The organism is Streptomyces griseocarneus (assembly GCF_014655595.1).
GTDB lineage: Bacteria > Actinomycetota > Actinomycetes > Streptomycetales > Streptomycetaceae > Streptomyces > Streptomyces griseocarneus.
The window spans coordinates 1,273,056-1,388,398 of record NZ_BNBL01000001.1; the positions used below are offsets into that span (position 1 = coordinate 1,273,056).

Sequence of the window (115,343 nt, forward strand, 5' to 3'; positions counted from 1 at the left end):
GCTGAGGGTACCGAGCGTGTCCGGGCTGTGATGTTCCAGACCCGGCACCCGGGCGAGAAGGGCGTGGGCCCCCTGCCGGTCGGGCGCGCCGCAGAGGAAGACCGCGGCGAGCGCGGCCTCGGTCTTGGTAAGGCTCACGTCCGACGCCTCACCGACCGCCCGCCAGTAGACACGTTCGTGGCTCAGTAATCGCTCCTCCGCCGAGCCGGTGGCGGGGGACAGCGACGGGCGGTCGTCGCCCTCGCCGACGGCTTCCACCGCTGCGTCCAGCAGGTCGGCGAGGGCGGTCATGTGCAGGGTGAGCGCACACTCCATACCCGGGCGTTGTAACCGGTCCGCAGGCTGGGCCAGCACGCGAGCCGCCAGGGCGGGCCAGTCAGGAACCTCTTGCCCCGGCACCTGCGGCAGGGCGGCGGCCAGTGCGTCGACGGCCTGGCGATAGGCGTCGACGCGGTCGGCGGCGTGCGGCTCCAACGGCGGCAAGAGCGTGCCCCGCACCGCGTACAGATCCTCGATGCGGGCGCGGTCCTGCAACTCCAGCCACCAGTCGTCGGCGGTCCGGGCCAGCAGCAACACCTTGAACGGTGTCGTGTCCTGGCTGCGCAGGGCCGCACGTAGCAGGGCGAGCAACTGGTCCGGGCGCGCTTCCGCGTAGTCGACGACCACGACCACCGGGCCGGGCGGGCTGCTGAGCGCCGTCAGGTCGGCGACCGCGGCGTGCTGTCCGAGCCAGAGGACGTTCCAGCCTTTGTGAAGCAGCCCGTCGGTGAAACGGCGGGCGAGCCGAGTCTTGCCCTGCCCACCCGGCCCGTACACCAGGTGTACGCCGAACCCCGGTTCGGCACACCAGGCCGCCAACTCCTCCAGCACATCGGCGCGGCCACGGAAGGGGACCACCGCACGGTGCGCCTCCAGCAGGGCCGACGGGGACCGGGGCGTTCGGGTCCTGCCGACCAGGTCGTCCCATTCCAGCCACCTCTGCTGCAGGTTCGGACCCGGGGGATGGAAGGCCAGCGTGTTGTTGTCGCCGGTGACCACAGCGAACGCGTCACCGTTGATCACCACGGCGCGCTCTCCGGTGGCCTGCAAGGCGGGCCGCAGCAGGTTCCTCCACCATGCGGTCATGCCGTGCGTCCCCCGTCGCCAGTGTCGGCGAATCCGATGTCCCTGCCGGCGGCGATGCTGCGCTCGCCCGGCGACCGCACCGGCCCGGCCGGCTCTCCGCCTGCGTCGCCCGAGGGGACGGGCAACGCAGGCACGACGGCGGGATCCACAGGCCGCGCGCCTTGGAGCCGATCACCGGTGGCGGCGAAAGCGATGCTGCCCCCGACCGCGATCGAGCGCGCCCCGCCCGCCTCCACGGGGCTCCCGGCTTCAGTGCGGTGCAGGCTGAAGAGGGACACCACCAACCCTGCGAGCCCGACGACCGCCCCGATGACGCTTGCGGCCCGGTCGGCGGTGTCCAGGTCCACCATCAGCGCCACGACCGTCAGCCCCACGGCAGCCAGGCTGCATAACACCGCCACCGCTGTCACAACGACTTTCGTCCTCCCCGTCATGCCGTCATCCTTCCGGCTCCTCACTCGGAGGGGGAAGCGAAACAGCAAAGTGCCCGTCGCAAGTCCTCAGGCTGTTGCTCGGCCATGAGCGCGCTGTCCGGGAGGCTCATCGGGAATCCCCACACCTCGACGCGACCTCCACACGACATGAGTGCTCGTGACGCGATCTTGGTGAGGTGCACTGGTCGAGTGCGGCCGGTGTGACGCCGATCTGGTCGATCCCGAGGAGCTTCGCGCCCTGGGCCAGCAGGGCCTGTAGTTCAGCCGCCTTCGCTTCCCGGCGCTGGTCAGCGTCGTGCGATGGGGGTCGAACTGCGGAGGTGGCCGCCCTCCTCGGCCAGGAACGGGCTGCGGCTGCGATAGCCGGGTGACCTGCTGCCTCTCGTCCATCAGCACCTGCTTACTGGGCAGATCCAGGTGGTGCCCCGAAGAGCTGCCGCAGGTCCACGGTGGGGCGCCGGTGCCAGAGCAGATGAACGGCATGTGCCCGGGCGACCGCCCCCCTGTCTGCCCGAGCAGGTCCCCGAACTGCAGTGCCAAACCGCTGGCCGACCATGGAGCCGCCCGGGCCGCCGCGGCGAACCGTGCCTGGTCGTCTTTCCGCACAAGAAGGCCAGTACGTAGACGCGGCGGCGGTCCAGGGACAGTGGTCGTTCTTCTCCGGGGAGGTCTGCTCGGCTATCGGTTGTGCTGAGGTTGTCGCCGTGCCGACGGTCCGTGTCGAGAGGCGTGGTCTGACCGAGCAGAAGTCAGCAGGGGCTGTAGTACCGGCCTGTCACGGCCAGCCTTGCTTGACCTCGCCGGGGGCGGTGTTCCAGCTCTTGGGTATGAACGTGATCACGTAGCTTCCACGGTCGAAGTCCGCGTACCCGGCAGACCACTTCCGGAACTTGCTCTCGTGTACGTGCATGGGGCCCAGGTCGCTATTGGGCGCGTGATAGTGGTCCCCGTGGGTCCATGTGGTTCTGTCGGCATCCGCTTCTGTTTGAGCCCCAAACCAACCGTAGTCGAAATTGACCCAACCTTCGCCGGGATTGGCCGGACTGCGCGGAATACTTCTGTCCTTCGACATGTCGACCAGGCCGGTACCCTGGTTGGGACGGAAGGCTTCCGGGTCGCCGTACTTCCTCTTGTCGGAGGGGCCCCGCTGGTCCTGCCCGCTCCAGAAGTGCTTCGAGTAGATCACCGCCTTCATCTTGGATGGGTCGTAGTTGCCTCCATCCCTTTCCTTGAAGGACGGTGTGTTCCTCAGCGCCGAGTAGAAGTTCGAGCGGCTGTCCTCGTGGAGCAGAGCATCATTGTTGTTCGTGAGCTCCGTCTTGAGGTTGTTGATGTAAGTCCCCTCGTCGTGGGCCTTTTCCAGGGCCTTGTTCATGATGGACGCCACGTCACGCGCCCGCTTGAAACCCTTCCCTTCGTCGAAACTGTCCTTGGCGATGCGGCCCTCAAATTCCGCCCGCGTTTCATTGGGTCGGGGGCTGGTGTTTTTCAGGTCGTTCTTGTACTTGTTCTCGTCGAAGAACGCGAACGCCAATCTGTTCGTCGGGTAGGGGCCCGAATTGACCCAGGTGACGCCAACGCAACCGTAGGACAGCTTTTCTCGCTGCTCTTCGGTCATTTGCTGTCTCTTGCCGTCGCGGTGACTGTAGGCCTGCTGCCACTTGCGTATGTAGTTGTTGACGACCGTAGTGGCCCTGCCTCCGTAGGCCTGGTACGGGTCAGGCATCCTGTCGAGCGGCTCGGCGGGAGGGGTTTCCCTGTCATCGACGGGGGCCCGGAAGGACGCGCCGGCGCTCGGAGGTAATTCCCCCGGAGGCTTGCCGGGTTGACCAAGAGTCAGAGCCCTTTCGTTGAGTGCGTTGATGTTCTTGACGTCATCCGCCGTCAGGCCGTGCGTTTCGGCGTAGGACCCCTTCGCTATCCCATCGCCGCTGCCGGCGGCCTGGCTGACCGACGGTGTGAATCCAGCGGTGCATATGACCGCACCCACAGTGGCGAAGGCGAGAAATCGCCGACGTTTGTACATGGAAATCAATAACTCCCTTGTGGTGAAGCCTCGTGGAACGAAGGCATGCGAGATCACGACGCATTGGAGGGGTTTTTGCGGCGAGCTGCCGCTCAGGGCCTTGGCCGCGCCGTCCTGCGTCGCTGCGCCGGCGGCAGGAAGGCCGCCGCCGCGAGGCGGAAGGAGATGCAGTAAATGCGGGAGATGGCGGTGGGGCGGCGCGGTCGTCGCCGGGCATGATCGTGGTGGCCGCCGGGCGGGTTGGGCGCGACTCGGTCGCCCGGGTCGGGCGGGGCCGGTGGCTCGCTACATCAGGGTCGTCGCCGAGGCGACGACGCGGGCCCGGTCAGGGTGATCGGGGTCGCCGTAGCGGACCTCGATGCGCGGGTGGGAGCGCATGAACTCGGTGTCGACCAGGCGGACCTGGCGGGGGTGGCCGACCGTGCGCACGGCGATGTCCGTGTCGAGGAAAAAGCTGAACTCACCGGTAGCCGGGGCGTAGACGAAGAACTTGCGGCCCTCGAACCTCTGCTGCGCGACGTCGTCCGTCAGGACCAGGGACCAGAAGCCCACACAGTGGCCCGCGGGGCACATGAACTGGAAGTCGGCCCGCAGGCCGTCCAGTTCCATCCAGCGGAAGGGGTTGTCGTCGTTCGCGTCGTTCGCGTCGTTCGCGTCGTTCGCGTCGTTCGCGTTGATCGTGGCAGCGGTGGCAGCGGTCGCCGGGGCGGAATTGTCCGGGGTGGCTGCCTGGGCTCCCTGGGTGAGGGGCAGGGCGAGGGCCGCGGTCACGGCGACGGTGGTGAGGGTGCGGAGAGCGGTTCGGCGTATCACTTCTCGGCTCCTGGATGAGTGATCAGATTGATACGAGCAGTGATCATGTCCCTGTGTTAACTCCCCGGCAACATCATGGCTTTAAAATCGGCCAACCCGTCACGTAGGACGCTATCTGGCCATGCATGCGATCCGGCCCAGCGTGGGGGATGCGGTGCGGCAGCGCTCCCCTGCTCCTGGCGTGTGGTTCGCGGCGCGGCCGGTACCGACGTTGTCGGGAAGCCCACGGTGCGGTCGATGACGGCGTTGCCGACCGGGACGAAGAGTCCCATTCAGCGAGGCTCGGCGCGATGATGCTGGTGGACGGGCCGCGACCCAGGCGTTTTCGGTAGCCAGAGACTCCGGCAGATTGTCGACGACCTCCGCTGGTGTGGAGGCTGTGGCTGTGCCGTGCCACAACGGGTCGCCAACCGGCATTTCGTAGGCCTCGACGGTCGACTTGAGGTCGCGGCCTTCGGCGTCGTGGTCGAAGAGGGCGCGCAGGGTGAGAAATTCGTGGCCGGCGACGATCGACTTGGGGCGCGCTCGTAGGCAGCCGTCGGCTTCTTGGAGTGAGCCGATCCCCCCGCGTCGGCTGTGGAGGCCGTGGTCAGGTGGCGGTGAGGACCAGCACCGCTTGGTCGTCGTGCGTGGCATCAGCCGCGAAGGCGGCGACCGCGATGGAGATCGACTCGAGGAGCTCGTCGGCGGTGGGAGACGAGGTTCGCAGTGCGCCGAGGGCATCGGCCAGGCGGTCCTCCCCGAAGAGTTCGCCGCTGGTGGAACGGGCCTCGGTGATGCCGTCGGTGACCATGATCAGGCTGTCGGCCGGGTGCAGGTCGACGCCGCACGGGGACGAGTCGGGGTCGGGGCCGATGCCCAGGAGCAGGCCCGGTTGGGCGATTTCTTCGACCGTGCCGTCGGCCCGGCGCACGAGTGGGGGTACATGACCGGCTCGAATCAGGTCCAACGCCAGGTGGGATGCGGTGTGCCGCAGTTCGCCGTAGACGAGTGAGACGAAGCATTCCTCGCCGACCGCCCGGTCCGTCAGAGCGGTGTTGATGGCGGATACCACGGCCGCCGGGTCGTCGAGGAGACGGGCGGCGGCGCGTGCGCTGTGGCGGACCATGCCGGTGGTGGTGGCGGCGCGAGCGCCGCGCCCGCACACGTCGCCGATCATGAGCGCCCAGCGGTCGTCGGGAAGCGGGAAGACGTCATAGAAGTCGCCACCGACGTCGAGTCCTTCGCCGGCAGGGTGGTAGGAGGCCGCCAGAGTGGCGCCGGGGACCTCGGGCAACTCGGGAGGCAGCAGGCCGGCCTGCAGGTCGCGGGCGAGCCTGGCCCGGTCGGTGAACTGGCGGGCGTTGTCGGCGCTGGAAGCGGTCCGGCGGGCGAGCTCCTCGGCCAGGGCGACGGCGTGGTCGTCCAGGGGCCGGTCGGTGGTCAGGAGGGTCAGTACGCCGAAGGTGCGGCCGTGGGTGGCCAGGGGCACGCACACGTAACCGCTGACGTCGAGACGTGCGGACAGGCCGCCCGGACAGGAGCCGACCTGCCCGGTCTCGGTGGTGCCGGAGGCCAGCACACGGGCAACGACGTTGTCGATCTCGCTGCTCAGCTCGGGCGAGGCGAGGAGGCCCTCGTCGGCGCGGGTGGCGGCGGCGAGGGCGATCCGCTGGATCTGGTCGCGCTCGACCACGTGGACGGCGCACAGCGGCGCCAGGGCCGGCACGGTCAGCCGGGCCATGCGCTCGAGGCAGTCGAAGTAGTGAGGCTGGCGCGCGATGGCGGTACTGGCCTCCAGGACGAAGGCCAAGTCCTCACGAGCCGCCTTCTCCCGCTCCTGGGCGGCGTGGCCCGCCTCCACCGCGCGGTGGCGCTCGATCGCCAGGGCTGCGATGCGGGTGAAGGCCGCGCTGAGCGCCAGGTCCTGGTCGTCGGGCGCCCTGGGAGTGCGATGGTAGATCGCGAAAGTGCCCAGCAGCCGGCCGTCCGAGCCGTGGATCGGAGTGGACCAGCACGCCGCGACCCCGGCCCGCTGTGCCAGGTCGCGGTAGCCCTCCCACAGGGGGTCGGTGGCGATGTCGCTGACGATCACCGGTGCCTGCCGGTATGCAGCCGTGCCGCACGAGCCGACTCCGTCGCCGATGGCGACCCCGTCGATCGCGTCGTTGTAGAAGTCGGGCAGGCGCGGTGCGGTGCCGTGGCGCAGGTGACGGCCGTCGGGGTCGAGGAGCAGCACCGAGACGATCATGTCCGGGGAGAGCTCCTCGATCGCCCTCGCCATGCCGGTCAGGATCTCGCTCAGCGGGGCGTCACGCGCGATCTGCTCCAGCAGGACGCGCTGCTCGGCGGCCAGGAGCTGCGCGTGGTGGTACGCGGTGGTCTCCACCGCGATCACCGTCACCCCGTTGACCCGGCCGGCCGCATCCCGGCGGGGCTCGTAGGTGATGTCGAAGAATTCCTCCCGCCGGGCCCTCAGCCCACCGAGCACGAGGTGCCCGCCTCGGTTCCGGTGCACAGTGCCGGTGCGGTACACCTCGTCGAGCCGATCGAGGACACCCTGCCGGGCCAGTTCCGGAACCAGCTCCCCGACCGGCACGCCGGTCGTCGTGCGGCCGGCCGTGAAGGCGTCGAAAAACGCCGGACTCGCCGCCTCCAGTACATGTTCCGGGCCGCTCAGCGCAGCGAAGACCACCGGAGCCTGCCCGAACAGGTCCGTGTACTCCTCGCTCCGCCCGTGCAGGACCATGGGATGTGCAGTGGCGAGGCGATCAGGCTGTGCCGGCATGACAGGGAATCCCTCTCCCGCGTCCTCACCCGCGCCGTCGCGCCGTACCTCCACTCTGACACACCGCTGCTCCGACACATCGCTGCGCGGATTCCCGGGGCCCGGCCCCGGGCCGCGATTGTGCCCCATGCGGCGACCCGCACCCGCCCGGCGCGTCACCGTCTGGCGGACCTGATCGACCACGGGGAAAATGGCGATCATGAGCTCTCTCGGGGCCGTGAGCTCTCCAGGCGAGATGCGGAGATGAATGCAGGGGTGAAGCTCTTCGGTGGTCCGGTCGAGTCCGCTGCGCCGCTCGCGCCCGGACCCGGCGCGGGCGAGAAGGGGCTCAAGGCCGGCGCCCTGGGACTGTTCTCCTCGGTCGCCATGGGCCTGTCCTCCACCGCTCCGGCGTACAGCCTGGCGGCGACGCTCGGCCTGATCGTCGTGGGGGTCGGCCTCCAGGCGCCGATCGTGACGATGCTGGCCTTCGTCCCGATGCTGCTGATCGCGTACGCCTACCGGGAGCTCAACGCCGGCGACGCCGACTGCGGGACCACCTTCACCTGGGCCTCCCGCGCCTTCGGCCCGCGCATCGGCTGGATGGGCGGCTGGGGCATCATCGTCGCCGACGTCATCGCCATGGCGAACCTCGCGGAGATCGCGGGCATCTACGGCTTCCGGCTGCTGGGGTTCGACTCGCTCGCCGAGGACCGGCTGTGGACCACCGTCGCGGGGGTCACCTGGATCGCCGTGATGACCGCGGTCTGCTACGTGGGCATCGAGGTGTCGGCGGCCCTCCAGCGCTGGCTGGTGTGCGCCGAGGTGGCGGTGCTGGTCCTGTTCGCGGTGACCGCCCTGGTCAGGGTCTACGCCGACGGGCCGCCGGCGGCGATCCACGTCTCCGCCTCCTGGTTCAACCCCCTCCATGTGCCCTCGGCCAAGGAGCTGACCGCGGGCCTCCTCGCCGCGGTCTTCATCTACTGGGGCTGGGACACCGCCGTCGCGGTCAACGAGGAGACCGCCGACAGCCGGCACACCCCCGGACGGGCGGCGGTCGTCTCCACCGTGCTCCTGCTGGGCATCTACGCCCTGGTGGCGACGTCGGCGCAGGCGTTCGCCGGGATCGGCACCGAGGGCACCGGTCTGGGCAACACGGCCAACGCCGGCGACGTGCTCTCCGGCCTGGGTGGTGCCGTCTTCGGCACCACGGGCCCCGGCTGGTTCCTCACCAAGCTGCTCATCTTCACGGTGCTGACCTCGGCGGTCGCGTCCACCCAGACCACCATCCTGCCGCTGGCCCGCACCGTCTTCTCCATGGCGGCCCACAAGGCCGTCCCCTCGCGCTTCGCCCGGGTGCACCACCGGTTCCTCACCCCGACCTGGTCGACCGTCGGCATGGGCCTGGTCTCCATCGGCTTCCTCGTCCTGCTGACCGTGATCAGCCGCGATGTGCTGGCCGACTCCATCAGTGCGGTCGGCCTCGCGATCTCCTTCTACTACGGCCTCACCGGCTTCGCCTGCGTCTGGTGCTACCGCAGGCGGCTCACGCGCAGCCCCCGGGACCTGCTGTTCAAGGGGGTGCTCCCGGGGCTGGGCGGGCTCCTGATGCTCAGCCTGTTCTGCTACGCCGCCTTCGTCGTCTACGCCGCCCCGGACTACGGCTCGACCTCCTTCGACCTGCCGCTCCTCGGGCAGACCGGCGGGGTGAGCGTCGTGGGCCTGGGCGCCCTGCTGGTCGGTGTCGTCCTGATGCTGGTCATCACGCGAGAACACACCGCCGCCCTCAAACTGCAGCGCGGTCTGCTGCCCCACCGCCTGCCGTCGCTGACCGGGGTCGAGGTGGCCAGCCGCTACGTGCCCGCCGACAGCCGCTCCGGGGTGGGCGGCGACTGGTTCGACGTCATCCCGCTGTCGAGCTCCCGGGTCGGCCTGGTGGTCGGGGACGTGCGCGGCCACGGGCTGCGCGCCGCCGCCACCATGGGCCGGCTGCGTACGAGCGTACGCGTCCTGGCCCGGCTCGACCTCGCCCCGGACGAGCTGCTCGCGCGCCTGGACGACGTGGTCGGGCGGACCGCCGAGGAGCAGGCCGCCGAGAAACGGGCGAACGGCCACGGCGGGGGCACGCCGGGGGCCGGCGGCGACGAGGCCCTCGGGGTCACCTGCCTGTACGCCGTCTACGACCCGGTGTCCGGGCTGTGCAGCATGGCGCGCGCCGGCCACTCGCCGCCCGCCGTCGTCGACCCCGCCTGCGGTGCCGTCAGCCGCCCGGGCCTCCCGGAGGGCCCGCCCCTGGGCCTGGGCGGTGCGCCCTTCCAGAGCGTGGAACTCCAGCTGCCCGCCGGCAGCCTGCTCGCCCTGTTCACCGACGGTCTCGTCCAGGCCCCGGACCACGACACCGAGACGGGGCTCGGCCTGCTCACCGGCGTCCTCACCGAGTCCCGGCGCCCTTTGGAGGAGCTCTGCGACCGCACCGTGGCCGAGCTGCTGCCCGGCCCGGTGGACGACGACGCGGCCCTGCTCCTGGTCCGTACCCGGATGCTCGGCGACCACCAGGTGGCGGTCTGGGAGCTGGACGCCGACCCCGCGAGCGTCGCGCGGGCCCGGTCCGTCACCAGTGAGCAGCTGGGCGAGTGGGGGCTCGAGGACCTGTCGTTCACGATCGAGCTGATCGTCAGCGAGCTGGTCACCAACGCCGTCCGCTACGCCTCCGGCGGGCCGGTCCACGTCCGGCTGATCCGCGACCGCAGCCTCGTCTGCGAGGTCGCCGACACCGGCCACACCTCGCCCCACCTGCGGCACGCCGCCGCCGACGACGAGGGGGGCCGAGGCCTGTTCATCGTCGCCCAGCTCACCCAGCGGTGGGGCACCCGCTACACCCCCACCGGCAAGACCATCTGGACCGAGCAGCCCCTGCCGACTGCGGAGTGAGCCCCCCGGCTCAGGGCTCGACGGGCCCCGGGCTCAGCGGGCACCGGGATCAGCGCACGAACTTCCAGGTGATGCCGTTGACCACGCCCCGGTCGAGCGGTGCCAGCTTCTGGAAGGCCGGCCGGCCGAGGTCGATGTGGGTGCGGTCGCAGGAGAGGCACTTGTCCCTGACCGGCACCCTGATGGTCTTGCCGTTGTAGCTGACCTCGACCGATATGCCCTTGCAGAGAGGGTCGTTGTTGGGATTGGCGGAGGTCCACCACGAGGGCGAGACCGCGACCAGGTCCTGGGAGTTCGCGTCGATGGCCGTTCCGCAGGCGCCGTACCCCTTGTCGGTGTAGTAGGTCATCTTTCCCTTCATCGGCTGGCCGATCGGAACGTCGGCGGCCGCCGGTCCCGCGGCGACGGCAATTCCGGTGGCCGCGGCGGCCAGGACGACGGCTGCGGAGCGCGCAGCTCTGATTCCACGCATGGTCTCTCCTCGTTCAGAGGTAATGGCGGGCGGGTGTACTCCACGGACCCGTGGAGCGAGCGCCCCGGAAACCGGCATCACGGAGCCGTCACGGCTCGCCGGTAGGAAGTCGAAAGACAGCGGCATTTCTTCGGCACGCGTCCGGCTTTCGGTCCATGAATGCCATGCGGGACGACGCCGACGCAAGTCCCCGCAGCGACAGTTGTCCGGAACCGGATGCCAAATGCACCTGGTTTGGCCGCCCATGGTGAATGTCGTTGACAACGAAGTTGAAGAGTTATTCACTGCGCAAGGGCGACGGCCGCAGCGTTCTGCCGTCGGCCCCGTCGCGCTTTGAGCAAGCGAGTGTCACCTCAGCGATCCGATCCCACAGGAGCCGCCGTGAGAAGAAACCGCTTCGTCACCTTGCTGCTGGCCGTACTGGCTCTGGTCGGTGCGGCCCTCCTCGTGCCGTCCGGCACGGCGAGTGCCGCCGGCCCGTGCGACAATGCGCCCAACTGGACTGCCGGAACCTGGTATCCGGCGGGCGCGGTCGTCCGGTACACGGACGGCAAGTACTACATCGCCGAGCACGACAATCCCGGCTACGACCCGCTCATCAGCACGTGGTACTGGGACCCGTACACCTGTCAGGGAGGCGGGAACCCGGGGACCGGAAAGTTCCCCGTGACGGAGGCCCAGTTCCAGCAGATGTTCCCGGGCCGGAACGCCTTCTACACGTACAACGGGCTGATCGCGGCGCTGGCCGCGTACCCGGGATTCGCCAATACCGGCAGTGACCAGGTCAAGCGGCAGGAGGCCGCGGCCTTCCTGGCCAACGTCGACCACGAGACCGGGGGCCTGGTCCACATCGTGGAGCAGAACACGGCCAACTATCCCCACTACTGTGACCGGAACCAGCCCTACGGCTGCCCGGCCGGTCAGGCCGCCTATTTCGGCCGCGGTCCGCTCCAGCTCAGCTGGAACTTCAACTACAAGGCGGCGGGCGACGCCCTCGGAATCAACCTGCTGAACAACCCGTCGCTCGTCCAGACCGACGCGGCCGTCTCCTGGAAAACCGCCCTGTGGTACTGGAACACCCAGCGCGGTCCCGGCACCATGACGCCGCACGACGCGATGGTCAACAGCCGTGGATTCGGGCAGACCATCCGCAGCATCAACGGCGCCGTGGAGTGCGACGGCCGCAACCCCGCCCAGGTGCAGAGCCGGGTGAACAGCTACCAGCGATTCGCCCAGATGCTGGGTGCGGCTCCGGGCGGCAACCTCTACTGCTGACCCGGCTCGCCGGATGTCAGCGCCCCCACCGGTGCCACGAACGCAAGGCCGGTCACTTCCTGGCCCTCACCAGCAGAGTACGCACCCTCATCCGCTACCGCCGGCTCACCCCTTGAGGCGGCCTCTTCCCGGCTGAGTGCAAGTCCCCAGCAGCAGCTAGGATTTGGTCGTACTTGAGAAGGGGCGCTGATGGGCACCAGATTTATTGAGGTAGACGAATCGCGGCAAGGCGAGCCGGGTGTGCAGAAGGGAGGCAGAACATTGACGGTGGGAGACCAGTCCATCACTCAGGACGTATGGGTGAAGGTCGAGGCTTACGACGACCTCGATCCGACCGTGACCGGAGACATCCATCTGCACACGTTCGCAGTGCCGGGTATGGAAGTGCGGGTTGGAGCCGCGAAGAATGATGAAGACGCGAGCAGCGAATTCGAAGCCAGGTTGATCCCGTCCGTCCAGTACTATCAGATCGAACTCGGGCCCGACTCGCTGAACAAGCTCCATGACGCGCTCAAGCCCTTCATCGCAGCCGCCAAGGAATGCGAGCCGCCAAAGGGTCGCAAGGTACGCGCCAAGTAGTCCGCAGTGTCCCCCTCCTGTGAGGGGGCATTGCCATATCGCCGTCCCGGGCCGGCCTTCGATCCACCGTCCGGCTGATCGTGGCCAATACGCGCCCGAATACGGAACAGTCGGCCTGCTGGCCGCCTCGTCATCACGTGAGGTCTCGAGGTTCCCAGCCGGGCGGCACCTTGGGCAGCCCGATCAGCGCGTCGATGCCGAGGTGTTCGAGGAGCAGGGCCTTGAGGCCGCGGCCGTCGACGAGTTCCATGCGGCCGGTGCGGTAGGCGAAGTCCTGGCTGGTCTTTCCGAACCAGCCGGTGGTGACAAGGATGCCTTTGGCCGCGGCCTTGTCTTGCATGACGCCGGCCAGCGCGCGTACCGCTTCGGCGGGAACGACATTCTTGGTTCGCTTCGCCTGGATGATGCACAGGCCGCCGGTGATCGGGTCCTCGTTAGTGGCGACCGCGTCCACGCCGTCATCGCGGGAGGCTTGCGTCACCCATGCCTTGAGGCCGATCTCCTCGAACAGGCGCCTGATCAGGTGCTCGAATTCGATGGGGCTGAGTGTCACGAGGTCCGGCCGACTGTCCAGGCCCGCGACGACGTCGATCTCTGGGGCGAGCTTGTATTTGCTGAGGTCGAAGGTGACCACAGGACGCACCGGTTCGAGGTCGTAGGGGTGCTGGGAGACGATGGCGTTCAGGTGATGCAGACAGGTGACCGGATCCAGTTCGGGCTCGTCCAGGACCAAATCGTCGAAGGTCTCACGCGTGCTCCGGAGGCTGACGAGGCAGGGGCGGATCGGCCTTCCCGTGGCCCTGTCCTTGCTGCGCACATGGCCGTTGAAGGCGACGACGTCCACGAGGGCGGGAGGCGTGACGGCGAAGGCTTCGTCGATGGCGCGCAGAGCCATCCGCGCCACGAGCGCCTGGTACATGGCCCTGACTTCTGCTTGTTTGCGGGGCTGCGGCACAACCGCTCCCGGAGCGGGCGATGCCCGGTAGCGATAGCCGGCGGCGGTGGGCACGACGTCCTGGCCCGGCAAGTCGAGTTCCAGCAGTAGTTCGCGGGTCTCCGGGACGAATGCGAGACGGAACTCGCCATGCAGCCCTTCGGGGTAGTCCACCTGGGCGAGAGCCCGGTCCAGGACGGCCACCAAGCCGTCCGCCCCTTCGTCGGCAAACGCGGCTTCGGCGGGAAGGCGGTGCGCGTGAAGGGCGGTTGGGCGCCGGTGGAGGATCGTCTCCAATTGCTTCAGGCGATCCAGGATGTGACGGGTGCGCTGCTCGGCATCCAGCCGCAGCGCCTCCGCGGCCCGTGCCTTGGCCGCTTTCTCGGTCTCCCTCGCCGCTCGTTCCTGGGCCTTCCGGCGCTGTGCGGCCGCCCTCTCCCGCTCAGCCTGCCGGCGCTCCAGGTCCCGCACGACCTGTTCCGCCTTGCGGGCACGGTCCGCCTGCTCCTTCTCGGCAGCCTTGCGCGCCTGCTCCCAGGCCCGGGCCTGCTCTCTGGCCGCCTGTGCTTCGGCGCGCTCCTGCTGCTGCCGATCCTGTTCCGCCGCCCGCGCCCGCCGTAACTCTTCCTGCTGCTGCCGCTTCTGCTCGGCTGCCTTCGCCTTCTGGCGCTGCTGGTACACGGACAGCAGTTGACCCGTCAGAGACTTCCTGCGCGCCACATCCCCTCCCGGAGGCCGATTCCGCCGTACAACGCTGCCCATCGGCAGAGAGCCGTAACCATGGCCAGATACCGGGTGGCGAGGCGGGTGCTCAGAAGTGCGGTCTGCGGCCGCCAAGCCCGACCGCATCGCCGCGGGGTCGGACACGCCTTGGCACGCCAACGCCACTGCCGAATGTCCGTCTTCACCCACTCGGGGGGATTGTGTACCTGACGGCATCAATTCTTGACGGTTTCTGCTGTGCTGGTCATACCTGCACACCGGAGGTCATGTCATGCGATACCGCACCATCGCGTTGTACGCACCCGCCGCTGCGGCCCTGCTGGCTCTGACCATGTCGACGGGTACCGCTCAGGCGGCCACCGGCACCTTCTTCTACCACGAGCAGCCCGGGGACCTCGAACGCTCCCTGACCAACCCCGCGGACAACGTGTGCTTCAACCTCGGAAACGGCGGAGGCCCGATCTCCAACCAGACCAACCGGGTGGCCAATGTGTACTTCGCGAGCAATTGCAGTGGCGGGATCTTCGGGTTCTTCAACCCCGGCGACAACGGCACTCTGCCCGAGTACCACAGCGTGAAGTTCACAGAGTTCCCTCCGTGACTCCGCTCAAGCGAGGAGGACCCCGTGGGCGCGCGGCAGTCCGTAGCCCGACCGTGTGACATGCCCGGACGAATACGGTTGCGTGGCGCGCCGGTCTGTCCCGCCCGCGACGCGGGGTGCTTTGGTCTGGGGGCCGGGCATGCGACGGCTCTCGTGGCCGTCCTGGCGGCCGGCCGGCTCCCGGCCCTCTTGCACTTGTCGCCCGTTCGGCGTGCGTGCCGTCCGAAACGCCGAAGGAGAGATCGTGGTGCCAGGAAGTGTCGACGAGAGCCGCGGGACGGTGTCCGCGCAGCTTCTCAAGGGCCAGAAGGCGCTGGTGACCGGTGCCAACTCGGGCATCGGCCTGGCGACCGCCGTTGCCTTGGGCCGGGCCGGAGCGGACGTCGTGGTGAACTACGTGGTCGGTGCGGACGAGGCCGAGAAGGTCGTGGCGCAGATCAAGGGCTTCGGGGTTCGCGCCTACGCCCACGAGGCCGACGTGTCCGACGAGGACCAGGTGGTCGCCATGGTCGCGCGGATGGTCGAGGAGTTCGGCACCATCGACATCATGGTGGCCAACGCGGGCCTGCAGCGGGACGCGGCGGTGACGGACATGACTCTCGCCCAGTGGCAGAAGGTCATCGACGTCAATCTGACCGGCCAGTTCCTCTGCGCGCGCGAGGCCGCCAAGGAGTTCGTACGGCGCGGGGTGGTGCCGGAGGTGTCCCGTTCGGCCGGGAAGATCATCTGCATGAGCTCGGTCCACCAGATCATTCCGTGGTCCGGGCACGTGAACTATGCCTCCTCCAAGGGCGGCGTGGGCATGCTGATGCAGACCCTCGCCCAGGAGCTGGCCCCGAAGCGGATCAGGGTCAATGCGGTCGCGCCCGGCGCCATCCGCACACCGATCAACCGCGATGCCTGGTCCACTCCCGAGGCCGAGGCCGAGCTGCTGCGCCTCATTCCGTACCGCCGGGTGGGCGACCCGGACGACATCGCCAATGCCGTCGTCGCCATGGCGTCCGACCTGCTCGACTACGTCGTGGGCGCCACGCTCTACGTCGACGGCGGAATGACGCTCTTCCCCGGCTTCGCCACCGGCGGCTGATCGCCGATGCAGGATCACGTCACGCCCCGCCGGGTGGTGATCCTCGGCGGAGGCTTCGCGGGGCTGTTCGCCGCCCGCGCCCTGCGCCGGTCACCGGTCGCCGTGACCGTGGTCGACCGCCGTGCCCACCACCTCTTCCAGCCGCTGCTCTACCAGTGCGCCTCCGGAATCCTGTCCGAGGGCCAGATCGCGCAACCGCTCCGCGCGGTGCTGCGACGCCATCACAACGTGAGCTGCCTGCTCGCCGAAGCCACCGACGTGGACGTCGAGGCCCGGCTGGTCCACGCCCAGCGACCGGACGGCGGAGCCGTCGAGCTGCCCTACGACGATCTGATCGTCGGAGTCGGCATGCGCCAGTCCTACTTCGGGCACGACGAGTTCGCCGCGTACGCCCCCGGCATGAAGACCCTGAACGACGCGCTGGACATCCGCCGACGGATCTACCAGGCGTTCGAGACGGCCGAAACGGCCGCGGACGCCCGGGAACGGGAGCAGTGGCTCACCTTCGCGCTCGTCGGCGGCGGGCCGACCGGTGTCGAACTCGCCGGACAGATCAGGGAGATCGCGGGCCACACGCTCGACCGGGAGTTCCGGACGATCGACTCCGCCCATGCCCGGGTGCTGCTCTTCGAGGGGTCCGACGAGGTGCTGGGCGCGTTCGGCCGCCCCCTGGCGCATCGCGCGGCCCGTACGCTGCGGAGCCTCGGCGTGGAGCTCCACCTGGGCACGAAGGTCATCGCCGTCGACGCGCACGGCCTGACGGTTCAGGGCCAGGACGGTGCGACCACCCGGTTCGAGGCACGCACGGTGCTGTGGACGGCCGGGGTCGAGGCGCCGCCCATCGCCGCCGCGCTGGCCCGGGCGACCGGCGCCACGCAGGACCGGGCCGGACGCATTGCCGTCGAACCCGACCTCACCGTCCCCGGCCACCCGGAGATCCGCGTCACGGGCGACGTGATGAGCCTGGACAAGCTGCCGGGCCTGGCCGAGGTCGCCATGCAGTCGGGCGCCTACGCCGGCCGGGCCGTGCGCCACGCGGTGGAGGGCAGGACGAAGCAGCCGAAGCCCTTCAGGTACTGGGACCTCGGCAGCGCCGCCTACATCTCCCGCGGCCGGGCCGTCGTCAAGGCCGGCCCGCTGCACCTGTCGGGTGCGATCGGATGGCTGGTCTGGCTCTTCATCCACCTTGCCTTCCTCACCGGATTCCGCAGCAGGCTGGGAGCGGTGCTCAGCTGGTCCGTCGCCTTCGCCACCAGCTCGCGACGCGAGCGCGCCTTCGCCTGGTCCGACGCCGGTGCCGGTGCGTCGGCCGGCCCGGCGCCCGGGCGGAAGGCGCCCCCGCCGCCTCCCTGACCACGGCAACCGCCGGCACCTCCCGGCTGCCACCCCCTCTGCACTCCTGTCGTTCCTCAGCCCCCCGCGCCCCCGCGGGGCAGACCACCGAGGCGCACATGCTCAGCACAGCGGCCCTTCTGGCGAACACCCCGCCCCAGCTCCTACCGGCTCGTGAGCTGATGGCCTTCACCCTGGCCTCGCACATCCTGCTGGTCCCGTTCGGTGTGGCGTTGCCGTTCATCACGGTGCTGATGCACCACCGGGCACTGCGCCGCGACGACCCCGTCGCCCTGAAGCTCGCACGGCGCTGGTCGGCGGTGATGGCCGTCCAGTTCGCCATCGGCGTCGTGACCGGCACCGTGCTGTCCTTCGAGCTCGGCCTGCTGTGGCCCGGCATGATGGGCCGCTGGGGCGACGTCTTCGGCCTCGGGTTCGGCGTCGAGGCCTGGGCGTTCTTCCTGGAGGCCGTCCTGATCGCGATCTACCTCTACGGCTGGCGCCGGCTCAAGCCCTGGACGCACTTCTGGCTGGCCGTGCCGCTGCCGGCGGCGGCCCTGATGGGCGCGTTCGGCATCATCGCGGCCAACTCCTGGATGAACACCCCGCAGGGGTTCGGCCTCGATGCCCAGGGCAATCCCGTCGACGTCGATGTGCGGCAGGCGGTCTTCACACCGATGTTCGGCCCGGAGTACTGGCACTTCGTGGTCGCGATGTTCATGACCGCCGGTTACGTGGTCGCCGGCGTGTACGCGGTCGGCCTGCTGCGCGGGCGCCGCGACCGGTACCACCGGCTCGGCTTCACGCTGCCGTTCACCGTCGCGGCGATCCTCACACCGGTCCAGTTCATGCTCGGCGACTCCGCCGCTCGTGCCGTCTTCCACAAGCAGCCGGTGAAGTTCGCCGCCACGGAGATCGTCTGGAAGACGGACACCCATGTGCCCGAGTACATGTTCGGACGGCTGAACAGCGACGGAACGATCTCCGGCGGGCTCAGGATCCCCCAGCTGGACTCGATCCTCGCCGGCTTCAAGCCCAGCACCCAGGTGACCGGACTGACGTCGGTGCCGGCCGCCGACCGCCCCACCGCCGTCCAGGCCACCATCGCCCACTGGGCGTTCGACATCATGGTCACCATCGGCAGCCTGCTGATCCTGCTCGCCCTCTGGTACGCCTGGTCCTGGCTGCGGCACCGGGACCTCCCTCGCAGCCGCTGGTTCTTCCGCTGCGCCGCGATCGCGGGAGCCGCGTGCCTGGTGACCGTGGAGTGCGGCTGGATCACCACGGAGGTCGGTCGCCAGCCCTGGATCGTCTACCACCACATGAGGGTCTCGGAGGCGGTGACCGCCACCAGGGCCGGATCGCTGTGGGCGATGCTCGGCATCGTCATGGCGGTGTACGTGGCCGTGTTCGGCGCGTTCCTCGCGATCGTCCTGACGATGCGAACCCGCTGGCGCATCGCGGACGAGGGCTCGGCCGCCGCCCGCGCCGCACTGCCGCCCGAGACCGACACCCCCTACGGGCCCAGAAGCGAGCCCGAGCCGGCAGCCGCAGGGGCCGCACCCGGTGGCGGGGCCGACGGCAGGTCCGGCGGTGCGTCATGATGGCCGGTCTCATCGCCTGGGTCATGGTGCTCGCGATCGCCGCCTACGCCTGTGCCGGGGGCACCGACTACGGCGCGGGATTCTGGGACCTCCTGGCCGGAGGGGCGGAGTGGGGCCGGCGGCCCCGCTGGCTCATCGATCACGCGATGGCGCCGGTCTGGGAGACCAACAACGTCTGGTTGATCTTCGTCTTCGTCATCATGTGGACCGGCTTTCCGAGGATGTTCCAGGCCGTTTTCGAGGCGATGTGGCTGCCCCTCGCGCTCGCGGCCGTAGGTCTGGTGCTCCGCGGCGCCGGGTTCGCCCTGCGCAAGCCGTCCCGCCGGCTGGCCCAACGACGGGTCTTCGGTGCGATGTTCGCCATCGCATCGCTGCTCACGCCGTTCTTCCTCGGGGCGGTGCTCGGAGGCATCGCCGCAGGCCGGGTCGCGGTGGGAACCGACGCCTCCGCGGACGCCTGGGCCAATCCGGCCTCCGTGCTCACGGGTCTGCTGGCCATCGCCGCCACCGCGTTCCTCGGGGCGGTGTTCCTCTGCTCCGACGCGCGGCGGTTCGGCGCCGACGACCTCGTCGACTACTTCCGGCTGCGGGCCCTGCTGGCCTTCTGCGCCGTCGTCGTCCTCGCGCTCATCGGCCTCCCCGTCACCCACCACCACGCCCGGTACGTCTGGGAGGGCCTCACCGGGGGCCCGGGCCTGCTGCTGATCGTCCTGGCCGCGGTCTGCGGTCTGGCCACGGTGCTGCTTCTGCTGCGCCGGTCGTACGGCTGGTCCCGCTACACCTCGGTGGCGAGCGTCGCCCTGACCGTCGGCGCATGGGGCTTCGCGCAGCGGCCCTACGTACTGCCGACCTCGCTGACGGTGGCCCAGGCGGCCGGCGCCGCCCACACCCTGCGCTGGCTGGGCATCGTCACGGCCATCGCGGTCGTGCTGGTCGGCCCGGCGCTGGTGCTGCTCTACCGGCTCGACACCATGGGCGAGCTGGAGCCGCTCACCGACGCCGACACCCGGGCGGCCAGGGCTCCCGGGGACAACCTGTAGGGGCGCTCCGCCGGCTCCGTCGCGGCGTACGGCACCCCGTCAGCCGAGCCGGGCGGCGATGTGGTCGCCGACCCGCAGGGCGTTGGCGATGGCCGTGAGCGACGGGTTCACCGCGCCGATGCTGGGGAAGAAGCTCGTGTCGACGACGTAGAGGTTGTCCAGGTCGTGGGCCTTGCAATGGACGTCCAGCGCGGAGCTGCCCGGGTCGTCGCCGAAGCGGACGGTGCCGGCCTGGTGCGCGGTGGCGCCGATCGGCATGCCCTTGTGCAGGTAGATGCTGTGCGACAGCAGGTGGTGTTCGTGCATGCCCAGGCGGCCCAGCATGCCCTGCAGCTTGTGCTGGAGGCGCTTCAGCCCCGCGATGTTGTTCTTCTCGTCGAGGGCCAGGTGGATGTCGTCGTTCTTGTCGAGGGTGACGCGGCTCCCGGGCAGGGGGAGGTCCTCCCCGCACAGCCAGAAGTCGACGGCGTGGTGGGCCAGCATCTCGAACGGCATGTCGGGCGTGACCGCGCCGGCCCAGCGCGGCGCCTCGCCGTGGATCTGGTCGGCGTCCGACTTGCCGAGCATCTGGATGCCACCGAGCGGGAAGTCCCAGTCGTCCGCTCCCAGGTACCAGTCGTGGAGCGCCAGGGTCTTCTGGAACCTGGTGGGGTTCGGTTCCTTGGACACCGCCATCAGCGCCAGGTTGTTGTGACGCATGTAGTGGCGTCCCACCACGTCCGAGCTGTTGGCCAGGCCGCCGGGGTGTTTGTCGTTGGCCGAACGGAGCAGGAGGACTGCCGAGTTGACCGCGCCGCAGGCCACCACCACGATGTCGGCGCTGTAGGACTCCGTCGTTCCGTCTCCGAGCTCGGCCACGACCCTGGTGACGGTGCGTCCGGTCGGGTCGGTCTCCAGGCGTCGCACGTCGGCGCCCGTCACCATGGTGACGTTGTCGTGCTTCAGCGCCGGGTCGACGCAGATCACCTGCGCGTCGGACTTGGCGCCCATCAGGCAGGGGAAGCCGTCGACCCGGTCGCAGCGGATGCACACGCTGGAATGGGTGGCCCGGCCGTTCTCGTCCTGGGTGAGGTTCACGCCGATGGGCAGGTGGAAGGGGTGCAGCCCGTGCTTTTCCAGGTCGTCGCTGAGCTGCTGGATGCGCGGCTCGTGTGCCACCGGCGGGTGGGGGTACTGGCCGCTCGCCGGGCCTTCGGTGGGGTCCTCGCCATGCTGCCCGTGCACCAGGTAGAGCTGCTCGGCCTGCGTGTAGTACGGCTCCAGGTCCTCGTAGCGGATCGGCCAGGCGGGTGAGACGCCGCCGTGGTGGCGCAGCTCGCCGAAGTCCTCGGGCCGGAGGCGGAAGAGGGCGGCGCCGTAGAACTTGGTGTTGCCCCCGACGTAGTAGTTCACCTCCGGGGGGAACTCGTTGCCGTGCTTGTCGTACCAGAACTCGGGGGCACGGTACTTGCCCTTGACGAAGACCGCGGTGGAGTCCCAGTTGTCCCGCTCCCGCGGAAGGTAGTCGCCGCGCTCCAGGATCAGGATCCGCTTGCCGGTGGGGGCCAGCCGGTGGGCGAGCGTGCCGCCGCCCGCTCCCGTACCGATGATGATGACGTCGTGGTGATCGTCGGCCATGCGGAGATCCCGTTCTCGGAGTCGTTGGCTGCCCTGGCCGTAGCGCCCTGAGGGCCCCCTGTGCCGCACCGCGCCGGACGTGCGGGCACGCCGTCGGGACGTTCAGCATCGAATATGAAGCTATCGGGCGGTCCCGGGAGTGGCGACCGCAGGCGAGCCGATCAGGTGGGCATTCAGTTGGCCGCCCGCACGGCGTTCGCCGCCGCGTCGACGATGGCCCGCGGGTCGCCTGCCGCGTCGACGGTCAACCCCGGCTCGTCCGGTCGCAGGGGCTCGAGGGCGGCGTACTGGGAGTCCACCAGCGCGGCCGGCATGAAGTGGCCGGCCCGTCGGGCGACCCGTTCGGCGGCGGTCGCCCGGTCGAGAGCCAGGTCCAGGAACCACACGCCGGCGCCTGCCGCGCGGAGCAGATCCCGGTACTCGCGCCGGAGAGCCGAGCACGCCACCACCGCGCCCTGGCCGGATTCGGTCGCCTCCCGGATCCGGTCGGTGAGGGACAGCAGCCATGGCCGGCGGTCCTCGTCGTCGAGCGGACGGCCCGCGGCCATCTTGGCGCGGTTCGCGGCGGGGTGGAGGTCGTCCGCCTCCAGGAAGGGCACCATGAGCCGCTGGGCGAGCAGTCGGCCCACGGTGGACTTCCCCGCACCCGAGACCCCCATGACCACGACGACGGCCGGTACCGGGGTGGCTGCTCGCACGGCGTTCAGAGGACGGCGACCGGGTTGACCGGTGAGCCGGTGGCGTCCGGCAGCCGCAGTGGGGCGATCACACAGAGGAACGACCAGCGCCCCTCGGACTCGCAGACCGGCGCCAGATCCTCGAATTGCAGGTAGTCCAGCAGGTGAAGGCCCATGGCGTGGATCGCGAGCACATGCACGGGAAAGCCGACCCCCTCGGTGGAACTCGGGGCCGTGTCGTTGTTGCCGTCGCCGCCGAGCACGGCGACCCGACGCTCCGCCAGGAACTCCATCGCGCACGGATGGAGCCCCGCGCGCGCGTCCGCCGCGTGCCACGCGCCCAGCTCGTTCCGGCGTCTGCGGTGGCCGACCCGGACGAACAGGAGATCGCCCTCACCCACGTGTACGTGCTGGGCGGTCTCGGCCGCGGTGAGGTCGCCGGCGCTCACGTGGTCGCCCGGTTCGAGCCAGGGCACGCCACGGAGCCGCGGGATGTCCAGCAGCACGCCGCGTCCGACGATCCCGTCGCGAGCCACGTCGACGGAGAGCGCCTCGGCGCCGCCCGGCGTGACGGTGCTCGCGGACACGCCGCCGTGCAGCGTGCCGTTGTAGATCACGTGGCACAGGGCGTCGAGGTGGCTGTCGGCGTCGCCGTGCACGTTCATGGCGAAGCTGTCCCTCGCGAAGTGGAGCCCGCTCGAGGCGTCGTCCCCCGGCTGCCCGGCCATCCGGTGCCTCGCCGGCTCCGGGTTGTCCGGACCGGGCAGCGTCTCCACGGGCGCGGCGAGCGTCACCGTCCGGCCGGTCCGCACCTCGCGGGTGGCGGCCAGCACCCGGGCCGGAGTGAGTGCCTCCAGGGCGCCCCGACCGCCCCTGGCCCAGGCGGCGCGCGAGAGCAGGCGCCGGTACAGCACGTCGAACTCGGCCGCGGTCAGCCGTGGCGGTCCTGCCGGACGGGCATGCGCGGCCATGGGTCAGCGCCCGTCCTCCGCGTCGAGCGCCTCGTCGAGGGTGATGGCGGCCATGATGAGGGACAGATGGGTGAACGCCTGGGGGAAGTTGCCCAGTTGCTCCCCGCTCGGGCCGACCTCCTCGGCGAACAGTCCCACGTGGTTGGCGTAGGTCTGCATCTTCTCGAAGGCGTAACGGGCCTGGGACAGCCTCCCCGCCCTGGCCAGCGCGTCGACGTAGAGGAAGGTGCACAGACTGAACGTGCCCTCCGAGCCGCGCAGCCCGTCCGGCGACGCCGCCGGGTCGTAGCGGTAGACAAGACTGTCGGAGACGAGCTTCCGGTCCATCGCGTCGAGCGTGGAGAGCCAGGCCCCGGACCGGGGAGCGATGAACTCGACCCTGGGCATGAGCAGCAGTGAGGCGTCCAGGACGTCGCCGTCGTAGTGCTGGATGAAGGCGCGCTCCTTCTCGCTCCAGCCGCGTTCCATGACCTGCTCGAACACGGCGTCCCTCGCCTTGCGCCACCGCTCCAGGTCGGCGGGCCTTCGGAAGTATTCGGCCAGGCGCAGCCCGTGGTCGAAGGCGACCCACGACATCACCCGGCTGTAGGTGAAGTTCTTGCGGCCGCCCCGGGTCTCCCAGATGCCCTCGCCCGGCCGGTCCCAGTGGTCGGCGAGCCAGTCCAGCGTCCTGGTGAGAGCCTGCCATCCCTCGTAGCTCGCCTGCTGTGCGATCTCGCGCCCCTGGGACATCGCGTAGAGGGCCTCGCCGTAGATGTCGAGCTGGAGCTGGTCGGCCGCGCCGTTGCCGATGCGGACGGGGGAGGAGCCGCGGTAGCCCTCGAAGTGATCGAGCGTCTCCTCCGGCAGGTCGGGATCGCCGTCGACCCGGTACATCGTCTGGAGCGGCTCTCCCTCCGTGCCCTGGCGCTCGCGCAGCCTGTCCACCAGCCAGTGGACGAAGGCGGTGGCCTCCTCGGCGAAGCCGAGGTCCAGCATGGCCCGCACGGACAGCGAGCCGTCGCGTACCCAGGTGAACCGGTAGTCCCAGTTCCGCTCGCCGCCGACCTGCTCGGGCAGGCCCGTGGTGGCCGCCGCGATCAGGGCGCCGGTGGGGGCGTAGGTGAGGAGCTTGAGGGTGATGGCCGAGCGGTGCACCAGCTCGGGCCACCGCCCCCGGTAGCGGGACTGGCGCAGCCACTGATGCCAGAACCGGGCGACTTCCCCCATCTGTGCGCTGAGCCCGTCGACCGTGAGGGGTGCGGGCGCCTCGCCACCGGACGCGCAGACGGTGAACACGGCGCCACCGGACTCGCCGGAGTTCAGCGTCACCTTTCCGCGCACGTCCTGGCCGTCCCGCTCCAGCGGAAAGGTGGTCTGCAGGTGTGCGTCGATCCCCGGGGCCCGGAACAGAGCCCCGCTCTCGCCGAGTTCGAGTTCGTGCCCGGCCCGGCCGTAGTCGAAGCGCGGCCGGCACTCGAGCGTGAAGTCGACCGTTCCCCGCACGGCGCGGATCACGCGGACCAGGGTGTGCCGGTCGGTGGCGGTGCGGGTCCGGTCCGGGGGCATGAAGTCGACGACCTCGCCCACGCCGTCCGGTGACATGAACCGGGTCACCAGGATCGCGGTGTCGGGGTAGTAGAGCTGCTTGCGGGTCTCGTCGGGGTGCTCGGGGGCCAGCCGCAGGTACCCGCCGCGGTCGTGGTCGAGCAGCGCGGCGAAGATGCTGGGCGAATCGAACCTGGGAGCGGCGAACCAGTCCACGACGCCCTGCGACGACACGAGCGCGTTGGTCTGCAGGTCGCCCACCAGGCCGTGCTCGGCGATGGGAGGGTAGCGGTCCATGGGCTGCTCCGAGGCTCGGGAGAGGCCCCCTGTGTCCACTATCCGGCTCCCCGGTGGGCCCTGCCACGCCGCAGCGGTCACGACCGCACGCCCAGGGCCGCCGACGGCGACGACAGTCCGTGGGCGGCACCCGTACGGCGCAACGGCGGCGGCCGCCGGGACACCGCAGCCGGTGCTTGACCCTGCGGCTGAAGCGACCGCGGCCGCCGAGCCGGGGTACCGCACCCGGTTTGCCGACCGCCCTTCCGGCGGGCGTTACTGGCTGGGGTCGGCCGACTGCAGGTGGGCCCCGGCCCGGAGCGCAGGCAGCGCAGCGCCCCGGTGCGGCGCCGGCGGAGCGACGGAGGTCGTGCATGGAGATGATCCACATCCGACTGGTGAGCCCCCCTGATCTCACTCCCCGGGCGGTCGGGCTGCTGACCGGCGACCGTTACGTCTTCAACCTGATGGTCCTTCCCGAGCGGGCGCGCAACCCCGACGGCGACGCGGTGGAATGCGACATCCTGGCGGGTGCGGCCAACGCCGTGCTGCGGGGTCTGCGCGAGCTGGAAATCGACCGCCGTGGATCCATCATCATCGAGCCGGTCGAGATGGCCTTCTCCGGCACCGCGGCCGAGGCGGAGAAGCAGCAGCTCGGGGCGCTCGCGCACGCGCCCGTCTGGGAGGAGGTCGAGGCGCGCATCCGCGCCGAGGGCACCTATCTGCCGAGCTTCTACGTCTACCTGGTCAGCGCGGGCGTCATCGGAGCGGTGGGAATCATCACCAACTCCCAGATCCTGATCGTCGCGGCGATGGTCGTCGGACCGGAGTACGGCGCCATCACCAGCGTCGCGCTGGGCCTCGACCACGGCAACCGCGTCAGGATCCGGCAGGGCCTGTTCGCCCTGACCGCGGGATTCCTGCTGGCCGTCGTGGTGACCTTCCTGTTCTCCTGGACGATCCGGGGCCTCGGCCTTCAGCCCGAGGCGTTCGACCTGGGCATCAGGCCGGTCTCCACACTGATCGACGCCCCCGACGTCTTCTCGGTCGTCGTCGCGGTCCTGGCCGGCGTCGTCGGGATCGTGTCGCTGACACAGGCCCGGACGAGCGCGCTGTTCGGCGTCTTCATCTCGGTCACCACCATCCCCGCCGCCGCCGACATCGGCGTCTCCTGCGCGTTCTCCAGCTGGAGCGAGGCGCGCGGATCCCTGGTCCAGCTCCTGCTCAACATCGTGCTGCTGATCGTGGTGGGCGTGCTGACGCTCAGATTCCAGCGGGCCGTCTGGCGGTACATCGGCCGGCGCAGCGGGCGCTCCGGCGGCGGATGAGGCCGCCGTCCCGTCCGGGAGCACCCCAGTGGGCGAACGTCCCGGGCGATCGCGCCCGCGGGAACGTGTCGCGCTTGACCGGGCCGGTGCGGGGCAGCACGCTCCCGAGGTGGCGGCCACGTCCGCGGGCCGCCGTCGCGCCCATGGCCGAGGACGCCGGCCGGGCGGACCGAGGAGGCCACACGTGCAGGAGAGCCGCACCGGACGGCAGCTGACGCTGCGCCACGGTGCGCACAGTGCGGTCGTCGTCGAGCTGGGCGCGGCGCTGCGGACGTACTCGGTCGGAGAACGCACCGTGGTCGACGGATTCGCCGCACACGACCGGATCACCGGCGGGCGCGGCCAGATCCTGGTGCCGTGGCCCAACCGGATCCGGGACGGCCGCTACCGCTGGGACGGGCAGGACCTCCAGCTGCCGCTCACCGAGCCGGAAAGCGGCAACGCCATCCACGGACTGCTCCGGTGGACGTCGTGGCAGGTCGTGGAGGCGAGCGACAGCCGGGCCGTCCTGGAGGTTCCGCTGTGGCCGCAGCCGGGCTACCCGTTCCGTCTCCACCTCCGCGCCGAGTACGCCCTGGGCGAGGGCGGGCTCGAGGTCGCCGTCACCGCGCACAACCTCGACGCGAGCGCCGCCCCCTACGGCTTCGGCCACCATCCCTACGTCACGGCGGGCACCGCGGTCGTCGACCAGTCGGTGCTGACCGTCCCCGCCCGCACGTGGCTGCGCACCGACGAGCGCGGCCTGCCGGTGGCCGCCGAGCCGGTCGCGGGGACGCCGTACGACCTGCGCACCCCGCAGCCTGTCGGAGCGCGCCGGCTGGACACCCCCTTCGGCGACCTCGACCGGGACCCGGACGGACGGGCCGTGGTGCGCCTGGCCCATCCGTCGGGTGCGTTCGGTACGGACGTGTGGCTCGGCGAGGGAGCCGACTACGTGCAGCTCTACACCGGCGACACCCTCCCACCGGGGGAGCGCCGTCGCGCGGTCGCCGTCGAACCGATGACCTGCCCACCGGACGCCTTCCGCAGCGGCACGGCTCTCGTCAGCCTCGGTCCGGGGGAGCGGCACACCGTCCGGTGGGGGATCACGCCATGGGGGGAATGACGGCGGCGTCATGGCCCTCGCCCTGATCCCCGCCGGGCCCACCACGCGGCGAAGGGGCCGTCCGTGACGACGGATCAGGTCCTCATGGGAGTGGGCCTGACCCTGATGCTCGCGGTCGGCTCGCAGGTCCTGGCGAGCCGCCTGCGCATCCCCGCCCTCATCGTCCTGCTGCCGGTCGGCTTCGCCGCCGGCGCGCTGATCGACGACGTCAACCCCGAGCGGCTGCTGGGGGCGGCGTTCTCCCCGCTGGTGTCGCTGGCCGTCGCTGTGATCCTCTACGACGCGGGCCTCGGGCTGGACCTGGCGAGGATGAGGGGCCACCGGCGCCGGGTCGTCTCCAGGCTGATCTGCATCGGGGTACCGGTCACATGGCTGCTCGGCGCGCTCCTCGCCGCGCCTTTGCTGGGCATGTCCCGGCGGGCGGCCGTCATGACCGGCGCGATCCTCGTGGTCTCGGGGCCGACGGTCGTCGGACCGCTGCTCGGCTTCGTGCGTCCGAAGGACCGGCTCCAGCACATCCTGGTCTGGGAGGGCTCCCTCATCGACCCGGTCGGAGGCATCCTGGGAGCACTGGTCTTCCATGCGGTCACGGCCAGTACGGAGCACTACTTCGACAGAGTGGCCGCGGGTTTCCTGACCGGTGTGGGGATCGGAGCGGCCGGCGGCGTGGCCGGGGCGGCTCTGCTGTGGTGGCTGTTCCGGGCGCTGCCGCTCGGTGAGGTGCTCGGCACCACGGTGCAGCTCGCAGCGGTGATCGGTGTGGCGGCCCTCTGCGATGTCCTGCGCGAGGACACGGGACTCATCGCCGCCGTGATGATGGGCCTGGCCGTCGCCAACCTCCCCGGCATCGACGTCCCGGCGCGCCGGCCGTTCTTCGAAACCCTGGTCACCGTGATCCTGGGCCTGCTCTTCATCTCCATCTCGGCCACCGTCACCCCGCAGTCGCTGCGCCATGTGGGGCTGCCCGCGCTCGGGCTCGCAGCCTTTCTGGTGCTGGCCGTCAGACCGGTGGTCGCGGCGGTGTCCACCCTCGGCACGGACCTGACGCGCGGCGAGAGAGGCTTCATCGGCTGGATGGCGCCGCGCGGCATCGTCGCGGCTGCCACCGCGTCGACGTTCTCGGCCGGCCTCGTGGCCCAGGGGATCGACGGCGCAGCGAAGATCCTCCCCGCCACGTTCGTGGTCATCGTCGCGACCGTGACGCTCTACGGCCTGACCGCCTCGCCCGTGGCCCGGCTCCTGGGCGCCGTGCGCCCCTCCCGCTCGCGTCCGCTGCTGGTCGGCGGCGACCCGTGGGTGGTCGACCTCGGTGTGGCCCTGAGGTCGGCGGGGCTGGAGGTCGTGATGTGGGCAGGGCGGGAGCAGCAGCGCGAACGCATCAGGCAGGCCGGGATCGAGCTCGCGCCGGGCGAACTACTGGCCGCCGTCACGGGCCAGGGCGCAGAGCTGGAGGGCATCACGGCGGTGTTCTTCCTCACCGCCGAGGACGACTTCAACGCACTGGCGGCGACGATTCTGCGCGGCAGCGTGGAGGGGGCGGTCCACCACCTTGCCGCACCGCCCGAGAGCCACGGCGTGGTGGCGCCGTTCGTCGGTGGCGAGGTCCTGTTCGGCGCGGATCTGACGTGGCCGGCCTTTTCCCGCAGGTACGAGGACGGGGCGGCCGTCCTGGCCCAGCCCGCCGGCGCCGCTCTGCCGCCCGGTTGCGACCTGCTGTTCCTGGTACGCCCGGACGGGCGCCTCGATCCGGTCACGGACGCGGGCACACCGCTGCCCGGGCCGGGGGACACGGTGGTTCTGCTGGCCCCCGGCAGGCGGGGTACCGCGCGAACACCGGAGCAGGCCGGCCGCTGAGGGGCTCGTGCGCCCCGCTTGGGCCGCTTCGGAATGCCCGCGTGAGGACGGTGTGCCAGGGTGGGAAAACGCCGCCCGCAGCGGGTGACGCGGCGGTCGGGGTTCGCTGAGGACAACCGGTGAAACCACCTCTCGGGTCCGCGTCGCGAGGAGGCAGGGCGCATGCCGGACGCCAAGGCAGGACCCACGGACGCGCCGCCGCCGGATCCGCTCACGATCCTCCGGAGCCGCAATTACGTGCTGCTCCTGGTGATGGCCGCGGTGGTCGGCGTGCCGGTGACCGCGGCGGCTTTCGGCTTCCTCGCACTGGTCGCCGAACTCCAGCCGATGCTCTACACCGATCTGCCCAAGGCGCTGGGATTCCACGACACGCCGCCTTGGTGGCCGCTGCCCCTGCTCGGCATCGGGGGACTGCTCGTGGGGCTCACGGTGCACTACCTGCCGGGCAAGGGCGGTCACGAGCCGGCGGAGGGGTTCAAGCCCCAAGGCGCGCCCACACCGATCGAGCTCCCCGGCATCTTCCTCGCCGCCCTGGCGACTCTGGCCTGCGGTGCGGTGCTCGGACCGGAAGCGCCTCTCATCGCTCTCGGCGGCGGACTGGCCGCGGGTGCCGTACGCCTCGCCAGGCGTGATGCGCCGGCGCAGGTGATCGCGATGATGGGAGCGGCCGGCAGTTTCGCGGCGATCAGCTCCCTGCTGGGGTCGCCCCTGCTCGGGGCGTTCTTCCTGATGGAGGCCTCGGGGCTCGGTGGACCGATGATGGCCCTGGTGCTGGTGCCCGGCCTGCTCGCCGCGGGCCTCGGTGCGCTCATCTTCATCGGCCTGGGATCCTGGACCGGGCTGGGCACCTACTCGCTGGCGCTCCCCGACCTGCCCGAGGCCGTGACGCCGACGGCCGCGGAATTCGGCTGGGCGCTCGTCATCGGACTGTCGGCCGCCGTCGTGGCCGTGGGAATCCGGTGGCTCGCCGTTCACCTGAAGACGCACGTCGAACGCCGGCGTGTGCCGGCCACGGTGGTCATGGGCCTGGTCGTGGGGGCACTGGCGATCGCCTACGCGGAGAGCACGGGCAAGCCGCAGAGCGACGTGTTGTATTCGGGCCAGACGGCGCTGGGTCCGTTCCTCGCCCACAGCACCGCGTATTCGGCCGGAGCACTGCTGCTCCTGGTGTTGTGCAAGGGCCTGGCCTACTGCGCTTCGCTCAGCAGTTTCCGGGGAGGCCCCGTCTTTCCCTCGATGTTCGTGGGCGCGGCGGGCGGCATCCTGCTCTCCCACCTCCCGGGGCTGTCCCTCATGGCGGGGTTCGCCACGGGCATCGGAGCGATGAGCGCCGCGATGCTCGGACTTCCGCTGGTCTCCGTCCTGCTCGCCACCCTGCTGCTCGGGTCGCAGGGGCTCACCGTCATGCCGTTGGTGATCGTCTCGGTCGTGGTCTCGCACGTCGTGTCCGCCAGGCTCACACCTCACTCCTCCCCGAAGCCGGAAGGGGATCCGGGGCCAGGTCGGCAGCAGTCCTGAGACCGTGTCCTTTCACAGCCAGCCCAGCCGCGCCGCCTTCAGGCCCGCCTCGAAGCGGCTGCGGGCGCCGAGCCGGTCCATGATGGAGGCCATCATGCGGCGGGCGGTGCGCGGTGAGACGTGGAGTTGGTGGGCGGCGGACTCGTCCGTGTGCCCCTGGGCGATGCAGGCGAGCAGGGCGCGTTCGCGGTCGGACAGGGCGTGGTGGTGTTCGGTGCCGAGGGGGGCGGACCGTTCCCAGGTCTGCTCGAAGAGTGCGATCAAGGGGGCCAGCAGGGCCGGGTCGGACAGGCACAGGGCGCCTCTGCGGGTGTTGCCCGGGTCGATGGGGATCAGCGCCGACGCCCTGTCGACGAGGACCATCCGTGGCGGCAGGCTCGCCGTGGTGCGGAACTCGCCGCGCTGTTCGGTCAGCCACCGCGCGTAGCCCAGGGTCGCGGCGTCCTCGCGGACCCCGTCCATGCCGATCGTACGGATCGTCACCCCGCGCCCGAGGACGTGTTCGTCGTTGTGCCGTGCCGCCCGCAGGGCCGCCGCCGACTGGGGTCCGCCGGGCATGAACGTCAGCACCTCGCGGGCCGCGTCGCGGGCCAGCTCCCGGAGCCGTCGCTGCACCGCGTCCATGCCCTCCAGCCGCTCGACGCCGCCGCCGCGGGAGGAGCGGGTCCCCGTACCGGCGAGCATGCGGATGAACGAGGCGTGGCTGTCGGCTATCTGCCGCTGCCGCTCGATCAGTTCGTCGTGCTGCCGGGCCAGTAACTGCTGGAGACCCACGGCCGGCTCGACCGCCAGGAAGCGGCCGGGCGCCTCGAAGGACTCCTGGATCAGCTGGAGCTCGAACAGCTTGTCCAGGCAGGCCCGGACGCGGTCCGGGGAGGTGGCCAGGCGGGCCGCGATCTCCTCGACTCCCAGGGCGGGGGACTCCAGCATCTCCCGGTAGACCGCCTCGTCCGTCGTCTCCAGGCCGAGCGTTGCGAACATGAGTTCCCCTTTCCGGGCGGTGGGTGCCCCCGTGCCGGACAGTCTGGGCGTAGGCGGTCAACAGCGGATCAACGCCCATCGAGGGCTGCTTCCGCCCGTGGCACAAACCGGCCTGGACGGTTTGGACCGGCCCGAACCGGTTCCCGGGCCCGTGGTCGGGCGACCAGGATGGTGTCCACCGGGACGGCGTGCGAGGACCGGCCGCCCGATCGGCTCCAGCAGGAGCAGGCCCGAACAGCTCGATCAGACAAGGCGTTTCCCATGGCAGTCCGTACCCGCGCACCCGGCCGTCCGGCCGTCCCGGCCACCGCAGCCCGGCAGGCCCCGACCTCTCAGGTGGTGCGGCCGCTGTGATCTGGGACTGACGTACCCCCGACGATGCGACTGACCGTCATCACTCTGGCCGCCACCGGGGCCGGCGCCCGTCAGGTACTCGACGGAGCGCAGGTAGCCGCCGTGCTGTGGGTCGCGGCAGCCGCCGAGGACCGTTTGGAGCACATCAGCACGCGCTGCGCTCCCGGCCGCCTCCACCTGGGGATCTTCACCACGGCACTCTCCGAGGCCGCCGCCGAGGCCGCGGCCCTCGGCATCTGCCGACGCGCGCTGGCCATGTCCCCGCTCCTGCGCGACTGGAGCGTCCGCGCCGTCCGCCCCGCGTAGGGCCGGCATCCGCCCACCCGTGACAGCCCCGTCGGTCACCGGCACGCACGCCGCGCCGGTGCGCCGCCGTACCCCGGACCCGTACCACCCCCCATCCAATGCAGAGAGGGAATTCCCCATGGCCAACCCCTTCGAGGGCGACGACGGCGAGTACCTGGTTCTGACGAACGAGGAGAACCAGCACTCGCTCTGGCCCGCGGGCATCGACGTGCCCGCCGGATGGACCGTCGTCCACGGCAAGGACACCAGGGCCGCCTGCCTCGACCACATCGAGCGGAGCTGGACCGACATGCGCCCGGCCTCCCTGATCGCCCTCACCCGCGAGCCGTAGCACGGGCCTCCCCGTCCCGGCCCCTTCCCGCCCCGGTCCCGCCCGCCCGATCCACCCGATCCGGAGACCCTCCATGCCCGAACAGCGGCAGCCGGTCCGTACGGCCCGGCCCCGGCACTACCTGATGTGCCGTCCGACGCACTTCGCCGTCGACTACCGCATCAACCCCTGGATGGACCCCGCCAAGCCGGTCGACACCGCGCTGGCCGTGCTCCAGTGGGAGCGGCTGTACGACCTCTACCAGCAGCTCGGCCACACCGTCGACCTGATCGAGCCGGTCCCCGGCCTGCCCGACATGGTCTACTCCGCGAACGGCGCCACCGTCCACGACGGCCGCGTCCTGGTCGCCAACTTCCGCTACGAGCAGCGGGCCGCCGAGGCCCCCGCCTACCGCGCGTGGTTCGAGAACGCCGGCCACACCGAGGTGAAGGCCGCCGAGCACACCAACGAGGGCGAGGGCGACTACCTGGTGGCCGGCGGCCGGGTGCTGGCCGGCACGGGCTTCCGCACCGACCCCGCCGCGCACGCCGAGGCCCAGGAACTGTTCGGCGTCCCCGTCGTCACCCTGACGCTCGTCGACCCGCGCTTCTACCACCTCGACACCGCGCTCGCCGTCCTCGACGACGACGAGATCATGTACTACCCGGCCGCCTTCTCGGAGGACAGCCGGCGGACACTGCGGGAGCTGTTCCCCGACGCGATCCTCGCCGACGAGGCGGACGCCGAGGTGTTCGGCCTGAACGCCGTCTCCGACGGGCTCAACGTCCTCCTCCCGCAGGCCGCGACCGCCCTCGCCGGCAAGCTCGCCGCCCGCGGCTTCCGGCCCGTCGGCGTCGACCTGTCCGAACTCCTCAAGGGCGGCGGCAGCGTCAAGTGCTGCACCCTGGAGATCCGCCACCGCGCCACGGGCGGGACCCGGTGACCGCCCGCTGGACCGTCGAGCCCGGCGGGCCCGCCACCCTGGTGGCCCCCCGCCTCGCCGGTGCCGAGGAGGCGCTCGCCTGGCTGGAGTACGCGCACACCGAACTGCGCGTCGGCCTGCGGGCGTACGGAGCCGTGTACGTACGCGGCCTGCCCGTGCACAGCGTGGAGACCTTCGCGCGGGTCCGGGACGTGCTCATGCCGCAGCGCACCCCCTACCGCGAGAAGGCCACGCCCCGCAGCGACTTCGGCGGCGACGTCTACTCCTCCACGGACCTGCCGGCCGCCCAGCCGATCAGGATGCACAACGAGAACAGCTACACCCTCACCTTCCCCGGGCTGCTGCTCTTCGGCTGCCTCACCGCACCCGAGCAGGGCGGCGCCACCCCCGTCGCCGACTGCCGGAGCGTGCTGCGCAACCTCCCCCCGTACCTGGTGGACCGGATGCGGACCCACGGCTGGCTGCTCAGGCGCACCTACTCCGACCACCTCTCGCTGGACTGGCGGTCCGCGTTCGCCACCGACTCCCCGGCCGAGGTGGAGCGCTACTGCGCCGAGAACCTCATCTCCCGCTCCTGGGACGAGGACGGCAACCTCCGCACCCGTCAACTGCGCCCCGGCACCGTCCACCACCCGGAGACCGGCGAGGAGGTGTGGTTCAACCACCTGGCGTTCTGGAACGAGTGGTCGCTGGACGAGGAGGTCCGCGAGACCCTCGTGGACGAGCTCGGCCACGACGGCCTGCCCTTCAACACGGGCTTCGGCGACGGCCTGCCCCTCACCCGGGACGAGCTCGACACCGTCAACGCCGCCTACGAGGCGGCCACCGTCCGCCGGGCGTGGGAACCGGGCGGCCTGCTGCTCGTCGACAACGTCCTCAGCGCGCACGGCCGCGACGCCTTCCGCGGCGACCGCGGGATCGTGGTCGCCATGGGCGCCCCCGTGGCGCTCGCCGACTGCCGTCCCACCGTCGCGCCCGCCGCCGACGCGCCCAGCCCGGCGCCGGAGGCGGTGTCCTCGCATGGCTGACCGCGGCGGACTCCCCTTCCCCGCCGACCCGGTGGACCGGTTCCGGCAGACCGTACGGGCCTTGCCCGACCGCACGGCCGTCATCGGGCCGGACGGCACCCTCACCTTCGCCGGACTCGACGCCCGCACCGCGGACCTCGCCGGCCGCCTCCACGCCCTGGGCATCGGTCCGGGCGACCGGGTCGGAGTCGGCCTGCCCCGGGGCGTGGACTGGGTCGTGGCACCGCTCGCCGTGTGGCGCGCGGGCGCCGCGTACGTCCCCCTCGACCCGGCCCACCCCGAAGCCCGGCTCGCCCGCATCGCCGCCGGCGCCGGGCTGCGCGCACTGGTCGCGGACACCACCCCCGCCTGGCTCACCGGCGTGCCCGTCCTCGCACCCGGCCCCACGGGCACCCCCGCCCCGCCGCGCGTGGCACCGGCCGCCCACGACCCGGCGTACGTCATCCACACCTCCGGCTCCACCGGCACCCCCAAGGGCGTCGAGGCCGGCCGGGGCGGCGTCGCCTCCCTCGTCGCCGGCCTGGAGCAGCGGGGCGTGTACGCGGACGGCCACCGCGTCGTCGCCTGGAACGCGAGCATGTCCTTCGACGCCTCCGTCCAGCAGTGGGTCCGCGTGTGCCGGGGCGACACCCTGGTCGTCCTCGACGACGCGGACCGCACCGACCCCCACCGGCTGGCCGCGCTCCTCGCCGAGCACGGGGTGACCGACCTCGACCTCACCCCCTCCCACTGGGAAGCCCTCGCCCCCCACCTGCTGCCGCAGGCGCCCCCCGAGCGCATGCTGCGCCTCCTCATCGGCGGCGAGCCGGTGCCGCCGCGCATGTGGCGCGAGCTCGCCGACGCGTGGACCGAGGGCCGGATCGAGGCGTTCAACCTCTACGGGCCCACCGAGACCACCGTCGACGCCACCGCCTGCCGCATCGAGGGCCCGGGTCCCCACCTGGGCAGCCCCCTGCCCCGGGTAAGGGCGTACGTCCTCGACGGCGCCCTGCGCCCCGCCCCCGCCGGCACCGCCGGCGAGCTCTACCTGGCGGGGCCCGGCCTGGCCAACGGTTACACCAGCCGGCCCGGGCTCACCGCCGAGCGGTTCGTCGCCGACCCCTTCGCCGCGGACGGCACCCGCATGTACCGCAGCGGCGACGAGGTCCGCCGAGGCGCCGACGGCACCCTGGAGTTCCTCGGCCGCACCGACCGGCAGGTCAAGCTCCGCGGCTACCGGGTCGAGCTCCATGAGGTCGAGGCGGCGCTGCGCTCGCACCCCGGCGTCACCGGTGCGGTGGCGACCGTACGCGAGGAGACCGGCCTCCTCGCCCATTACGTGCCGTCCGGCGGCGCCGGCCCCACCCCCGACGAGCTGCGGGCGCACACCGCGGCGGTGCTGCCCGGCTACATGGTCCCGGCCGCGTTCGTCGCCCTGGACGCCCTGCCGATGACCGTCAGCGGCAAGGTCGACGTACGCGCCCTGCCCGAGCCGGAAGCCGACGCGGAACGCCCCGGCTCAGATGGCTCACTCGGCTCCGACGGCCTCGACGGCGAGATCGAGGAGCTGATCGCCGGAGTGTGGGCCGAGGTCCTCGGCCGCGACGACATCCACCCCGACGACGACTTCTTCGCCCTCGGCGGCCACTCCCTGGTGGCGCTGCGCGTCGTCTCCCGGCTCAAGAAGCGCATCGGCGTCGTCATGCCGACGAAGGACATCTACCGGCACCCACGCCTGCGCGACCTCGCCGGGCACGCCGAGTCGCTGCGCGCGGGGAGGACGGCATGAGCGCCGCACCGGCCACCACGGTGGTCGCCCTGAAGGACACCGGGCGGGCGGAACGGACGCTGGTGTGCCTCGGCTTCTGCGGCGGCGGCACGGCGGCCTACCACGAGTGGGCCGCGGCGATGCCGCCCGCCACCGACCTCCTCGCCGTCTGCTACCCGGGCCGTGAGGGGCGCTTCGCCGAGGACTTCGCCGACAGCTGGGAGGCCCTCGCCGAGGACGCCGCGGCCGCCGTCCGCGCCGCCACGGCGCCCGGCGTCCCGTACGTCCTCTTCGGGCACAGCATGGGCGGCTGGATGGCGTTCGACGTCACCACCCGGCTCGCCGCGGCGGGCGACCCGCTGCCGGAGACCCTGGTCGTGTCCTCGTGCAACGCCCCCGACCGGGGCCTGACCGCGCGCGACCGGTTCCCCGACCCGCGCGGGACGGACGACGAACTCCTCACCTGGATGAGCACCCACGGGCTGCTGCCCGCGCACGTCCTCGATGACGAGGACCTGACGGAGATGGCGGTGGAGCTGATGCGCGCCGACCTCCGGGTCCGCGACACCTTCACCTACGGCGGGGCGAAGGTCACCGTCCCCCTCCAGGTCCTCTCCGGCGCGGACGACCCGGTCGTGGGGGACGACACCGGAACCCGCTGGGGCGCCCTCACGACCGCCGCCCACCGGCACGACGTGCTGCCCGGCGGCCACTTCTACACCCCCGAGGTCTGGCGGACCCTCCCGGACCGCATTCCGGCACTCACCGGCCGGCTCCAGAAAGTGATGTGACATGCCCATGGACCAGCACGACGGCACCGGCCGCGCCGCACACCACGAACCCGGCCGCGACCGGGCCGCGACCGGCATCCGCCTCGTCGAGGCGTTCCAGCGTCAGGCTGCCCGCACCCCCCGCGCCACCGCGGTCGTGGCCGGAGACGTCGAGCTGACCTACGAGCAGCTCAACACCCGGGCCAACCGGCTGGCCCGTCTGCTCGTCATGCACGGCGCCGCACCGGAGCGGTTCGTGGCGCTGGCCGTTCCGCGCTCCGTGGACATGGTGGTGGCGCTCCTGGCCGTGCGGAAGACCGGAGCGGCCTACGTGCCGGTCGACCCGGAGCACCCGGCCGCCCGGATCGCCTTCACGCTGGCCGACGCCCGCCCCCACCTGCTGCTGACCACCCGTGCGGCGGCGGGTGCCCTGCCGGCCGCCGAGGTCGGGCCCCGCAGGATCGTCCTGGACGAGCCGGGGTGCCAACTCCTGCTCGCGGACTGTCCGGGCTCCGACCTGGACGAGGCGGATCTCCCGTCGCCGTGCGACCCCCGCCACCCCGCGTACGCCATCCACACCTCGGGCTCCACCGGCCTGCCCAAGGGCGTCGTCGTCCCCGCCTCCGCGCTGGACGCCTTCCTCACCGACGTGTCCGCCCGGTTCCCCCTGACCTCCGAGGACCGGCTGGTCGCGGTGACGACCCTGTCGTTCGACATCGCGGCCCTGGAGATCTTCCTGCCCCTGGTCTCCGGCGCCACCGTGGTGCTGGCCGACCGGGACGTGGTGCGCGACCCGGCGGCACTCGCCGGCCTGGTGACCTCGGCCGGAGGCACCGTCCTCCAGGCGACCCCGTCGTTGTGGCGGCTCCTGCTCACCCACGCTCCGCAGGTGCTGCGCGGGCTCCGGATGCTCGTCGGCGGCGAGGCACTGCCCCCCGACCTGGCCGCCATGATGGCCACGACCGGCAGCGAGGTGACCAACCTGTACGGTCCGACCGAGACCACGATCTGGTCCACCGCGGCGCCTCTCGGCGAGCGGCCCGGCACCCCGGCCATCGGCCGTCCGCTGCGCGGCACCCGGGTCCACGTCCTGGACGAGGCCCTGCGCCCGGTCGCTCCCCAGGTCCCCGGCGAGCTCTACATCTCCGGAGCCGGCCTGGCCCGCGGCTATCTGGGCCGGCCGGGGACGACGGCCGAGCGCTTCGTCGCCGACCCGTTCGGCGGGCCCGGCAGCCGGATGTACCGGACCGGTGACCTCGCGCGCTGGGGGACGGACGGTGAACTGGAGTATCTGGGCCGCACCGACCAGCAGGTGAAGGTGCGCGGTCACCGGATCGAGCCCGGGGAGATCGAGGCCGTCCTGGCCGAGCACGACCATGTCGCGCAGGCCGCCGTGGTGGCCCGTGAGGACACCCCCGGCGAGCCGCGCCTGGTCGCCTACGTCGTGCCCACCGGGCGGGCCGGGCGCGACGAGGCGAGTGAACTCCGGCAGGTCGAGGAGTGGCTGAGCGTCTACGAGGACGTCTACCGGGACGAGGCGACCGCGGGCGAGTTCGGCGAGAACTTCGCCGTCTGGACCAGCGTCTACGACGGCACCCCCATCCCGCTGGAGCAGATGCGCGTCTGGCGGGGCTTCATCCTGGACCGCGTCCGTTCGCTCGGCCCGCGCCGGGTCCTGGAACTCGGGGTCGGCAACGGCCTGATCCTCGCCCATCTGGCGCCGCACTGCGAGGCGTACTGGGGCACCGACTTCTCCGTGGAGGTCATCGACGGACTGCGCGAGGGACTCGCCGGACAGCCGCACCTGGCGGGGAAGGTCGAACTGCGGGCCCAGGCCGCCCATGTGGTCGACGGTCTGCCGGAGGACTACTTCGACACCATCATTCTCAACTCGGTCCTTCAGCACTTCCCGAACGCCGACTACCTCGTGGAGGTCATCGAGCGGGCGATCGCGCTGCTCGCCCCCGGCGGCCGGCTCTTCGTCGGGGACGTCCGCAACCTGCGGCTGCACCGCTGCCTCATGACCGCCGTCGAGTTGCACCGGCGCGGCGGCGACACGGGCCTGGACGCGGTGCGCCGGGCGGTCGAACAGGCCTTGGTCATGGAGAGGGAGCTGCTGGTCGACCCCGACTTCTTCGCGGCGTTCGGCGAGGGCTCGGACGAGGTGGCGGCCGTCGACATACAGCTCAAGCGGGGCCGCTACCACAACGAGCTCTCCCGCCACCGGTATGACGTCGTCCTGCACAAACACCCCCGGGCACTGCCCACACCGGCCGCGGAGACCGTGCTGCGCTGGGGCGGCGACCTCGCGTCCGTCGCGGAGGTGGCCGCGTTCCTCGGCTCCCGCCGTCCGGCCGCGCTGCGGGTGACCGGGGTGCCGCACCTCGGCCTCGCCGGTGAACTGGCCGCGCTGCGCACACTGGACGCCGGGGAGGACGCCGAAGCCGTGCTGGCCGCCCTGTACGGGCAGGGGCCGCTCGACGGCGTGACCGCCGGCGTGGACGCCGAGGAGCTGTACCGGCTGGGCGAGCGGCTCGGATACCGGACCGCCGTCACCTGCGGGCCCGCCGCTCACGCCGGTGCCATGGAGGCGTTGTTCGTCGACGCGGGCGCCTCGGGCCGCACGGACGCGGTGGCCGATCCGGTGCCCGCCTACCGCCGCACCGCACCGGGCGGCGTGCCGCTCACGGCGTACACCAACGACCCGGTCGGCTCCCGCCAGGTGGGCTCGCTGGTCTCCGCGCTCCGTGCGCATCTCCGCGAACGGCTGCCGGAACACATGGTCCCCGCCGCCTTCGTACCGCTGGAATCGCTGCCGCTCAGCCCGAACGGGAAGCTCGACCGCAAGGCCCTGCCCGCCCCGGACCTCCGCGCGGGTGCCCCGGGCCGAGGGCCGGGCACCCCGCGGGAGCGGCTGCTGTGCACGGTCTTCGCCGAGGTCCTCGGCCTCGCCTCGGTCGGCGTCGACGACTCCTTCGTGGAGCTCGGCGGGGACAGCATCATCTCCATCCAGCTGGCCGCCAGGGCGCGCGAGGCCGGCCTGGTGATCACCCCTCGGGAGATCTTCCGGCACCGGACGGTCGAGGCCCTCGCCAGGATCGCCGGATCACCCGGCGCGGAGGACCCCGGACCGGCCGAGGGGGCCTTGCCGGTGATCGACCAGGACGAGTTCGACGAGATCGTGCGCGGCATCGAAGGGGGGACGTGGGCGTGAGCCGGCCGGAGATCGAGGACATCCTGCCGCTGACTCCGCTCCAGGAAGGGCTGTTGTTCCACACACGGCTCGACCGTGAGCACGGCGGTCTCTACATCGACCAGTACGTCGTCGAGTTGCGCGGCGAACTCGACGCGGCACGGCTGAAGGCATCGGCCGCCGTCCTGATGGCGCGCCATCCCGCGCTGAGGACCGGATTCACCCACCGCAGGACCGGTGAGCCGGTCCAGGTCGTCCACCGGGACGTCCCCGTGAACTGGCGCGAGATCGACCTGCGACGGCTCGGCTCCGGACCCGCCGAGGCGCGGGCCGGTGAACTGGCGGACCAGGACCGGGCCCTCGGTGTGCACCTCGGCAACCCGCCCCTGCTGCGCCACACCCTGATCACCCTGGCGCCCCGGCACCACCGGCTCATCCTGACGGCACATCACATCGTGGTGGACGGATGGTCGTTCACCATCCTCCTCGACGAGCTGTTCGCCCTGTACGCGCAGGAGCCCTCCGGGTCCGCACCGCGGGCGGAGGCGCCCTTCCTGCCCCCGGCCCGCCCCTACCGCGACCACCTGGCCTGGCTGGCCGGCCGGGACCGGCCGGCGGCCGAGCACGCCTGGCGCACGACGCTGGCCGGGCTCGAGGACCCCACCCTCATCGCCCCACCGGGCCCGGTCGCGACGAACCCGGCAGGGGCGACGGCCGAGAACGTCGTCGTGCGGCTCGCCGAAGCCACCGGCACGGCCCTCAAGGAGCGGGCCCGCCGGAGCGGGATGCTGCTCAGCACCGTCCTGCAGGCATCCTGGGCGGTGGTCCTCGGCGAGGCCACCGGCCGCGACGATGTGGTCTTCGGCTGCACCGTCAGCGGGCGGAGCCCCGAACTCCCCGGGGCCGACACCGTGGTGGGCCTGCTCATCAACACCGTTCCGGTCCGCGCCCGGCTCGCTCCCGGCCTCTCCCTGCGTGCCCTGGGCGAGCAGCTCCAGGACCAGCGTGTGGGGCTCCTGGAGCACGATCACTGGGCCCTGACCGACATCCAGCGCACCGCCGGCCTCCAGGGGCCGCTGTTCGACACCAACGTGGTCGTCGACAACTTCCCGGTGAACACGTCCCCCGCCCTGCCGGGCCACGACCTCGACGTGTCCATCAGGTTCCGCGACACTCCGACGCATTTCCCGCTCACCCTGGTCGTCGAACCGGAACCCCGCCTCGAGGTGCGCCTGAACTACCGCGGCGAACTCATCGGCCGGGCACAGGCGGAGCGGCTCGCCACCCGGCTCGCACGGCTCCTGGAGCAGTGGGCCGTCGACCCCGGCCGCACCCTCGGGGAACTCGACCCCCTCGACGGGGACGAGCGCGACCGCGTCCTGCGCGCGTGGAACGACACCGCGCGGCCGCTGCCCCGCACCACCCTTCCGGAGCTGTTCGAGGCCCAGGTCGCACGGACCCCGGACGCGACCGCCGTGGTCTTCGGGGGCGAACGCCTCAGCTACGCCGCCCTGGACGCCCGGGCGACCCGCCTGGCCGGGCTGCTGACCGCACGGGGCATCGGCCCCGAGGACGTCGTGGCAGTGGCCGTACCGCGTTCGGCCGACCTCGTCGTGGCCCTGTACGGGGTGATCAAGTCGGGCGCCGCCTATCTGCCGATCGACCAGGGCCAGCCCGCGCAGCGGATCGACGGCATGCTGGCCGACGCGGCACCGGCCCTGCTGATCACCACCGGCGACGCGGGGCGGAGCCTGCCGCCGAGCCCGGTCCCGAGACTCCTCCTCGACGGGCCGGATCCCGGCGCCGACGGGCCGTCGCCCACCACCCCGGCCGTCCCCGCCCGGCGTACCCCGCTCACCCCGGATCACCCGGCCTACGTGATCTTCACCTCCGGGTCGACCGGCCGCCCCAAGGGCGTTCTGGTGCCGCACGCGGCCATCGTCAACCGCCTGCTGTGGATGCAGGAGGAGTACGCGCTCACCGCCGCCGACCGCGTCCTGCAGAAGACGCCGTGCGGCTTCGACGTGTCGGTGTGGGAGTTCTTCTGGCCCCTGATGACCGGGGCCGCGCTCGTCGTCGCCGAGCCGGACGGCCACAAGGACCCCGCCTACCTCGCCGACCTCATCCGCCGCGAGTCCGTCACCACCGCCCACTTCGTCCCCTCGATGCTCGGCGTTTTCCTCCAGGAACCGGCCGCCGGCGCGACCGCGAGCACGCTGCGCCGGGTGATATGCAGCGGCGAGGCCCTCCCGGCCGAGGCCCAGACCGCGTTCTTCGACACCCTCGACGGCGTGGAGCTCCACAACCTCTACGGGCCCACGGAGACCGCCGTCGACGTGACCCTGTGGCCCTGCCGCCCCGAACCCGCGGCGACCACCGTCCCCATCGGCCGCCCCGCCGCCAACACCCGCGCCTACGTCCTCGACGGCCGGCTGCGGCCGGTCGCCCCCGGCGTCACCGGCGAGCTCTACGTCAGTGGCGTCCAGCTGGCCCGCGGCTACCTCGGGCGTCCGGCCCTCACGGCGGAACGCTTCGTCGCCTGCCCCTTCGAACCCGGCGCCCGCATGTACCGCACCGGCGACCTCGTGCGCTGGACCGGCCACGGCACCCTGGAATACCTCGGCCGCGCCGACGACCAGGTGAAGATCCGGGGATTCCGCGTCGAACCCGGCGAGGTGGAGACCGCGGTCGCCCGCTGCGCCGGCGTCGCCCAGGCCGCCGCCGTGGTCCGTGAGGACCGGCCCGGCGACCGCCGCCTGGTCGTCTACACCGTGCCCGCACCCGGCGCCGAACTCCGGCCCGCCCGGCTGAGGGAGGAACTGGCCGGGGCGCTGCCGGAACACATGGTGCCGTTCGCCGTGGTCGTCCTGGCCGCCCTGCCCGTGACCGCCAACGGCAAGCTGGACCGCAAGGCCCTGCCCGCCCCCGAGCACGGCACCGGCCGCGGCGGTCGCAGGCCCCGCCCGGGACGGGAGGAGATCCTCGCGGGTCTCTTCGCCGCCGTGCTGGGACTGCCCGAGGTGGGTGCCGAGGACGACTTCTTCGCCCTGGGCGGTGATTCCCTCCTCGCCATGCGGCTCGTCGCCCAGGCCCGTACCGCCCTCGGCGTGGAACTCGGCATCCGCCAGGTGTTCGCGACGCCGACCGTCGCCGGTCTGGCGGCCGGCCTGGACCGCTTCGGCCCGGCACGGCCGGCCCTGCGGACCGTGGACCGCCCGCACGTCCTGCCGCTGTCGTTCGCCCAGCGACGTCTGTGGTTCCTGAGCCGATCGGGACAAGGCGCCGGCTACAACTGCCCGTTCGCCCTGCGGCTGCGCGGACCTCTGGACCGGGGCGCCCTCGCTGTCGCCCTGGCGGATGTCGTCGGCCGGCACGAGGCCCTGCGCACGGTCTTTCCCGAGACCGACGGCGAGCCGTGCCAGCGGGTGCTGCCGGCGGATGCCGTGGTCGTGGGGCTGGACGTCGTGGAGGCCGGGGACGGCGGCCCGGGTGGGGTCCTGGAGCGACTGGCGAACGAGGAGTTCGACCTTGCGCACCGGCCCCCGGTGCGGGCCACGCTCCTCGCGCTGGGCGAGGACGAGCACGTGCTGGCCCTGGTGGTCCACCACATCGCTCTCGACGGCTGGTCGTGGCGGCCGCTCTTCGACGACCTGGCCCGGGCGTACGCGGCCCGCAGGCTCGGGGACGGTCCGGTGTGGGAGCCGTTGCCGGCGCAGTACGCGGACTACACCCTGTGGCAGCGGGAGCTGCTGGGGGAGGAGAGCGATCCGGACAGCGTCGTCGCGCGGCAGCTGGACTTCTGGCGCAACGAGCTCGCCGGCAGCCCTGCCGAGCTGCCCCTGCCGTTCGACCGGCCGCGTCCGGCAGTGGCGAGTCATGCGGGCGGTTCGGTTCCGGTGGAGCTGGACGCCGCGCTGCACGCCAGGCTGCTGGAGCTGGCGCGGTCGCGGGGCTGCACATTGTTCATGGTGTTGCGGGCGGGTCTGGCGGTGTTGTTGTCGCGCCTGGGGGCGGGCACGGACATTCCGTTCGGCACTCCCGTGGCCGGTCGTGCGGACGAGGCGCTGGACGACCTGGTGGGCTTCTTCGTCAACACGCTGGTCCTGCGCACAGATGTGTCCGGCGACCCCAGCTTCGTGGAGCTGCTGTCCCGCGTCCGGGAGGCGGATCTGGCGGCGTACGAGCACCAGGACGTGCCCTTCGAGCGCGTCGTGGAAGCCCTCAACCCCGACCGCTCCCTCGCCCGCCACCCTCTCTTCCAGGTCATGTTCCAGCTCCTGGAGACCACCGACACCCTGGAACTCGCCGGCCTCGACGTCCGCGACGAGCCTCTTCGCTTCGACACGGCGCAGTTCGACCTGACCGTCGAGGTCCGGGAGCGGCGGGACGCCGAGGGCGGGCCGGCCGGGATCAGCGGTGCGCTGGAGTACGCGGCGGACCTCTTCGATCCGGAGACCGCCGAGAGCCTGGCCGCGAGCCTGCCCCGGGTGCTGGAGCAGCTGGCGGCCGAGCCGCTGCGTCCGGTCGCGGCGGTGGAGCCGATGACCCCCGGGGAACGCGAGCGCATCCTGGTGGACTGGAACGACACCGCTCTCACCACGCCCGACGCCACGTTCCCGCAATTGTTCGAGGACCGGGTCGCGCGGACACCGGACGCGACGGCGGTGGTGCACGGCGACACCGCGCTGACCTTCGCCGAGCTCAACGCCCGCGCCAACCGCCTGGCCCACGCCCTGGCCGAGCGCGGCGCGGGCCCCGAAAGCCTGGTCGCGCTGGCGCTGCCCAGGTCCGAGGAGTCGGTGGTGGCGCTGCTCGCGGTGCTCAAGGCCGGAGCCGCGTCCGTTCCCGTCGACCTGGAATACCCGGCCGAACGGATCGCGCTGCTGCTGGAGGACGCTGCCCCCGCGCTCGTCGTCACGGACTCCGCCACCGCCGAAACCCTGCCGACGGCGGGCGGCGCCCATCTGATGCTGATCGACGACCCGGCGACGGCACGACACCCGCACGGGAACCTGGGCCTCGACGTCCTGCCCGGCAACGCCGCGTACGTCATCCACACGTCCGGTTCCACCGGTCGGCCCAAGGGCGTCGTCGTCGACCACGCCGGACTGCGCAACCTCTACGCCTTCCACCGCGCCGGTCTCATGACCCGCGCCGAGGAGGCACAGGGGAGTGCCCGGCCGATGCGGGTGGCGCTGACGGCCTCGCTGTCCTTCGACACGTCGTGGGAAGGGCTGCTGTGGATGGTCGCCGGCCATGAGCTGCACGTCATCGGCGACGACATCCGCCGCGACGCGGGTGCCATGGCCCGGCACATCGCCGAGGCTGGCATCGACGTGCTCGACATCACGCCCACCTACGCCGAACAGCTCGTCGAGGAAGGCATGCTGGCCGACCCCCGGCACCGCCCCCAGGTCGTCCAGCTCGGCGGCGAGGCCACCGGCGCGGCGCTGTGGACGAGGGTCCGGGAAGCCGACGGCATCATCGGCGTCAACATCTACGGTCCGACCGAGTACACGATCGACGCCCTGTGGCTGGACCTGGCGGACAGCGATCACCCGCTGGTCGGCCGCCCCCTGGCCAACACCCGGGCGTACGTCCTGGACGAGGCGCTACGGCCCGTCCCACCGGGCGTGGCCGGCGAGCTCTACCTCGCCGGTGCCGGACTGGCCCGCGGCTATCTCAACCGGCCGGCGCTGACGGCGGAGCGGTTCGTGGCCTGCCCGTTCGCCGTGGGGGAGCGGATGTACCGTACGGGCGACCTGGCGCGCTGGAACCGCGCCGGCGCCCTGGAATTCCTCGGCCGCGCCGACGAGCAGGTGAAGATCCGGGGTTTCCGCGTCGAGCCGGGCGAGATCGAGGCGGCGCTGGCCCGGGTCCCGGGTGTGGCCCGGGCGGCGGTGACGGTCCGCGAGGACGGCCCCGGCGGGAAGCGGCTGGTGGCGTACGTCGTGCCCGCGGCCGGCCGCACGACCGAAGCGACCGCCCTGCGGCGGGAACTGGCATCGGTCCTGCCGGAGCACATGGTGCCGTCGGCGTTCATGACGCTGGAGTCCTTCCCGCTGACGCCGAACGGGAAGCTCGACCGCAAGGCCCTGCCCTCCCCGGACCGCACGGTGGCGGGCTCCCGCGCGCCGCGCACACCACGGGAGGAGATTCTGACGGGCCTCTTCGCCGAGGTCCTGGGCGTGGCCGACGTGGGAGCCGAGGACGGCTTCTTCGACCTGGGCGGTCATTCGCTCCTCGCGACCCGGCTCATCTCCCGGGCCCGTACCACCCTCGGCGTCGAACTCGGCATCCGCGACCTCTTCCGGGCGCAGACACCGGCCGCACTCGCCGAACTGGCCGGCGACGCCCGAAGCGCCCGGCCGCCGCTGGTCAGCGGGCAGCACACGGACCACCCGCCGCTGTCCCACGCCCAGCACCGCCTGTGGTTCCTCCACCAGGCCGAGGACCAGGCCGCCACCTACAACATGCCCTTCGCCGTCCGGCTCCACGGCACCCTGGACGGCACCGCTCTCGCGGAGGCCCTGGCCGACGTCGTGGCCCGGCACGAGACGCTGCGCACCCTGTTCCCCGACGTCGACGGCCACCCGGCCCTGCGCGTCCTGCCCCCGGAAGAGGCCCGCCCCGGGCTGACGGCCGAGGACGTCACCGGGCCGGAGCTGGACCGGGCCGTCGCGTCCCTGACGGCCCGCCGCTTCGACCTGGCGGCCGAACCGCCCCTTCAGGCGCGGCTGTTCCGCCTCGCCCCGGACGAGCACGTCCTGCTGCTGGTGATGCACCACATCGCCTCCGACGGCTGGTCCATGGACCCCCTGCTGCGGGACCTGGCGCGGGCGTACGAGGACCGCCGGCAGGGGAACCGCCCGGGGTGGGAGCCGTTGCCGGTGCGGTACACGGACTACACCCTGTGGCAGCGCGAGCTGATGGGGGAGGAGTCGGACCCGGGCAGCGTCGCCTCCCGGCAGCTGGACTTCTGGCGGAAGGAGCTCGCGGGGGCTCCGGCCGAGCTGGCCCTGCCGTTCGACCGGCCCCGTCCGGCGGTGGCGAGCTACGACGGTGGTTCGGTCCCGGTGGGGCTGAGTCCTGAGCTGCATGCCCGCTTGTCGGAACTCGCGCGGTCGAACGGCTGCACGTTGTTCATGGTGTTGCAGGCGGGTCTTGCGGTGCTGCTGTCGCGGCTTGGTGCTGGTACGGACATTCCGATCGGTACTCCGGTGGCCGGTCGTGAGGACGAGGCGCTGGACGATCTGGTGGGTTTCTTCGTCAACACCCTGGTCCTGCGTACGGACGTCTCCGGCGACCCCGGCTTCGTGGAGCTGCTGTCCCGTGTGCGGGAGGCGGATCTGGCGGCGTACGAGCACCAGGACGTGCCCTTCGAACGCGTCGTGGAGGCCCTCAACCCCGACCGCGCTCCCGCCCGCCACCCCCTCTTCCAGGTCATGCTCCAACTCCACAACACACCCGCTGACAGCCTGGAGCTGCCCGGCCTCACCACCGGCCCCCAGCCGGTTCCCTTCGGCGTCGCCAAGTTCGACCTCACCCTCGACATGGCGGAGCGGTACGGCGCCGACGGGACACCGGACGGCCTGCACGGCGAACTGACCTACGCGACCGATCTGTTCACCGCCGAAACCGCACAGCACGTGGCCGCGGCACTCGAAGCGTTGTTCGGCACCGTCACCGCCGACCCCGACCGGCCGTTCAGTGCCCTCGCCGGACTGCCCGCCCCGCGCCGGGCCGTCCGCCGCACCGCCGAAGAGGCGCCCACCGCGCCCACCGGAGAACCCACGGCCGGCGGCGCGACGGAGCAGGCACTGTGTGCGCTCTTCGCCGAAGTCCTGGAGGTCGACTCCGTCGCCCCGGACGACAACTTCTTCGCCCTGGGCGGCCACTCCCTCCAAGTGACCAGGCTCATCAGCCGGGTCCGGGCCGAACTCGGCCTGGAACTGCGCATCCGCCAGGTCTTCCAGCACCCCACCCCGGCCGGCGTCGCCGCCCGTCTGACCGCCGCACCGAAGGCGCGCCCCGCGCTGCGCCGCTCGGCCCTCTGAACCGCCGAGTGCGCGCATACCAAGGAGATCCCGTGTTCCCTGTGTCCTTCGCCCAGCGCCGGCTGTGGTTCCTCAACCGCATGGCCGAGACGGGCGCCGCCTACAACTGCCCGCTGGCGGTCCGCCTGCGCGGCCCGCTGGACCGGGCGGCCCTCGCCGGCGCGCTGGATGACGTCGCCGGCCGCCACGAACTGCTGCGGACGGTGTTCCCCGAATCCGATGGCGAGCCGGTGCAGCACGTCCTCGACCGGCGGCCCCGGCTGACAACCGTGGCAACCACCGAGAACCGGCTGCCCGACGACCTCGCCGAGGCCGCCGGCCACATCTTCGACCTCACCGTCGAGCTGCCCGTACGCGCCGAGCTCTTCGCCCTCTCGGCCGACGAGCACGTGCTCTCCCTCGTCATCCACCACATCGCCTGCGACGGCTGGTCGTGGGCACCCCTGCTGGGCGACCTCTCGCAGGCGTACGCGGCACGGCGTACCGGCACCGCCCCGCTGTGGGAGCCGCTGCCCGTCCGCTACGTCGACTACACCCTGTGGCAGCGCGAACTGCTCGGCGCGGAGGACGACCCGGACAGCCCGCTCACCCAGCAGCTCCGCTTCTGGCAGGAAGCACTGGCCGGTATCCCCGCCGAGCTCTCCCTCCCCTTCGACCGGCCGCGTCCGGCGGTGGCCAGTTATGCGGGCGGTTCGGTCCCGGTGGAACTGGATGCGGCGTTGCACGCCCGCTTGTCGGAACTCGCGCGGTTGAGTGGCTGCACGTTGTTCATGGTGTTGCAGGCCGGTCTTGCGGTGCTGCTGTCGCGGCTCGGTGCCGGTACGGACATTCCGATCGGCACTCCGGTGGCCGGTCGTGCGGACGAGGCGCTGGACGACCTGGTGGGCTTCTTCGTCAACACCCTGGTCCTGCGCACGGACGTCTCCGGCGACCCCAGCTTCCTGGAGCTGCTGTCCCGCGTCCGAGAGGCGGATCTGGCCGCGTACGAGCACCAGGATGTGCCCTTCGAACGCGTCGTCGAGGCCCTCAACCCCGACCGCTCCCTCGCCCGCCACCCCCTCTTCCAGGTCATGATGACGCTGGAGAACGGCTCAGGCACGGCTCTGACCCTGCCCGGCGTCGCGGCCGAGGAGCAGCCGGTCGGCTGGGACATCGCCAAGTTCGACCTGACCGCCGACTTCCAGGAGCGGCGGGACGGCGAGGACAGGCCGGCCGGGATCAGTGGCTGGCTCGAGTACGCGGCGGACCTCTTCGACCCGGAGACCGCCGAGAACCTGGCCGCGAGCCTCACCCGGGTGCTGCGGCAGCTGGCGGCCGACCCCTTCCGCCCGGTGGGCGAGGCGGAGCCGATGTCCGACGAGGACCGCGAGCGGGTTCTGGCGGGCTGGAACGACACCGCCCGGCCCGTCCCTGAGGCGATGCTCCCGCAGTTGTTCGAGGACCGGGTCGCGCGGACGCCGGACGCGACGGCGGTGGTGCACGGCGACACCGTGCTGACCTTCGCCGAGCTCAACGCCCGCGCCAACCGCCTGGCCCACGCCCTGGCCGAGCGTGGCGCGGGGCCCGAGAGCGTCGTGGCGCTGGCGCTGCCCAGGTCCGAGGAGTCGGTGGTGGCGCTGCTCGCGGTGCTCAAGGCCGGTGCCGCGTTCGTCCCCGTCGACCTGGAGTACCCGGCAGAGCGCATAGCCCTCCTGCTGGAGGACGCTGCCCCCGCGCTCGTCGTCACGGACTCCGCCACCGCCGGCTCTCTGCCGGCGGCGGACGGCACTCACCGGGTACTCGTCGACGACCCGGCGACAGCCCGGTACCCGCACGGCGACCTAGGGTGCGAGGTGCGGCCCGGCAACGCCGCGTACATCATCCACACCTCCGGCTCCACCGGCCGGCCCAAGGGCGTCCTCATCGACCACGCCGGGCTGCGCAACCTCTACGCCCACCACCGCGCCGGCGTCATCGCCCGCGCCGAGGAGATGCACGGGCCCCGGCCCCTGCGGGTGGCGCTCACGGCCTCGCTGTCCTTCGACACGTCCTGGGAAGGGCTGCTGTGGATGGTCGCCGGGCACGAACTCCACGTCATCGGCGACGACATCCGCCGCGACGCGGGCGCCATGACCCGGCACGTCGCCGAGGCCGGCATCGAGGTGCTCGACGTCACGCCGACCTACGCGGAACAGCTCGTCGAGGAGGGCCTGCTGGCCGACCCCCGGCACCGCCCCAAAGTGTTCCTGCTCGGCGGCGAGGCCGCCGGAGCCACCTTGTGGACGCGGGTCCGGGAAGCCGACGGCACGCTCTGCTACAACCTCTACGGTCCGACCGAGTGCTCGGTCGACGCCCTGTGGTGGGACGCCGCCCGCAGCGAACGCCCCCTGGTCGGCCTGCCCCTCGACAACACCCGCGTCTACGTCCTCGACCGCACGCTGCGGCCCGTGGCGCCGGGCGTCGCGGGCGAGCTGTACATCGCCGGCGTGAGCCTGGCCCGCGGCTACCTCGGCCGGCCCGCCCTGACGGCGGAGCGGTTCGTGGCCTGTCCGTTCGCGGTGGGGGAGCGGATGTACCGAACGGGCGACCTGGTGCGCTGGGGGCGCGACGGCGCCCTGGAGTTCCTCGGGCGCGCCGACGAGCAGGTGAAGATCCGGGGTTTCCGTGTCGAGCCGGGTGAGATCGAGGCGGCGCTGGTCCGGCTGCCGGGTGTGGCCCGGGCGGCGGTGACGGTCCGCGAGGACGGCCCCGGCGGGAAGCGGCTGGTGGCGTACGTCGTGCCGGTGGCCGACCGTACGGTCGAGGCGGCCGGACTGCGCCGGGAGCTGGCGACGACGCTGCCCGACCACATGGTGCCGTCGGCGTGCGTGGTGCTGGACTCGTTCCCGGTGACACCGAACGGGAAGCTGGACCGCAAGGCACTGCCGCTCCCCGACTACGCGGCGGGGGCGGGCTCCCGTGCACCGCGCACGCCGCGCGAGGACATTCTGGCGAGCCTGTTCGCCGAGACCCTGGGCCTGCCCGAAGCCGGCGTCGAGGACAACTTCTTCGACCTCGGAGGACACTCGCTCCTCGCGACCCGGCTGATATCCCGCGCCCGGACGGCACTCGGCGTCGAACTCGGCATCCGCGACCTCTTCCGGACCCCGACCGTCGCGGGCCTGGCGGCCGGCCTGGACCGCTTCGGCCCGGCCCGTCCGGCGCTGCGGGCCGCGGACCGCCCGGCCGAGCTGCCGCTGTCGTTCGCTCAGCGGCGCCTGTGGTTCCTGAGCCGCACGGGGCAGGGGGTCAACTACAACTGCCCGTTCGCCCTGCGGCTGCGCGGACCTCTGGACCGTGCCGCCCTCGCCGCCGCCCTGACGGATGTCGCCGGTCGTCACGAGGCCCTGCGCACGGTGTTCCCCGAAGTGGACGGCGAGCCCTGCCAGCGGGTGCTCCCGGCAGAGGCCGCCACCGTGGAGCTGGATGTCATCGACTGCGGGCCGGCCGGCCCGGGCGACGTTCTGGAGCGTTCGGTGGCGGAGGAGTTCGACCTCGCCCAGCGGCCTCCGGTGCGGGCCACGCTCTTCGCGCTGGGCGAGGACGAGCACGTGCTGGCCCTGGTGGTCCACCACATCGCGCTCGACGGCTGGTCATGGGGGCCGCTCTTCCGCGACCTGGCGCAGGCGTACGAGGACCGCACGCGGGGGAGCGCTCCGGGGTGGGAGCCGCTACCGGTGCAGTACGCGGACTACACCCTCTGGCAGCGGGAGTTGCTGGGGAAGGAGAACGACCCGGACAGTGTCGCGTCCCGGCAGCTGGAATTCTGGCGGAAGCACCTCGCCGGCATCCCTTCCGAGCTTCCCCTGCCTTTCGACCGGCCGCGTCCGGCGGTGGCCAGTTATGCGGGCGGTTCGGTTCCGGTGGAACTGGATGCGGCGTTGCACGCCCGGCTGCTGGAGCTGGCGCGGTCGAATGGGTGCACGTTGTTCATGGTGTTGCAGGCGGGTCTTGCGGTGCTGTTGTCGCGGCTTGGTGCCGGTACGGACATTCCGATCGGTACTCCGGTGGCGGGGCGTGCGGACGAGGCCCTGGACGATCTGGTGGGTTTCTTCGTCAACACTCTGGTCCTGCGTACGGACGTCTCCGGCGACCCGGGTTTCGTGGAGTTGCTGTCCCGTGTGCGGGAGGCGGATCTGGCGGCGTACGAGCACCAGGACGTGCCCTTCGAGCGCGTCGTCGAGGCCCTCAATCCGGACCGCTCCCTCGCCCGCCACCCCCTCTTCCAGGTCATGTTCCAGCTCCAGGAAACCGCCGACGACACCCTGTCCCTCGCCGGCCTCGACGTCTGCGACGAGCCGCTCCGCTTCGACGCGGCGCAGTTCGACTTGACCGTCGACGTCCAGGAACGGCGGGACGCCGAAGGCGGCCCGGCCGGGATCAGCGGATCCCTCCACTTCGCGGCGGACCTCTTCGACCCACGGACGGCGGCCGACATCGCCGCGGCCCTCGCGCGGGTCCTGGGCGGACTCGCCGCCGACCCGGCCCGGCCGGTGAGCGCGGCGGACCCGCTGTCGGCCGAGGACCACGACCGGATGCTGGTGCGGTGGAACGACACCGGGCTGCCGGTGCCCCCCGCGACCGTACCGGAGCTGTTCGAGGCCCAGGTGGCGCGCACACCGCAGGCCACGGCCGTGGTGCACGAGGACTCGGCGCTGACCTTCAGCGAGCTCAACGCCAGGGCCAACCGGCTGGCCCGCCGCATGGTGCGGGCCGGCGCGGGGCCCGAGCGGGTGGTGGCGGTGGCGCTGCCCAGGTCAGAGGAGTCGGTGGTGGCGCTGCTCGCCGTCCTCAAGTCCGGCGCCGCCTGCCTGCCCGTCGACACCGGCTACCCGGCGGAGCGCATCGCCCTGCTGCTGGAGGACGCGGCACCCGCCCTCGTCGTCACCGACTCGGTGACGGCGGACCGGCTGCCGCTCGGCGACACCCCTCGGCTGCTCGCCGACGACCCCGCCACCGCCGCCGAGCCCGCGGGCAACCTCGGGCGCGGGGTGCGGCCCGGCAACGCCGCGTACATCATCCACACCTCCGGCTCCACCGGCCGGCCCAAGGGCGTCGTCACCGACCACGCCGGGCTGCGCAACCTCTACGCCTTCCACCGCGCCGGCGTCATGACCCGCGCCGAGGAGGCGTACGGGGCCCGGCCCATGCGCGTGGCCCTGACGACCTCGCTGTCCTTCGACGCCTTCTGGGACGACCTGCTGTGGATGGTCGCCGGCCATGAGCTGCACGTCATCGGTGACGACGTCCGCCGGGACGCGGGCGCCCTGGTGCGCCACGTCGCCGACGCTCGCATCGACGTCATCGGCGTCACGCCCACCCACGCCGAACAGCTCGTCGAGGAGGGCCTGCTGGACCGTCCCCCTCGGGTCTTCGAGATCGGCGGCGAGGCCGCCGGCTCCGCCCTGTGGCACCGGCTGCGGCAGGTGGACGGCATGCTCTCCTTCAACTTCTACGGCCCGACCGAGTGCACGGTCGACGCCCTGTGGTGGGACCTGGCGGACAGCGCCCGCCCCCTGGTCGGCCGCCCGGTCGCCAACACGCGGGCGTACGTCCTGGACGCGGCGCTGCGACCCGTGCCGCCCGGCGTCGCGGGCGAGCTGTACATCGCCGGTGCGGGGCTGGCCCGCGGTTACCTGAACCGGCCGGCCCTGACGGCGGAGCGGTTCGTGGCGTGCCCGTTCGCCTCGGGCGAGCGGATGTACCGCACGGGCGATCTGGTGCGGTGGGACCGCGATGGCGTCCTGGAGTTCCTCGGCCGGGCGGACGAGCAGGTGAAGATCCGGGGCTTCCGCGTCGAACCGGGTGAGATCGAGGCTGTTCTGGCCCGGATCCCGGACGTGGCGGGGGCCGCGGTGAGCGTCCGCGAGGACGGCCCCGGCGGCAAGCGGCTCGTCGCCCACGTCGTGCCCGTGAGCGGCCGCACGCTCGAGGTGGCCGCCCTGCGCCGTGAGGTGGCGTCGCTGCTGCCGGAGCACATGGTGCCGTCGGCGTTCGCCGTACTGGAAGCCTTTCCGCTGACACCGAACGGCAAGCTGGACCGGGCCGCGCTGCCCCGCCCCGACCACGCGGCGGGAGCGGGCTCCCGTGCGCCCCGCACGCCGGAGGAATCGACGCTGGCGGGCCTGTTCGCCGAGGTCCTGGGCCTGCCCGAAGTCGGTGTCGACGACAGCTTCTTCGACCTCGGCGGACACTCGCTGCTCGCCGCCCGGCTCATCTCCCGCGCCCGCACCGCACTCGGGGCCGGGCTCGGCATCCAGGACCTCTTCCAGGCACCCACCCCTGCCGGGCTGGCCGCGCGACTCGCCGCGGACGACGCGCACGACTCGCTGACGCCCCTGATCCCCCTCCGGGCCGGCGGCGGGATGCCCCCGCTGTTCTGCGTGCACCCCGGGGCCGGGATCGGCTGGGTGTACTCGGGGCTGCCCGCACACCTCGGCCCCGACCGGCCGGTGTACGCCCTCCAGGCAAGGGCGTTGCGCGACCCCGACGCCCGCCCGGCGAGCGTCGCGGCCATGGCGGAGGACTACGCCGACCTGATCCGTACCGTCCAGCCGGCCGGCCCGTACCACCTCCTCGGCTGGTCGTTCGGCGCGGTCGTCGCGCACGCCGTGGCGGTCCACCTCCAGGCGCGGGGAGCGGAGGTCGCCGAACTGGTGATGCTCGACGGCTACCCCGCCGATCCCGGCGCGGAGGAACGCCCCCCAGGGGACGCGCGGGCCGAACTCCTCGCGTCCCTGGGCTGCGCGGTGGCGGACACCCCGATCGACGAAGCCGAGTTCGGCCGGCTGGCAGGCGCCCCGGACGGGCCGCTGGCCGGCCTCGGAACGGACGTGATCGCGGCCGTCGGCGAGGCGTTCGTCCACCACGGCACGCTCGCGGACCACCACCGTCCCGGCCGCTTCCACGGCGACGTCACCCTCTTCACCGCGGCACTCGACGCGGACGCGGACGCGGGCGCCGACGCCGACGTCGTCGGCTCCGAGTCGTGGCGGCCCTACGTGACGGGTCACATCGACCGGCACGACCTCGCCTGCGCCCACGGCGACATGATGGCCGAGCAGCCGCTCGCGCGGATCGGCGCGGTCCTCCGGTACAGGCCGGCCCGATGAAGGGCTCCTTGCGGCACCGTGACTTCCGGCTGCTGTGGGCGGGGGAGTCGATCAGCCAGGCCGGCAGCGCGGCGACGCGCGTGATGCTGCCGCTGATCGCCGTGGGCACCCTGCACGCGAGCTCGATGACCATGAGTGTGCTGAACGCCGCCGCATGGGTGCCCTGGCTGCTGATCGGCCTGCCCGCCGGGGCCTGGGTCGACCGCATGCGCCGCCGCCCCGTGATGATCGTGTGCAATGCCGTCTCGGCGGTGCTGCTCCTCTCCGTGGCGGCGGCCGCCTGGCTGGACGCCCTCTCGGTCGGTCAACTGCTCCTGGTGGGCGTCCTGTCCGGCACCGCCGACGTCTTCTTCCGTGCGGCCTACAGCGCCTACGTCCCGGCCCTGCTGCCGCGCGAGGACCTCGCGGACGGCAACGCCAAGCTCGAGACCAGCGAATCGGCCGCCGACGTCGTCGCGCCGAGCGCGGGCGGCGCGCTCGTCCAGGCCGGGGGAGCGGTCTTCGGGTTCCTCGCGGACGGGCTGAGCTTTCTCGCATCGGCACTCATGCTGACCCGGATCCGGGTGCGGGAGGGCCCGCCGGGCGGTGAGCGACGCAGGGCCCCCGCCCTCGGCCCGGAGATCCGCGAAGGCCTCGCCTTCCTCGTCCGGGACCCCTATCTGCGGACCATCCTGCTGTGCGACGCCGGCATGAACCTCTTCCTCGCGGGCACCCAGGCGCTCTCGATCGTGTTCCTGAGCCGCACGGTCGGCGTCGACGGCCGCACCATCGGCGTGCTGATCGCCCTCGTCGGCCTCGGCGGGGTGCTGGGCGCCGTCGTCTCGCCCCTGCTGGCCCGCACGTTCGGCACCGCCCGGGCCGTGCTGCTGTGCGCCTTCTGCGGCGGCCCGTTCGGGCTGCTGATCCCCCTCACCACCGACGGCACGGGGCTGGCGGCCTTCCTCGTCGGGGACTTCTGCCTCACCGCGAGCATCGTCGCCGGAAACGTGATCATCGTCAGCTTCCGGCAGGCGTACTGCCCGCCCGGGATGCTCGGCCGGATCAGCTCCAGCATCCGCTTCGTCATGTACGGAACGGTCCCGGTCGGCAGCCTCCTGGGCGGCGCCCTCGCCACCGCCCTCAGCGACCGCGGCGCCCTGTGGATCCTCTACACGGGCAACGCCCTGTGCGCCCTGCTTCTCCTCCACGGCCCGGTCCGCAACCGCAGGGAGCTGCCGGTGGGGTGAACTTGCGGGCGAACGGGCGGTGAGGCCCGGACCGAGGTGATCAGGTCCCGTCCGGGTGCTGCGGCACCGCCCCCGGACGGGACCCGGCCACGGCGTCCGCCATCGTCCCCGCGGCCTCTCTCAGCCCCCGGTACAGCTCCGCGGCCTGCGCCAGGTGCGCGTCGGCCGCCGTGTCCTCGCCGCCCACCGCCCGCAGGGCCCTGCCGAGAGCCTCGTGGCTGCGCGCCATCAGCAGCGGTTCCTGGGCCAGCCGGGCGCCGGCCAGGGCATCCCGCGCGGTGTCGACGGCGGCCCCGGTGTCCCCGGTCGCCAGGAGAGCCTCGGAGAGCCGGAACAAGCACTCCGTCTCGTTGCGGGCCTGGCCGCTGGACCGGGCACGTTCCAGCACCCGGCGGTACAGCGCGGCCGCCGCCGCGTGGCCGCCACCGCGCAGCAGGCAGTCCGCCTCCGTCAACATCACCCTGATCAGCCACTTCTCGTCCTCGCTCCGGGTGAAGACTCCCGTCAGCTCCCGGCACCGCGCCGCGATGCGGTCCAGGTCCGTCCGCCGGTCCGGATCCTCGACCTCGATCTGGAGCAGGACGGTGCGCCGCCGCGCGACCAGCTCCCGGTCGCCGCTGGCAGCGGCCAGGGCCACCGACCGCTCCGCGAAGGCGCGGGCCGACGCGAAGTCCCCGACCTGGAGGTCCAGTTCGGCCAGCATCGCCAGCGTGAACAGCACCAGCAGGAAGGGCCGGTGGCCGTCGCCCGGCGCGGGAACGCCATCGAAGATCTCCAGGACCTTCAGCAGGTGTGCCCGTGAGCGGCGGAGGGACTCGGGGGAGGAGTGCTTCTTGAGGATCACTCCCGCCGCGTAGTGGGCGGTGCCCGCGATGTTCCCGCCGCAGTGCGCCAGGGCGGCAGGGACCAGCGCGCTCGCGGCCTGCGCGAGCGGCGCCAACGGCACGACGTCCTCGAAGCAGGGCACGAGCGTGACGATGTCCACGGCCAGTGCCACCGCGTCGGGGTCGCCGCTGGCCGCCGCCTGCTCGACGACCGCGGCCAGCGTGGGCAGCGCACCCTGCATCCACACCATCGCCTCGCGCCCGCTGCCCACCTCCGCGCCCGCCGACCGCCGCGGGTGGATCTCCGCGGTCAGCGGCCCGGCCAGCGGCTGAGTGGCCCGCACCGCGGCCACGACGCTGGCACACAGGTAGTCGGCCGCGCGGCGCACCACCGCACGGCGTTCCCCTTCGGTCAGCTCAGCCTGTGCCTTCGCCCGTGCGTACGCGCCGACCAGGTCGTGGAACTGGTAGCGGCCCGGTGCGCGGGTCTCCAGGAGCACGGCGTCGACCAGTGCTTCCAGCACCGTCTCGGCGTCCTGCTCCGGCAGTTCGAGAACGGCGGCCGCGAACTGGACGTCGAATGCCGCGCAGTGCGGGACGGACAGCGCCATGAACGCACGGGCCTGCCCGGGAGCCAGCTGCGAAGTCGACAGTTCGAAGACCGCCTGGACCGTCAGCTCACCCACCCGGAGCTCCCCGAGCAGCCTGGCCTGGTCCGACACCCGAGCCAGCAGCGTCGCCACGGTCCACGCGGGCCGCGCCGCCAGACGGGCCCCGGCCGCGCGCAGCGCCAGCGGCAGGTACCCGCAGGCCGCCGCCAGCGCCGCGACGGCACCCGGCTCCTCCTCGAGCCGCCGCGCCCCGGCGACCTTGCCGATCAGCTCCACGGCATCGTCGGGACCCAGACCCACCAAAGGCACGGTGAGGACGGCGGGCATCGCCGCCAGGGCCCGGGCCGTGATCAGCACGGCGCACCGGGCCGCGCCCGGCAGCAGCGGTTCGACCTGCGCCACACTGGTGGCGTTGTCCAGCACGACCAGTACGGCGCGCTGCGACAGCATGGTGCGGAACAGTGCCGTGCGGTCGGCGAGCGAAACCGGGAAGCGCTCGTGCGGAACGCCCAGGGCCGTCAGAAAGCCCGCCAGGATCCCGGCCGGGTCGCACGGCGCACCGTCCGGCCCGCGCAGATTCGCGTACAGCTGACCGTCGGGATAGGCCCCGGCAACGGCGTGCGCCGCGCGCAGAGCCAGTGTGGTCTTGCCGACCCCGCCCATCCCCGTGATGACCGCGACGGCGTGCTCGGCACCGCCGGTCAGCGCGGAGACCAGCGCGGATATCTGGTCGTGCCGCCCGGTGAAGTCGCAGGGCACGGGCGGGAGCTGAGCGGGCCCCCGCGGGCCCCGAACAGCCGGCCGCACCTGCTCGTCCCGCGAGGGTGTCCCCCCGTCCGCCACGGCAGGGGCCGCGAGGAGCGCCCGGTCCTCCGCCAGGATGGCCGCGTGCAGCTCCCGGAGGGCCGGCCCCGCCTCGACGCCCAGCTCGTCCGCGAGCACCCGACGGGCATCGTCGTAGGCCAGCAGCGCCTCGGCGCCGCGCCCGGAACGGTAGAGCGCCACCATCAGCGCACCGTGCAACCGCTCCCGGTACGGGTACGCCTCCAGAGCACGCAGGATGTCCGGCACCAGCTCCGACGCGCGCCCGCACTCGAGCAGCAGCTCCAGACGGTGCTCCACCGCGGACGCCCGCTGCTCGGCCAGCGCACGCCGCTGGTCCTCCGCACCGGGCCCGGGCAGCCCCGCCAGCGCGGGGCCCCGCCACATCCCGAGCGCCTCCTCCAGACAGGCCACGGCGGCCAACAGCTCACCGTCCCGGGCCCGTTGCCTGGCCCGCGCCGTGAGCAGGCCGAACCGCAGCGCGTCGACACACTCCTCGGGAAGCCGCAGCACGTACCCGTCGGCCGTGGTCTCGATGACCGAGGACGGACGTCCCCCGCCGTCCGCGTCCACCCGGTCGAAGTGCGTCCGCAGCCGGTGCACATAGTTCACGACCACCCGCCGGGCGGTGGACGGCGGATCGTCGTGATACAGACCGTCGATCAACTTGTCGATGGTCACCAGGTTCCCCGCGCGCAACGACAGCGCCGCCAGCACGGTCTGCGGCCCCGGAGCGCCGGGCCGGGTGGCCGTCCCCTGCGCCGAAACGTACTGAACGGGACCGAGCAAACGGATGCGAGTCACCTCGTGCGGCGCGGGCAATTGCGACGTCTCCTACTATCCCGACGGGTTGCAGCCCATCATATGGGGCGTCATGTGGGGTGCCCTGTCCGGGCATCGGGGCGGCAGCCACCCCGTGCAACGGCAGGTATCGCCGGACAGATCACGGCCGGAGCCAGAGCCGGGACCGCGGCGCGGGTCACCGTGCCGTGAAAGACGTGTGTCTCCACTTGGATGGCCCGGGGGCGCGGCACACGGATCCGGTGCAGGACGGGGACCATTCGCGGGGCGGCGCCCCAGTGCCCCGGCGGCGTGATCAGCAGGGCAAGTGGCCGCAGGCCGCCCTCGGCCGCCAAGCGAATCTTTGCGCTCAGCCCGCCGCGTGAGCGGCGAGAGCTTCGTCAACTCGGTGTGAGCGGAGGACCGCTCGACCGACACCATCCAGCGCCTCACCGGCCGCCGCCCACCGCACGGTTTCCGGGCGGTTTCCGAACGGGAGCTGTCTCTGCAGACGGCGCCGGAGACCACCCCGAGGCCCTCGGCTTCTACGAGGACATCGCGGGACCACCCCCGCAGGCGCGGGGTCCACGCCGCCGTCACCCGATATGAGGACTTCCGGCTGGGACCACCCCCGCAGGCGCGGGGACCACGCGGTCCTGGCCGGTCAGGTAGCTCCTCTTGGGGGACCACCCCCGCAGGCGCGGGGACCACATGGCGCAGGCCCCGCCGGTGCGGCCGGCGGGGAGGGACCACCCCCGCAGGCGCGGGGACCACGCGCTCGGGGTCTACATCTGGTGGGCGACCCAGGGACCACCCCCGCAGGCGTGGGGACCACACGCGCCGTGCGGTGGTGGTGTCGTCCATCGGGGGACCACCGCCGCAGGCGCGGGGACCACAGCCGAGTGCGTCGGCGTAGGAGCGCCCGAGCGGGACCACCCCCGCAGGCGCGGGGACCACGAGCCGGTCAGGTGGTAGAGCATGCCCTGGGAGGGACCACCCCCGCAGGCGCGGGGACCACCCTGTGCATGGCGAACTCGATCGGCTCGACGCGGGACCACCCCCGCAGGCGCGGGGACCACTTTTTTAAGTTCATCCTACATGTACCTGTCCAGGGACCACCCCCGCAGGCGCGGGGACCACCGGTATGCGATCGAGCGGCTGAAGCGCTATCAGGGACCACCCCCGCAGGCGCGGGGACCACCACGAGGCACTCGGCCACCTCGAGGCCGTCGTGGGACCACCCCCGCAGGCGCGGGGACCACCGATCGACTCAACGCCAAGCAGCTACCGGCAAGGGACCACCCCCGCAGGCGCGGGGACCACACCGTCGGACGACCTGATGACGAGATCGGCGAAGGACCACCCCCGCAGGCGCGGGGACCACTTGATCGTCCAGCCGCTCACGCCGGTCACGTAGGGACCACCCCCGCAGGCGCGGGGACCACCGGTTTCCGGCTCTATGACACGTCGGGCAATATGGACCACCCCCGCAGGCGCGGGGACCACCCGGCCGCCCATTTCGTGATGGTGGGGCGCAGGGGACCACCCCCGCAGGCGCGGGGACCACAAGCCGTGAGCTGGGCTTTTAGGCGGGCAGGGAATGGATTTCGATCGCTTCTTGCGAAACGGACATATTGAGACCGTTGAATGCTTGGGCGCCAGCCGGGAGCGCATGGGGTGGCCCTCCTACCGACTTCCGAAGCGCCGTCGCTTCGCTGCCTTGCTCCAACCTTGGCGCGGCGGGCTCGGTGGTTTGCTCCCAGCCGTGGGGGGTGCCTGTGGGGAGGGGCGGTGGAGGAGGACGAGGCCTTCGTGGTCGGTGGGGTGCCAGGCGTGTTCATGGGTGGCGAAGGCAAAGCCTTGTTCGTTGTTGGTCTGGTAGGCGAGCAGGGCCCGGCCTTTGCCGCGGTACTGGCGGACCTCTTCCCAGAGGATGTCGCGTACGCGGGTGGTGGGAGAGCCGAGGAAGACGCCGGGGGAGATTTCGAGGAGCCAGCGGGTGAGGAATCCGCGCAGGCCTGCGGGGCAGTTGGCGAGGACGATGACGGTCACCAGATGGGCTCCTCCCAGTTGCGGCCCTCGGTGGGGGCACAGTCATAGTTGCGTCCGCTTTGGACGAGCAGACCGCCGTCCGATTGGAGACTTACCTGGTCGGGCACGTCGTCTGTTTCCTGCGGGGGATGGTGTGCAAGGAGGAGGCCTTTGATGTCTCGTACGCAGCGGTCGAGCAGGCCGGAAGTGTTGATGCGGTCTCTGAGGGCACGGCGGGTGCGGGCTGCGACGTCTTCTTCGCCTTGGGCGGCTGCGTCGAAGGCAGCCGGGATGCCGATGTCGGTCTTATAGAGGTCGGCGATGTCGAGGACGAAGGAGCGTTCGTGTCCGGAGTGCACGAAGCCCAGTCCGGCTGCGCAGCCGAGTGCCGCCACGACGGAGTGGGCGATGCCGTACATGCATTGGGCGGCCGCGGTGACGGCCTGGTTGGCGGGGTCGCCGGCGGCGAAGTCACCGTGGTGGTAGTCGCGTCGGCGCCAGGGGACTCCGGTGCGGGTTGACTCGCGGCGGTAGCACTCCTTGACCCGGCGGCCCTCCATGTTGAGCAACTGCTGCCGTGTGCGGGTGGACGGGTCGTCGTCAGGGAAGCGCAGCCGGTACATGGCACGTGCGACGTCGAGGCGGCTGCGACGGTTGGCCCAGGCTGTGGCCTGCGCTTCTAAGAGGTGGGAGGAGCGGGTGAGGGCGCGGCCGCCCGCATAGAAGCGCACGCCGTGCTCGCCGATCCAGACGACGCCGGCCCCGCATTCCCCGAGCACGGACATGGCCTGGTGGGTGACGCGGGTGCCCGGGCCCAGGAGAAGGGTTCCGATGGTCGCGGAGGGGATGTGGGTGACGCCGTCCGCGTCCGTGGCCGTGATCGCGTTGTCCTCGCGGTGGACCGTGCAGCGTTCCAGGTAGACGAAGGAGATGCGGTCGCCGACCCGGGTCAGTTCGTGGGGCGTGGAGGTGCCGCGTCGGCCGACCGTGCTCATGAGCCCTGGAGGGGGGTGAGGGTCATGAGGCCGCAACCATAGGCCTTGGCCTTGCCCAGCCCGTGGGTGAGGGTGCGGCGGAAGACGTCGACGTCGGTGACGCGCAGCCGACCGTCGAAGGTGACCCGGGTGAACCGGACCTGGTGACGGGCGACGGCTGCAGCGTCACTCTTGCGGAACTCCAGGGGCATCCGGTCGTGCACGATCACTTCGTGGGAGTGACCGTGTTCGGTCAGGCGGCGCTCGGCGGGGGTGTGTACGACTTCGAAGCCGCCACGTTTCTGCCGTTGGAGCAGCCAGCCGATCTGGTGGCGGGGAGTGACGTGCGCTGCTCGCTTCGTTGGGGTGTCCTTGGAATCCACTGGCCTGCGGATGTTGTGCACGGGGTTGGCGGTGAGCCGGAAGCCCCAAGTGCTGCCCGGGGTGAGGCGGTCGAGGAACTCGTCGTAGGCGAAGGTGGTCCATCCGGGCTGTTCCAGGCCGGGCCAGCCCGCTTCCTCGACGAGGTGGGTCAGGTCGGGCCGGCCCGGGCTGACGATGAACAGGTCGGCGCGGCCGCCGGCGGCCGGGTCCACTCGCCACAGCACGCGCGGCTCGGTGCCGTCGCGAGGCGGTGGGTCGGGGAAGGCCATGTTCACGGCGCCGTGCATGAAGTTCGGTGATCCGAGCAGCCGACGTGCGCCGGCACGTGCGGTGTTGATGCGGAAGCGGGTCAGGTACATCAGCTGGACCTCGGGCTGTGGTCTGTCGTGCCGGCGCTCGCGGGCGGGGCGAGGAGGCGGAGGCCGGTGGTCGGGTCGTGTGGCGCCGGTACGGTCCTCGGCGGGAGCGCTGGTGCATCGACGTGGCCGGTGACGATGCCGCGCAGCTCGTACTGCCTGTGCCGTGGGTCGAAGCTCACCGGCGTATCGCGCAGGGACAGGTGCGGGACGTCGGCCGGGGGGCAGTCGATCAGCAGGTCCAGGGGCGGTGGGCCGTCCGGGGTGCGGCGGCTGCCCGTGGCGTGTTCGACACGCCGCCGGTACCAGCGGGATGCCTGCCAGGGTGCGGTGCGCAGGGCCATTTCGAGGGTGGTGTCCGGCAGCGGCGGGCCCAGGTCGAGGGGGGCCGAGGGAGGGCATGAGCGTCGGCCGAGGTAGGGGAGGAACCGCGGGGCGCGCACGGCATCGCACAGGCGTTGCAGCAGCGCCGTCTCCCCCTCTACTCCGGCCACGAACACGGCGTCGGCGAGGTAGAAGCGTTCGGACAGCGGCATGGACTTGCCGGAGTCGGCGTGGTGGGCGGTGTGAAAGTCCCGCAGGCGGGAGCCGGGCTGATCGATCCGTACGCCGAACCGCAGCGCGGCCAGATCGGAGAGGTCGGCGCCACGAGGGCGGCCCTCGGCAGCGGCGAGCAGACCGAGCACACCGCTCTTGGTGGGCGCGTTCTCGGTGCTGCGGCGGGCGAAGCGGGCGGCCGAGCCCCAGGCTTGCAGAGGGCCGGCGAGCCGCAACAGCAGCACCGTCATGCGCCTGCTCCGGGCGTCAGCCGCTGTGCCACCGCCGCGCGGACTTCCCGCAGCAGAACGTCCTGGGAGACGGGTCGGCCCAGTGGTGCGAGTGCCTCGGTCTCGTTCCCGACGCGGAAGACCCAGGTGTGGTCGGGCGTTGCGATTCCGTACTGTGTTTCCAGGTCCGGTACGTACTCGGCCAGTCGGCGGCAGGTCTCGCGCAGGTACCCGCCGCCCGTTGCCTGGGGCACCGGCTCCTCGAACGCGCCGACGAAGCTCACCGGTCGGCGGTCCCGGAGCTTCACGATCACGGCGGAAGGCAGGGTGTGGTTGCCGAAAGTGTTGACCTTCCCGGTCGGCAGCGAGGTGATGAATGCCTCCAGGAACGCGACGACCGCCTTCTCCGCCGGGGTGCTCGGCCCCTCCTCGTCTCGCAGTCCGAGGCCGAGATTGCGCTGCAACTCGTCGACGTCCACGGCCGCGTAGCGGTAGAGGGTGGCGGAGTTGAAGTCGACGGTGCCGATCATGCCGGCGCCGGACTCGTCCTCGCGGCTGAGGTCGTCCACCGCAGTGTAGTAGTCGGACTCGATGTCCGACTTGTGCACGCTGATGGCGTGCGCCACCTGTGTGGCGGCCTCCACGTTGAGATCGGCGGAGTCGGCGACCATGCGCCCGAAGAGCGCGATGTCCACCGAATGCCGGGAGTTCACCGCCTGCCGGGCCCGGGCCTTGTTGCCCTTGTCCTTGAGGTGGTCCGTGAGCGTCCTGACGTCCCCGTCGGATCCGCTGCCTTCGATCGCCACGTCGGCGAGTGCGTCCAGCTGCCGCCTGCTCAGGAACATCAGGTACGAGGACACGGGCGCGGCGGAAACGTCGTCACCGTCCTTCGGCTTCCGCTTCGGCGGATCGATCTTGGTGCCCGTCGCCGCCTTCAGCGTCTCGGTGGCCAGCTGGACCGCAACCGCTTCCAGAGACTTGTCCTTGGCGACGATGCACTCGGCCAGCGCTTCGGTGACCTTCTTCGTCCGGACACCGAGTTCTTCGGGAGGCAGCAGGTCATCGAATGCCTTCCGGGTGACGCGCTTCCACGCCTGGCTTGATACCCGCGCCCGCCGGACTCCTCCGTAGTACGCAGACTTCGGTGTGCCCGTGTCGTCGCGATTGAGATTGCTGGGCGGGACCACTTGGAGGACATGGACATCGAGGATGGTGCGGGGCACTGTGATTCCTTTCTCCTTGGCCGGTGTCATTCGCCCGCGTCTTCGGCTGTGAAGTCGGCGGTCGGAGCGGGAGAAGCGGACTCGCTCTCGTCATCGGCCGGTGTGGTCACTGCGTATGGGCGGTGGAAGTCGCGGCCCCAGGCGCGTCTGACATCGGCCTGGTGCGCCTCGTGCTGCCAGCGGTCGAGCTGGTCGGCGAGCAGCCCGTAGTCCAGGGGGATGCGCGCGTTGCGCAGCAGCAGGACCATCTCGCGCAGACGGCGGCCCAGCGTGTCGATGTCGGACGAGGTGCCCAGGCGCACGAATCGCTTGCGGATGGTGGGGCTGACGTTCTCGACCGCCCCGGGCTTTCCGCCCGTCCGGGTGTCGTCGTCCGAGGGCTCGTCACCCGTGGCAGGTGTCTCGTTCTTCTCCTGGGCCAGCCGTCGTACGGCCTGGCCCAGGGACCAGCCGCGGACATGCATCGCTTCGTCCCGCAATGACTGCTGATGCAGTGCCCAGAGGGTCACCGCCAGGTGAACCGCTCGGTCCTCGCGTTCCTCGCGCTGTTCGTATGCGCGCCGGGCCCGGGGCACCAGGTATCGCGCGGTGTCGCCGTCCTTCTCCGCCTGCTTGCTCCGGAGCTCGGTGAGCGCTTCCAGGTCGTCGAGGCCCCAACTGGTGGGCGATACGTGGGGCTCGCGGCCGGCCTCGCGCCGTAACCGCGCCACGGCGGCCACGGCCGCCGGATTGTCCTTTCGGTAGCCGCCCTGCAGCCGGGCGACGGTGCGCAGGGCCGCCTCTTCGGCGAGGGAAAGGGGACGCCGCTCGGTGTTCCGCCGGGCGCCGGCCGACTGTGAGGTCGTACTCATGACGCGCTCTCCGTACGTTCGGCGAGAAGGGATGGCGGACCGGGTTGATGAGGGAGGGGCGCCGGGGCCGTGTCCCGGTCTTCCGGCGGGCCGAGGACCTTGTGGAGACGCAGGCGGAAGAGCTGTTCAGCCCGGCCGGCGTCAATCAGCCGGGTGCCGACGCCGGGAACCTCGATCAGCCGGCCCTCGTCGGCGGCAGGACCGACCGAGTCGAGCAGCTGCCGGCCGAGCCGCAGCATGTGGCGACGGACAGCGGCCCTCCACTCCCGGCGTGCCGCGTCGAGGTCGGGGAAGGCCAACAAGTCCTTCAACCAGGCCCGGTACGGTCCGTCCAGTGTTCCGAACCCCAGGTCTCGGGCCGCCGTGACGGGAGCCGCCGGTTCCGTACCGGCAGCACGGGCCAGATTTCCGGCGAGGTGGCTCAGGGCCGTGACGGCGCGTTCCGCCTCGCTTACGGCGTCTAGCGCGGCCGCGCCGAAGACCGGGTTCGCCTCGTGGAGAGTGACCACGGGCAGCACCACGGAGTCGTCAACGATCTCGTCCACCACGGATTGCTGGGTGCCGTACACCGCGCCCACCAGACGTAGTCGTACCAGCATGCCCGGGGCGATCTCGCTCGCGGTGATCACCTGGGTGAACCAGCGGGCGACGCCGGAGCGCAGTACGCGCGACGGCTCACCGGGCCGTCCCGCATCCGACGGCTGTTGACGGGCTGGAAGCAGCGATTCGAGTCCCCGCCAGGCCGCCCTGCTCGGATCGTGCCGCAATGGCGTGTAGACGGGGGTACGGCCCTGCTTCTTTTCCTGAGTCTCGCTGCGCCGCCAACTCGACATCGGCTCGATCTTCCACGGGGCGGCGAGCGTCAGGGGGTCCCCGTAGCCGAGGACCACTCCGGTCACAGCACCGCCGTCCGTGTGCAGCCGGATCCGGCGGGACTGCCAGGTGTACAGGTCCCGCAACCCTGCAGGACGGGGCTGGCCGCCGGGACCCTTGCGCTCCCCGGGCCCGAGCGGCTCCGGCCGACGCCAGACCGGTACGTCCTCTCCCGCCAGGCCGCCGGACCCGGCCTCCGCCTCCTCCAGGGCGATGAGGTTGAGCAGCAGGGTCTCCCGGAGGGTGGCTCCTTCGGCGAACACCCCGCCGAGATGGCCCAGCGAGCCAACCCCGAGCGGATAGACCTTCCCCGCCTTGCCCCGCTCGTCACCCACCATCGCGGACTTGATGCCAGAGGTGTCGAAGGCGTGGGTGTGCACGAGCCACCGGGCGGCCTCCGCGTACGACAGCGTGTCGACACCCGGGCGGCGCATGGCGAAGAAGGGCTCGCCCACGGGGACGTCCGCGACGATCCGGCTGAGCGGCGCGACCTCGTTCTTCGCGGTGCGCAGCCCGGCGACCTGGTAGAACGGGCGCTCGGGATCGAACAGGTCGAAGCGGTCGCGATGGCGGGCGAGATACTCCGGAACGACGGCGAACGGATCCGCCGACAGCCACAGGTCCTCCCAGTCCTCCACTTCCGCAGGCCCGTCCAACGCGTCGTAGAGGATGGCGAGCAACAGCCTCAGTAGGGCGATCTCCTGCGTCGGTACGTCTCCCACCAGCCGGCGCAGGGAATCCGCCTGCGCGAAGAGGCCGAGCAGGGAGACGTGCGCGGTCGTCCCGTCGGTGCGCTGCACCGGAAGCCACGGCTCGTCAGCCAGGTTGAAGGAGGCCGGCCCGGGCGCCCCCGAGGGCTTCGTGCTCACCACGTTGGCCTCCACATGCCCTTCGCGCATCCGGCTGAGCCACTGGGTCTCCGACTGGACCGGCTGCTCGCTGTGCTCACCTGGTCCCTCCTCTTTTCCCGTCCCGCCCCCGAGCTCCACGGCCGTCTGTCCGGCCGCGCCGTCGGCGGGCGCGGGCGCCTCGGAGGACGCCACACGGAGTCCGTCCGCGCGGCTGTAGGTGAGAAGGAAGCCTGCCAGATGGGTCTGACAATCCGGGCCGAGAACGAGAATCAGCTCCCCCGCCAGCCAGGGACACTCCTTCACCTGCCAAGCCGGCACCCGGAATTGCTCAAGTTCCGCAATGGTCCGGTCGATCATCCACCGCGTACTGAAACGCCCCGGCAGGGTGAGAGCGCTCGCTGCCACCGCCTTGCAGGCGCGCTGACTCGGCACGAAGTCGACCGGCAGCTCCAATCCACCCCGCTTGCCATCGGCGTCGTCGTCCAGCCACGGCACGGTCGTCAGACGTCCATCGGCCTGCCGCTGGACGACCAGGACCTCCAGCGTCTCCGCGCTGTCCCGCACCTGTGCGCGTCCCGCAGGACTGTCGTCCACGTCACCGGCTGCGTGCTCGAGCCACCCGTACAGTGGCCGGCCCGCCCGGCGAGCCGAATCCAGGAGAAAGGCCTCGGCTCTATCCCGCTTCTCGGACAGAAGTTTGTGATGGGCGGCGCGTGCCTCGTCGAGTTGTTGCATCCACTGCGAAGGTCCGACCTGCTCGTCGCCGTAGGCAGCCTGAACCAGCGGGCTGATGCAGCCCGGAAGCTCCAGCGCCCTGCCGTCCAGATAGGGGCCGAGCACGGCCAGCGAGCGCAGCAGGGCGTATTCACTGCGGTAGACGGCGCGTGTACCGTCCACCGGCTGCGGAGGAGTGGCTTCCCAGTCCACACCGGTAACCAAGCAGCGCGCCTGCGCCAAGTGCGACGGCCGACGCCGGATGTGCCGGTGCAGGCGCCCCATCCGCTGCAGAACCAGATCCACAGGGGCCAGATCCGTGACCAGGAGATCGAAATCGACGTCGAGCGACTGCTCTGCCACTTGGCTGGCCACGACCACATGCCGATGGGGGCGTTGCCGACCGTCCGGACCGAATAGCCGCAGCAAGCCGGCATCCCGAGCCGCCCGGTCAGCCGCGAGAAAGCGGGAGTGGGCCACGGTGACGATCCCGTCCCCCAGTCGCGCCCGCAGCACATCGGCGGTCTCCAGCACGCGGTCCACGGTGTTCCGTACGATCAACACGCATCCGCCGTGGGTCAGGTCACGCTCCAAGCGGTCCGCCAGTGATGGCAGATCGTCGTCCATTCGCTCCAGGATCACCTCGGCCTGCCGCCCGGACGCTGCGCGAGGACGCGCGGTGAGCACGGGGCGGCCGGGAGACACCGCGGTGATCAACGGATACGCTTCGGCACCCGTCTCCACCCCCTCGCCCGACGACCCCGCATACGCGGCCGCCAACGTCCGCCTGCGATCCGACGGCAGCGTCGCCGACAGCAGGATGACCGGCACCCGGTATGCCGCCAGCCACTCCAGCACGCGATCCAGATATCGCCCCATGTAGGCGTCGTAGGCGTGCACTTCATCGATGACCACGACCTTGCCCGCGACCGCCAGGTGCCGTAGCACCAGATGCCGGCTCTTCAGTCCGGCGAACAACACCTGGTCAATGGTCCCCACGGCGAACGAAGCCAACAACTGCTTCTTGCGTCCTCGCAGCCACTGATGCGCATGGAATCCGGCAGGCCTGGCATACCGCGCACTGCCCTCCTCCTGCCCATCGGGGTCAACGGCGACGATGGCCCGCCGCCCCTGCCGCAGGAGTCCCGACCACAGGTCGTTGAGCGAGGCCTTGGCGTGGGCGAGTACGACGGATCGCCGCCCGTCGTCACCCTCTCCGGCATCCGGGAGATGCCCCAGCCACTCCAGCAGCCGAGGAAACATGGCGTCCCCCGTCGCACGCGTGGGCAACGCCAGGAGCAGCCCTGCGGCACCGGAGCGCGCCGCCAGGATCTCCGCCGCGGCGAGTGCCGCCTCGGTCTTTCCTTCACCCATGGGCGCTTCGATCACCAGCATCCCGGGCACCGGCATGGACCGCGCCATCCGAACCGCCTCGGCCTGGACCGGCCGGACGGTCGCGCCCTCCAGCCCGGCGAACCGCAGCCTGAACAACTCATCGGCTTCTTCCTCTGGTTCGCGAGGCGCCCAGGGCCGCGGCAGGTCCAACCCGGCCCAGGCGGCAGCGAGCCGACGCCGCTCACCGACCGGGCCGACAGGCTGCCAGGTCTCGGGATCATAGGGAAACAACTCGGGTGAACTGGCGACCCAGTCCGCGAGAATCACGACCGCCGTCAGCGCCACCTGTGCCGGCTGCGGCAGCCGCACCTCGCTCCACTCCGGGAGCCGGTCGGTCACCTCCGCCGACACGGCACAACCATCCATCAGCTCGAACTGAACCCCACGCCACACCACTTCGCTCGGCCCGGGATGGCGCATCAGATGCGGCCGGAGCCCGAGGTCGTGGATCTGATGGTGATCGGGAAACGCCCCATGATGGCCACCCACCACAACGGCGAACTGCCCCGACACTCGACCACGCAGCCCGAACCGTTCACCCATCCACTCCTGCAGCAGCAACTGCCCGGCGAGACCATGGGGCGCGATCCGACGATCCTGCCCGTACGCACTGGCGAGCGGCATCTCGAGCCCGGCGTCACGCATCGGCAGGGCCAGTGGCTCGAACTGGCAGGCGAAGGCCGGTGTTGCCTTTCCGATGTCATGCACAGCTGCCAGAAACCGGACGAGCTTGTACGCGTCGGAGGCTCCGCCGGGTAGTGCTTCGGCCACCAACTCCTTGATGGAGCGGGGCACCCACTGCTCCCACAGTCGGCCGGCGACGGCCCCGCTGTCCAACAGATGCCGCCACAGTGGGAGCCAACCACCGGTTTTCTGATCTGACTTCGCCCAGGCCGACCTCGCGGCATCGGACAACCGGCCGAAAGCGGGTCCGGCATCCGAAGAACCCGAATTCATAGATGTTTCAGGCATGGCTCCCACTTCCTGCGTGCCAGGGCTGATTTGGTCCGGGTGGGCGCGGCGAGACGGTGAGCGGCTGATGACGCGAGTGGTCACAGGGGTGTGAGGGGGGGAAGGGAGCGCCCAGAGCCGGTCGTGGCTGGTCCTGAGCGCTCCCGCACCGGTTCTGTCAGGCGAAGCGCTGCTTCGACTTCTTGGACTGCAGCGACAGGATCGCGATCAGCACGACGATCACCCACACCCAGGGTGCGTTCGGGGAGGGGGTGGCAGGACAAGCGGTAATGACGGCCGGCAGTAGAGCGTGCCAGCGGGGTAACGGCGACGGCTCTGGTACGGGAGGTGCTGTGTCATTGGTACCCACAGGTAGACTGCTCCTGTCTTTGATCGTGATGAGCGGTCGGGACAGGCCGGGTCCGTGCTGTTTCCTTGCGAGGGGAGTGCACGGGGTCGGCCGTTTGCGTTGGTGCGCCCCAGCTCCTGTGGAGCCGGAGACGTGGACACTACCGCAAGATCAAGTGCGGGCTTGTTTGCGGGAGTTGGTGGAGGAGCGATGCCCCAGTTGATTCTGTAGGCGGAAGGGTGCGTAGCTGCTTCTGGAGCACAACAGACTGCATCCACCTACGGCCCGAGAAGTGACAGAAGCACTCCCAACCCCGCAGACGCAGGGAGCACATTTTCCGCGACAGCGGTGGTGCGGTTCCCCAGGGGCCACCCCCGCAGGCGCGGGGACCACTGTGTGACGGATCGTATCGACGGACGCATCGTGAGACCACCGCCTCCCCCCCCCGCAGGCGCGGGGACCACTGGTTCATGGCCCCGCGCAACTCGGAGTACTGGGGACCACCCCCGCAGGCGCGGGGACCACATGCCGTCCGCCGTGACCACCGTGCCGTCGCTGGGACCACCCCCGCAGGCGCGGGGACCACGCGAACCCCCCGTGGATGTTCTCCGGCGCCCCGGGACCACCCCCGCAGGCGCGGGGACCACTCCGGCACCGGCATCGTCGCCGACGGCGTCCTGGGACCACCCCCGCAGGCGCGGGGACCACCGGAGCTGGTGCGTCTGCCGTACGGGTCCTCGGGGACCACCCCCGCAGGCGCGGGGACCACCTGTTTCTGGGCGATAGCGTCGTGGGGCCGCGCGGACCACCCCCGCAGGCGCGGGGACCACCCTCGAGCCCAGGTTCAGTCCGACCCGATCCCGGGATCATCCCCGCAGGCGCGGGGACCACAGGTCGACGGTCACCTCGAGGATGCGCGGGTCGGGACCACCCCCGCAGGCGCGGGGACCACGTGCTGCTCGAGCTCGGCACGGACCGCGTCGCGGGACCACCCCCGCAGGCGCGGGGACCACCCCCCAACGGGGTCTTCGGCAAGGATCATAGGGGGACCACCCCCGCAGGCGCGGGGACCACAAGAACAAGAACGAAGCGTGGGATCCACAGACGGGACCACCCCCGCAGGCGCGGGGACCACGCCGCCTGGCAGGGCATCCAGACCGCAGCCATGGGACCACCCCCGCAGGCGCGGGGACCACCGCGTGCTTCACTGGTCGGACTCCGTGTCCACGGGGACCACCCCCGCAGGCGCGGGGACCACTCGTGGGGGATACGCCCGAGGGGCTTCGCGTGGGGACCACCCCCGCAGGCGCGGGGACCACCGGAGGAAGGCCCCGTCCGTCGCCTACGCCGGGGGACCACTCCCGCAGGCGCGGGGACCACATGCGCACCCAGTTCGTGGGGTCGGCGAGCCAGGGACCACCCCCGCAGGCGCGGGGACCACAAGCCGTCAGCAAACAGGGCAGGCCCCGTGTCGGGACCACCCCCGCAGGCGCGGGGACCACCCGCGCCCGGCGCGCCGGGATGATCCCCATGACGGACCACCCCCGCAGGCGCGGGGACCACCTGGAACATCGACTGGTTGGCGCCAGCCGGGCGGGACCACCCCCGCAGGCGCGGGGACCACCAGCCGCCCGCGTTTCGGGAGCGGCCCCCGTCGGGACCACCCCCGCAGGCGCGGGGACCACCTCGACCTGTACGCGGACCTCGAAGAGGAGAGGGGACCACCCCCGCAGGCGCGGGGACCACCGGCCGACCCCCGGCCCCCGTGGGCACTGGTCGGGACCACCCCCGCAGGCGCGGGGACCACAAGGTCCGCGGTTCACCGATGGTCTTGCCCTCGGGACCACCCCCGCAGGCGCGGGGACCACCGCGTCGGCTGACGAGGCGCCGGCGGAGCCCGGGGACCACCCCCGCAGGCGCGGGGACCACTTGTGCTGATGGAGTCGACATATGCCCGAATCGGGACCACCCCCGCAGGCGCGGGGACCACAAGGGGATCGGTTGAACTCCGGAGCACCCGGCGGGACCACCCCCGCAGGCGCGGGGACCACAGCATGACCCAGCCCATGATCCCAACAAACGGGGGACCACCCCCGCAGGCGCGGGGACCACACCGCCACAACATCAGTGATCAGGTCGGCAAAGGGACCACCCCCGCAGGCGCGGGGACCACCAGGTGCGGCGGCGCGGTTGTGTGCCCTCACCGGGACCACCCCCGCAGGCGCGGGGACCACGCACCCAGGCCCGGGGGCGTGGTGACCGTCGCGGGACCACCCCCGCAGGCGCGGGGACCACACACAATCCGCTTCTCCTCGGAGGTCATGCGCAGGGGACCACCCCCGCAGGCGCGGGGACCACAGGCCGTGAACTGGGGATTCACCCAGCCAGGGCGCGGAAACACGTTGCTTCTGGAGAAACGGACATTCTGTCGGCTGGTTGACTGGATCTTGGAAAAGAGTGCGTGGGGCATGTGTCGTGGCGAAGATGTGGACCGTACATCCCTTGCATCCATTCGTCGCGTCGGCGAACGGCGCCAGGCGCCTAGGGTTGGCTTGAGGCATGGAGGTGAACACCCTGACGTCAAGTTGCTGCGCGCACCGATTATTGCGCTTGCGGCAGCCTCCGTAAGCCCGTCCGCTTCAAGGTGCAGATCGTAGTGTGGGACCTGGGGAAGGGCCGTGTTGTGCATACGGACCGCCTTTACCAGACATGAAGGCGCTGATGTAGGGGCGGCATGGGCGGCTTTGGCCGTGGCGGTGGTCGGCGTGGCCGGCACACTGGGGCGCGCCCGTACGGAGTAGCCGCGGCAGGCACAGGATGCCGAAACTCAGCGCCCGCGAGCTGGTTGCTCTACGCCGGGCCTGCTGCCTGTCGTTCAACACCGCCTCGCCCAATACTAGGCAGCTCAGAGGAACCGGATGCACGCGCAGCGCACCGGTACCGGTGCGGAGGACTGTCTGGAATAGCTCGACTCGCGTCGTACCGCCCATCGCGACAGCTATGCCGAGGCGCAGATGATCGTGCCCATTCCTGTACTCGTCACAACCAGTGGAGCAAGTCGTCACCTCAACAGCGGCTACGGAAGCCGCAAACAGAGATCGGACGCCCTTGCCGGAGAGGCGCTGCGCCATGGGGTCACGGCCTCGGCGTGGATGACGCCGTTGCGTGAGCGCCTCCCGGCCCGCGGAATGCGGGCCGCTGCGGTGTCCCACCGCCGCCTCCTGCTTGCTGATCCTTCACTATGCCCCCTACGGGGGTATGCGCGGCAGACGCAGGCTGAGCAGGGCTGGTCTCACAACGACGGCATGATGTGTGCTGGGTGCGTCGATGATGAGGAGCGCGCCGAAGCGATCCGGTCTGCCGAACAGGATGACGGGGCCCGTGACTTCTGCGGCAACGCTCGGCCTGGCCGTAGGCCTGATCACGGGGCAGGCAATGGCGCTGCCCCATGCCCTTGCGACCTCGCTGCACGGGCCATGGCCCGGCGTCAACACAGCCGCTGTGCCGTGGTCGGGGGTCCTGCTCATCGCGCTCATCCTCCTCGCCTGGTGGATCGCGCGCAGCGCACTGGCATGGCTCCCACAGGAAGGCCGTCGGTGAGCAAGGTCTGGGTGCCGGCATGGCTGATCGCCTCGGCCCTGCTGAGCGTCCTTCTGACCTGGTGGATGCTGTTGTACGACCACGCCCACAACCTCTCGGCGATGAACGATTCCCTTCGAGGCGAACACGCGGATCTCTCGCGCCTGGCACTGACAGGTCCGTACTCCCTCTGGTCAGCCGTGGAACACCCCCTGATGGTCATTTTCGCTCAGTGGACACCGGTGGTAACGGCGCTGGTACTGCTGTGGGCCTGGCCGCTGGCCGCACAGCTGCGCTATCCGGCGCGTGGAGACTGGATACGCACGGTCACACGAGCCTCAGGAGCCGGGGGCAGCGGTCTACCTGAGCGGCGTCGTCATTCTCCGCCTGATGGTCCGTATGGATACCGACGCCCCGGACACAACGCAGGCGGCGTTTCTCCGGCTCTTCGGCTACTGGCAGTTCGTCGCCGCCATACTGGTCCAAGGTGCCGTCGCGATCATTGTCGCCGCCTGGTCGGTACGGCACCACGGGCGCAATACGTTTGTGTATGGCCTCCTGGCCGCATTCCTCACTGGCTGTTTGGCCACCACCGTCTTCGTCGGCGGGATCCCTGGCCGGTGGTTGCGTAGACGCCCTGGCGGTACGACCGGCGTCCTGCACCGGCGTGTCCCTGCCCTACGTCCGCGATACGTTGCTGCGCATTTTGACCGGTGGTGCGCTGGTTGCCGTCCCAGGTGTCACGAGTGTCGTGCTGCTGTGGCCCATAAGGCCCAGGAGCCGGCGTCAACCCCGAAGGGGAGCATCCTCCTGCTCTCCCGCAGACTTGCCTACGGCGCGGCGCTTTGTCTGGGCTGTCGCCAATTGGGTGCGCGGTGACGCTCGTCGGCTTCACCGTTGTTGACCGGGACGAAAGCTTCGGCCCGGAGCGTGCTGCGGGTGGACCCGGCGTCGCATGCGCCGCCTATGACGAGCTGCTCGGTGTCTGGGCGCATTCAGAGGACGTGTGCCATCGCCGGTCGCCCGCTCGTCAACCTGCCGTGAATCATCCTCCCTTGATTTGTCGCACATAGCTCACGCCGTCGAGTATGAGATTCTCGAAGACGTACCCGTAACCCGCCTCGAATGTTTCTACCGACCAGTGATTGACGACCATTTGGCCGCCGGGGATATGGATGACCATCGACGAACCTGACACCACGGCCGTCCCGTAATGGATTTGCCCCGTGTTCTGGTACAGCAGGGCTGTCCCGTCGGCCCTGAAGGCGATCTTCGTCAGACGGGCGGGGCCTTCGCCGTCGCCGTCCCACTCCCCGACGAGCTCAGTCGGAATGTCGCCCTTCGGAAGTGACATGGACGGCGTGAGGGATGCCATCGACGTCATTGGTGTCCGTGGCGTCCCCAGCATCTCTGCGGGTGAACTCGAGGGTTCATCCGCCCGGGACTTGGACACCGGGAGGGACGGAATGGTCGTGGTTTCCCCGTGGGACGGTGGGATGTTGTTGGCCGTCTTCGTGCCCTCGGGGGCCTCTGCCGCATGCCCCCAGCCGCCCATCAGAAATGTGATCAGTGCCACTGCGGAAAGCGAATATGGATTCCTCTTCACTGTGACATCCCCTCTCTCGTCCCGTTGTCCCCGTCTGACAGCGAGGAACGGGCTTGTAGTGAGAGTAGTCTGATCGTTATTTAGTGAAACGTTTCGCTTTGAAATTGATGGGATATTTTGCCAGAGGTGAGCTCCTGAGGGCGGTGGTCTTCGGATCCAGCGCGGTCGAGGAATCCGTGGCTACGGGAATGCGAGTGCCGTTCGGGTGAGCGGCGGCCCGGAGGTGTTCTTCGCAGGAGTATGTGCCTGGAAGGTCATCCCCGGGCCTGCCAGGAGACAGCGCACTCACCGGTGGTGCGGATGCCACCTGCAGAGTCAAGAGCTCGTGAGGATGACGAGTTGCTGGGTGGCTCGGGTCATTGCGACGTAGCGGTCGACGGCTCCTTCGATGCCCTTGCCGAAGGTGTCCGGGTCGATGAGGACGACCAGGTCGAACTCGAGCCCCTTCGAGAGTTCCGGCGTGAGCGAGCGGACGCGGGATGTCGCCCGGAAGGTGGGGTCGCCGATGACGCAGGCGATTCCGTCGGCGTGTGCGGCGAGCCAGGTGTCGAGGACCGAGTCCAGGTCCGTGACGGAGCCGTGGACGACGGGGATGCCGTTGCTGCGGATGGAGGTCGGCACGTTGGCGTCCGGGAGCTCGGCCCGGATGACCCGTTCGGCCTCCGTCATGACCTCTTCCGGGGTGCGGTAGTTGACGCTCAGGGAGGCCTCGGTGATCCGGTCGAGTCCGACGCGCTCGAGTCGTTCCTGCCACGACTCCGTGAATCCGTGCCTGGCCTGGGCGCGGTCACCGACGATGGTGAAGCTCCGGGACGGGCAGCGCAGCAGCAGCATCTGCCACTCGGCGTCGGTCAGTTCCTGGGCCTCGTCCACGACGATGTGGGCGAACGGGCCGGCGAGCAGGTCCGGTTCGGTGCCGGGCAGTGCGCTCTCGTCGATCAGGGTGTCCTGCAGGTCCTGTCCGCGCAGCATCCCGACCGCGCCTTCGCTCTCGTCGATCTGGACGTTCTGCAGCAGGCCGTCGATGGCGTCGGCCCTGCGCGCGCGTTCGGCGGCGACGGAGGCGTCGTGCCGGCGCTTGCGCATCGACGCGTCCGGGTCGCCGAGCCGCTGCCGTGCCGCGTCCAGGAGCGGCAGGTCGGACACCGTCCAGGCCTGGGCGTCCTCGCGCTGCAGTGTGCGGACGTCGTCGGGGCCGAGCCAGGGGGCGCACTTGCGCAGGTAGGCGGGCACCGACCACAGGTCTCCGACGAGGTCACTCGCCTCGATCATCGGCCACGCGCGGTTGAGGGTCCTGATGAACTCCCGGTCCTGCAGCAGGGACCTGCGGAGCAGCTCGGGCGGGGCCTCGCTGTCGTCCTTGTCCATCAGGATCGTGAGCAGCTCCTCCCGGATCTGCTCGCGCGCCTCGTTGTGCGGGGTGCCCGGTTCCACCGCTTCGAACGCCGCCGCCCAGTCGTCGGCGCTCAGCCAGATGTCGGACCAGTGGCTCGAGACCGTCATCCCCTCGGTGGGCGGCTCCTCGTAGATGGCGACGGCCGGTTCGATCGCCTTCACCATGTCCGCGGACGACTTCAGCAGGGCCGCGCGCGGGTCGGCCTCGACCGCTGCTCCGGCTCCCTCGGTGACGAGGTCGCGCAGGGTGCAGGTCTGGACGCCCTCCTCGCCGAGGCTGGGCAAGACGTCGGCGACGTAGGCCAGGTAGGGCCGGCTCGGACCGACGAACAGCACGCCGCCGCGGCGGTGTCCGAGGCGAGGGTCGGAGTAGAGGAGGTGGGCGGCGCGGTGCAGGGCGACGACGGTCTTGCCCGTACCCGGACCGCCGTCGACGACGAGGGCGCCGCGGGATCCCGCCCGAATGACGGCGTCCTGGTCGGCCTGGATGGTGGCGAGCACGTCGCGCATCCGTGCCGACCGGTTGCTGCCCAAGGTGGCGATGAACGCGGACTGGTCGTCGAGCGCGGCGTGCCCCTCGAGCCCGTCGGCGGTGAACACCTCGTCCCAGTAGTCGCTGATCCGGCCCCGGGTCCAGCGGTACCTGCGGCGGCTCGCCAGCCCCATCGGGTTGGCGTGGGTCGCCGCGAAGAACGGCTCGGCCGCGGGGGAGCGCCAGTCGAGCAGCAGCCGGCGCCCCGTGCTGTCGGTGAGGCCGAGGCGTCCTATGTACACGGGCTCGGGGTTGTCCGCCGGGACGATGTGGCCCAGGCACAGGTCGAGGCCGAAGCGGCGCAGGGTGCGCAGGCGACCGGTCAGGCGGTGGATCTCCGCGTCCCGGTCCATGGCCTCCCGGCCGATGCCGCCGGGCGCCTTGCGTGCGGCCTCGAGGCGGTCGGACAGTTCGGCGATCGCCTGCTCGAGGCTCGCCGAGATGGCCGCGAAGTGCTGCTCGTCGCCGTCGATCAGCGCCGGGTCGGCCTTGGGGGAGAGGTGGTCGGGGAGGTCGAACGCGCTCGTGGTCAGGGAATTCATGCCATCAGCTCCGGTCCGAGGTCGCCGCCGCGACGGCCTGCGACGCGCACACCCGCGTCTCGTTGCCGAGTGCCCGCACCCGCCGTGCGCGTCCCCCCGTCGACTCGACGTCAGCGCACGATCCGTACACCCACAACAACACATGCACTTCGTGGATCTCCCATTTCTGCAGGTCCTGGCCTCGGTCCGCGAATCTTGCCCCACGACCGGGGCCTTGCCGCAAGCCCCCCAGTGCGCTATAAGTTGAGAGTGGCAAGGAGTGGGTGTTCCTCCTTGCCTTCCTCATGTCGCCGGGATGCCGGCCCACTCCCCCTCTTGTCGGCCCGCTGCTACGACAGCCTGTTGGCGACCACGGATGCCGCCTCCGCGATCAGTTTGTTGTCGTAGGTGGAGTCTTCCTTGGTGCGGTTGGACATGATCGCCACGACGATGGGGGCGGCCTTGGGCGGCCACAGTACGGCGATGTCGTTGCGGGTGCCGTAGCCCTTGCCGGCTCCGGTCTTGTCGCCGACCACCCAGCCCTTGGGCACCCCGGCCCTGATGAGCTCGTCTCCGGTGGTGTTGGTCTGCAGCCACTTCGTGAGCCGGGCCTTTTCGTTCTTGCCGAGGACGTCTCCGAGGACGTACGCGCGCAGGTCCTTGGCCAGCGCCCGCGGCGTGCTGGTGTCCTGCGTCCCGCCCGGGGCCCACAGGTTCAGCTCGGGCTCGCGGCGCTCCATCCGGGTGTCGTGGTCGCCCATCTCCTCGAGCGCGGCGTCGAGGCCCTTGGGGCCGCCGAGCGCGTCGAACAGCAGGTTGCCCGCGGTGTTGTCGCTGTAGCGGACGGCGGCGTCGCACAGCTCGCCCAGGCTCATCCCGGTGTCGACGTGCTTTTCGGTCACGGGGGAGTAGTCGACCAGGTCGTCCTTGGAGTACTTGATCACCCGGTCCATCCCGCTCAGCGAGTACTTTCGCAGCACGGCGCCGGCGGCCAGCGCCTTGAAGGTGGAGGCGTGGGCGAACCGCTCGCCGTCGTTGTAGGCCACCTCGCGCCCGGTGCCGGTGTCGATGGCGTAGACACCCAGCCGTGCGTCGAACTTGCGCTCGAGATCCTTGAAGTCGCGGGCGGGCGACTTCGTGGCCGCGCCCGGCTTCGTCGTCGCGGCGGACGAGGACGACGAGGCCGAGGAGCCGCCTTGGTCGCAGGCCGTGAGCGGGACGAGGGCGAGCAGGGCGAGCGCGCCGAGAGTGGCGCGGCGGGCGAGAGTGTGCTGCATGGTCCAAACCTCCAGGGGCGCCCCGCATGCGGGGCGCGTCAGGTGCGGGCACGGGCGACACGGCCGGGTGACACGGCCCGTACCGGTGCGTGGTCATGACTGCCGGGACCACCCTCGCCCTCGGGTGATCATGCGGTCCAATACGCTTGTGCGCCGTTCCATGCCGATCTGGCATACAGTTCGGACTGTGGATCTTGTGGGGGCATGTCGCGCGTTCGTCAGCGTCAGCAAGCACGGCAGCTTCACCGTCGGAGCGTCCGCTGTCCGGATGTCCCAGCCGGTGGCCAGCCGTCGCGTCGCGGCGCTGGAGGAACGCTTCGGTGAGCAGTTGTTCGAGCGCACCTCGCGGCGGGCCGTCCTCACGCCCTTCGGCCGGGACCTGCTGCCGGTGGCCAGGCAGCTCGTGCAGGCCGCCGACGTGCTGCTCCACGAGGCGGAAGCCGCCAAGAGCAAGCCGTGGCGGCTCGCGGTGCCCGGCATCTGTTCCACAGTCGACCTCGCGCGCCTCGTCGCCGATGCCCGGGGGCACGGTGTCACGCTCGACCTCCGCGTCGCGGAGCCCGCGCAGCGCAGGGAGCTCGTCCACGCGCAGCAGGTACGCGCCGCCCTGCTCGCGGTGCCGTCGGACGAGGCGGCGTGGTCCGTGCCGCTCGGGCTCGCCGCCGCGCGGGACACCGGTGTGAAGCGCGTCTACGTGGAGGCGCTGCGGGTCGGACGGGGCTCGCCCGACCCGGCTCGCCGCATCTGGCTCCAGCCGGAGGACGACGTACCGCACATCCGCGACCCGTTGGCGCGCCTGCGCGACGCGGTCGGCCTGCGGCCGGCGCAGCTCGTCGCGGCGGCCGACCTGACGACCGCGGCGGCAGAGGTCCTCTGCACCCGCGACCTGCTGCTGTGTTCCCCCGCACAGGCCGGGGAACTGGGCCTCGGCTGGTGGCCCATCGGCGAGATCACGCTCAGCCGGGGGTACGCGCTCGCCGCGGCCGCGGACGGCAATCCACAGCACATCGAGGCGCGCCTGGGAGATGCCATCGCGCGCTGCCTCGGCGCGGACACCCTGACGGGAACCGCGGGAAGGACGACGACGTGAACACCGAGGCACTGCTGAGCGACCTGCGCCGCCAGTTGCACGACGGCGGTCTGCGCGGCTGCCTGCTCGTACGCGACCTCCACACCGGGGACGAGCTGGGCATCGAACCGGACACCCCGCTGCCCTCCGCGTCCCTGGTCAAGGTTCCGCTCGCGCTGGCGACGGTGGAGCGCATCCGACGGGGCGAACTCGACGGGGCGACGACGCTCGACGTGCAGCCAGGGCGGATCGCCACGCCCGGCCCCACCGGGCTGAGCCGCTTCCGCCACCCCGCCCGCATCGCCATCGACGACCTGCTCTACTTGAGCACCTGCATAAGCGACGGAACGGCCGCCGACACGCTGTTCGACCTCACGCCCACCGCCCAGGTCGTCGGCATCCTCCACGAGTTCGGCCTTCGCGGCATCACCATCCGGCACACCATCCACGAGCTGTCCGACACCCCCGCGGAACGCTTCGACGCCGCCGAAGCCCATCTCGCCCACGCCCTCGCCATCGACGCCGGAACCAGCGGGCGCGGACACCGGGTGCCCCAACTCGACACCACGCGCGCCAGCACCGGCAGCGCACGTGCCTGGGTCGAACTGCTCCAGGCCCTGTGGACACCATCGAGGATCCACCCCGCGGTGGCCGAGCGCGTACGCGGCCTCATGGCCCACAACCTGCTCCTGCACCGGCTCGCCCCGGACTTCAGCTCCGACGCCACCACCTGGTCCTCCAAGACCGGCACCCTGCTCAACCTCCGCCACGAGATCGGCGTCGTCGAGCACTCCGACGGCCAGGCCTTCGCCATCGCCGTCCTCACCGAGTCACTCGTCCCGGCCGACACCCAGCCCGGCGCCGAAGCCCTCATGGCACACGTCGCCCGAACCCTGCGCGACCACCTTCGGCACCTCTGACCCCCACCTCCGCCCCCCACGTGTGCCCCCACGTGTGCCCCTCACGTGTGCCCTCCGCGTCAGCCCGTGGGGCTGCCGCCGGCTGTCGGCCGCGCCTCCTGCGGGACGGGCAGGTCGAACACATGGCCCGGGGTGACGATCTCGGTGATCGCCTTGCCGAAGAGGGTGCTGGGCTCCGTCCGGTTGTGCAGGATGTCGGTGTTGAGCAGGACGACCAGCGTCGCCCGTTCCTCGGGCAGGTAGATCGTCAGTGACTCGTAGCCGGGCAGCGAGCCGTTGTGACCGATCCAGCCCTGGACGTTGAAGATTCCCAGGCCGTACCCGACGCCGGGAATGGGCGTCGGAAGGGTCTTCAGCCGCTCCGCCTGCGTCCGGGGAGTCAGCAGAGCACCGGTGGCGACGACGCGCGCCCAGGTCCGCAGGTCCCGCAAGTCGGAGATCATCGCGCCGGCGGCCCAGGCCCAGGAAGGATTCCAGTCCGTGGCGTCCTCGACGGCACCCGAAGCGGTCTGGTCGGTGTATCCGTGGGCGTGGGGGCTGGGGAACTCGGAACCGGCCGGGAACAGGGTGTGGTGCAGGCCCGCCGGTTCGAGGACCTTCTCGTGGACGAAGTCCTTCAGCGGCCGACCGCCGGCCTTCTCCACGACGAGTCCCAGAAGGATCAGGTTGGTGTTGGAGTATTCGAACTTCTCGCCGGGCTGGAACTGCACCGGATGCCTGAAGGAGTAGTCGAGCAGTTCCTGCGGAGTCATGGGCCGATTCGGATCGGAGGTGAGGGCCTTGTAAAAGCCCTCGTCCTCCGAATAGTTGAACAGTCCGCTGCGCATGTCGGCGAGGTCGCGCAGAGTGATGCGGTCGCCGTTGGGGACGTTGTCGATGTACCGGCCGATCGGATCGTCCAGTTTCACCTTGCCCTCGTCGACCAGCTCGAGCAGGGCGGTCACGGTGAAGGTCTTGGTCTCGCTGCCGATCCGCATGTACAGCCCGGGATCCATGGGCGTTCCGTTCGCCTTGTCGGCGACGCCGAAGGCCCGTACGTAATTCCCCTTGCCGGGCGCCGACAGGCTGACGACGACCCCGGGCACGGAGGTCTCGCGCATCACCTGCTGGATCGCGGTGTCGAGACGCGCGGCGACGGCGGGGCCGAGCTCCGGGAACCCGGGGCCGGGGTCCGAAGGGGAAGCCGGGGGCGCGGAGAAGGCGGCGGAGGTGGTGGAGGCGGCGGAGGAGGCGGTGGAAGAAGCGGAATCCGCGGCGACCGCGCCCGGCGCGGTCACCGGCACCGCCAACAGGCCGGCCGTGGCCAGGCCTATGCATCTCCTGCGCCGACGCGTCTGTGAGCACCCCATGGCAGGCCTCCTGCCGGACGAGGGCAAAGAACCTTCATCAGCGTAGGTCCGCTCTCGGGTTCCCGCACCACGACCTGCGACGTCGTGCCGGTTCCACGGCGACCGCCCCGCCGGAGCCATGAGGTTCAGGACATCATCCGGAACCCCGGTAACCGCCCGTAAACCCGCAAGTAACTATGCGTGGAGCACCGGATACGGCTCTGCGGGCCCCGCTCGCCATGGCCGGATCGATTCCGGGTGGTGCCAGGCGACTTGGCCCGGCCGGGCCGGTGCTGGTGACATGTCCGTGGCGGGTCCACGACAGGCACGGGTGGCGTCCGGGGAGAGTACGCCACTTCACGTGTCCGCACATGCTCCGCCATGACGCCCTTTCCGATGCCCGAACCGCACGGCGACGCCTTTGTCGCCGCCGCGGGACCCCACGAGCGGGTTTGTTCATTCGGGACGGAAGGCGGCGGGATGCCGGTCGAGGTCATCTTCTTCAACGTCGGCCAGGGGGACTGTACGTTCCTGTGGTTCTACGAGGCGCCAGGAGGCGGCAGCGGCCTCTCCAACCCCGCGAGCCGGGTGGGTGTCGGGGCCGCGCTGATCGACTGCGGCTCCCTGCTCGCCACCCCGCACCGCAGCACGGCCGGGCTGCCCGGCACGGACGACGCGCGGATGGTCGGCCACATCAGGCGCGTGATCGCCGACCGGCTCGGCCGTAACGCCGGGGCGAGCAAGGACCGGCTGGAATACCTGTTCCTCAGCCACCCCGACGCGGATCACCACAACAAGCTCGAGGACCTGCTGTGCAATTCCGCAGGGACGCTCGATTTCGGCATCCAGGAAGTCTGGTACACCGGCGACCCGAAGAGCTATCACAAGGGCAAAACCAACAGCTTTCTCTACAAGTTACTCAAGCCCGGTCAGCGGGGCAGCCTGACCAACGGCCCCCACGCCGTGGCGAATGACGCGGAAGCCAAGAATCTCCAGTCGAGCGTCCTGCCCGTCCCTCTCCCAGCGGCGCCGTCCGGGAATCCCCTGCCGGAACTCCTCCTCGTGAGCTCGTCCCTGTATGCAGAGGTCAGTGGCAAGAAGGTGGTGTCGAAGTCCAGAGGGAGCCGCGATTCCACCTGGTCGAACGCGGCCAGCCTCGTGTTCCTGCTCTCCGGACAGCCAGGGGCGTCGGACGGCAAGCGGCAGAAGGTTCTCCTGATGGCCGACGCCGAACGCGGTGTCGAGGAATTCCTGATGATGGGCGACAGGGACGCCAGGTACCAGCGCGACAAGAACATGTGGCTGAAGGCCGGTCACCACGGCAGCGCTCATGCGACCAGCGAGGACTGGGTCAAACACACCACCCCCGACGCGCTGTTCTTCAGCTCCGGCCGCAAGACCTTCGGCGGCACCGGCATGCCGGCCGACGCTCGTCTGAACGCCATCCGCAAAACCCTCGCCGACGAGCACATACCCCAGCCGGCCATCACACCGGCCGGGCCGCACCCCTACGGGTTCTTCCAGCGCGGTGCGACTCCTCCCTTCGTCGTACAGACCACCACCGAGGGATTCTGCACCTCCCTGGCCGAGGCCCCGCCCCCCGCCGGGCGCGAATGGCTCGGTGTCGACTGGCATCTGATCCTGGACGACCCGCAGCCCGGCGACTACCACCTCGAATACGCCTGAGGAGCAGGGAGCAACCTGACATGGCACTGACGGTCGCCGCGCTGGAAGCGGTTCTGGACCAGACACGGGATGCGTTCCGGCTCGACGTGGGCACCCTGGAGCTCGCGGGCTTCGGCGAGCAGTGCGCCACGTACCTGGCCGGTGGAGAACTCGTGGTCACCGGGGTCACCCGGGTCGACAAGCCCGGCCTGCGGGTCGAAGGCCTGGTCACCCTGAAGGGGAAGACGGCGTCGCGCGGCAGCGTGTCGTTCGTCCCGGACGACGCCGGGACCACCGTGGCCGGCGTACGGGTGGACGCCGAGGTGGAGCGGCAGAGCGAGGTGCTCTCCGACGCGGCACGGACGGCCGCCGCGAGCCTCTCGGCGCTGAAGCCGGGCGGTACGCGCCTGGTGTTCGGCGAGGAGCCCGGCCGCGACGGCCGGGTGACCGCCCGCACCGGCCTCGGCGTCGAGCTGGACTTCCCGGGCCCCGACGCCCCCGACAAGCCGTACCTGTGGGGATACGAGCCCGCCGAGGACACCGAGGCGTGGGCGCTGGGCGGCGCCTTCGAGGGCGTGGCCCTCACGGACCTGTCCCGCCTCGCCGACCTGAGCGGTGCGCCGTCCGGCGGAGGCTTCGCGCTGCCCGCCGACGTCAAGGCCGGGCAGCTCTCGCTCACGGAGCTGTCCGTCGCCTTCGCCCCCGGCACCGACGGAGGTGCGGCGAAGCTGCTGTCGATGTGGCTGAAGGTGGAGCTGGCCGCCCAGTGGGCCGTCGCCGGTGACCAGCTCCTGATCAAGGACCTCTACGCCGCGTTCGGCGTCGTCCTGCCGGGGACCAGGCCCTACCTGACCACCGTCCTGGGCGGCGAGGTCGAGCTGGCCCAGGACGTGGTCGTCGACGTCGAGGTGACGCTCCCCGACCGCGAGGTCCTCGCCTCGCTGGGGCGGCCGGTCGCCCTGAAGCCGCTGCTGGAACGGCACTTCCCCGGTCTGCCGGTGCCCGCGCTGACGGTCGCGGACCTCGCCCTGTGGGGCACGGCCGCCCAGGGACAGACCGGGTACGGCCTCGACCTCGAACTCCAGGACGTCTGGCAGCTCGCCGACGGCGTCGAGCTGTCGCAAGTCACCCTGTCGGCCGGCAAGCATGGCAAGGACGTCGCCGCCTCGCTGGACGCCCTGTGGAACCTCGGCGACGCGGTCCTGAACGTCCACGGCGAGTGGGCCACCGGCGCGGGCTGGAAGCTCGCCGCGTCCGCGACGAACGTCAAGCCCGCCGACCTGTTCGCCGGGTTCGGCATCGCGCCGCCGCCGTTGCTCAAGGACGTCACCGTCGAGCGGATCGGGGTGACGTACGACAGCCAGGAAGGAACGTTCCACCTCGATGTGGGCGGCGCGTTCCCGCTCGGCGGGCTGCACGCGGCCCTGACCCTGTCGGTCGACCTGAAACGCACGGGCGGGCAGCCCGGCTACGACCAGACGTACACCGGCTCCCTCACCCTGGAGATCCCCGGGCACGGCGGCGGCGCCCCCCGCACGATGACGTTCGCGCTGGCCGACTCCCAGCACGCCGAGTTCCTCGCCTCCTGGACGGACGCGCAGGGCGTCTCGCCCGCCGACCTGGCCACGCTGCTCGGCGTGGACGCGCCCGCCGAGATGCTGGCGAAGCTGGGCTCGGTCACGTCGGTGAAGCTGCGGTACGCGACCACGGACAAGTCGACCGTGTTCGCCGCCCGCACCGCCGACGGCGGGTCACTGGTCCTCGTGTCACAGCAGGACAAGAGCTCACAGCAGGACAAGAGCGGCGGCCGGGTCTGGGTGGCGCGGGTCGGCATGGCACTGAACGCTGGGCTGTCGCAGGTCCCGCTGCTCGCCGGCCAGATCCCCGCCGACCAGGACGTCGCCGTCCGCGGCCTCGGCGCGCTCGTCTCCTCGCACGACCTCACGGCCGCCCGGATGGGCGAGCTGAACCGGGCGCTGGCCGCCTGCGACGCCGACCAGCCCCCGCTGCCCGCGGACGGGGTGGCCAAGGGCGCCGCGTTCGCCGTCAGCCTGCAGCTGCCGGGCAGGAACGGGCCGACGTCCGTGCTGGTCCGCGGCGGCAGGCAGGGGAGCGGCACCACCGCCACCGGCCCGCGGCAGCTGACCGCCGGCGGAGCCGGGACGGGCGCCGATACGAGCACCGGTGCCGGCGCCACGCCGATGGTGGCGTGGGTGGACGTGCAGCGCTCCGTGGGCCCGCTGCAGCTGCGCAGGGTCGGCGTCGGCTTCGCCGACGGGACGGTGTGGGTGCTCTTCGACGCCTCGCTGGGCATGGCCGGGCTCGTCCTCGGCGTCGAGGGGCTCGGCGTCGGCATCCCGCTGGCCGACCCGACGGACCCGCGGTTCCGGCTGGACGGGCTGAGCGTCGGCTACTCCCGCCCGCCGCTCGCCATCACGGGCGCCCTGGTGAACCGGCCCGAGGACGACACGTACGCGACGCTGGTCGAGGGCGTGCTGGCCGTGTCCGCCGAGAAGTTCGGGCTGACGGCGCTGGGCGCGTACGCGCGGACCAAGGCGGACCCGGACGATCCGTCGATGTTCCTCTTCGGCAGGGCGAGCGGACGGTTCGGCGGACCGCCGCCCGTCGAGATCACCGGGATCATGGCCGGCTTCGGCTTCAACACCTCGCTGCGGCTTCCCGAAGGCGACCAGGTGCTGGAGTTCCCGTTCCTGAAGGACATGACCTCCTCCGGCCCGGACGCCGATCCGATGAAGGTCCTGGGCACGCTGATGGGCGGCGGCTCCGACGCCTGGGTGCGGCCCGCGACCGGGCAGCTGTGGTTCGCGGCGGGACTGCAGTTCAGGGTCTTCGAGTTCATCGAGGGCCAGGCGCTGCTGGCGCTGGAGGTCGGCGACGACTTCGCCGTCGCGGTCCTGGGCACGGCCGAGGCGCGGTTCCCCAGGGGCGCCGGGCTGACGGAGTACGCGCGCGTCCGGCTGGGCCTGTCGGCCAAGTACCGGGCGAGCGAGCAGGTGCTGAAGGTGACGGCGCAGCTCGCGCCCGGCTCGTACCTCATCGACGAGGCCTGCGTGCTGACCGGCGGCTTCGCCCTGTACGTGTGGTTCGACGACGAGCACGCGGGTGACTTCGTGCTGACCCTGGGCGGCTACCACCCCAAGTACGACGTGCCCGCGCACTACCCGAAGGTGCCGCGGCTGGGCTTCTCCTGGCCGGTCACCTCGGAGCTGACGATCAGCGGCGGCTCGTACTTCGCGCTCACGCCGGGGGCGGTCATGGCCGGCGGCGCGCTGGAGGTGAACTACCGCTCCGGCGACCTGCACGCCTGGCTGACCGCGCACGCCGACATGCTCATCGAGTGGGCCCCGTTCCGCTTCGACGTCGAGATCGGCATCAGCATCGGGGTCAGCTACGTGCTCGACCTGTGGCTGGTCCGCGAGACGATCCGCGTCGAGGTCGGCGCGTCGCTGCGGCTGTGGGGGCCGCCGACGGCCGGCGAGGTGACCATCCACCTGTGGTTCATCTCGTTCACCATCGCCTTCGGCGACGGCGACGCCCGGGACGACGGCCCCGCACCCTGGTCCGACGTGGTCAAGCAGCTGCCCGCACGGGAGAACGCCGTCCGGCTGGCACCCATGGACGGGCTGCTGCCGACGCGGGACAAGGACGACGTGTGGGTCGTCGCACCCGGCGTCTTCTCCTTCGCCGTCCGCACCGCCGTCCCCGTCACCACCCTGCGCCTCGCCGCCCCCAAGGACCCCAAGGAGATCGCCGGCAAGACGGTCGACATCCGTCCCCGCCGTGACAAGGGCAAGGACCTGCACTCGGTCCTCACGGTCACCCTGAAGGGGGTCACGGACACCTACGACCTGCGCGACTGGTACGCCGGGGGGACGGCGGAGACCCGCTCGAAGCTGCCCGCCGCGCTGTGGGGCCCGTACGACGGCAAGCTGACCACGGACAGCGCCCGGCGGGTGGACGACCAGCTCGTGGGCGTCGACCTGCGGCTGCCGCCGCCCACCCCGGGCGACTCCCCGGGCCCGATCGCGTCCGGAACCCTCGCCCACGACGACCGCGAGCCGGACGGGACGCTGCCGCTGCGCCCGCCCGTCACCGCCCGGCCGGCCGCGATGCGGCTGACGGCCGAGACCGCCGAGACCGCCGAGACCGCCGAGACCGCCGAGACCGCCGAGACCGCCGAGACCGCCGAGCACGGCGGGGACGGCGGGGACATGGGCGGCGCCACGGGCGGGATGACGGGGAGTTCGGTCGACTGGGCCCGCGACCGGCTGTTCGCCGCGATGGACTACCTGGACGTCAGCCCGGGCACCAACGAACGCCTCGAGGCCGACGACGCGCTGGTGGCCGGCGACATCAAGGCGAAGCTGGCCGACACCATCGGCCACGACCCGATCGCCACCGGCGAGCGGCTGTACGTGGTGGGCAAGGGGAAGACCGTCACCCCGGTCGACGCGCACAGCCTGACCGCCCACGCGCCGTTCACGCTGCACTACGCGGGCCCGAACCACCTCGCCGTCGGCCCCGACGGCCGCCGGCTGTGCGTGGCCGGTTCCGACCAGCACGTCGACGTCGTCGACATCTCCCTCAACCCGCCCCAGGACGCGACCAGCCTGAACCCTCCGGCACCGGTCTGGGTGCCGCAGCTCCCCAAGGGCGCCTCGGTCTCGCCCGACAACAAGTGGGCGTACTTCACCTACGAGCAGCCGGACCAGCTGGTGGTGTTCGACATCAGCGGCGACGTGCCGGTGAAGCACCAGGAGTTCGGCCCCCAGACGAGCCCCGGCGACGTGGTGCCCTCCACCCAGTGGGACGGGACGCGGCAGGTGGTCTACCTGGCCAAGCCCGCCAAGGACGTCGTCACCAAGGTGGAGGTCACCGGCGGGAAGTGGCCGGTGGAACTGGGCGACCTGCCCGCCGGCCCCCGCCCCACCCGCCTCGCCGTGGACCCCAGGGGACGCTGGCTGTACGCCCTCAACGCGGGCAGGTCCACGGTGACGGTCGTCGACGTGAGCGCCGCGAGCGTCATCGCGACCCTGCGCACCGGCACCGACCCGAGCGCCCTGGTCGCCTCGCCCGACGGCAACCGGCTGTACGTGGCCAACGCCACCACCGGCACCGTCTCGGTCTTCGACGTCTCCGGCACCGCGCCGCGGGAGGTGGACGAGCCGGTGTGGGTCGGCCCGGAGCCGGTCGCGCTCGCGGTGTCGTCCGCGGGCGACCGCCTGTTCGTCGCCCGGTCCGAGGCCCGGACGGTCCAGGTCGTGGACACCACGGCCACCCCGCCCGCCCTGCTGCCCGTCACCGTCCCCCTCACCGACGACCCGGTGGCGCTGGCCGTCACCGTCCCGCCGCCGGCCCCGGAAGCACCGGCTGCCCCCAGCGAGACACGAATCACCGAAGGCGGTGCGGCATGAGCCACCCCGAGTCCATCTCAGAGCCCGGCGAGCGGCTGGACGTGCAGTTCCTCGACTCGCTCGTACCGCGGATCACCGCCGGGCGCTACACCCTGACCGTGCACCAGTCCCTCACCCTGGACGGGGAGGCCGCCGACGACGGCTATCTGCCGGGCGAGGCCTCGCCGGTGACCCAGCAGGTGGAGGTGCGGGCGCCGCGCTTCACGGTCGAGCCGGACTGGATCCACGGCGCCTACCCGCCCCCGGGCGCCACCGGCCTGTACTCCGACGTCCTGCCGCACATGACGCTGACCCGGCCGACCCTGCCGTGGGAGCGGGTGGCCGACGAGGAGTCCGCCAAGGCCGGGAAACCGCTGCCGTGGCTCGCAGTGCTCGTCTTCGGCGAGGGCGAACTGCCCGGCGACCCCCACTGCCTCGGACAGACGGACCCCCGGACCGTGGGCGAACTGTCCGTCGAGTCCTCCCGCAGGCCGGAGGACGCCGGCGTCGTCCTGCCCCGCCTCGACCCGGGGGACCCGGTCCCCGCCGAGGACCGCGACCGGGTGACCTGCCGTACGATCCGCGTCCCCCCGGCCGTCTTCCACGCCGTCGCACCCACCAAGGCCGAACTGCCGTACCTCACGCACGTGCGCCGGGTCGACCGGCGGCACCAGGGCGTGACCACGAGCCCGGACCGCATCCAGGTGGGCGACTACGCCGTCGCCGTCGCCAACCGGCTGCCCCGCGCGGCCGGCGGCCGCTACGTCGCCCACCTCGTCTCCCTGGAGGGCTGGCTGCCGTACCTGCCCGACGGGAGCACGGAGACGTACGAGGGGCCCGCGCAGGACCTGCGGCTGGTGTCGCTGTGGTCCTGGGCGTTCGAGACGCTCGCCGACCACGCGCCCGGCTTCGCCGCCCTCACCCAGCACTTCGTCGACGGCCAGGGCGACAAGGGCTCCGCGCTGCTGCTGCGCGTGCCGGTCGGTGACCGGCCGCTGTCCGGCCCCGAGCAGCAGGAGGTCGCCGAACGGCTGCGGGGCGGGTACCTGCCGATCTCGTGCCGCACCGAGTCCGGGCGCGCCACCTTCGGCTGGTACCGGGGACCGTTCATCCCGGACCACGCCCCGCCGCGCACGGAGCGCGACCGCCGCCGCTGCGCCGCGGAGGCGCTGATCCACCTGGAGCAGTACGGCGTCTTCGACGTCAGCCTCGCGACCGCGTTCACCGCCGGCCGGGGCGTCGCGCTGGCCGACCACCAGTTCAGCGCGGCGCTGCTGCGGCTGCGCGGCAAGGTGCGGCAGGTCGCCGCGCAGGCCCTCGAGGCGCCGTCCGAAGCGGTTGTGGCCGCCGCACCCGGCGCCCGGTCGCTCGCGGCGCCGGCACCGGCGCCCGTTCCCGGCGGGGCACGGGCACGGCTCGAACACCTGGTGACGAACGGGCTCGCCGACCACCTCGGAGAGCTCCTGACCGCCCCCCGGCCCCACCCCGTGGCGGCCGCGCCCGGCGCCCCCCGGACCGTGGCCGCACCCGCGCCGCCCGCCGCCGTCACCCCGCTGCCGGCCGCGACCGAGCTGCCCGCGACCGCCGGGCTCACCGTCCGGCGGCTGCGCTCGGACGAGGAGCTGCGGGCCCGGCTGGGTTCGGCCGTCGCCTCCCTGGCCGGCGCGGCCGGGGCCGCGCCGGCCACGGGCGAGGCGAGCCCGGAGGCCGGGCGCCCGGCGACCCCGGCACTCCGGGCCGCGGTCCACGAGGCCCCGGCCGGGCCGGCGGGGCCCGCGGACCCGCCGCGGCCCGACGAGGACCTCACCGCCGTGCGGGACTGGCTGGCCGGGCTCCGCGACCTGGCGGGCGTGCCCTTCGCCCACCTCGTCCCCGACGCCCGGATGCTCCCGCCGGAGAGCCTGCGCTTCTTCCACGTGGACACCGACTGGACGACCACCCTCGTCGAAGGCGCGCTCAGCGTCGGCCTCGCCCACTCCTTCGACCTCGTCGCCGACGACCTGCTGTTCGGCCCGCACGGCAAGGCCCCGCTGCCCGAGCCCGCCGCGCCCGTCACCGGCCTGCTGCTGCGCTCCAAGCTCGTCAGCGGCTGGCCGGGGCTCGAGATCCGCCCGTACCCCAACCCCAGGACCACCGACGGCGAGACGGCCCTGCCGGTCCTGCGTCGCGAGACGCTCGCCGACGACGTCCTGCTCGTCCTCGTCGAGGGCGTACCCGCCCGGGTGGAGATCGCCGAGCCGCAGCAGGGCGTCCACTTCGGCATCGACGAGCCGGACGAGGGCGGCGGCGACGACCCGCTGGACGACGGCATCATCCGCCTCCGGTCGCTCACCGACCCCCTCGGCGCGGAGCTCGAGGGCCGGCGGTTCCCGGACCGGCCCGGTCTGCGCGGCTACCTGCGCTCCCCGGGAGCCGGGATGCCCGACACCGTCCTGCGCGTCGCGCGACTGGCGGACGGCCTGAAGGGCGCCCTCCGCCTGGACCGGCCGCTCACCCCCAGCCAGTTCGCCATCCAGATGATCAACGCGGCCCAGCGCCGCACCTTCACCACCGAACCCGCACGGCACGCCCCCGCCCTCACGACAGGAGACCACCCCCATGGCTGACCGCGACGACACCCTCATCGTCCCGGTGAACGTGGACGCCCTGGTGGTCAACCAGAGCGTCCGCCAGCAGGGCGGCCAGGGCTTCCGGCGCTGGCAGCCCAACTTCCAGCTGCTGCGCCACAACCGGACCCCCGAGCCCGGCCCGTTCACCAACGAACAGCAGTGGAACGCCACCGGCACCGAGGGCGACGGGCCGTACGAGAAGCACGACGGCGTGTACGTGCGCTGGGAACTGCCCCAGGCGCTGCGCCAGGGCGCCGTCCGCACGACGGGCGGGCGCAGCGAATTCCCGCTCGTGCCCAACCGCTGGCTGGTCGTCCGGCGGGTGAAGGACCGGCCGGAGCAGACGGCCGGCTGGGTGGTGGAGAGCGACTTCCTGGACGACGGAGAGGGCACCTCGCCCTTCGTGCACCCCGTCAGGGCCGGCGTGTCCGACCCGTCGGTCACTCCGTACCGCTCGACCATCATCACCACGCGCATCGGCCGCTCCCAGGACATCGGCCCCGCCGGCACCGCATGGAGCGAGCCGGCCGGCGCCGACCGCAAGGAGCTGTTCCTCACCGCCGTCGGGCCCGGTCTGATGACCTTCCACGTCTACCAGCCGTACAACGAGAACGTCTTCTCCCTGCACGACCCGCTGACCGGGATCGACAAGGCGGCCGTCGACTACCAGGTCGTCGGCTGGTACTCGGACCCGGCACAGGAGGAGCTGCGCCGCCGGCTGGGCGAGGACGACACGACGCTCGCCAAGGCGCTGGCCGGCCTCGGCTGGACGGTCCAGGACCTCCCCGAGGGCTGGACCCCCGGCCGTACGGCCTACTGCGGCCGGACCGTCGGCGTGGCGTGGGACCGCCGGGGCAAGGCCCCCGCATCCTCCCGGCCGGAGAAGGAGGACGTCCAGGACAAGGTCGCGGTGGGCAGCAGCGCCAAGGAGGCGCTCGCGGCCCTGATCGGCGCCGGCCGGACCGCCCTGCCCGCCGGTTCCGGCAACGGCGTCGGCCACACCGACGCCGCGCTCCTGCACGCGGTCGCCCACGGCCTGACGGACACCCTCGACGGTCCCGACGGCGCCGTCCGCACGGCCCAGGCCCTGCACAAGGGATGGTTCGAGCAGCTGCCCGGCGGCTACGTATGGCGGCTCGCCGACTCCTCCGACCAGGGCAACGCCTCCGGCACCCCGGCGTCGGTGACCTGGTCGGGCGCCGCCCCCGAACAGGAACGGTGGCTGGCGGAGCTCAACAAGGACCAGGCCGCTCACGACGAGGCGGCGCGCGAACTCGCGGCACTGCAGAAGCGGCTGTACGCGCTGTGGTGGATGCACGGCCTGCCCCTCATCCCGCCGCAGTACACGCGCGAGCGCTTCCGTGCCGAGATCGACCCGTCGAACGCCGGCGGCCTCGCGGCCCTGGTGCGCACCCGGCAGGAAGAGCTGGCCCGGCTCCAGGCCAAGGTCCCGCACGGCGCGAACGAGCAGGAGCTGGCCCGGTCCGTCGCCGAGTACCTCAAGGCCCACCCGCTCCCCAAGGGGTACGAACTCCGCAGGGAGGCGCTCCCGCCCTTCCACCAGCCGACCGACCCGACGGTGGTCCTGGCCGGAGCGAAGAGCCACACCGCGCACACCCCGCTGACGGGCAAGGGCACGATCGCCTGCCGGCTGCCCGGGCAGATCCTCGGCGGCGTCGCCCCCGGCGGTGACCTCCCCGCCCCCTTCGCCGCCCTCAAGGCGGGCGGCCTGCCCCCGGTCGCCGCGGCCCTGCTCGGCGAGTTCGCCTGGCTCCTCGACCCGGCCAACGCCGGCTCGGTCCCGCCCGAGGTCGCCCCCCAGCCGTGGGAACAGCCCTGGAAGCCCCTGCTGTTCCAGTGGCGGGTCCGGCACTGGACCGTCCCCTTCCAGGACGAGACCGGGCCCAACTGGCGGTTCGACGGCAGCCGCTACCGGTGGGAGCGCGGCACCGCCGACGCCCCGGTCGAGGTGACGGGACGGCGCTTCCTGGTGCCGCTGCCGCAGTACGCGCTCAGCGGCGAGCTCGACAAGCAGGCCGCCGACCGCCCCGAGGCCGCCGCGGCGGCGTTCACCGCGGCCGCGGACCGGATCAAGGACCTGGACCTGCTCTCCCAGAGCCTGGACGGGCTCACCGACGCGTTCGCCGGTCGCGACGCCGCCCCCAACCTGAGCCCGCCCGGGGAGATCGGCCGCCTCGTCGGCGACGTCTTCGGTCACCTGCCGAAGGCCGGCCCGCTGCCCGCGCCGTTCGACGGCTGGCAGCCGTCCGGCTTCACCCGGATCCGGGCCGGCCAGTTCGCCCTGAGCAGGCTGAGCGTCGTCGACGAGTTCGGCCGGACCCTCGACGTCCTGCTCCCCGGCGACGGGTCCTACCTGATCCCCGACGTGGCCGACAGCCTGGGCACCAACGGCCGGTACGCCGCGCAGGACGGCCCGCACGAGCGCTTCGTCCAGCTGCCGCCCCGCCTGCTCCAGCCCGCCCGGCTGCGGTTCGACTTCGTCGACGAACACGACGACGACCACCTCGTCGACCTGACCGAGAACACCACCCCGGTGGCCGCGTGGATCATCCCCAACTACGTCGACCGCTCCCTGCTCTGCTACGCGCCCACCGGTGCGCCGCTGGGCGAACTGCGCCTGAAACTGAGTGCCCCCGAGGGTGGGGGACAGGTGACGACCGAGGTGGGCTGGGGCCCGTTGCCCGACTCGCACGTCCACACGCTCGAGGACCTGCGCGCCGACCGGCCGCACCTGTACGCGTTCGCACGGGAGCTGGCCACCCGGGGCCCGGCCGCCTTCACGGACCTGCTGTCCACGGTCGACCAGGCCCTGGCCGGCATCGACCCGGGCAACCCGTACGGCGACGAGGTCCTCGGCGCACTGCTGGGCCGCCCGCTCGCCCTCGTACGCGCCCGCCTCGGCTTCGAGCTCGACGGCCCGCCGGTCGCCGACCCGGGCTGGCAGTACGCCCTGGACTGGAAGGCCCTCACCGACTGGCGCGACCGGATCGCCGGCGGGACCGCACCCGCGGAGATGGACCACCTCAACTACCGGTGGCCCATCCGCCTGGGCAACGCCGGGCAGAAGGGCGACGGGCTGATCGGCTACTTCACCGAGGACGACTACACGACGTTCCACTCGGTGGCGATGCCGGACACGTCCGAGCCCACCGGCTACGTCGACCAGATCGCCGACGCCAACTGGCCGCGCCTGGCGGCGGATTCCACGCACCGCACCCACCTGACGCTGCTCCTCGACCCGCAGGCGGCCGTGCACGCCACGACGGACGTGCTGCCGGTGACGGACCTGGCCCTGCCGTCGCGCTTCACGCGGACGGCGATGGCCGCGATGCGGGTGGCGCTCCGGCTCAGCCCGGTGCTGACCACCACCCGGAAGGTGCCCACCAAGCCGACGGGCTTCGTCAACTCCCTCGCGCTGCCGCACCCCACGTCCCCGCAGGGCGTGTGGGACTGGTCCGAGCTGGTCGTCCCCGACGCGTCCGCAGGGGCCGCCGGCACGTCCGGTGCCGCCGGTGACGGCCCGCCCGCGCCGGAATGGGCGCACCAGCCGATCGTCCAGATCGACCAAACCGCGCGCCTGGACGAGGACGGCCCGGTCGTACGCACCGGCTTCCTGCGCCTGTCCAGCGGATTCAACGCCTCGTGACCCCGCTTCCCGCCCACTCTCCCCTGAAAGGAACAGCCTCCGTGAACGAGTCGGTCAACGACGGCTGTCTGCTCGACTACGCGATCATCAGCGAGCCCTTCCCGCTGTACGCGGCGGCCAGTGACGACACGCCGCCCTCGACGCTGCACATCGTGATCTCCAACGGCGGCGGCACCACCGTCTACTGCCGGGAGATCGTCTTCTCCCTGCCGCACGGCGACCTCGCCCAGAGCCTGGTCGACGCCAACGCCGGGGACGGGGACGGCGGCGCCGACGGCTGGCACGTGGAGAGGATCCAGGAGGGCGCGAATCTCGTCCTGCCGCCCGGCGACTTCGCCCGCTTCGTGGTCACCCCGCCCGCGGACGCGACGCCCCTGGACCGCTCCGGCATCGTCATCACGCTCAAGAACCTGCGCATCAGCAAGAAGCCGGGCACGGCACGGATCGAGATCCGCGAGACCGCCACCGCGAACCAGGGCGACTGGCAGGGCAACCCCCGTTACACCAGCCTCCCCATCACCAAGTTCCCGACGCCGGCCGTGCCCGTACAGCTCGTCAACGACTTCCACGCCGAGCAGTGCGAGGTGGCGGCCGGCGAAGCCGTCCGTCTGACGTGGCGCGGGCCGGAGACCCTCGAGTACAAGGTCCTCCACGGCCCGGGGGCGACGCCCGACGCGGGGTACGACGGCGCGATCAAGGACTTCCAGTGGAAGGGAACCGTCAAGCGTGACACCGTCTTCCACCTGACCTACCCCATCGCCGGGTCCACCCACTACCTCACCACGGCCGTCACGGTCTCCAACCCGACGCTGGACGGACTGCGCGTGGAGGGCGACAAGGGCCTCTACGTACAGAAGAACGCCACCGTCGACGGCGACCTGACCGTCGGCAACGACACCAACATCACCGGCACGCTCGCCGCCACCGCCGACATCACGACCCACGCGCACTTCCTCGACCCCAACGGCATCCCCCTGAAGGGGAACTGACATGGCGGGCAAGGTGACCGTCGGCGGCCGGGTGACCGTCACGGGCGACGTCGCGATCTCCGGTGGCCGCTACACCGTCCTCAACCCGGAGGGCAGCAAGGAGTTCGCGCCCCAGGGCGGCGATCAGCAGCCCTTCGTCGTCCCGGACGGCGTCACGATCCTCAGCCTGCACGTGCGCGGTGGCGTCGGCGCCGGCACCGGTGGGGCGGGCGGCGGCAAGGGCGCCGACATCAAGGCCCTGCTGTACGTGAACCCGGGAGACGGCCTCACGGTGCGGTTCGCCGGCGACGGCGCCTCGGGGGCCTCGGCGCGGGTCCTCCACGGTGACGCCTTGATCGCGGGTGCGGGCAGCGGCGGGGACGCGGGTACGACCGGTGGTCAGGGCGGCGGTGGAGGCCGCGGGGACGACGGCAGACAGGCCAGTTCCAGCGGTGTGGCCGGCGGAGGGTCCGGCGGCTCCGGGGGCGGCGGCGGACAGGGCGGTTCCGGCGGAGACGCGGGCGTGGTGACGGCCGCCGGCGGGACCGTGGCGGGCTCCGCCGGCCGGCAGGGCTCCTCCGGTTCCGCCGGCGGCGGCGGGGACGGCGGAGGGAACGGCTGGGGCTGGGGCGCCTACAACGGAGGCGGCGGAGGCGGCGGCGGGGGCAGGGGAACGCCCTCCGGCGCGGGCTCCGGCGGAGGCGGCGGCAGCCAGGGCGGCAACGGCGGCGGCGACGGAAACGGTCAGCGCGGCGGCTCGCAGGGATCACCCAAGACGTCGGACGACTCCAACCGTGGCGGATACGGCGGTTCGGGCGGTTCCGGAGGCGGTGGCGGCCAGGGCGGCCGGGGCGGCGCGAGCGGAAGCGGCGCGGCGCGGGGAGGCGACGGGAGTGCGGGCACGGCCGGCTTCGGAGGCGGCGGAGGCGGGGGCGCCGGCTCGGGCCAAGGCGCCCTGGGCGTCTACGCCGGCGGTGGTGGCGGAGGCGGCGGCGGTGGCGGCGCCGGTGGCCAGGGAGGCCAGGGAGGCCAGGGCGGCGACAGCTTCTTCGACGCCAAGAAGGCCACGCTGACGTACGCCGCCGCCGACAACGCCGGAGCGGCGGGCGTCACCATCACCTGGGGCAATTACACGTTCCCCTGACAGCCCCCGCCTGGACGGGAAGTCGTCGCTCATTCGGCGCTGACGGCTTCCCGGATGCCGTGCGCCGGCCGCGCGGCGGTCGCGGCCTCGAAGACGGAGACCCGGTCCGAGACGTCGGGAAGCGGCCTGCGTTGCCGGGGGCCTTCCGGGGGCGTGCCGATGTCGAGGGAACCCAGCAGTCGTTCCCCTTCCTCCATCCGCAGCAGGCCGTGGAGGCCGGGGCTGGTGCACAGCCGGCCGGTGCGCCAGATGCTGCCGTATCCCAGGGCGTGCAGCAGCATCATCAGGGCGTGCGTCATGGAGCAACTGGCGGCGAGCTGCTCCCATTCGGGGATCCTGTGCCCCGGGAGGGGGGAGAAGACCAGGAGTGCCCGCAGCGGCGGCTCCGGGAGGCCGCGCGCGTTCTTCCCGGCGGGGCGCGGTCCGCTCGGGGCCACCGTGCGGTCCAGAGCGGCGCGCGCTTCGCCGCGTACGAGTATCCAGCGCCAGGGGCGCAGCCTTCCGTGATCGGGCGCTGTGGCCGCGCCGCGCAGGAGGTAGTGGAACTCCCCGTCACTGGGCGCGGGGTCGGTGAGTACCTTCTCGCTCCTGCGGGTGACGATCGCGGTCATGACGTCCATGAATCCTCGGTTCCTTCCGGGTCGTGTGGCGGGGCGGACTCAGGACCAGGCGACCAGGTCCCCCGCCGGGGTGAGGCCGAGGAAGAACGTCACGGTGATCCGCCGCTGTCTCTCGTGGCCCTGGCCGTTGGGCAGCACGCGGTGGTAGTGGTTCGGGTTGAACAGCAGCGCGTCACCGGGGCCGGGGGCGATGGTGACCTGCCGGCAGCCGTCCACCACGCGGGGGTCGTACCCGTACCGCTGACGGTGGGTGTCGTCGGACGCCTCCCAGCGGTGCTGCCACAGCCTCGTCCCACCACCCTCGTCCGGCACCACCAGATAGGCGTTGTAGGTGAGCTGGGAGACGATCTCCTGGTCGAAGAGGCCGCCGGGGTATTCGAGGTGGATGTCGTCGTAGTGCAGGAGCGTGCCCGAGTTGATCTCGCGCATCATCCCCACGAAGGCGGGTCGCCCGCCGATGGTGGCGGTGGTCACCTTCGTACCCCAGGCGGTGCCGAGCACGTCCAGCGACACCTGGGCCGGATCCGGGTCCATTCCGGCCTCCCGCCACATCCGCTCCGAGGCCTCGGCATCCTGCCAGTAGGGATCCGCTCTGAGGGCCCCCTGGGGAGTCCGGTAGTCGTTGAGGGCCGGCCCGAACCTCGTCATGGCGACCCTGACCGGGTAGTAGTCGACCGTGGGCAGACGGTGCAGCGCGGCCGTCATGGTCTCGAGGGCCGCCCGGTCGAAGAAGCCGGGGACGCGGGCCGCGGCGAGCCTGCCCGCGGCGACGTCGGCAATGTGCTGCCGGGAGAAGGAGGGAACGTCCACGGCGGAGAAACTCGGGCCGAGCGCGGTGCTGGGCATCGTGCCTCCAGATCCGATGTCAGGACTGGGTGTGGGGTCTCGGGTCTCGGGTCTCGGGACGAGCAAGGCAGAGCGGCGTCTTCGCCCACGAGGATGCACGGGCTCCTGAATGCCGGCGGCCCATCGGGTGCCGGCGGAACGACGGCCGGCGCCTTTCCATAGGGGGGCAAGGCCGGTGCCTGGCCCACCACTTTGTGCCCCGGTGCATAGTGACGCGATGAGGGCCCGTGCGGCAACGGGGTCTTCGATAGGACGAATTTGCCGAACAGTCGAGGGGTGGCATCGGCCGTCATGCGATTCGCGCCACATCGATCGCACCGTGCCGTGGTGAGCCGGCCGGAAGATCCGTCACGTCGTCCCCCGGGCGCCCGCCTGCCCGTATTCCCGGCAGCCGATCACCCACGCTTTTCGGGCCCGATGCCTGTCGCGCACCGTCGGCCGACCCTGGAATACGCCGGGCCGGTCCGCTCGGTTGACCGGAATTGACGCCTTCACATGACGGCCTGGTTGATCAGGGCCAGGGGACGCACCTACGGTCCTGGGGGTGCGTTCCAGGAGGCACTGCCTCCGATATGCCTCTGATCTTCCTCTGATCATTTCAGCCGATCCCGCATTCACCAGTCGAGCATCGGAGACCCTTCGTGAGCGGTAACGGGCTTGGATCGAAGAACGTCCGCACCTCCCTGGAAAATGACGAAATCCGTCGGATGTCGCACCATTACCACCGGTACGGCATCGTCACCGTGACCGATCTGATCGAAGCGCACACGCGTCAGGTCGTACGGACCGAAGCGGAACGCCTCCTCCAGCAGCACGCCGAGCGACGCGATCTCCGCCTCGAGACCACTGGTTTCACCCGCCGCTCGATGTCCGTGGTGCCCAGCGAGGTGATCGCGGCCAACAGCGAACTGGTGACGTCGATCTACTCGAACCCCGGCCTGCTGGACGCCCTCGAAGCCATCGCCGGCGAGAAGATCCACCCCTGCCCCAAGGCCGACGAGGAGTTCCTGATAACCCGCCAGGAGCAGCGCGGCGACACCCACGGATGGCACTGGGGCGACTTCAGCTTCGCCCTCATCTGGGTGCTCCTGGCACCGCCGATCGACGTCGGTGGCCTGCTCCAGTGCGTGCCCCACACCGAGTGGGACAAGTCGGCGCCGCGGATCAACAGCTACCTCGCCGAAAACCCCATCAACACGTATTACTTCGCCTCGGGGGACGTGTACTTCCTGCGGACCGACACCACGCTGCACCGGACGATTCCGCTGCGTGAGGACGCCACCCGCATCATCCTGAACATGACGTGGGCGGGTGACCGGGACCTCAAGCGCGATTTGAACGCGGACGACCGGTGGTGGGACAACGCCGATGTCTCGGCGGCGTCCGCCATCAAGAAGTGACAGAACCGACGCCGGATTTCGTCCGCGAAGAGAGACGACCATGACCGAGCTGAACACTCCGGACGCCACCACCACGGCCGTATGGGACCACTTCGACAACGTCGAGCCGGGAATCCGCCGGCGGATTGCCGTCGAGGACCCGGCGATCAAGGAATACCTGGACGGCATGCTCGCCCGCATCGCCGGGCACCGCGGCGTCGAGCACCCGTACCTGAACGCCTACCGCACCACCCGGCTCACCCCCGGGCAGGAACGCCTCATGTACAGCGAGTGCTACTACTTCTTCCGCCATCTCCCCTTCTACATCACCGGGATGGCGATGAAGACCCGGGACGAGATGATCCTCCGGGAGATCATCCTGAACGTGGCCGACGAGGTCGGCGGCGAGCGGACGCACTCCACCCTCTTCGCCGATTTCCTCGCCCGGATCGGAATCGATCAGGAACACCTCGATCATTACGAGCCGCTCGAGGTCACCAAGCGCCTGAACGACGGGATCCGGATCCTCTACACCGAATCCTCGATCCACAAGGCCCTCGGCGCGCTGTACGCCGACGAGACCATGTCGTCCATCATGGTCTCGAAGATCAATGACGGGCTGGCCCACCAGGGCTACGACAAGGACCTGCGCCACTTCTGGCAACTGCACATCGACGTCGAGGTGGGGCACAGCAACTCCGTCTTCAACGCGATCGCCCCCTACGTGGGATCGCCGGAAACCCGGGCGGAATTCGAGGAGGGCGCCTTCGCGTTCCTCGAGCTCGTGGAGCACTACTGGGACGGCGTGCAGCGGCTCGTGGGCCTCGAGGCATGACCCTCGAGGCATCCGGGGAGACCGGGGACATCGGGCCGGCCTTCGGCCTGCGGCACATCGCCGCCGGCCGGCCCGTCCCCGGCTCCATCCACTCGGTGTCCGTCTCGATCCCCGACATCGCGGCCGTCATCGGCTACGAGTCGGGCGACGCGGCCACCCGCAGCCGCATCTCCTGGGGCTACCCGCGCTTCCGCACCCATCCGTACGTGACACAGGTGGCGGGACTCGTCGCCCCGGGCGGCACCGGGACGGACGAGAGCCTCGTCCTGACCTGCTCGGCACGGGCCGCGCGGGCCGCCGCGGCGTACGCCGGTCTCTCCCCGGGAGCCGCGTTCGAGAAACAGGGCCTGCACGGGCTGCGGTTCCCCGTCGAGGGCCCCTCGGCCGCCCGGGTCCGCGCGTACGTCCAGCACACCGGCAGCCACCTGTCCTCGCGCGAGGCGGAGGACGTCCTGCTGGATGCCGGTCTGATCGACAGCCGGCAGGCCGAGGCGACGGTGGACGAGGCGCCCGCGGAAACCGTCAGGGCGGTGCTCGCCGACGCCTACGGCGTGCGCGACACGGCGGACGTGTCGCTGCACACCAGCGGCATGAACGCCGTGTCGGCGGCCATCGCCGCGGTGTCCGCGATCCAGCGGGAGAACGGCCGGCGCAGGTGGCTCCAGCTCGGCTGGATCTTCTTCGACACCATGAGCCTGCTGGAGCGGCGCGTCATCGACGTCGAACACACCACGATCGGCGACCCGTTCGACCTGGCGGAGATCGCGCGCGTCGCCGACGCGCACGCGGGGGAGCTCGCGGGCATCATCGCGGAGGTTCCCAGCAACCCGAGCCTGCACGTCCCGGACATCCCCGCCCTGCGGGAGATCGCCGCCCGGGCCGGCTGCGCGCTGGTGGTCGACGCGACGATCGCCACCCCCTACAACGTCGACGTGCTTCCCCACGCCGACGTGGTCTGCGAGAGCCTCACCAAGTACGCCACGGGATCGGCCGACGTCCTGATGGGCGCGGTCGTGGTCAACCCGGACTCCTCCTTCGGAGCGGACCTCCGCGACGAGCTCCGTCGCCACGGCGACGAGCCGTACCACCGCGACGCGGCACGCGTGGCGGCTCGCATCCGCGGCTATGCGGACCGCATGGACCGGGTGAACTCCAATGCCCTGGCCCTCGCCGCCTGTCTCGAACGCCACGACAGGGTCGTGCGGGGCGTCAGCTGGGCGTATGACGCCGGTTCGCACCGCAACTACCGCAAGGTCGAACGCCGGCCCGACGTGCCGGGGGGCCTGCTCATGGTGGACCTCAGGGTCCCGATCGAGCAGGTGTACGACCGTCTCGCGGTCGCCAAGGGCCCGAGCTTCGGCGCCGAGTTCACCATGGTGTCGCCACAGATCTTCATCGCGCACTCCGACCTGCTCGCGACACCGGAGGGCCGTGCCACCCTGCGCGCCAGGGGGCTGCACCGGGACATGCTGCGGATCTCCGTGGGCACGGAGGATCCGGAGCGCATCGTGGAGACCTTCGAGCAGGCCCTGCGCCCGCCTGAGTGACATGTACGGCGCCCGGCCGCGCAAGGCCGGGCGCCGTAATCCTCTTCGATCGGGCGTGCGTCCTCAGGCGCGCACCAGGGCCGCTTCCGCCGCCTTGAAGTACGCGTCGGCGGCCTCGAAGTCGGTCGCCAGGGCGGTCAGTTCCACGAAGCCGCAGGACTTCAGCGCCCCCAGCACGTGCAGGGCCACGCCCTCGCCCTTGTCCTGCTGGTAGAGCAGCCCCTCCGCACGCAGCCGCTCGACAGCGGTCCTCGGGTCGATCCTGCCGAGCGCCTCCGGTTCGAGCAGCCGCCCGTGCACGTAGCACATCGTCCGCCCGTCGGGCCGGCGCAGCAGTCCGTCGTCCCCGACCTCCCTGCCGACGAGCGCCTCGGCATACCGCAGCACGTGGCTGGGGCCCACCTTGCGCAGGTTGATCTCCACCGCGAGCGGCCCGCGCTCGCCCGCGATCACGAAGTCGACGCCGAACGTGCCCCGGTGACCGAGCTCGGCCAGCACCGCGCCCGTGCGCGCGACCGCGTCGTTGATGACGGGCTGCCACTGCTCCTCCGCCGGGAACCGGCACCCCCAGTACTGGCCCCCCGACAGCACCTGGTCGTGGCAGGCGACCACCTTGACCGTGCCGTCCGCGAGGATGTGCCCGAGTCCGCTGGGGGAGGAGGTGACGTCCTCGAGGAACTCCTCCACGATCGCGCCGCCGACGGCGAGCTCGCGGTGGAAGTCGTCGGCGGGCATCCGGATCACCTCGGCCGCGGCCAGGAGGTCCCCGGTGCTGCCGAGCTTGTCGCAGGCGATCAGCACGTTCCCGATCGACGCGGCATAGGTGTTGGCGCTCAGCTTGACCATGACGCGCCGTGCCCGGCGCGAGCCGGAGGCGAGCCGCTCGATCTCCGCCAGCACGGCTTCCTCGCTGTGCAGCTCGGTCGCCGGCCCTTCGGGCACCGCCACGCCGGCGCGCACGAGGATCTCCTTGCCCCCGGCCTTGCTCCCCCAGCGGGTGACGAAGGACTGGTGGCCCTCTTCGAGGCCGGCACCGAGCGTGTGGGCCAGCTTGTCGAGGGAGTCGGAGGCCATGAAGTGGACGATGCTCGTCCGGGCGCTCTTCTCCGCGGCGCCCCGCAGCGCGTCCACGAGGCGGTCCTCGCCGAGGACCAGGTCGTCGAGCGGGCGCGGTCGGTGGGAGCTCGGCGTCAGCAGCGTCAGCCGCTCACGGGCGCTTTCGATCATGCGCTCGTCGAACCGGAAGATGTCGCGGAAGTGGTATTCGAGCGTGTAGGGATCGACCGGTTCCGACGTGACGACGACAGCCTGCACCGCCGGGTCGCGGAGATCCCACAGGAAACACAGGCTCCGCTCCGCCGAGTACCGGAGGTACGGCACTTCCTCCAGTATGCGATCGGCGTAGTTGAAGGCGTAGATCAAAATCCGTGTGGAATCGAAATCGGCCATAGGGAAGCGCTCTGCCTCGCTCGTCTGGGTCTCGGCGGACGGCCCGCACGGATCCGTGCGGGTCAGGTGCTCCAGGTGAGATTACGAGTCCGTCTGCGAAAAAGGTATCGGAGTTACTCGTTCCGGTGACTTCTCGCAAAAAAGTGCGAGTGATTGTCGTGGTGACGTGGCCAGAAATAAGCCATCACCCTTTATTTACGTCTAGGTTATTTGCTCCATACGTGCGTCGATGACAGGATCGGCTCGTGAAGATCCCGAAAGCCACTTGGGCTCTCGCCCTCACCGTCTTCGCGTGGGCATCGGCCTTTCCCGCCATTCGCGTGGGCCTGGACGGTTTCGGCGTCGCCGGGCTCTCGCTGGCCCGGCTCATGGTCGCCTCGGTCGCCCTGGCGGTCGCGGCACCGTTCCTCGGCGTACGCGCACCACGCCGACGGGACCTGCCCATGATCGCGCTGTGCGGGGCGAGCGGCATGTCCGCCTACCAAGTCCTCCTCAACTGGGGCGAGGTGCACGTCCCCGCCGGCACCGCGAGCCTGCTCATCGCCGTCGCCCCGGTGTTCAGCGTGCTGCTCGCGGCGGCCTTCCTCGGAGAGCGGATCACCTGGTTCAAGACCACCGGAAGCGTGGTGGCGATCGCCGGCGCGGCGGTGATCGCGGTGGCCGGAGGCCACGCCGAATACACCACGTCGGCGTGGGTCGTCCTCGCCGCGGCCGTCGTCCAGGGCGTCTACCACTTCGCGACCAAGCCCCTCCTGGTGCGGTACACCGGCCTCGAGGTCGCCTGCTACGCGATGTGGGCGGGGACCCTCTTCCTGCTGCCCCTCCTCCCCTGGATGGTGCACGGCTTCGCGGCCGCGTCGACGGCGCCGATGCTGTCCGCGGTGTACCTCGGACTGATCCCCTCCGCCGTAGGCTTCGTCGTATGGGGGTACGCGGTCGCCCGGCTGTCCATGGCCTCGTCCACCGCGGCGCTGTACCTCGTGCCGCCGGTGGCCCTCGTCGTGGCGTACGTATGGCTGGGGGAGGTGCCGTCCCCGCTGGCGCTGGTCGGTGGGGTGCTCGGGATCGCGGGCGTCGCACTCATCAACCACCGCCCGCGCCGGGCGGACAGCGACAGCCCCACCGAGGGGCTGACCGGGGAGCCCGGGGCGCCCCACCCGGACGGGCCGGACGGAAAGGAGGCGCCGTCCCGCCACAGAACGGCGCGGCAGGCCGAGCGGTCCGGACCGGCGGCACCGGGGCTCGAATAATTCGCCGTTTCCCGCCTCTCGCCTCCCTCTGTACTGCAGCATGAGCATTCTCGCGGAACACACCATGAGACACATGGAAGGCACCCCCAGGACAGTGGGCACGCAGAACAGCGTCTATCTGACCCAGACGTACACCTACGAGGCCAAGACCACGATTCTCAGCCGCGCCTCGAGCGCCGCCGGCCTCCGGATCGCCCTCGTGGACAACATCTTCCATCCGCAGGGCGGAGGGCAGCCGAGCGACCGTGGCTGGGTGGACGGGATTCCCGCCTCGCCGGTACGCGATCCCGATTCGGGATGGGTCCATCTCGACCTGGTCCCCGGATCCGAGGAGGATCTGCCGCGATTCTCCGAGGGCGACGTGGTCACCGCGGCCATCGACGCCGAACAACGCCGCCTCTTCGCCGCCCTCCACACCGCGGGCCACCTGGTCGACGCGCTGATCCGACCCTTCGGGGTGCGGCACGTGGGCAGTAACCACTTTCCCGGTCAGGCCCGGGTCGAATACGAGCTCGACGGCGCGGAAGTGGACAAGGAACAAATGGCCGATTCTCTGCGCGAGGGAGTGATCAAGGCCATCGGGCAGGGCCTCCCGATCAGCTCCGGCGCGTGCGACGGGCGGCGGACCATCACCATCGAGGGACTCGCGACGGAGTTCTGCGGCGGCACGCACGTCCCTGACCTGAGCTGCCTGACCGATGTCTCCATCCGCTCCGTCAAAATCAAGTCGGGCCGTCTGAAGGTCGGCTACGAGGCGGCCCACGCGGCGCTGACCTGACCGCCGCCGGCCCTGACCCGCGTCTGTCCTCGGCCGGTGCCCGGACGCGTGATCACGTCGTCCGGGCGGCCGGAGGGGCGTAGCCGCGGGTGTGCACGAGCTCCTGGGTGATGCGGGTGAAGGCGCGCGCCGCGGCGCTGCGGTAGGCGCCTTCGCGCCGCAGGAGGGTGACGGTGCGCGTGGGCAGGGGCGGGTCCAGGGGGACGGGCCTCAGGTGGGGGTGGTCGTCGGTGATGGCGCCGGGCAGGACGGTGGCCAGCGGGGTGCGCCGGACGATCTCGGTGAGCGCCTGGATGGAGTTGGCCTCCACGGCGATGTGCGGCCGGACCCCGTGGGCGGCGAAGTAGGCGTCGATGTGGCCGCGGGTGGCGAAGTCGCCGCTGAGCAGGGCCAGATGGCGCTCGGCGAGGTCCCGGACGGGCAGCGGGTCCAGCCCGTCCGCGCCGGGCCGGTGGGCGCCGGTGACGAGGCCGAGGGTCTCGGTGAACAGGGCGGTCGCGGCGATGCCGGGCGCGTGGGGACCGTGGAAGGCGACGCCCAGGTCGAAGTCGTCGGCCAGCAGGCCGGCCTCGACGCGGTCCTGGGTCGTCTCCTTGACCTCCAGGGTGATCCCCGGGTGGCGGGCGTGGAGTTCGGCCGTGAGCGGGCCGACCAGGTAGGCGGTGAAGGTGGGGGTCAGGGCCAGGCGCAGGTGGCCGCGCGAGAGGTCGGCCAGGTCCACGACGGCGCGTTCGGCCGCCGCCAGGTCGCGCAGGGCGCGGCGGGCGTGATGCGCGTAGGTTTCGCCGGCGTCGGTGAGCCGTACGGTGCGGCCGGTGCGGTCCAGGAGCTGGGCGCCGACGGTGCGCTCGAGCTGCTTGATCTGGTGGGACAGCGTGGGCTGGGAGATGTGCAGCTCCTCGGCGGCGCGGGTGAAGCTCGCGTGCTCGGCGACGGCGAGCAGGTAGCGCAGGTGACGGAGTTCCAGGGCCATGACCACAACTATAGATGTGGTCGATGGAAGTCATGGATATTGACTCTTGGACTCTATAGGGCCAGGTCATGCATGGTGGAACACGTCAGCCCACGGGGCCGGCAGCCACCGAAGGAGTGACCATGCAAGACCTCACCGAGGGCGTCGCGCGTTTCCAGCGGGACGTCTACCCCGCCAAGGCGGAGCTCTTCGCCCGCCTGGCCGCGACCCACCGGCCGACGACGCTGTTCATCGGCTGCTCCGACGCCCGGGTGGTGCCGGAGCTCATCACCCAGAGCGAGCCCGGCGAGCTGTTCGTCATCCGCACGGCCGGCAACCTCGTCCCCGCCCACGCCCCCGGCCCGGACGGCGTGGCGGCCAGCATCGAGTACGCCGTCGCCGTCCTGGGCGTCACCGACATCGTGGTCTGCGGGCACTCCGCCTGCGGCGCGATGACCGCCCTCGCCGAGAGCCACGACCTGAGCGCCGCTCCCGCGATCGCCGGCTGGCTGCGCTTCGCCGACGCCTCCGTCGCCCGCGCCGCGGCCGACGGGCCGGACGTGGCCGCCCTGGTCCGCGAGAACGTGCGCGCCCAGCTGGCCAACCTGGCCACCCACCCGTCGGTGGCCCGCGCCCTGGCCGCGAACGCGGTCACCCTGCGCGGCTGGGTCTACGACATCCCCTCCGGCACCGTCGAGGAGCTCGACGCCACCGGCCGTACGGCCCCCCTCGCGGCCTGACCGCCGCCCCCACATTTGTCCCTCCCCAGCTGTCTCTTCCTCCGAAAGGAAACCCTTCCCATGGTGCACGCCCAGTTCGACCCCGCCGCCCGTCAGGCCCTGGCCGCCGAGGCCGTCGAGGCCAAGGTGCGCAAGGACCTGTCCTGGCAGCAGATCGCCGACGCCGCCGGCCTGTCGGTCGCCTTCGTCACCGCCGCCGTGCTCGGCCAGCACCCGCTGCCCGAGGCCTCGGCCGAGGCCGTCGCCGAGCTCCTGGGCCTGGACGACGACGCCGCAAGGACGCTGCAGACCATCCCGAGCCGCGGCTCCATCCCCGGCGGCATCCCGACCGACCCGACCATCTACCGCTTCTACGAGATGCTCCAGGTCTACGGCACCACCCTCAAGGCCCTGGTCCACGAGCAGTTCGGCGACGGCATCATCAGCGCGATCAACTTCAAGCTGGACGTGAAGAAGGTCGCCGACCCCGAGGGCGGCGAGCGCGCCGTCATCACCCTGGACGGCAAGTACCTGCCGACCAAGCCCTTCTGATCCGGCCCGGGGCGGGCCCGCGGCGACGACGCCGCCGGCCCGCCCCGGCCCGTCCCGCCCGTCCCGCGTCCCCGCCAAGGAGGAATCCCCATGGACTTCGTACAGCGCACCATCGACATAGCCCGCCGCAACGTCGAGGAGGGCGGCCGTCCGTTCGCGACCGTCATCGTCAAGGACGGCGAGATCCTCGCCGAGTCGCCGAACAAGGTGGCGCAGACCAACGACCCGACCGCGCACGCGGAGATCCTCGCCATCCGCGAGGCGTGCGTGAAGCTGGGCACCGAGCACCTGACCGGCACCACCATCTACGTCCTCGCCCACCCGTGCCCGATGTGCCTGGGCTCGCTGTACTACTGCAGCCCCGACGAGGTCGTCTTCCTCACCACCCGCGACGCCTACGAGCCGCACTACGTGGACGACCGCAAGTACTTCGAGCTCGACTCCTTCTACGGCGAGTTCGCCAAGGACCACACCGAGCGCCGCCTGCCCATGCGCTACGAGGCGCGCGACGCCGCGGTCGACGTCTACCGGTTCTGGCAGGAGCTCAACGGCGGCGAGCGCCGCGTGGCCGGCGCCCCCACCGCCTGACATCCGTCACGGCCCGCTCGTCAGCAACTCCTCAGCAGCTCCTTGGCGACGATGTAGCCGGAGGCGCCGTTGACGCCGTGCCCCGGCCAGGTCGCCGCGCCGACCATGAAGAGGTTCGGCACGACGGTCCGGTGCGACGGCCGGCCGGGGAGGGGCCGGAGCAGATAGCTCTGGGCCAGTTCGTGGCTGCCGCCGTAGGGGTCGCCCGGACCGCAGTTCGGGTTGAAGCGGGCCAGGTCGGGCGGGCCGAGCACATGCCGGCCGATGACGGCCCCGGGCAGGTTCGGCGCGTGGCGGGCGGCGAGCGCGATCACCCTGTCCGCGAAGGCCTCCTTCACCCCGTCCGTCCACCCGTCACGCGTGTCGATCTCCCCGGCGGCATCACCCCGCAGCCGCAGCGGCACGTCCAGCATCTGCAGCCGGGCCACGGCCGCGCCCGCCGGACAGCGCGTCGGGTCGGCGGCGGAGGGCGTGTCGAAGGAGATCGTCGGTTCCGCCGGAAGCAGGCCCCGGGTCGCCTCGCCGACCGAACGGGACAGCGCGTCGAGGCCCTGGGTGAGGTGCGACTGCCCGGTACGGGCCAGCCGCTCGTCCTCGAACACCGGTGGCTCGGACAGCGCCAGGTGCAGCTGGACGCAGCCGCGGCCGTAGCGGTACTCGCCCGCCTGCCGCCGGATCGCCGGCGGGACCACGCCGTCGGCGTCCGCGAGCAGCTTCAGGTACAGCTGGTCGGGATTCACCGAGGCGACGACGGCCCGCCGGGCCGTGGCGACCTCCCCGTCCGCCGTGCGCACGCCCACCGCACGGCCGTCGCGGACCAGGATCCGTTCCACCCACCGCCCGGTCAGGACCCGGCCGCCGTGGTGCTCGACCAGGGCCGTCAGTGCCCGCGCGAGCCGCTCGCTGCCGCCCTCCGGCGTGGGCATGCCGGCCGTGGTCACCGCGATCAGCGTCAGCAGCGTCCAGAAGGCGCTGTTGACCTCGTCGGGCCCGCGCCCCAGGTGCAGCGCCCACGGCGCCAGCATCCCGTGCAGGACCGGCGAGGTGAAACGGTGCTCGAGCAGGTCCCTGGACGTACGGAGGAAGTCCCGAGTGAACGCCGAGTAGTGACCGTCGTCGTGCGTCAGGGCATGAATGACCCGCGCCGACTCCGGGCTGCTGAGGTCCGCGGCGAACAACGCGAACACCGGCCCGGCGTACGGCGCGAAGTCCGCCAGCAGGGTGGCGAGAGCGGCGCCGTCGCCGGGGGCGAGGCGGTCGGCCTCCGCCTCGTTCTCCGCGGCGTCGGTCGAGAACACCGCGGATCCCGCCCCGGGCGTCGAGACGCCGATGGCGTAGCGGGAGCCGCGGTACGTCAGCCCGAACCCGGCCAGCTCGGGGCCGAGTTCGGCGTAGGCGGGGCCGGAGGTGAACAGGGGGTGCGCCGAGGAGTACACGTCGTGCCGGAACCCCGGCACGGTGAGTTCCTCGGTGCGCACGAGGCCGCCGGGACGGTCGTTGCCCTCCAGGACGAGGACGTTCCATCCCGCGCGGGCCAGATACGCCGCCGTGACCAGTGCGTTGTGACCGCTGCCCACGACAACCGCGTCATATCGGCTCATAGAGGATGGTGGCACGGCGGGTGCCCGACGGTGAAGACCCCGTCGTGCGCAGGTCGTGGCCCCTGTAGAACACAGGTTCCCTTGTGCGGTGATGGAGGATACGCTGAAAGGTGCATATCCGACATCCCCTAGGGGGTGGGGTTTCATGTCCACAGGGATTCTTCTGGCGATCATCATCGCCCTGGTGGTGGTAATCGTTGTCGCCACAGGCGCCTACCTCATGGCGCGCCGCAGGCGGCTGCGCGAGCGCTTCGGTCCGGAGTACGAACGGACGGTGGAGGAGAGCGGCAGCCGGCGGGCGGCCGAGCGTGACCTGAGCGAGCGCGAGAAGCGGCACGACTCGCTGGACATCAAGCCGCTGGAAAGCGGTGTCCGGGACCGGTACTCCCGGGAGTGGACCAGCGTGCAGGGCGAATTCGTGGACCGCCCCGAGGACGCCGTGCAGGACGCGGACCTGCTGGTGACCTCGCTGATGCGCGACCGCGGCTACCCCACCGAGGGGTACGAGCAGCGGCTGAGGGACCTGTCGGTCGAGCACGGCCGCACGCTCGGGCACTACCGCGACGCACACGAGATCAACAAGCTCAGCATGAGGCACGAGGCGACCACCGAGCAGCTGCGGGGTGCCATGGTGCACTACCGCGCACTCTTCGACGAGCTGCTCTCCAACGGTGGCCAGGCCCGTCACGCCCGTACCTGACGGCTGAGAAGGACGGAGGAGACATGCGACGCGAAGACGTACCGGAACCGGAGGATCGCGGTCTGTCCACCGACGACCTCGCCCGCGCGAGCGGCGGGGACACCGGCGACGAGAGGGAAGAGACCGAAGGCCTCTCCGGCGTGCCCACCTACCCCGGCGAGAGCACGGCGGACACCGGCACCGAGGACACCGGCGCCACGGACACCGGCGCCGAAGGCGAGAGCACCACGACCGCGAGCGCGGCGGACGAGGAGGAGACCCCGCAGCTGCTGGGCGCGGACGACGAGGAGGACTTCCGGACGCGCTGGCAGGAGATCCAGAACCGGTTCGTCGACGACCCGCGCGACGCAGTGCATTCGGCCGACGCGCTGGTGGCGGAGGTCATGCAGACGCTGGCCACGACGTTCTCCCGGGCCAAGGAGGACCTGGAGAGCCAGTGGAACCGGGGCGAGGAGGCGGACACCGAGGCCCTGCGCCTGGCGCTGCGGCACTACCGCTCGTTCTTCAACCGGCTGCTCACCGCTTGATCACTGCCTGGCCACCCGGACGGACGCAACGCCGGCGGCGTTGTGCTTCGGACGTGGCATCGGGGGAACCCGGTCGGTCATGTCACGCCTTCCCGGGCCGGGCCCGGACCCCGGCCCCGAGCCGCCCGGCAGCGCCGAGTCGTACTGGATGGCCACGGTCGCCCCCGTGCCCCGCGCCGAGGCCCTGACCTCGGACATCGACGTGGACGTCGCCGTCGTCGGCGGCGGCGTCGCGGGCCTGAGCACCGCCTGGGAGCTGATCGACGCCGGCCGCTCGGTGGCCGTCCTGGAGGCCGACCGCCTCGCCGCCGGGGTCAGCGGATACACCACCGCCAAGCTCTCCGCGCTGCACACCCTCGTCTACGACAAGCTGCGCCGCACCCGGGGCGCGGAGGGCGCGCGGCTGTACGCGCGGTCCCAGCAGGAGGCCGTCGAACGGGTCGTCGAGGTCGCGGCCGCGCTGCACGTGGACTGCGAGCTGGAACGGGTGCCCGCCTTCGTCTACGTCACCGACCCGGCCCGGCGGCCGGCCATGGAGGCGGAGGCCGAGGCGGCCCGGGAGGCCGGGCTGGCCGCCTCGTACACCGAGGAGACCGGGCTGCCCTTCCCCGTCGCGGGCGCCGTGCGCGTCGAGGAGCAGGCGCAGTTCCACCCGCGCAGGTACCTGCTCGCGCTCGCGGACGACCTGCGCGAGCGCGGCGGGCGCCTGTACGAGCGCACCCGCGTCACCGGGCTCACCGAGGGCACGCCGTGCCGCCTGACCACCGAGAACGGCGCCGTGGTCACCGCCCGCGAGGTGGTCGTCGCCACCCACTACCCCGTCTTCGACCGGGCCCTGCTGTTCACCCGGCTCTCCCCGCGCCGCGAGCTGGTGGTGGCCGCCGTGATCCCCGCCGGGGACGACCCGGGCGGGATGTACATCACCGACGAGGACCGGACGCGGTCGATGCGCACGGCCCCGTACGACGAGGAGCGGCGCCTGCTGATCGTCACGGGTGAGCACTTCACCCCCGGCGCGGGCGGGGTCGCCGAACGGTTCGCCCGCCTCGCCGCCTTCACGGCCGAGCACTTCCCGCGCGCCGAGACGGTCCACCACTGGGCGGCCCAGGACAACGACCCCACCGACACCGTGCCGCTCGTGGGCCCCTTCCACCCGGGCGCCCAGCACACCTACGTCGCCACCGGCTTCGGCGGCTGGGGCATGAGCGGCGGCGTCATGGCCGGCCGGCTGCTCACCGACCTCATCGTGGGGCGGTACGTCCCGCCGTGGGCCGGGCTGTACGACCCGCGACGGCTGTGGAGCACCGTGCGCGAGGCGCCCGCCTTCCTCAGGCACCAGGCGGCCGTCGGGCGGCATTTCGTCGGCGACCGGCTGCGGACGACCCACGCGGACTCGGCCGAGGACATCCCGCCCGGCGGCGGCGCCGTCGTCCGCCTGGGCGGCAGGCGCTGCGCCGTCCACCGGGAGGAGGACGGAACGCTGCGCGCGGTCTCCGCGCGCTGCACCCACCTGGGCTGCCTGGTGGCGTTCAACGCCGCCGAGCGGACCTGGGAATGCCCCTGCCACGGCTCGCGGTTCGCCGTCGACGGCACGGTCCTGCAGGGACCGGCGACCCGGCCCCTGGACGTCCGCGACGTCCCGGAGGACTGACGCATGGCGGCCTGCCCGCCCCCGCGCGGGGAACTGACCGCCGCGCTCGCCGAGGCGCTCGCCCGCGAACCCGGCGCCCGCCTGCCCGACGACGCCGTCGCCGGCCGCGCCGACCCCTACGGCGACGACCTCCAGCTCGCCCTGTACCTCTGCTACGAGCTGCACTACCGCGGCCTCGACGGGGTCGACGACGCGTGGGAGTGGGACCCCGGCCTGCTGCGGCTGCGCCACGCCCTCGAACGGGCGTTCCGCTCCGCCC

Annotated in this window: 72 protein-coding genes, 1 pseudogene and 2 CRISPR repeat arrays (2 of these 75 cut by a window edge); of the genes and pseudogenes, 42 read left to right on the plus strand and 31 right to left on the minus strand. The window is 71.6% G+C overall.

All coding sequences use genetic code 11. The annotated features are described in order from the left end of the window. The 6 genes from IE295_RS05155 to IE295_RS05180 all read right to left on the minus strand — a co-directional run. Positions 1 to 1,125 carry the start of a tetratricopeptide repeat protein gene (locus tag IE295_RS05155; protein ID WP_190062191.1) on the minus strand. 3,072 nt of this gene lie to the left of the window's left edge, so the window shows 1,125 of its 4,197 coding nt (coding positions 1-1,125); its start codon is at positions 1,123 to 1,125; its stop codon lies off the left edge, out of view. Beyond that, the gene (locus IE295_RS05160) at positions 1,122 to 1,559 is read right to left on the minus strand and encodes a hypothetical protein (protein WP_190062192.1); all 438 of its coding nucleotides are present in this window, start codon (positions 1,557 to 1,559) and stop codon (positions 1,122 to 1,124) included. The genes IE295_RS05155 and IE295_RS05160 overlap by 4 nt, the downstream gene beginning before the upstream one ends. 775 nt (positions 1,560 to 2,334) lie before the next feature. Next, positions 2,335 to 3,585, minus strand: a complete 1,251-nt coding sequence (locus IE295_RS05165; protein ID WP_190062193.1) for a protein-glutamine gamma-glutamyltransferase — start codon at positions 3,583 to 3,585, stop codon at positions 2,335 to 2,337. Between the two features lie 285 nt (positions 3,586 to 3,870). After that, on the minus strand, positions 3,871 to 4,398 hold the full coding sequence (locus tag IE295_RS05170) for a hypothetical protein (protein WP_190062194.1): 528 nt from the start codon (positions 4,396 to 4,398) through the stop codon (positions 3,871 to 3,873). A gap of 111 nt (positions 4,399 to 4,509) precedes the next feature. Then, the gene (locus IE295_RS34380) at positions 4,510 to 5,034 is read right to left on the minus strand and encodes a DUF317 domain-containing protein (protein ID WP_190062195.1); all 525 of its coding nucleotides are present in this window, start codon (positions 5,032 to 5,034) and stop codon (positions 4,510 to 4,512) included. Continuing rightward, positions 4,988 to 7,165, minus strand: a complete 2,178-nt coding sequence (locus IE295_RS05180; protein WP_190062196.1) for a SpoIIE family protein phosphatase — start codon at positions 7,163 to 7,165, stop codon at positions 4,988 to 4,990. Before IE295_RS05180 ends, IE295_RS34380 begins: the two co-directional genes overlap by 47 nt. 243 nt (positions 7,166 to 7,408) lie before the next feature. Here IE295_RS05180 and IE295_RS05185 point away from each other — a divergent pair, with 243 nt between their 5' ends. Next, positions 7,409 to 10,075: a SpoIIE family protein phosphatase gene (locus IE295_RS05185; RefSeq protein ID WP_224323364.1), complete on the plus strand. Its 2,667-nt coding sequence runs from the start codon at positions 7,409 to 7,411 to the stop codon at positions 10,073 to 10,075. Between the two features lie 49 nt (positions 10,076 to 10,124). Here IE295_RS05185 and IE295_RS05190 read toward each other — a convergent pair whose 3' ends face one another. Continuing rightward, on the minus strand, positions 10,125 to 10,547 hold the full coding sequence (locus tag IE295_RS05190) for a cysteine/serine endopeptidase inhibitor (RefSeq protein WP_190062197.1): 423 nt from the start codon (positions 10,545 to 10,547) through the stop codon (positions 10,125 to 10,127). 381 nt (positions 10,548 to 10,928) lie between these two features. Here IE295_RS05190 and IE295_RS05195 point away from each other — a divergent pair, with 381 nt between their 5' ends. Together IE295_RS05195 and IE295_RS05200 are read left to right on the plus strand one after the other, a co-directional pair. Beyond that, positions 10,929 to 11,822, plus strand: a complete 894-nt coding sequence (locus IE295_RS05195) for a glycoside hydrolase family 19 protein (protein WP_190062198.1) — start codon at positions 10,929 to 10,931, stop codon at positions 11,820 to 11,822. A 189-nt stretch (positions 11,823 to 12,011) separates the two neighbouring features. Then, positions 12,012 to 12,401: a hypothetical protein gene (locus IE295_RS05200; RefSeq protein ID WP_190062199.1), complete on the plus strand. Its 390-nt coding sequence runs from the start codon at positions 12,012 to 12,014 to the stop codon at positions 12,399 to 12,401. Positions 12,402 to 12,534: 133 nt separating this feature from the next. Here the strand turns inward: IE295_RS05200 and IE295_RS05205 are convergent, their stop codons facing one another. Next, positions 12,535 to 14,016, minus strand: coding sequence for a restriction endonuclease (locus tag IE295_RS05205; RefSeq protein WP_224323363.1), 1,482 nt, complete (start codon positions 14,014 to 14,016; stop codon positions 12,535 to 12,537). A gap of 313 nt (positions 14,017 to 14,329) precedes the next feature. On the opposite strand from IE295_RS05205, the gene IE295_RS05210 reads away from it, so the two are divergent. From IE295_RS05210 to IE295_RS05230, 5 genes are all read left to right on the plus strand, one after another. Then, positions 14,330 to 14,659: a hypothetical protein gene (locus IE295_RS05210; RefSeq protein WP_190062200.1), complete on the plus strand. Its 330-nt coding sequence runs from the start codon at positions 14,330 to 14,332 to the stop codon at positions 14,657 to 14,659. Between the two features lie 247 nt (positions 14,660 to 14,906). Continuing rightward, positions 14,907 to 15,746 (plus strand): SDR family oxidoreductase, encoded by an 840-nt coding sequence (locus IE295_RS05215; RefSeq protein WP_190062419.1) that lies wholly within the window; start codon positions 14,907 to 14,909, stop codon positions 15,744 to 15,746. A 6-nt stretch (positions 15,747 to 15,752) separates the two neighbouring features. Further along, positions 15,753 to 17,099 carry an NAD(P)/FAD-dependent oxidoreductase gene (locus IE295_RS05220; protein WP_190062201.1) on the plus strand — a complete coding sequence of 449 codons (1,347 nt, stop codon included), beginning with the start codon at positions 15,753 to 15,755 and terminating at the stop codon, positions 17,097 to 17,099. A 98-nt stretch (positions 17,100 to 17,197) separates the two neighbouring features. Further along, positions 17,198 to 18,682, plus strand: a complete 1,485-nt coding sequence (locus IE295_RS05225) for a cytochrome ubiquinol oxidase subunit I (protein ID WP_190062202.1) — start codon at positions 17,198 to 17,200, stop codon at positions 18,680 to 18,682. Further along, the gene (locus tag IE295_RS05230) at positions 18,679 to 19,722 is read left to right on the plus strand and encodes a cytochrome d ubiquinol oxidase subunit II (RefSeq protein WP_372479273.1); all 1,044 of its coding nucleotides are present in this window, start codon (positions 18,679 to 18,681) and stop codon (positions 19,720 to 19,722) included. Before IE295_RS05225 ends, IE295_RS05230 begins: the two co-directional genes overlap by 4 nt. 39 nt (positions 19,723 to 19,761) lie before the next feature. Here IE295_RS05230 and IE295_RS05235 read toward each other — a convergent pair whose 3' ends face one another. From IE295_RS05235 to IE295_RS05250, 4 genes are all read right to left on the minus strand, one after another. Next, positions 19,762 to 21,339, minus strand: a complete 1,578-nt coding sequence (locus IE295_RS05235) for a GMC oxidoreductase (RefSeq protein ID WP_190062204.1) — start codon at positions 21,337 to 21,339, stop codon at positions 19,762 to 19,764. 173 nt (positions 21,340 to 21,512) lie between these two features. Then, positions 21,513 to 21,998 (minus strand): gluconokinase, encoded by a 486-nt coding sequence (locus IE295_RS05240; RefSeq protein WP_190062420.1) that lies wholly within the window; start codon positions 21,996 to 21,998, stop codon positions 21,513 to 21,515. Between the two features lie 44 nt (positions 21,999 to 22,042). Further along, entirely contained in the window at positions 22,043 to 22,987 is a 945-nt protein-coding gene (locus IE295_RS05245; RefSeq protein ID WP_190062205.1) for a cyclase family protein, read from the minus strand. 3 nt (positions 22,988 to 22,990) lie between these two features. Next, complete coding sequence (locus IE295_RS05250; protein ID WP_190062206.1) at positions 22,991 to 24,811, minus strand: glycoside hydrolase family 15 protein; 1,821 nt, start codon at positions 24,809 to 24,811, stop codon at positions 22,991 to 22,993. 353 nt (positions 24,812 to 25,164) lie between these two features. On the opposite strand from IE295_RS05250, the gene IE295_RS05255 reads away from it, so the two are divergent. From IE295_RS05255 to IE295_RS05270, 4 genes are all read left to right on the plus strand, one after another. Next, the gene (locus IE295_RS05255) at positions 25,165 to 26,118 is read left to right on the plus strand and encodes a DUF389 domain-containing protein (RefSeq protein ID WP_190062207.1); all 954 of its coding nucleotides are present in this window, start codon (positions 25,165 to 25,167) and stop codon (positions 26,116 to 26,118) included. Between the two features lie 184 nt (positions 26,119 to 26,302). Beyond that, on the plus strand, positions 26,303 to 27,223 hold the full coding sequence (locus tag IE295_RS05260) for an aldose 1-epimerase family protein (RefSeq protein WP_190062208.1): 921 nt from the start codon (positions 26,303 to 26,305) through the stop codon (positions 27,221 to 27,223). 63 nt (positions 27,224 to 27,286) lie between these two features. After that, positions 27,287 to 29,077: a cation:proton antiporter gene (locus IE295_RS05265; protein ID WP_190062209.1), complete on the plus strand. Its 1,791-nt coding sequence runs from the start codon at positions 27,287 to 27,289 to the stop codon at positions 29,075 to 29,077. 162 nt (positions 29,078 to 29,239) lie between these two features. After that, positions 29,240 to 30,595, plus strand: coding sequence for a chloride channel protein (locus IE295_RS05270; protein WP_190062210.1), 1,356 nt, complete (start codon positions 29,240 to 29,242; stop codon positions 30,593 to 30,595). A 12-nt stretch (positions 30,596 to 30,607) separates the two neighbouring features. Here the strand turns inward: IE295_RS05270 and IE295_RS05275 are convergent, their stop codons facing one another. Beyond that, positions 30,608 to 31,576, minus strand: coding sequence for a helix-turn-helix transcriptional regulator (locus IE295_RS05275; protein WP_190062211.1), 969 nt, complete (start codon positions 31,574 to 31,576; stop codon positions 30,608 to 30,610). 378 nt (positions 31,577 to 31,954) lie between these two features. On the opposite strand from IE295_RS05275, the gene IE295_RS05280 reads away from it, so the two are divergent. From IE295_RS05280 to IE295_RS05325, 10 genes are all read left to right on the plus strand, one after another. Beyond that, positions 31,955 to 32,236, plus strand: a complete 282-nt coding sequence (locus tag IE295_RS05280) for a hypothetical protein (RefSeq protein WP_190062212.1) — start codon at positions 31,955 to 31,957, stop codon at positions 32,234 to 32,236. Positions 32,237 to 32,354: 118 nt separating this feature from the next. Beyond that, positions 32,355 to 32,567, plus strand: a complete 213-nt coding sequence (locus IE295_RS05285) for an MbtH family protein (protein ID WP_190062213.1) — start codon at positions 32,355 to 32,357, stop codon at positions 32,565 to 32,567. 73 nt (positions 32,568 to 32,640) lie between these two features. Beyond that, complete coding sequence (ddaH, locus tag IE295_RS05290) at positions 32,641 to 33,489, plus strand: dimethylargininase (RefSeq protein ID WP_190062214.1); 849 nt, start codon at positions 32,641 to 32,643, stop codon at positions 33,487 to 33,489. Beyond that, positions 33,486 to 34,517: a TauD/TfdA family dioxygenase gene (locus tag IE295_RS05295; RefSeq protein WP_190062215.1), complete on the plus strand. Its 1,032-nt coding sequence runs from the start codon at positions 33,486 to 33,488 to the stop codon at positions 34,515 to 34,517. The genes ddaH and IE295_RS05295 overlap by 4 nt, the downstream gene beginning before the upstream one ends. After that, the gene (locus tag IE295_RS05300) at positions 34,510 to 36,285 is read left to right on the plus strand and encodes a non-ribosomal peptide synthetase (protein ID WP_190062216.1); all 1,776 of its coding nucleotides are present in this window, start codon (positions 34,510 to 34,512) and stop codon (positions 36,283 to 36,285) included. The genes IE295_RS05295 and IE295_RS05300 overlap by 8 nt, the downstream gene beginning before the upstream one ends. Beyond that, positions 36,282 to 37,055 (plus strand): thioesterase II family protein, encoded by a 774-nt coding sequence (locus IE295_RS05305; protein ID WP_190062217.1) that lies wholly within the window; start codon positions 36,282 to 36,284, stop codon positions 37,053 to 37,055. The genes IE295_RS05300 and IE295_RS05305 overlap by 4 nt, the downstream gene beginning before the upstream one ends. 1 nt (position 37,056) lies before the next feature. Next, complete coding sequence (locus tag IE295_RS05310) at positions 37,057 to 40,248, plus strand: amino acid adenylation domain-containing protein (RefSeq protein WP_190062218.1); 3,192 nt, start codon at positions 37,057 to 37,059, stop codon at positions 40,246 to 40,248. Next, positions 40,245 to 48,284, plus strand: coding sequence for a non-ribosomal peptide synthetase (locus IE295_RS05315; protein WP_190062219.1), 8,040 nt, complete (start codon positions 40,245 to 40,247; stop codon positions 48,282 to 48,284). Before IE295_RS05310 ends, IE295_RS05315 begins: the two co-directional genes overlap by 4 nt. A gap of 32 nt (positions 48,285 to 48,316) precedes the next feature. After that, a complete protein-coding gene (locus IE295_RS05320; RefSeq protein WP_190062220.1) occupies positions 48,317 to 55,414 on the plus strand; it encodes a non-ribosomal peptide synthetase in 7,098 nt (2,365 codons plus the stop codon). Then, complete coding sequence (locus IE295_RS05325; protein ID WP_190062221.1) at positions 55,411 to 56,640, plus strand: MFS transporter; 1,230 nt, start codon at positions 55,411 to 55,413, stop codon at positions 56,638 to 56,640. Before IE295_RS05320 ends, IE295_RS05325 begins: the two co-directional genes overlap by 4 nt. Before the next feature lie 40 nt (positions 56,641 to 56,680). On the opposite strand, the gene IE295_RS05330 is transcribed toward IE295_RS05325, so the two are convergent. From IE295_RS05330 to bla, 12 genes and pseudogenes are all read right to left on the minus strand, one after another. Continuing rightward, complete coding sequence (locus IE295_RS05330) at positions 56,681 to 59,686, minus strand: AfsR/SARP family transcriptional regulator (protein WP_224323362.1); 3,006 nt, start codon at positions 59,684 to 59,686, stop codon at positions 56,681 to 56,683. A gap of 200 nt (positions 59,687 to 59,886) precedes the next feature. Then, a pseudogene (locus IE295_RS05335) lies at positions 59,887 to 60,089 on the minus strand (IS5/IS1182 family transposase); the annotation flags it as partial. 148 nt (positions 60,090 to 60,237) lie between these two features. Beyond that, positions 60,238 to 61,244: direct repeats of the CRISPR family, unit length 29 nt; unit sequence GGGACCACCCCCGCAGGCGCGGGGACCAC. A 119-nt stretch (positions 61,245 to 61,363) separates the two neighbouring features. After that, on the minus strand, positions 61,364 to 61,729 hold the full coding sequence (cas2e, locus tag IE295_RS05340; RefSeq protein ID WP_190062223.1) for a type I-E CRISPR-associated endoribonuclease Cas2e: 366 nt from the start codon (positions 61,727 to 61,729) through the stop codon (positions 61,364 to 61,366). Next, positions 61,726 to 62,703 carry a type I-E CRISPR-associated endonuclease Cas1e gene (gene cas1e / locus IE295_RS05345; protein WP_190062224.1) on the minus strand — a complete coding sequence of 326 codons (978 nt, stop codon included), beginning with the start codon at positions 62,701 to 62,703 and terminating at the stop codon, positions 61,726 to 61,728. The genes cas2e and cas1e overlap by 4 nt, the downstream gene beginning before the upstream one ends. After that, complete coding sequence (cas6e, locus tag IE295_RS05350; protein ID WP_190062225.1) at positions 62,700 to 63,425, minus strand: type I-E CRISPR-associated protein Cas6/Cse3/CasE; 726 nt, start codon at positions 63,423 to 63,425, stop codon at positions 62,700 to 62,702. Before cas6e ends, cas1e begins: the two co-directional genes overlap by 4 nt. Beyond that, a complete protein-coding gene (cas5e, locus tag IE295_RS05355) occupies positions 63,425 to 64,210 on the minus strand; it encodes a type I-E CRISPR-associated protein Cas5/CasD (RefSeq protein ID WP_190062226.1) in 786 nt (261 codons plus the stop codon). The genes cas6e and cas5e overlap by 1 nt, the downstream gene beginning before the upstream one ends. Continuing rightward, positions 64,207 to 65,412, minus strand: coding sequence for a type I-E CRISPR-associated protein Cas7/Cse4/CasC (gene cas7e / locus IE295_RS05360; protein ID WP_190062227.1), 1,206 nt, complete (start codon positions 65,410 to 65,412; stop codon positions 64,207 to 64,209). Before cas7e ends, cas5e begins: the two co-directional genes overlap by 4 nt. Positions 65,413 to 65,438: 26 nt before the next feature. Next, positions 65,439 to 66,263: a type I-E CRISPR-associated protein Cse2/CasB gene (gene casB / locus IE295_RS05365; protein ID WP_190062228.1), complete on the minus strand. Its 825-nt coding sequence runs from the start codon at positions 66,261 to 66,263 to the stop codon at positions 65,439 to 65,441. Beyond that, positions 66,260 to 71,068 (minus strand): type I-E CRISPR-associated protein Cse1/CasA, encoded by a 4,809-nt coding sequence (gene casA / locus IE295_RS05370; protein WP_190062229.1) that lies wholly within the window; start codon positions 71,066 to 71,068, stop codon positions 66,260 to 66,262. The genes casB and casA overlap by 4 nt, the downstream gene beginning before the upstream one ends. Positions 71,069 to 71,760: 692 nt before the next feature. After that, positions 71,761 to 73,754: a CRISPR direct-repeat array (repeat unit 29 nt; unit sequence GGGACCACCCCCGCAGGCGCGGGGACCAC). 2,266 nt (positions 73,755 to 76,020) lie between these two features. Further along, positions 76,021 to 76,551: a hypothetical protein gene (locus tag IE295_RS05375; RefSeq protein ID WP_190062230.1), complete on the minus strand. Its 531-nt coding sequence runs from the start codon at positions 76,549 to 76,551 to the stop codon at positions 76,021 to 76,023. 345 nt (positions 76,552 to 76,896) lie between these two features. Beyond that, on the minus strand, positions 76,897 to 79,050 hold the full coding sequence (helR, locus tag IE295_RS05380) for an RNA polymerase recycling motor ATPase HelR (protein ID WP_190062231.1): 2,154 nt from the start codon (positions 79,048 to 79,050) through the stop codon (positions 76,897 to 76,899). A 329-nt stretch (positions 79,051 to 79,379) separates the two neighbouring features. Next, positions 79,380 to 80,306: a class A beta-lactamase gene (bla, locus tag IE295_RS05385; protein WP_190062232.1), complete on the minus strand. Its 927-nt coding sequence runs from the start codon at positions 80,304 to 80,306 to the stop codon at positions 79,380 to 79,382. 160 nt (positions 80,307 to 80,466) lie between these two features. On the opposite strand from bla, the gene IE295_RS05390 reads away from it, so the two are divergent. After that, positions 80,467 to 81,396: a LysR family transcriptional regulator gene (locus IE295_RS05390; RefSeq protein WP_224323361.1), complete on the plus strand. Its 930-nt coding sequence runs from the start codon at positions 80,467 to 80,469 to the stop codon at positions 81,394 to 81,396. Next, entirely contained in the window at positions 81,393 to 82,295 is a 903-nt protein-coding gene (locus IE295_RS05395) for a serine hydrolase (RefSeq protein WP_190062233.1), read from the plus strand. The genes IE295_RS05390 and IE295_RS05395 overlap by 4 nt, the downstream gene beginning before the upstream one ends. A 59-nt stretch (positions 82,296 to 82,354) precedes the next feature. Here IE295_RS05395 and IE295_RS05400 read toward each other — a convergent pair whose 3' ends face one another. Continuing rightward, on the minus strand, positions 82,355 to 83,644 hold the full coding sequence (locus IE295_RS05400; RefSeq protein ID WP_190062234.1) for a serine hydrolase domain-containing protein: 1,290 nt from the start codon (positions 83,642 to 83,644) through the stop codon (positions 82,355 to 82,357). A 375-nt stretch (positions 83,645 to 84,019) separates the two neighbouring features. Between IE295_RS05400 and IE295_RS05405 the strand changes: the two genes are divergently transcribed. The 6 genes from IE295_RS05405 to IE295_RS05430 are packed head-to-tail and all read left to right on the plus strand — an operon-like array spanning position 84,020 to position 99,090. Beyond that, positions 84,020 to 85,309, plus strand: a complete 1,290-nt coding sequence (locus IE295_RS05405) for a ComEC/Rec2 family competence protein (RefSeq protein ID WP_190062235.1) — start codon at positions 84,020 to 84,022, stop codon at positions 85,307 to 85,309. A 20-nt stretch (positions 85,310 to 85,329) separates the two neighbouring features. Further along, the gene (locus IE295_RS05410; protein WP_190062236.1) at positions 85,330 to 90,723 is read left to right on the plus strand and encodes a YncE family protein; all 5,394 of its coding nucleotides are present in this window, start codon (positions 85,330 to 85,332) and stop codon (positions 90,721 to 90,723) included. After that, the gene (locus IE295_RS05415) at positions 90,720 to 93,308 is read left to right on the plus strand and encodes a hypothetical protein (protein ID WP_190062237.1); all 2,589 of its coding nucleotides are present in this window, start codon (positions 90,720 to 90,722) and stop codon (positions 93,306 to 93,308) included. Before IE295_RS05410 ends, IE295_RS05415 begins: the two co-directional genes overlap by 4 nt. After that, entirely contained in the window at positions 93,301 to 96,978 is a 3,678-nt protein-coding gene (locus IE295_RS05420; RefSeq protein WP_190062238.1) for a hypothetical protein, read from the plus strand. Before IE295_RS05415 ends, IE295_RS05420 begins: the two co-directional genes overlap by 8 nt. A gap of 41 nt (positions 96,979 to 97,019) precedes the next feature. Next, entirely contained in the window at positions 97,020 to 97,967 is a 948-nt protein-coding gene (locus tag IE295_RS05425; protein WP_190062239.1) for a hypothetical protein, read from the plus strand. A 1-nt stretch (position 97,968) separates the two neighbouring features. Beyond that, positions 97,969 to 99,090: a hypothetical protein gene (locus IE295_RS05430; protein WP_190062438.1), complete on the plus strand. Its 1,122-nt coding sequence runs from the start codon at positions 97,969 to 97,971 to the stop codon at positions 99,088 to 99,090. 29 nt (positions 99,091 to 99,119) lie between these two features. On the opposite strand, the gene IE295_RS05435 is transcribed toward IE295_RS05430, so the two are convergent. After that, positions 99,120 to 99,710: a nitroreductase family protein gene (locus IE295_RS05435; protein WP_190062240.1), complete on the minus strand. Its 591-nt coding sequence runs from the start codon at positions 99,708 to 99,710 to the stop codon at positions 99,120 to 99,122. A gap of 39 nt (positions 99,711 to 99,749) precedes the next feature. After that, positions 99,750 to 100,556, minus strand: a complete 807-nt coding sequence (locus IE295_RS05440) for a 2OG-Fe(II)-dependent halogenase WelO5 family protein (RefSeq protein ID WP_190062241.1) — start codon at positions 100,554 to 100,556, stop codon at positions 99,750 to 99,752. 641 nt (positions 100,557 to 101,197) lie between these two features. Between IE295_RS05440 and besD the strand changes: the two genes are divergently transcribed. Genes besD through besB form a run of 3 tightly spaced genes read left to right on the plus strand, consistent with a single transcriptional unit; the run spans position 101,198 to position 104,317 of the window. Beyond that, complete coding sequence (gene besD, locus IE295_RS05445; protein ID WP_190062242.1) at positions 101,198 to 101,956, plus strand: L-lysine 4-chlorinase BesD; 759 nt, start codon at positions 101,198 to 101,200, stop codon at positions 101,954 to 101,956. Positions 101,957 to 101,996: 40 nt separating this feature from the next. Next, positions 101,997 to 102,770, plus strand: a complete 774-nt coding sequence (besC, locus tag IE295_RS05450) for a 4-chloro-allylglycine synthase BesC (RefSeq protein ID WP_190062243.1) — start codon at positions 101,997 to 101,999, stop codon at positions 102,768 to 102,770. After that, positions 102,767 to 104,317, plus strand: coding sequence for an L-2-amino-4-chloropent-4-enoate dechlorinase/desaturase BesB (gene besB, locus IE295_RS05455; RefSeq protein WP_190062244.1), 1,551 nt, complete (start codon positions 102,767 to 102,769; stop codon positions 104,315 to 104,317). The genes besC and besB overlap by 4 nt, the downstream gene beginning before the upstream one ends. A gap of 63 nt (positions 104,318 to 104,380) precedes the next feature. Here besB and besA read toward each other — a convergent pair whose 3' ends face one another. Next, positions 104,381 to 105,766 carry an L-propargylglycine--L-glutamate ligase BesA gene (besA, locus tag IE295_RS05460; RefSeq protein ID WP_190062245.1) on the minus strand — a complete coding sequence of 462 codons (1,386 nt, stop codon included), beginning with the start codon at positions 105,764 to 105,766 and terminating at the stop codon, positions 104,381 to 104,383. Positions 105,767 to 106,011: 245 nt separating this feature from the next. On the opposite strand from besA, the gene IE295_RS05465 reads away from it, so the two are divergent. Together IE295_RS05465 and IE295_RS05470 are read left to right on the plus strand one after the other, a co-directional pair. Continuing rightward, positions 106,012 to 107,016, plus strand: coding sequence for a DMT family transporter (locus IE295_RS05465; protein ID WP_190062246.1), 1,005 nt, complete (start codon positions 106,012 to 106,014; stop codon positions 107,014 to 107,016). A 73-nt stretch (positions 107,017 to 107,089) separates the two neighbouring features. Further along, positions 107,090 to 107,794 (plus strand): alanyl-tRNA synthetase, encoded by a 705-nt coding sequence (locus IE295_RS05470; RefSeq protein ID WP_190062247.1) that lies wholly within the window; start codon positions 107,090 to 107,092, stop codon positions 107,792 to 107,794. A 52-nt stretch (positions 107,795 to 107,846) separates the two neighbouring features. On the opposite strand, the gene cynR is transcribed toward IE295_RS05470, so the two are convergent. Further along, positions 107,847 to 108,767 (minus strand): transcriptional regulator CynR, encoded by a 921-nt coding sequence (cynR, locus tag IE295_RS05475; protein WP_190062248.1) that lies wholly within the window; start codon positions 108,765 to 108,767, stop codon positions 107,847 to 107,849. A gap of 122 nt (positions 108,768 to 108,889) precedes the next feature. Here cynR and IE295_RS05480 point away from each other — a divergent pair, with 122 nt between their 5' ends. The 3 genes from IE295_RS05480 (at position 108,890) to IE295_RS05490 (ending at position 110,605) form a co-directional block, all read left to right on the plus strand. Continuing rightward, positions 108,890 to 109,486, plus strand: coding sequence for a carbonic anhydrase (locus IE295_RS05480; protein WP_190062249.1), 597 nt, complete (start codon positions 108,890 to 108,892; stop codon positions 109,484 to 109,486). Between the two features lie 60 nt (positions 109,487 to 109,546). Continuing rightward, positions 109,547 to 110,017 carry a cyanase gene (gene cynS, locus IE295_RS05485; RefSeq protein WP_190062250.1) on the plus strand — a complete coding sequence of 157 codons (471 nt, stop codon included), beginning with the start codon at positions 109,547 to 109,549 and terminating at the stop codon, positions 110,015 to 110,017. Between the two features lie 90 nt (positions 110,018 to 110,107). Beyond that, on the plus strand, positions 110,108 to 110,605 hold the full coding sequence (locus IE295_RS05490) for a nucleoside deaminase (RefSeq protein ID WP_190062251.1): 498 nt from the start codon (positions 110,108 to 110,110) through the stop codon (positions 110,603 to 110,605). Between the two features lie 20 nt (positions 110,606 to 110,625). On the opposite strand, the gene IE295_RS05495 is transcribed toward IE295_RS05490, so the two are convergent. Further along, positions 110,626 to 112,206, minus strand: a complete 1,581-nt coding sequence (locus tag IE295_RS05495) for a phytoene desaturase family protein (RefSeq protein WP_190062252.1) — start codon at positions 112,204 to 112,206, stop codon at positions 110,626 to 110,628. Between the two features lie 145 nt (positions 112,207 to 112,351). Here IE295_RS05495 and IE295_RS05500 point away from each other — a divergent pair, with 145 nt between their 5' ends. The 4 genes from IE295_RS05500 to IE295_RS05515 all read left to right on the plus strand — a co-directional run. After that, a complete protein-coding gene (locus IE295_RS05500; protein WP_190062253.1) occupies positions 112,352 to 112,906 on the plus strand; it encodes a hypothetical protein in 555 nt (184 codons plus the stop codon). Positions 112,907 to 112,929: 23 nt separating this feature from the next. After that, a complete protein-coding gene (locus IE295_RS05505) occupies positions 112,930 to 113,433 on the plus strand; it encodes a hypothetical protein (RefSeq protein ID WP_190062254.1) in 504 nt (167 codons plus the stop codon). Between the two features lie 79 nt (positions 113,434 to 113,512). Continuing rightward, the gene (locus tag IE295_RS05510) at positions 113,513 to 115,084 is read left to right on the plus strand and encodes an FAD-dependent oxidoreductase (protein WP_372479256.1); all 1,572 of its coding nucleotides are present in this window, start codon (positions 113,513 to 113,515) and stop codon (positions 115,082 to 115,084) included. Positions 115,085 to 115,087: 3 nt separating this feature from the next. Next, positions 115,088 to 115,343, plus strand: partial view of an iron-containing redox enzyme family protein gene (locus IE295_RS05515; RefSeq protein WP_190062255.1) — the 5' end (the start) only. It continues 725 nt past the right edge of the window; only the first 256 of its 981 coding nucleotides appear in the window; the start codon lies at positions 115,088 to 115,090; the stop codon falls past the right edge of the window.

Coding starts and splice junctions, on each gene's coding strand:
- IE295_RS05160 (WP_190062192.1), bottom strand. CDS start 1,559: ATGACGGGGAGGACGAAAGTCGTTGTGACAGCGGTGGCGGTGTTATGC.
- IE295_RS05165 (WP_190062193.1), bottom strand. CDS start 3,585: ATGTACAAACGTCGGCGATTTCTCGCCTTCGCCACTGTGGGTGCGGTC.
- IE295_RS34380 (WP_190062195.1), bottom strand. CDS start 5,034: ATGCCACGCACGACGACCAAGCGGTGCTGGTCCTCACCGCCACCTGAC.
- IE295_RS05180 (WP_190062196.1), bottom strand. CDS start 7,165: ATGCCGGCACAGCCTGATCGCCTCGCCACTGCACATCCCATGGTCCTG.
- IE295_RS05185 (WP_224323364.1), top strand. CDS start 7,409: ATGAATGCAGGGGTGAAGCTCTTCGGTGGTCCGGTCGAGTCCGCTGCG.
- IE295_RS05190 (WP_190062197.1), bottom strand. CDS start 10,547: ATGCGTGGAATCAGAGCTGCGCGCTCCGCAGCCGTCGTCCTGGCCGCC.
- IE295_RS05200 (WP_190062199.1), top strand. CDS start 12,012: ATGGGCACCAGATTTATTGAGGTAGACGAATCGCGGCAAGGCGAGCCG.
- IE295_RS05210 (WP_190062200.1), top strand. CDS start 14,330: ATGCGATACCGCACCATCGCGTTGTACGCACCCGCCGCTGCGGCCCTG.
- IE295_RS05220 (WP_190062201.1), top strand. CDS start 15,753: ATGCAGGATCACGTCACGCCCCGCCGGGTGGTGATCCTCGGCGGAGGC.
- IE295_RS05225 (WP_190062202.1), top strand. CDS start 17,198: ATGCTCAGCACAGCGGCCCTTCTGGCGAACACCCCGCCCCAGCTCCTA.
- IE295_RS05230 (WP_372479273.1), top strand. CDS start 18,679: ATGATGGCCGGTCTCATCGCCTGGGTCATGGTGCTCGCGATCGCCGCC.
- IE295_RS05235 (WP_190062204.1), bottom strand. CDS start 21,339: ATGGCCGACGATCACCACGACGTCATCATCATCGGTACGGGAGCGGGC.
- IE295_RS05240 (WP_190062420.1), bottom strand. CDS start 21,998: ATGGGGGTCTCGGGTGCGGGGAAGTCCACCGTGGGCCGACTGCTCGCC.
- IE295_RS05245 (WP_190062205.1), bottom strand. CDS start 22,987: ATGGCCGCGCATGCCCGTCCGGCAGGACCGCCACGGCTGACCGCGGCC.
- IE295_RS05250 (WP_190062206.1), bottom strand. CDS start 24,811: ATGGACCGCTACCCTCCCATCGCCGAGCACGGCCTGGTGGGCGACCTG.
- IE295_RS05255 (WP_190062207.1), top strand. CDS start 25,165: ATGGAGATGATCCACATCCGACTGGTGAGCCCCCCTGATCTCACTCCC.
- IE295_RS05270 (WP_190062210.1), top strand. CDS start 29,240: ATGCCGGACGCCAAGGCAGGACCCACGGACGCGCCGCCGCCGGATCCG.
- IE295_RS05275 (WP_190062211.1), bottom strand. CDS start 31,576: ATGTTCGCAACGCTCGGCCTGGAGACGACGGACGAGGCGGTCTACCGG.
- IE295_RS05280 (WP_190062212.1), top strand. CDS start 31,955: ATGCGACTGACCGTCATCACTCTGGCCGCCACCGGGGCCGGCGCCCGT.
- IE295_RS05285 (WP_190062213.1), top strand. CDS start 32,355: ATGGCCAACCCCTTCGAGGGCGACGACGGCGAGTACCTGGTTCTGACG.
- ddaH (WP_190062214.1), top strand. CDS start 32,641: ATGCCCGAACAGCGGCAGCCGGTCCGTACGGCCCGGCCCCGGCACTAC.
- IE295_RS05300 (WP_190062216.1), top strand. CDS start 34,510: ATGGCTGACCGCGGCGGACTCCCCTTCCCCGCCGACCCGGTGGACCGG.
- IE295_RS05305 (WP_190062217.1), top strand. CDS start 36,282: ATGAGCGCCGCACCGGCCACCACGGTGGTCGCCCTGAAGGACACCGGG.
- IE295_RS05310 (WP_190062218.1), top strand. CDS start 37,057: ATGCCCATGGACCAGCACGACGGCACCGGCCGCGCCGCACACCACGAA.
- IE295_RS05325 (WP_190062221.1), top strand. CDS start 55,411: ATGAAGGGCTCCTTGCGGCACCGTGACTTCCGGCTGCTGTGGGCGGGG.
- cas1e (WP_190062224.1), bottom strand. CDS start 62,703: ATGAGCACGGTCGGCCGACGCGGCACCTCCACGCCCCACGAACTGACC.
- cas6e (WP_190062225.1), bottom strand. CDS start 63,425: ATGTACCTGACCCGCTTCCGCATCAACACCGCACGTGCCGGCGCACGT.
- cas5e (WP_190062226.1), bottom strand. CDS start 64,210: ATGACGGTGCTGCTGTTGCGGCTCGCCGGCCCTCTGCAAGCCTGGGGC.
- casB (WP_190062228.1), bottom strand. CDS start 66,263: ATGAGTACGACCTCACAGTCGGCCGGCGCCCGGCGGAACACCGAGCGG.
- casA (WP_190062229.1), bottom strand. CDS start 71,068: ATGCCTGAAACATCTATGAATTCGGGTTCTTCGGATGCCGGACCCGCT.
- helR (WP_190062231.1), bottom strand. CDS start 79,050: ATGAATTCCCTGACCACGAGCGCGTTCGACCTCCCCGACCACCTCTCC.
- bla (WP_190062232.1), bottom strand. CDS start 80,306: ATGCAGCACACTCTCGCCCGCCGCGCCACTCTCGGCGCGCTCGCCCTG.
- IE295_RS05390 (WP_224323361.1), top strand. CDS start 80,467: ATGCCGATCTGGCATACAGTTCGGACTGTGGATCTTGTGGGGGCATGT.
- IE295_RS05400 (WP_190062234.1), bottom strand. CDS start 83,644: ATGGGGTGCTCACAGACGCGTCGGCGCAGGAGATGCATAGGCCTGGCC.
- IE295_RS05405 (WP_190062235.1), top strand. CDS start 84,020: ATGCCCGAACCGCACGGCGACGCCTTTGTCGCCGCCGCGGGACCCCAC.
- IE295_RS05410 (WP_190062236.1), top strand. CDS start 85,330: ATGGCACTGACGGTCGCCGCGCTGGAAGCGGTTCTGGACCAGACACGG.
- IE295_RS05415 (WP_190062237.1), top strand. CDS start 90,720: ATGAGCCACCCCGAGTCCATCTCAGAGCCCGGCGAGCGGCTGGACGTG.
- IE295_RS05420 (WP_190062238.1), top strand. CDS start 93,301: ATGGCTGACCGCGACGACACCCTCATCGTCCCGGTGAACGTGGACGCC.
- IE295_RS05430 (WP_190062438.1), top strand. CDS start 97,969: ATGGCGGGCAAGGTGACCGTCGGCGGCCGGGTGACCGTCACGGGCGAC.
- IE295_RS05435 (WP_190062240.1), bottom strand. CDS start 99,710: ATGGACGTCATGACCGCGATCGTCACCCGCAGGAGCGAGAAGGTACTC.
- IE295_RS05440 (WP_190062241.1), bottom strand. CDS start 100,556: ATGCCCAGCACCGCGCTCGGCCCGAGTTTCTCCGCCGTGGACGTTCCC.
- besC (WP_190062243.1), top strand. CDS start 101,997: ATGACCGAGCTGAACACTCCGGACGCCACCACCACGGCCGTATGGGAC.
- besB (WP_190062244.1), top strand. CDS start 102,767: ATGACCCTCGAGGCATCCGGGGAGACCGGGGACATCGGGCCGGCCTTC.
- besA (WP_190062245.1), bottom strand. CDS start 105,766: ATGGCCGATTTCGATTCCACACGGATTTTGATCTACGCCTTCAACTAC.
- IE295_RS05470 (WP_190062247.1), top strand. CDS start 107,090: ATGGAAGGCACCCCCAGGACAGTGGGCACGCAGAACAGCGTCTATCTG.
- cynR (WP_190062248.1), bottom strand. CDS start 108,767: ATGGCCCTGGAACTCCGTCACCTGCGCTACCTGCTCGCCGTCGCCGAG.
- IE295_RS05480 (WP_190062249.1), top strand. CDS start 108,890: ATGCAAGACCTCACCGAGGGCGTCGCGCGTTTCCAGCGGGACGTCTAC.
- cynS (WP_190062250.1), top strand. CDS start 109,547: ATGGTGCACGCCCAGTTCGACCCCGCCGCCCGTCAGGCCCTGGCCGCC.
- IE295_RS05490 (WP_190062251.1), top strand. CDS start 110,108: ATGGACTTCGTACAGCGCACCATCGACATAGCCCGCCGCAACGTCGAG.
- IE295_RS05495 (WP_190062252.1), bottom strand. CDS start 112,206: ATGAGCCGATATGACGCGGTTGTCGTGGGCAGCGGTCACAACGCACTG.
- IE295_RS05500 (WP_190062253.1), top strand. CDS start 112,352: ATGTCCACAGGGATTCTTCTGGCGATCATCATCGCCCTGGTGGTGGTA.
- IE295_RS05505 (WP_190062254.1), top strand. CDS start 112,930: ATGCGACGCGAAGACGTACCGGAACCGGAGGATCGCGGTCTGTCCACC.
- IE295_RS05510 (WP_372479256.1), top strand. CDS start 113,513: ATGTCACGCCTTCCCGGGCCGGGCCCGGACCCCGGCCCCGAGCCGCCC.